General features: G+C 62.5%; 84 protein-coding genes, 3 tRNA genes, 1 other RNA gene and 1 pseudogene (2 of these 89 only partly in view). 37 read left to right on the plus strand and 52 right to left on the minus strand.

The window, feature by feature from the left end; genetic code table 11:
- A protein-coding gene (locus ACZ5B4_RS11415) for a sulfatase family protein (protein ID WP_464911358.1) crosses the window boundary here: on the plus strand, positions 1-1,313 show its 3' portion. It extends 148 nt beyond the left edge of the window; the window shows 1,313 of its 1,461 coding nt (coding positions 149-1,461); its start codon lies beyond the left edge, outside the window; it ends in the stop codon at positions 1,311-1,313.
- A gap of 129 nt (positions 1,314-1,442) precedes the next feature.
- Here the strand turns inward: ACZ5B4_RS11415 and ACZ5B4_RS11420 are convergent, their stop codons facing one another.
- From ACZ5B4_RS11420 to ACZ5B4_RS11465, 10 genes are all read right to left on the minus strand, one after another.
- A complete protein-coding gene (locus tag ACZ5B4_RS11420) occupies positions 1,443-3,386 on the minus strand; it encodes a metallophosphoesterase family protein (RefSeq protein ID WP_464911359.1) in 1,944 nt (647 codons plus the stop codon).
- Between the two features lie 219 nt (positions 3,387-3,605).
- Positions 3,606-8,927, minus strand: a complete 5,322-nt coding sequence (locus ACZ5B4_RS11425) for a hypothetical protein (protein WP_464911360.1) — start codon at positions 8,925-8,927, stop codon at positions 3,606-3,608.
- A gap of 87 nt (positions 8,928-9,014) precedes the next feature.
- On the minus strand, positions 9,015-10,241 hold the full coding sequence (locus ACZ5B4_RS11430) for a type IV pilus modification PilV family protein (RefSeq protein ID WP_464911361.1): 1,227 nt from the start codon (positions 10,239-10,241) through the stop codon (positions 9,015-9,017).
- A 1-nt stretch (position 10,242) separates the two neighbouring features.
- Positions 10,243-11,442 (minus strand): pilus assembly FimT family protein, encoded by a 1,200-nt coding sequence (locus tag ACZ5B4_RS11435; RefSeq protein ID WP_464911362.1) that lies wholly within the window; start codon positions 11,440-11,442, stop codon positions 10,243-10,245.
- A complete protein-coding gene (locus tag ACZ5B4_RS11440) occupies positions 11,439-12,380 on the minus strand; it encodes a type II secretion system protein (protein ID WP_464911363.1) in 942 nt (313 codons plus the stop codon). Before ACZ5B4_RS11440 ends, ACZ5B4_RS11435 begins: the two co-directional genes overlap by 4 nt.
- The gene (locus tag ACZ5B4_RS11445; protein ID WP_464911364.1) at positions 12,377-13,411 is read right to left on the minus strand and encodes a type II secretion system protein; all 1,035 of its coding nucleotides are present in this window, start codon (positions 13,409-13,411) and stop codon (positions 12,377-12,379) included. The genes ACZ5B4_RS11440 and ACZ5B4_RS11445 overlap by 4 nt, the downstream gene beginning before the upstream one ends.
- A 310-nt stretch (positions 13,412-13,721) precedes the next feature.
- Positions 13,722-15,056 (minus strand): type II secretion system F family protein, encoded by a 1,335-nt coding sequence (locus ACZ5B4_RS11450; RefSeq protein ID WP_464911365.1) that lies wholly within the window; start codon positions 15,054-15,056, stop codon positions 13,722-13,724.
- Between the two features lie 133 nt (positions 15,057-15,189).
- Positions 15,190-16,905, minus strand: coding sequence for a GspE/PulE family protein (locus tag ACZ5B4_RS11455; RefSeq protein WP_464911366.1), 1,716 nt, complete (start codon positions 16,903-16,905; stop codon positions 15,190-15,192).
- 197 nt (positions 16,906-17,102) lie between these two features.
- Positions 17,103-18,239 (minus strand): PilT/PilU family type 4a pilus ATPase, encoded by a 1,137-nt coding sequence (locus ACZ5B4_RS11460; RefSeq protein ID WP_464911367.1) that lies wholly within the window; start codon positions 18,237-18,239, stop codon positions 17,103-17,105.
- A 309-nt stretch (positions 18,240-18,548) separates the two neighbouring features.
- Positions 18,549-20,267 carry a GspE/PulE family protein gene (locus ACZ5B4_RS11465; RefSeq protein ID WP_464911368.1) on the minus strand — a complete coding sequence of 573 codons (1,719 nt, stop codon included), beginning with the start codon at positions 20,265-20,267 and terminating at the stop codon, positions 18,549-18,551.
- 412 nt (positions 20,268-20,679) lie between these two features.
- Between ACZ5B4_RS11465 and ACZ5B4_RS11470 the strand changes: the two genes are divergently transcribed.
- Positions 20,680-21,375 carry a methyltransferase family protein gene (locus ACZ5B4_RS11470; protein ID WP_464911369.1) on the plus strand — a complete coding sequence of 232 codons (696 nt, stop codon included), beginning with the start codon at positions 20,680-20,682 and terminating at the stop codon, positions 21,373-21,375.
- Between the two features lie 234 nt (positions 21,376-21,609).
- On the opposite strand, the gene gltA is transcribed toward ACZ5B4_RS11470, so the two are convergent.
- Complete coding sequence (gene gltA / locus ACZ5B4_RS11475) at positions 21,610-23,019, minus strand: NADPH-dependent glutamate synthase (protein WP_464911370.1); 1,410 nt, start codon at positions 23,017-23,019, stop codon at positions 21,610-21,612.
- Positions 23,012-23,866 carry a sulfide/dihydroorotate dehydrogenase-like FAD/NAD-binding protein gene (locus ACZ5B4_RS11480; protein WP_464911371.1) on the minus strand — a complete coding sequence of 285 codons (855 nt, stop codon included), beginning with the start codon at positions 23,864-23,866 and terminating at the stop codon, positions 23,012-23,014. The genes gltA and ACZ5B4_RS11480 overlap by 8 nt, the downstream gene beginning before the upstream one ends.
- Before the next feature lie 736 nt (positions 23,867-24,602).
- Between ACZ5B4_RS11480 and ACZ5B4_RS11485 the strand changes: the two genes are divergently transcribed.
- The 5 genes from ACZ5B4_RS11485 (at position 24,603) to ACZ5B4_RS11505 (ending at position 29,274) form a co-directional block, all read left to right on the plus strand.
- A tRNA-Ser gene (locus tag ACZ5B4_RS11485) sits at positions 24,603-24,690 on the plus strand.
- A gap of 518 nt (positions 24,691-25,208) precedes the next feature.
- Entirely contained in the window at positions 25,209-25,931 is a 723-nt protein-coding gene (locus ACZ5B4_RS11490; protein ID WP_464911372.1) for a hypothetical protein, read from the plus strand.
- Positions 25,932-25,973: 42 nt separating this feature from the next.
- Entirely contained in the window at positions 25,974-26,723 is a 750-nt protein-coding gene (locus tag ACZ5B4_RS11495) for a hypothetical protein (RefSeq protein ID WP_464911373.1), read from the plus strand.
- A gap of 82 nt (positions 26,724-26,805) precedes the next feature.
- Positions 26,806-27,870, plus strand: a complete 1,065-nt coding sequence (locus tag ACZ5B4_RS11500) for a hypothetical protein (protein ID WP_464911374.1) — start codon at positions 26,806-26,808, stop codon at positions 27,868-27,870.
- Positions 27,871-29,274, plus strand: coding sequence for a hypothetical protein (locus tag ACZ5B4_RS11505; RefSeq protein ID WP_464911375.1), 1,404 nt, complete (start codon positions 27,871-27,873; stop codon positions 29,272-29,274).
- A gap of 339 nt (positions 29,275-29,613) precedes the next feature.
- Here ACZ5B4_RS11505 and csx15 read toward each other — a convergent pair whose 3' ends face one another.
- The 5 genes from csx15 to ACZ5B4_RS11530 all read right to left on the minus strand — a co-directional run bounded on the left by csx15 (position 29,614) and on the right by ACZ5B4_RS11530 (position 33,934).
- Entirely contained in the window at positions 29,614-30,006 is a 393-nt protein-coding gene (csx15, locus tag ACZ5B4_RS11510; RefSeq protein ID WP_464911376.1) for a CRISPR-associated protein Csx15, read from the minus strand.
- 27 nt (positions 30,007-30,033) lie between these two features.
- The gene (gene csx2, locus ACZ5B4_RS11515; RefSeq protein WP_464911377.1) at positions 30,034-31,272 is read right to left on the minus strand and encodes a TIGR02221 family CRISPR-associated protein; all 1,239 of its coding nucleotides are present in this window, start codon (positions 31,270-31,272) and stop codon (positions 30,034-30,036) included.
- A 682-nt stretch (positions 31,273-31,954) separates the two neighbouring features.
- Complete coding sequence (locus ACZ5B4_RS11520) at positions 31,955-32,119, minus strand: hypothetical protein (RefSeq protein ID WP_464911378.1); 165 nt, start codon at positions 32,117-32,119, stop codon at positions 31,955-31,957.
- Positions 32,120-32,645: 526 nt separating this feature from the next.
- A complete protein-coding gene (locus ACZ5B4_RS11525; RefSeq protein ID WP_464911379.1) occupies positions 32,646-33,164 on the minus strand; it encodes a hypothetical protein in 519 nt (172 codons plus the stop codon).
- A gap of 125 nt (positions 33,165-33,289) precedes the next feature.
- Positions 33,290-33,934, minus strand: a complete 645-nt coding sequence (locus ACZ5B4_RS11530; RefSeq protein WP_464911380.1) for a hypothetical protein — start codon at positions 33,932-33,934, stop codon at positions 33,290-33,292.
- 51 nt (positions 33,935-33,985) lie between these two features.
- Here ACZ5B4_RS11530 and ACZ5B4_RS11535 point away from each other — a divergent pair, with 51 nt between their 5' ends.
- The 7 genes from ACZ5B4_RS11535 (at position 33,986) to ACZ5B4_RS11565 (ending at position 40,109) form a co-directional block, all read left to right on the plus strand.
- The gene (locus ACZ5B4_RS11535; RefSeq protein ID WP_464911381.1) at positions 33,986-34,177 is read left to right on the plus strand and encodes a hypothetical protein; all 192 of its coding nucleotides are present in this window, start codon (positions 33,986-33,988) and stop codon (positions 34,175-34,177) included.
- Positions 34,174-36,006, plus strand: coding sequence for a type I restriction-modification system subunit M (locus ACZ5B4_RS11540; RefSeq protein WP_464911382.1), 1,833 nt, complete (start codon positions 34,174-34,176; stop codon positions 36,004-36,006). The genes ACZ5B4_RS11535 and ACZ5B4_RS11540 overlap by 4 nt, the downstream gene beginning before the upstream one ends.
- Positions 36,007-36,019: 13 nt before the next feature.
- A complete protein-coding gene (locus ACZ5B4_RS11545; protein WP_464911383.1) occupies positions 36,020-36,538 on the plus strand; it encodes a hypothetical protein in 519 nt (172 codons plus the stop codon).
- Positions 36,538-36,660: a hypothetical protein gene (locus tag ACZ5B4_RS11550; RefSeq protein ID WP_464911384.1), complete on the plus strand. Its 123-nt coding sequence runs from the start codon at positions 36,538-36,540 to the stop codon at positions 36,658-36,660. Before ACZ5B4_RS11545 ends, ACZ5B4_RS11550 begins: the two co-directional genes overlap by 1 nt.
- A 127-nt stretch (positions 36,661-36,787) precedes the next feature.
- On the plus strand, positions 36,788-37,837 hold the full coding sequence (locus ACZ5B4_RS11555) for a helix-turn-helix transcriptional regulator (protein ID WP_464911385.1): 1,050 nt from the start codon (positions 36,788-36,790) through the stop codon (positions 37,835-37,837).
- A 263-nt stretch (positions 37,838-38,100) separates the two neighbouring features.
- The gene (locus tag ACZ5B4_RS11560) at positions 38,101-38,817 is read left to right on the plus strand and encodes a hypothetical protein (RefSeq protein WP_464911386.1); all 717 of its coding nucleotides are present in this window, start codon (positions 38,101-38,103) and stop codon (positions 38,815-38,817) included.
- Complete coding sequence (locus ACZ5B4_RS11565) at positions 38,814-40,109, plus strand: MBL fold metallo-hydrolase (protein ID WP_464911387.1); 1,296 nt, start codon at positions 38,814-38,816, stop codon at positions 40,107-40,109. The genes ACZ5B4_RS11560 and ACZ5B4_RS11565 overlap by 4 nt, the downstream gene beginning before the upstream one ends.
- Positions 40,110-40,457: 348 nt before the next feature.
- Here ACZ5B4_RS11565 and ACZ5B4_RS11570 read toward each other — a convergent pair whose 3' ends face one another.
- From ACZ5B4_RS11570 to ACZ5B4_RS11590, 5 genes are read right to left on the minus strand one after another with little or no spacing between them, the layout of a single operon-like run.
- Complete coding sequence (locus ACZ5B4_RS11570; protein ID WP_464911388.1) at positions 40,458-42,539, minus strand: DEAD/DEAH box helicase; 2,082 nt, start codon at positions 42,537-42,539, stop codon at positions 40,458-40,460.
- A gap of 26 nt (positions 42,540-42,565) precedes the next feature.
- Complete coding sequence (locus ACZ5B4_RS11575; protein ID WP_464911389.1) at positions 42,566-44,023, minus strand: BREX system ATP-binding domain-containing protein; 1,458 nt, start codon at positions 44,021-44,023, stop codon at positions 42,566-42,568.
- A gap of 4 nt (positions 44,024-44,027) precedes the next feature.
- Positions 44,028-45,332 (minus strand): BREX system ATP-binding domain-containing protein, encoded by a 1,305-nt coding sequence (locus ACZ5B4_RS11580; protein ID WP_464911390.1) that lies wholly within the window; start codon positions 45,330-45,332, stop codon positions 44,028-44,030.
- A gap of 39 nt (positions 45,333-45,371) precedes the next feature.
- Entirely contained in the window at positions 45,372-46,250 is an 879-nt protein-coding gene (locus tag ACZ5B4_RS11585) for a hypothetical protein (protein WP_464911391.1), read from the minus strand.
- 19 nt (positions 46,251-46,269) lie between these two features.
- Complete coding sequence (locus ACZ5B4_RS11590) at positions 46,270-46,626, minus strand: helix-turn-helix domain-containing protein (RefSeq protein WP_464911392.1); 357 nt, start codon at positions 46,624-46,626, stop codon at positions 46,270-46,272.
- Positions 46,627-46,861: 235 nt separating this feature from the next.
- Between ACZ5B4_RS11590 and ACZ5B4_RS11595 the strand changes: the two genes are divergently transcribed.
- Together ACZ5B4_RS11595 and ACZ5B4_RS11600 are read left to right on the plus strand one after the other, a co-directional pair.
- The gene (locus tag ACZ5B4_RS11595; protein WP_464911393.1) at positions 46,862-47,518 is read left to right on the plus strand and encodes an ATP-dependent DNA ligase; all 657 of its coding nucleotides are present in this window, start codon (positions 46,862-46,864) and stop codon (positions 47,516-47,518) included.
- A pseudogene (locus ACZ5B4_RS11600) lies at positions 47,515-47,865 on the plus strand (hypothetical protein); the annotation flags it as partial. The gene ACZ5B4_RS11595 and the pseudogene ACZ5B4_RS11600, both read left to right, overlap by 4 nt.
- A 273-nt stretch (positions 47,866-48,138) precedes the next feature.
- Here ACZ5B4_RS11600 and ssrA read toward each other — a convergent pair.
- Positions 48,139-48,501, minus strand: a transfer-messenger RNA (tmRNA) gene (ssrA, locus tag ACZ5B4_RS11605).
- Between the two features lie 568 nt (positions 48,502-49,069).
- Here ssrA and ACZ5B4_RS11610 point away from each other — a divergent pair.
- The 5 genes from ACZ5B4_RS11610 to ACZ5B4_RS11630 all read left to right on the plus strand — a co-directional run bounded on the left by ACZ5B4_RS11610 (position 49,070) and on the right by ACZ5B4_RS11630 (position 53,323).
- Complete coding sequence (locus ACZ5B4_RS11610) at positions 49,070-49,402, plus strand: hypothetical protein (RefSeq protein ID WP_464911394.1); 333 nt, start codon at positions 49,070-49,072, stop codon at positions 49,400-49,402.
- Positions 49,403-50,081: 679 nt separating this feature from the next.
- Positions 50,082-50,154 (plus strand) — tRNA-Gly (locus ACZ5B4_RS11615).
- Positions 50,155-50,196: 42 nt separating this feature from the next.
- Positions 50,197-51,783 carry a trigger factor gene (tig, locus tag ACZ5B4_RS11620; protein ID WP_464911395.1) on the plus strand — a complete coding sequence of 529 codons (1,587 nt, stop codon included), beginning with the start codon at positions 50,197-50,199 and terminating at the stop codon, positions 51,781-51,783.
- A 220-nt stretch (positions 51,784-52,003) separates the two neighbouring features.
- Positions 52,004-52,639, plus strand: coding sequence for a ClpP family protease (locus ACZ5B4_RS11625; protein ID WP_464911396.1), 636 nt, complete (start codon positions 52,004-52,006; stop codon positions 52,637-52,639).
- A gap of 78 nt (positions 52,640-52,717) precedes the next feature.
- Entirely contained in the window at positions 52,718-53,323 is a 606-nt protein-coding gene (locus ACZ5B4_RS11630) for an ATP-dependent Clp protease proteolytic subunit (protein WP_464911397.1), read from the plus strand.
- A gap of 42 nt (positions 53,324-53,365) precedes the next feature.
- Here ACZ5B4_RS11630 and ACZ5B4_RS11635 read toward each other — a convergent pair whose 3' ends face one another.
- Both ACZ5B4_RS11635 and ACZ5B4_RS11640 read right to left on the minus strand, forming a co-directional pair.
- On the minus strand, positions 53,366-54,307 hold the full coding sequence (locus ACZ5B4_RS11635; protein ID WP_464911398.1) for an AAA family ATPase: 942 nt from the start codon (positions 54,305-54,307) through the stop codon (positions 53,366-53,368).
- A gap of 562 nt (positions 54,308-54,869) precedes the next feature.
- On the minus strand, positions 54,870-55,208 hold the full coding sequence (locus ACZ5B4_RS11640; RefSeq protein ID WP_464911399.1) for a HesB/IscA family protein: 339 nt from the start codon (positions 55,206-55,208) through the stop codon (positions 54,870-54,872).
- A 312-nt stretch (positions 55,209-55,520) separates the two neighbouring features.
- Between ACZ5B4_RS11640 and ygfZ the strand changes: the two genes are divergently transcribed.
- Positions 55,521-56,549: a CAF17-like 4Fe-4S cluster assembly/insertion protein YgfZ gene (gene ygfZ, locus ACZ5B4_RS11645; RefSeq protein WP_464911400.1), complete on the plus strand. Its 1,029-nt coding sequence runs from the start codon at positions 55,521-55,523 to the stop codon at positions 56,547-56,549.
- A 98-nt stretch (positions 56,550-56,647) separates the two neighbouring features.
- On the opposite strand, the gene ACZ5B4_RS11650 is transcribed toward ygfZ, so the two are convergent.
- Together ACZ5B4_RS11650 and ACZ5B4_RS11655 are read right to left on the minus strand one after the other, a co-directional pair.
- Positions 56,648-57,145 (minus strand): carboxypeptidase-like regulatory domain-containing protein, encoded by a 498-nt coding sequence (locus tag ACZ5B4_RS11650; RefSeq protein WP_464911401.1) that lies wholly within the window; start codon positions 57,143-57,145, stop codon positions 56,648-56,650.
- A 364-nt stretch (positions 57,146-57,509) separates the two neighbouring features.
- Positions 57,510-58,631 carry a DUF1559 domain-containing protein gene (locus ACZ5B4_RS11655; protein ID WP_464911402.1) on the minus strand — a complete coding sequence of 374 codons (1,122 nt, stop codon included), beginning with the start codon at positions 58,629-58,631 and terminating at the stop codon, positions 57,510-57,512.
- A 491-nt stretch (positions 58,632-59,122) separates the two neighbouring features.
- On the opposite strand from ACZ5B4_RS11655, the gene ACZ5B4_RS11660 reads away from it, so the two are divergent.
- The gene (locus ACZ5B4_RS11660) at positions 59,123-60,457 is read left to right on the plus strand and encodes a glycosyltransferase (protein WP_464911403.1); all 1,335 of its coding nucleotides are present in this window, start codon (positions 59,123-59,125) and stop codon (positions 60,455-60,457) included.
- An 83-nt stretch (positions 60,458-60,540) separates the two neighbouring features.
- Here ACZ5B4_RS11660 and ACZ5B4_RS11665 read toward each other — a convergent pair whose 3' ends face one another.
- Positions 60,541-62,154: a sigma-70 family RNA polymerase sigma factor gene (locus ACZ5B4_RS11665; protein WP_464911404.1), complete on the minus strand. Its 1,614-nt coding sequence runs from the start codon at positions 62,152-62,154 to the stop codon at positions 60,541-60,543.
- Positions 62,155-63,406: 1,252 nt separating this feature from the next.
- On the opposite strand from ACZ5B4_RS11665, the gene ACZ5B4_RS11670 reads away from it, so the two are divergent.
- Complete coding sequence (locus ACZ5B4_RS11670; RefSeq protein WP_464911405.1) at positions 63,407-63,823, plus strand: cupin domain-containing protein; 417 nt, start codon at positions 63,407-63,409, stop codon at positions 63,821-63,823.
- Between the two features lie 22 nt (positions 63,824-63,845).
- On the opposite strand, the gene ACZ5B4_RS11675 is transcribed toward ACZ5B4_RS11670, so the two are convergent.
- Both ACZ5B4_RS11675 and ACZ5B4_RS11680 read right to left on the minus strand, forming a co-directional pair.
- Entirely contained in the window at positions 63,846-65,357 is a 1,512-nt protein-coding gene (locus ACZ5B4_RS11675) for a BBP7 family outer membrane beta-barrel protein (protein WP_464911406.1), read from the minus strand.
- Between the two features lie 323 nt (positions 65,358-65,680).
- A complete protein-coding gene (locus ACZ5B4_RS11680) occupies positions 65,681-68,890 on the minus strand; it encodes an SBBP repeat-containing protein (RefSeq protein WP_464911407.1) in 3,210 nt (1,069 codons plus the stop codon).
- An 813-nt stretch (positions 68,891-69,703) separates the two neighbouring features.
- Between ACZ5B4_RS11680 and ACZ5B4_RS11685 the strand changes: the two genes are divergently transcribed.
- Together ACZ5B4_RS11685 and ACZ5B4_RS11690 are read left to right on the plus strand one after the other, a co-directional pair.
- Positions 69,704-70,366 (plus strand): RNA polymerase sigma factor, encoded by a 663-nt coding sequence (locus tag ACZ5B4_RS11685; protein ID WP_464911408.1) that lies wholly within the window; start codon positions 69,704-69,706, stop codon positions 70,364-70,366.
- A 109-nt stretch (positions 70,367-70,475) separates the two neighbouring features.
- Positions 70,476-72,236, plus strand: a complete 1,761-nt coding sequence (locus tag ACZ5B4_RS11690; protein ID WP_464911409.1) for an anti-sigma factor family protein — start codon at positions 70,476-70,478, stop codon at positions 72,234-72,236.
- Between the two features lie 8 nt (positions 72,237-72,244).
- On the opposite strand, the gene ACZ5B4_RS11695 is transcribed toward ACZ5B4_RS11690, so the two are convergent.
- The 9 genes from ACZ5B4_RS11695 to ACZ5B4_RS11735 form a co-directional block, all read right to left on the minus strand.
- Positions 72,245-73,663, minus strand: a complete 1,419-nt coding sequence (locus tag ACZ5B4_RS11695; RefSeq protein WP_464911410.1) for an ArnT family glycosyltransferase — start codon at positions 73,661-73,663, stop codon at positions 72,245-72,247.
- A gap of 45 nt (positions 73,664-73,708) precedes the next feature.
- On the minus strand, positions 73,709-74,962 hold the full coding sequence (locus ACZ5B4_RS11700) for a BBP7 family outer membrane beta-barrel protein (RefSeq protein ID WP_464911411.1): 1,254 nt from the start codon (positions 74,960-74,962) through the stop codon (positions 73,709-73,711).
- A 468-nt stretch (positions 74,963-75,430) separates the two neighbouring features.
- Complete coding sequence (locus ACZ5B4_RS11705) at positions 75,431-76,366, minus strand: ABC transporter substrate-binding protein (RefSeq protein WP_464911412.1); 936 nt, start codon at positions 76,364-76,366, stop codon at positions 75,431-75,433.
- Positions 76,367-76,436: 70 nt separating this feature from the next.
- On the minus strand, positions 76,437-77,681 hold the full coding sequence (locus ACZ5B4_RS11710) for a PQQ-binding-like beta-propeller repeat protein (RefSeq protein ID WP_464911413.1): 1,245 nt from the start codon (positions 77,679-77,681) through the stop codon (positions 76,437-76,439).
- 293 nt (positions 77,682-77,974) lie between these two features.
- Positions 77,975-78,535: a ribosome recycling factor gene (frr, locus tag ACZ5B4_RS11715; RefSeq protein ID WP_464911414.1), complete on the minus strand. Its 561-nt coding sequence runs from the start codon at positions 78,533-78,535 to the stop codon at positions 77,975-77,977.
- A 91-nt stretch (positions 78,536-78,626) separates the two neighbouring features.
- Complete coding sequence (pyrH, locus tag ACZ5B4_RS11720; RefSeq protein WP_464911415.1) at positions 78,627-79,400, minus strand: UMP kinase; 774 nt, start codon at positions 79,398-79,400, stop codon at positions 78,627-78,629.
- Between the two features lie 7 nt (positions 79,401-79,407).
- Positions 79,408-80,238, minus strand: coding sequence for a translation elongation factor Ts (gene tsf, locus ACZ5B4_RS11725; protein ID WP_464911416.1), 831 nt, complete (start codon positions 80,236-80,238; stop codon positions 79,408-79,410).
- Positions 80,239-80,374: 136 nt separating this feature from the next.
- On the minus strand, positions 80,375-81,145 hold the full coding sequence (gene rpsB / locus ACZ5B4_RS11730; protein ID WP_464911417.1) for a 30S ribosomal protein S2: 771 nt from the start codon (positions 81,143-81,145) through the stop codon (positions 80,375-80,377).
- A gap of 439 nt (positions 81,146-81,584) precedes the next feature.
- Entirely contained in the window at positions 81,585-81,878 is a 294-nt protein-coding gene (locus ACZ5B4_RS11735; RefSeq protein ID WP_464911418.1) for a transcriptional regulator, read from the minus strand.
- A 503-nt stretch (positions 81,879-82,381) separates the two neighbouring features.
- Here ACZ5B4_RS11735 and ACZ5B4_RS11740 point away from each other — a divergent pair.
- Positions 82,382-85,306, plus strand: a complete 2,925-nt coding sequence (locus ACZ5B4_RS11740) for a hypothetical protein (RefSeq protein WP_464911419.1) — start codon at positions 82,382-82,384, stop codon at positions 85,304-85,306.
- A gap of 42 nt (positions 85,307-85,348) precedes the next feature.
- Here ACZ5B4_RS11740 and ACZ5B4_RS11745 read toward each other — a convergent pair whose 3' ends face one another.
- The 3 genes from ACZ5B4_RS11745 to ACZ5B4_RS11755 form a co-directional block, all read right to left on the minus strand.
- A complete protein-coding gene (locus ACZ5B4_RS11745) occupies positions 85,349-87,793 on the minus strand; it encodes a beta-L-arabinofuranosidase domain-containing protein (RefSeq protein WP_464911420.1) in 2,445 nt (814 codons plus the stop codon).
- Between the two features lie 469 nt (positions 87,794-88,262).
- Positions 88,263-88,967 carry a superoxide dismutase gene (locus ACZ5B4_RS11750; RefSeq protein ID WP_464911421.1) on the minus strand — a complete coding sequence of 235 codons (705 nt, stop codon included), beginning with the start codon at positions 88,965-88,967 and terminating at the stop codon, positions 88,263-88,265.
- A 591-nt stretch (positions 88,968-89,558) separates the two neighbouring features.
- Complete coding sequence (locus tag ACZ5B4_RS11755) at positions 89,559-89,819, minus strand: winged helix-turn-helix domain-containing protein (RefSeq protein ID WP_464914021.1); 261 nt, start codon at positions 89,817-89,819, stop codon at positions 89,559-89,561.
- An 87-nt stretch (positions 89,820-89,906) separates the two neighbouring features.
- Here ACZ5B4_RS11755 and ACZ5B4_RS11760 point away from each other — a divergent pair, with 87 nt between their 5' ends.
- Both ACZ5B4_RS11760 and ACZ5B4_RS11765 read left to right on the plus strand, forming a co-directional pair.
- Positions 89,907-90,167, plus strand: a complete 261-nt coding sequence (locus ACZ5B4_RS11760) for a hypothetical protein (protein ID WP_464911422.1) — start codon at positions 89,907-89,909, stop codon at positions 90,165-90,167.
- Between the two features lie 16 nt (positions 90,168-90,183).
- The gene (locus ACZ5B4_RS11765) at positions 90,184-90,561 is read left to right on the plus strand and encodes a DUF2019 domain-containing protein (protein WP_464911423.1); all 378 of its coding nucleotides are present in this window, start codon (positions 90,184-90,186) and stop codon (positions 90,559-90,561) included.
- A gap of 241 nt (positions 90,562-90,802) precedes the next feature.
- Here ACZ5B4_RS11765 and ACZ5B4_RS11770 read toward each other — a convergent pair.
- Positions 90,803-90,876 (minus strand) — tRNA-Arg (locus ACZ5B4_RS11770).
- 221 nt (positions 90,877-91,097) lie between these two features.
- A complete protein-coding gene (locus ACZ5B4_RS11775; protein WP_464911424.1) occupies positions 91,098-92,438 on the minus strand; it encodes a YdjY domain-containing protein in 1,341 nt (446 codons plus the stop codon).
- 138 nt (positions 92,439-92,576) lie between these two features.
- On the opposite strand from ACZ5B4_RS11775, the gene ACZ5B4_RS11780 reads away from it, so the two are divergent.
- Complete coding sequence (locus ACZ5B4_RS11780) at positions 92,577-93,419, plus strand: hypothetical protein (RefSeq protein WP_464911425.1); 843 nt, start codon at positions 92,577-92,579, stop codon at positions 93,417-93,419.
- Between the two features lie 86 nt (positions 93,420-93,505).
- On the opposite strand, the gene ACZ5B4_RS11785 is transcribed toward ACZ5B4_RS11780, so the two are convergent.
- On the minus strand, positions 93,506-94,336 hold the full coding sequence (locus tag ACZ5B4_RS11785) for a glycoside hydrolase family 16 protein (RefSeq protein WP_464911426.1): 831 nt from the start codon (positions 94,334-94,336) through the stop codon (positions 93,506-93,508).
- A 507-nt stretch (positions 94,337-94,843) separates the two neighbouring features.
- Between ACZ5B4_RS11785 and ACZ5B4_RS11790 the strand changes: the two genes are divergently transcribed.
- Positions 94,844-96,337, plus strand: coding sequence for a DUF4832 domain-containing protein (locus tag ACZ5B4_RS11790; RefSeq protein ID WP_464911427.1), 1,494 nt, complete (start codon positions 94,844-94,846; stop codon positions 96,335-96,337).
- Between the two features lie 199 nt (positions 96,338-96,536).
- On the opposite strand, the gene ACZ5B4_RS11795 is transcribed toward ACZ5B4_RS11790, so the two are convergent.
- The 3 genes from ACZ5B4_RS11795 to ACZ5B4_RS11805 all read right to left on the minus strand — a co-directional run bounded on the left by ACZ5B4_RS11795 (position 96,537) and on the right by ACZ5B4_RS11805 (position 101,056).
- Positions 96,537-96,800 (minus strand): hypothetical protein, encoded by a 264-nt coding sequence (locus ACZ5B4_RS11795; RefSeq protein ID WP_464911428.1) that lies wholly within the window; start codon positions 96,798-96,800, stop codon positions 96,537-96,539.
- A gap of 64 nt (positions 96,801-96,864) precedes the next feature.
- Complete coding sequence (locus ACZ5B4_RS11800) at positions 96,865-100,146, minus strand: LamG-like jellyroll fold domain-containing protein (RefSeq protein WP_464911429.1); 3,282 nt, start codon at positions 100,144-100,146, stop codon at positions 96,865-96,867.
- A 196-nt stretch (positions 100,147-100,342) separates the two neighbouring features.
- On the minus strand, positions 100,343-101,056 hold the full coding sequence (locus tag ACZ5B4_RS11805) for an SOS response-associated peptidase (RefSeq protein ID WP_464911430.1): 714 nt from the start codon (positions 101,054-101,056) through the stop codon (positions 100,343-100,345).
- Between the two features lie 227 nt (positions 101,057-101,283).
- On the opposite strand from ACZ5B4_RS11805, the gene ACZ5B4_RS11810 reads away from it, so the two are divergent.
- Positions 101,284-102,120, plus strand: a complete 837-nt coding sequence (locus tag ACZ5B4_RS11810; protein WP_464911431.1) for an undecaprenyl-diphosphate phosphatase — start codon at positions 101,284-101,286, stop codon at positions 102,118-102,120.
- A 42-nt stretch (positions 102,121-102,162) separates the two neighbouring features.
- Here the strand turns inward: ACZ5B4_RS11810 and ACZ5B4_RS11815 are convergent, their stop codons facing one another.
- Together ACZ5B4_RS11815 and ACZ5B4_RS11820 are read right to left on the minus strand one after the other, a co-directional pair.
- Entirely contained in the window at positions 102,163-103,023 is an 861-nt protein-coding gene (locus ACZ5B4_RS11815) for a trypsin-like peptidase domain-containing protein (protein WP_464911432.1), read from the minus strand.
- 360 nt (positions 103,024-103,383) lie between these two features.
- On the minus strand, positions 103,384-104,178 hold the full coding sequence (locus tag ACZ5B4_RS11820) for a hypothetical protein (protein WP_464911433.1): 795 nt from the start codon (positions 104,176-104,178) through the stop codon (positions 103,384-103,386).
- A 432-nt stretch (positions 104,179-104,610) separates the two neighbouring features.
- Here ACZ5B4_RS11820 and ACZ5B4_RS11825 point away from each other — a divergent pair, with 432 nt between their 5' ends.
- On the plus strand, positions 104,611-105,612 hold the full coding sequence (locus ACZ5B4_RS11825; RefSeq protein WP_464911434.1) for a hypothetical protein: 1,002 nt from the start codon (positions 104,611-104,613) through the stop codon (positions 105,610-105,612).
- A 63-nt stretch (positions 105,613-105,675) separates the two neighbouring features.
- Here ACZ5B4_RS11825 and ACZ5B4_RS11830 read toward each other — a convergent pair whose 3' ends face one another.
- Positions 105,676-106,602, minus strand: a complete 927-nt coding sequence (locus ACZ5B4_RS11830) for an HDOD domain-containing protein (RefSeq protein ID WP_464911435.1) — start codon at positions 106,600-106,602, stop codon at positions 105,676-105,678.
- 556 nt (positions 106,603-107,158) lie between these two features.
- Between ACZ5B4_RS11830 and ACZ5B4_RS11835 the strand changes: the two genes are divergently transcribed.
- From ACZ5B4_RS11835 to ACZ5B4_RS11845, 3 genes are all read left to right on the plus strand, one after another.
- Positions 107,159-107,608 carry a hypothetical protein gene (locus ACZ5B4_RS11835; RefSeq protein WP_464911436.1) on the plus strand — a complete coding sequence of 150 codons (450 nt, stop codon included), beginning with the start codon at positions 107,159-107,161 and terminating at the stop codon, positions 107,606-107,608.
- Between the two features lie 178 nt (positions 107,609-107,786).
- A complete protein-coding gene (locus ACZ5B4_RS11840; RefSeq protein ID WP_464911437.1) occupies positions 107,787-108,947 on the plus strand; it encodes a hypothetical protein in 1,161 nt (386 codons plus the stop codon).
- A 180-nt stretch (positions 108,948-109,127) separates the two neighbouring features.
- Complete coding sequence (locus ACZ5B4_RS11845; RefSeq protein WP_464911438.1) at positions 109,128-113,057, plus strand: glycosyl hydrolase; 3,930 nt, start codon at positions 109,128-109,130, stop codon at positions 113,055-113,057.
- 157 nt (positions 113,058-113,214) lie between these two features.
- Here ACZ5B4_RS11845 and ACZ5B4_RS11850 read toward each other — a convergent pair whose 3' ends face one another.
- Positions 113,215-114,642, minus strand: coding sequence for a hypothetical protein (locus ACZ5B4_RS11850; RefSeq protein ID WP_464911439.1), 1,428 nt, complete (start codon positions 114,640-114,642; stop codon positions 113,215-113,217).
- A gap of 514 nt (positions 114,643-115,156) precedes the next feature.
- Here ACZ5B4_RS11850 and ACZ5B4_RS11855 point away from each other — a divergent pair.
- Positions 115,157-115,343: the 5' end (the start) of a TFIIB-type zinc ribbon-containing protein gene (locus ACZ5B4_RS11855; RefSeq protein WP_464911440.1), read on the plus strand. The gene runs 818 nt beyond the window's last position; only the first 187 of its 1,005 coding nucleotides appear in the window; it begins with the start codon at positions 115,157-115,159; its stop codon lies beyond the right edge, outside the window.

Raw genomic sequence — 115,343 nt, forward strand, 5'->3', positions numbered from 1 at the left:
TCAACGTCGTGTTCATCCTGGCGGACGATTTGGGATGGGACGATTTGAGTTGCTATGGAAATCGCCGCTTCCGTACGCCGAACCTCGACCGACTGGCCGCCGAGGGAACGCTGTTCACGCACTACTATCAGGCGGGATCCGTATGCTCTCCCACGCGAGCCGCACTCATGACCGGCAAATATCCGGCCGAGCTGCGGATCCACGGGCACCTGGCTACGCCCCAGCAAAACGCGCAGAGGGGGATGCCGAATTACCTCGACCCGGCGGTACCCACGCTGCCGCAAATCCTGCGGCGGGCGGGCTACAAGACGATCCACGTGGGCAAATGGCATTTGGGACGCCCCGCCGACGCTCCCGAAGGGCTTTCCCTTTACGGCTTCGATGTGGCGCGGTGGATCGACTGCCGGGCGGGCGACCGCAATCTTTGGAATGTGGAGGAGCGTCCCCATGCCGCCCGGGAACTGATCGACGCGGCCATCGAGGAAATCGAGGCCCTTCAAGGGGAACCGTTCTATTGCCAGATCTGGTTCAACGATCCGCACGCCCCGCTGGCTCCCAGCGCGGACCAAATGAAACCGTTCCGAGGGCAAACACCGGACGGCTTCACCAGCCCCTTCATGGTGTACGCCGCGACCCTGGTAGAGATGGATCGCCAAATCGGGCGACTGTTGGAGAGATTGCAAGAGCTGGGTTTGACCGAACGATCGCTTATCATCTTCTCGTCCGACAACGGTCCGGAGGACATCGATATCGGCAACGCCGCCTGGTCGGCCTACGGAAGCGCCGGGCCGTTCCGAGGGCGCAAGCGAAGTCTCTATGAGGGCGGCATTCGCGTGCCGCTGATCATCCGCGGCCCGACCGTCCCTGCCGGTCGCGTCGATGATCGTTCCGTCATTTGCGGCGTGGACTTCCTACCGACCATCTGCGAGTTGGCGGGCGTGGAGGTGCCGCAGGACATCCGAGAAGGAATTCGCGGCCAAAGCATGGCGGCGGCTTGGCGCGGCGCCGAAGTGCAGCGTACGCAACCGCTGCTGTGGGAGTGGAGATTCCGCATCGCCAATCACCCCTGGAACCGCTCGCCCATGCTGGCCGTCCGAGATGGGAATTGGAAACTGCTGCTGAATCCGGATCGATCCCGGGTGGAGTTGTACGACATTTGCCAAGATCCGGGCGAACAGAACAATCTGGCGGATCGGCACCCCGAGATCGTGGCCCGCTTGGCCGAAACGGCGATCGCTTGGCAACAAACGCTCCCACCGGGACGGGTGGAGGCATCGGCGGGCAAGAACGACTATCCGTGGCCCGGCCGCTGAACCCCTGCACCACGCCGCCGCGCGGGTGACACCTTCGCTCCCACGGCCGGACCGCAGAAAATGATGGGCTTTTGCCCCACGGCAGCGAAGAATCCATGAGTAGGCACGGCCGTTCGGCATGGACCGCGGCTACGGAAGCTCGACCTCGATGGGCGAGGGCGAAGCATCCGGGGCGACGGCCGCAAGGCCCTGAAACCGCGGGCCGTCCGGGCGATCTCGGCCGACCTTCACCGTGTACGTGCCCTCGCCGAATACCGGCGGCCGGTACGGATTCTCCGTCACGCGCCGCGTGTAGAGCACTTCGCCGTCGCTCTCCCGCACCACTTGCACCACCGGTTTGGAAACCTGCCCGAATTGCAGCGGCGGCAAATATCCGGTCGGCTTGCGCCCGTCGTTGTCCTCCACGCGAATGGTGATCGGCCAGCCGGTAAACTGCGCGGCGTCGCCCTGCGAGAGGTCGGCGTAACGCGGCCAACACTCGAAGCGGATCGTCCGCTCGCTCTTTTTGAAGCGGATCAGGGCATAGCCGTCGGCCAACTCGGCCCCGGGATTGCGTTGCTCGGCCTTCATGTCTTGGATGCGGTCGAACTCGGGATTGGCGTAGGCCAGCATCGTGATGCGGTTGCCCAAGCCGTCCAAGTAGTCGCCGGTATACGGCAGGGCGCTATTGGGAATGGGATTTCCGCCGGGCTTGCGGTCCGCCGGTTCCCACCAGCGAGCGTAATAGCTGTTGACGATGGCCGGGCTGGTAAATCCGAACGGACCGTCGCGGAACGTCTCGATGCCATGCTGCACCACGACCGACAAATGCTGGTCGCCGCAAAGATGGCACGCGGAAGCCCTGCGAACGGCCCGCAGTGCCGCATTGCGTCCGCTCTGCGGCCATCCGTTGCAGTCCAGGTCGGCGATCAGACGATTGTTGCGCGAGCCGTGCAAATGGACGGCTCCGCAAAAGGCGGTCTGCGAAAGCACGGCCTTGATCTCCGCGCCCGTCCAATCCTCCGACCATTGATCGAGGAACGCGAGCTGCCGATCGCCGAGGAGCTGCAATCCCGGCAAGTCGATGGCTTGGGGATCGTAGGCGGGATCGACGATGTGATCCGGCCGCGGCCCCATTTGCGGAATCTTGCCCTTGGGGCCGGATTTGAATTTGCGGTCCTCCAGAATCGCGAAATCGACGCCGCCCACACGGAGCCGAGTGAAATACACGCCGATACCCCGGGCAATGGGGCGAGGATCGGCCGGATCGGGGAGATGCGAGGTCTGGCAACGCTCGACCATGCGAATATATTCGGGGGGATAGAAGTAGCCTCCCGAGTCGCCCGCCGCTGAGTCCGCCTCGATTCCGCCTTCGCCCCAAAGATTGCCTTGGCCGATGTCATGATCGTCCGGGATGGTGACCACGGGACGGTCGCGGATGATCTCTCGGAACTGCGTGCCCCACAGCAGCCAGGCGGCTGTGTGCTCCGTGTGATCGTAACTTTGATCTCCCGCGAAGAACAGCAGGTCGGGGTCCTGCCTCTTGAGGTTGGAGACCATCGGCTCGCGGTCTCCGCGGTCCCGATTGGAGCTGCACGAGAGCGATGCCACGACGATCTCGTCCTTGTCCGAGGAATCGCGCCGAATCAGCCCCTCGAAAACGGCGGATTCCCCATGCCGCACTCGATAGGGCACGGAAATCCCGGAGTCCCACGGCTCCAAGCGGAAATGCGCCGACCAACCGGGATAGATCACCGGCGCCCGCGCGACCTCCCGCCATGCGCCATCCTGGAGCAATTCCAATCGCACTTCGCGCGGTTCGTCCGGTTTGAGCGGGAAAAGCTGCGCGGACATCTTCAGCACGCCGCGGTCATGGGTGTACAGCGCGAACGCCACCACTTGATCGCGCGGGACGCGAACGAACTGCTGGAGAAATCCTTGCGGCTCTCGGTCCCAGATGTCGTCGCGGCACGCCAGGTCGAGCCTTTCTCCGCGCGGGCCCGGAAACGGCGACTCGCCGCGGGCGGAGGAATGATCCGCCGTCAAGAGACTCGCAACACCGATGACAAACACGGCCAAGGCACGTCGCGTCATGATCCGTCCTCCCCATCGCGGTTTCTCAAGCAGGATTACCCAACACCGACTCACCATGCTAACAGCATCGCATCCGCCTGGGAAGCATGGAAATGCACGACCGAGCGGCCTGCCGGCCGGGCGTGCCGCAAGCCCGGAACCGGGACAAAAGAAGCAGGCCCCGCGACCGACCGAGGCGCGAGGCCCGCGAGACGAACGGGCGAAAGAAGCTCTCTTCCACTATTCCAGGATTCTCTTGATGAGAATCGCCTGATCGACGTTGAGATCCTCGCCCCGCTTGAAACCCACCGGCAGCGAGCGATCGACGATGAAGAATCCGCGATGCCGCTTGATGTCTCCCGTGTCGCTACCCAGCTCCTGCCCCAAGCGGTAACCGTCGGGGTAGATCTCGGCGATCTCTTGGGGCGTGAGACCGGGCGGCACGGTAGCCTGCGTGATCGGCTCGACCTCGAAGTAACCGATGGTCACCCACACCGCGTAAACGTTGGATCGCGTGGTCACCAGATTTCCCAGCCGCATCAGGTCCCGATAGCGGAAGAACGGATTGCGGTTGATGTCACAATACTCCGATTCGCGATTGACGGTGGAATCCTCGGGGTCCGTGGGCGGCGACTGGAAGAGCGGCGTTTTTGTGAATTCCGGACGGTTATTATCGTAACGCATCTTCGGCCGCAAGAGTGTGGCGTTGACTTCCCGCTCGATCATGTCCTGAAGCGAGGGGTTGTTGGCATCCACGGGCGTTGTCGGTGGGACGTTACTGTAACCGCCGAATCCGCGGAACGGATTTCCCATGCGCGTCGGGTAGTCGGGATTAAGCTCCAACATCCTGAGGAGCCAGCCGCCCGTTCCGCTCATCCGGTATCCCCGCCGGCTGTCGAGGAATTCCGACCAGAAGATCGCCGACGGATCGTTGGGATCATTCCAATTGGGCGGCGTAAACACCACGGCCGGCCGATTCAGCAAGGCCCGCCAAATCTCGGGCGAATACAGCGTGTTGAGATTCAGCTTGCCCGGTTCACGATAGGCCGGGATCGTGTGGTAGGGCGGCTTGAATCGAGCCGGCAAAGCGGCTGCCGCTTGCGGATTCATTTGGAATTCCGTGTTCACGAAAGGCGAGGGTACGCGCACGAAATCCAGCACGCGATGGAATTCCGGGGCCGTAGCACCGCCCGTGCCCGCCCCTACCGACCAGAAAAAGTTGAGCAGATACGGATACGGGTCGTCATCGACGGCGGCGTCCGGGGGGACGGCCGTCGGATTCGGGGCGTAGGGATTGAGGTCCGTCTCGGGATTCGTGCCGTCGAACGGTACCCGGTAATACTTGTAGTAATTCGTCGCGTCGTAAGCCAAGAGCCGCGACGACGGCAAGGCCGGCACCAGCAACAATTCCAGGGGATTGGAGAACGGTCGATTGAGCCACGTCAGCCAGGGGATGGGCCGCGACGCCTCGCCGTTATAGAAAGGCACCGGGCCGGGCCGCGGATCTCCAAAACGTTCGTTCAGATAGCTCAGCGTATGTTTCAACCGGCGGTTAAAACGGCCCGTTACCGCCGTGGCCGGGTCGTCGTCCACGACTTTCGGTCCCGGTTCCTGCTTCCAAAGGATGCGGAATTGGTTGAGGTCGTCGATCGTATTGCCGTTGTTCGGATCGGGAACGTCATCGTTCCGCTCTCCCCGCTGCCGCGTATGGAACATGACGTCGGCTTCCGCCAGGACTTGCGTGCCGTCTTTGGACAGATCCTCCGCCGTGTCGCGGCCATTGAAGGCCGTCAGGTCCACGGAAGCCGTGTCGATCGTGCGGTATGGATTCAAGACCGGGTCGTAAGGCAGGAGCGGATTGGCCAAACGCTGGAGATAGACCGTGCGGAAATTCGTCGTCGTGCCGTTGCGTCCCAGCAGGTCGTTCCACGTGTCGCCCAAGCTGGAATCCAGGTCGTTTCGCTGGGCGTCCAGCGGTTTGTCGATCACTTGGACCGTCCCGGGCGGATCTTCGTATCGCCCCGTCGCGGCGTTGTATTGGATCGGGTTGCCGATCTCATCGACTTGGTTGACTTCCAGCGCGTCGTAGCCGGTCACCGGTTCCGAAATGCTGAGCCGCATTTCCTTGTCGTTGAGAACTCCCGGAGGGAGCGCCGCTGAGACGAACCCGCGGTCGAGGCGAATCCCTACCGGAGGATTGACGCCCGGCGGTACGGTATCGCCGCCTGCCGAAGCATTGTTCACCACGGCCACCGCGCCCGGCTGGACTTGGATGTAGCGATCTGTATTCGGGTCGGGCTGGTCCAATTGAAAACCGATAAAAGTCCGATCGCCGTCGGGCTGTCCCGCCGGAGCGACCACGGCATACCGGCCGGGCAGAATCTTGCTGATGCCGGAGGCGTAACTGGGGCCGGGATAATAGCTGACGGGAATCGTCGTTTCCTCCGGGAATCCCGCCGCGGGGCGGGGAACGAAGTACGCCGCTCGCTCGACTTGCGGTCGCTTGGCCGGGTCGGGATCGTCGGGGTCCCGCGGCAGCCCCGGGGCGTCCGGATCAGGATCGGAGGGCGCGATGACCAATCGCCACACCGGTTCGCCGCTGGGGGTCGTCCGCGTCAGGTCCACTCCCGGCGGGTTGGCGGGCGTCGTCCCCGCCGAGTCCAGCTCGGCCGCCGGCGGTTCATTCTCAAACCAGGGATGGTACAACTCCACGAACAGGGAACCTTGCGGCCGGTACCGCTGATCCAAGTCTCGGACTTGATCGCCTTTCTGGTCTTCGCCGTCTTGCGGTTGCGGCGGATTGTACGCGTAGCCGTAGGCCGACAGATCTTCCGTCCGCCGATCGTGAAACGCCAGCGTCTCGCTGATGAGTAGCTCGGGACGTTCGCAGCCCCAAACAACGTGTTGAGGATCGTTCGTGGGATTCCAACCGTCGAACGGATTCTCGTCAAACACGAACCGGGTCATGATCGAATCGCGATCGCGAAAATCGACCACGTTGACCGCCCATTGGGCGATCATCCGGGCCGTCTGGAGTCTGCCCCCCGTCAGCGTATCCAAATAGTCGAGGTCCGCCACCGCCATCATCAGGACGTACAGATGTCGGGCCATAGCCTGCCGGGGGTCCTCGACGCTGCCCGGCGTGCCGTCGCCGTCATAATCGAAGGGCACGGCGGGGCCGGGACCGGCTTGAGTCCAATAGGCCCACGAGTCTTGCGCGGGCTGGGGCGATGCCTCGGACACGTCGTCCACCACATTGTCGGCGTTGTTGTCTTGCCCGTCGCCCAGCGGTCGGTTAAGGTCCATCCGCAAGCCGGCGAAGAGGTCAGGAGGAAACAAGACTTGCCAATCCTGGGGAACTGTGATGCTGAACCGCTGCGTGATGTGCGTGGGGATTTGGTTGCCCGCTGCAACTCGCGACCTTCCGCTGCCCGCCAAACCCGGCGAGGGAATATCCCAGCTTTCGGTGGTGACCAGATGCCGGGCACGCACGATATCCGGGACCAACTGCCGCAATCGCGGGGTCAAATTCTTTCCGTCGGCGTCAAAAGGCCGCAACACGGCTTCCAACTCGGCCGGGGTGAACGGAGCGTCCACGGCATCCGGTTGACCGGCCGTCATCCGATGCCGATTCCGCTTGGCCGTCAAATCGATTTTGTAGGGATTGGCCACGGAGGCCATCGTCCAGAGCGTTTGCGGCTGCGTGAAAATCGGCCGCCCGCGCAAGTCCAGCCCCACTTCCAACGCGCCCATCATGTCGGGCGGGCTGCCGTAGGCCGTCGCCGTTCCCGGACCGAAGGGCGCCCAAAGTGTCTGCCGCCAGTCGCTGGGATACATGAAAAATTTGTTGGTTAGCAGAGGGGATACCTGGCCGGTAACACCCGCCGCCGGGAACGGAGGCGGCGGCGCCAGCCAAAGCAGGCGTTCGCCGTAGCGGCCCTCCAACGGCCCGGTCGGTGCCGGAACGGATTGACCAATGAAGAGACGCGCATAGGAGTCGCGCCAGGCCGCGCCGGCCCCGCTGGTCCCCGTCAGCACTTGGAACAACGGCCCCAGATTGATCTCCGCCGGTCCGAAGCCCAAGCCTCGCACCCAGCGGGCTTCGGCTTTCGACCGTTGATTGGGCGGCAAGGTCGTGGGCGGTAGCGTGACGTCGCCCTCCGGAAAGGTGTCGCCCGTCACATCGCCGCCGGATGCCAAAAACCAGGATACGCCCTGCGGCACGCCGTCCACGTTCAGCATGTCCGGTTGGTAATACCGCTCGTCCGCTTGCACGAGCGAGCCGTGCGCGTTGAGATTCAAGCGTCCATCCAAATCCACGCACAGGATCGCCGCCAAGGGCTTGTAGCGGCGACCGTCCGGGAGCGTGCGGACCGGCAGGCCCACATCCACCCAAATGCTGTCCGGCACACCGTCCCCGTCGTTATCCACATCCCAGGGACCGGTCAACTCGCCGGCAAAACGATCCGGCGCGCCGTTACCATCGGAATCGGCGGTCGGGCCGTCAAGATAGTCCGGGTTGCTGCCGTCGAAATCGGGATGGAACACGCGCTGCGGACGGAGGACGAACTTGCGTTTGAAGCGGGCGATTTCCACCTGAAGCGGCGGCGGCAACGCAAGCGTGGGGTCCTCCGGCCGGAGCAACGCCCGAAAACGATCTTGCGGATCCGTGATCGCTCCCCAATTGAGGCCCGGCACCCGATCGTTCACCGCCTGGTTGAACCAATAAGCCGTCAACGCGACGCGGTGATAGGAAGGCTCCGGCACCAGCACGTTGCCGGTGACCGGGTCCTGAACCACCATTGCCATGAACATGTTTTGATAATCGGGGGCGTCGTAGTCCTCGTTGGCCGAGAGGGGCCGATCGTCGGCCGTCCCGGGGATGCGATCCGCTCCGGCCCAATAGTTCAAAAAGCTCCCCTCGGTTGGATTGGGGAGCAGCGCGAAGGGCAGTCCGTTGCCGTCGGCGGCGGCCAAGGTCGAGGAACCGTCGTAGCCCAAGCCCGTCCCGCCGAACGGATCGCGATTGACGACGGCCCGAATCGTGTAGCCTTGCGCCAGGACGTCGGCGATCATGGCGGGAGAAACGGTCTCGGAAAAGACCAGCCATTGGTCCGTAGCGCCGTCGTAATCGACGATCCGTCCGGTTTGGCCGGCCAAGGGCGAGTTGACGAAGGTCAGCAGACCGCCCGCCCAACGCTGCGGATTGGTCCCGGTCAACGGGTTGACCGCCCAGATTTGCCCGGTCCCCGCCGGCGGCACGGTGAACGTCAGATTCCCTTCCAATACGGCGTCGCCGTAGACATCTTCCAGCAGGCTGTGGCACCAAATGGAGGAGGCGGGATTGTTGCTTCCCCGCACGACCTGCATCAAGGTCTGATAGAGGGTCTTTTCCGGCGGGTCGTACTGAACTTGGTGCAACTTGGCGGTCTCGGCCCCGCGGCGCGCGAAGCCCGTGACCACCACGAACGCCAGCACCACCACGCCGAAAACCGCCAGCAAGGCCAGCACCAAAAGAAGGACGACGCCGCGTCGTTGGGCACGAGGTTTTCGGCACGCCATGGGTTATCGTATCCTCTTCACTAACGCCCTTGACCGCAATGCGATTGCCGACCCGATCGCGGCCGCTCCCGAAAGCGCGATCCGCCGTCACTGCATTCGGAACGACCAGGGGGCCGAACGATCCGGCTCCACCGTCTCGGTATAAACGCCGTAAACATTAGGAAGGATGACGGCCTGTGCTTCCAGCGCGTTGCCGTCTCCGTCGCTATCGATGCCGCTTTGCGCGTTCCAGTTCAAGTTCCAGTCCGGACCGGACAAAGTCAGCTCGCGGTAGTATCGGGCGGAATCGCCGCCGAAAGGATGGGGGTGCGTCGCCGGACCGTAGATCTCGCCCGGCGACAAAACGCGATACCACACGAAGACCTTGCGCGGCGGATTGGAAGGCAAGATGCCTCCCAATAGCAACCATTGCCCTTCCGCAATGTCCAGCGCGGCGAAGCCGTCTTGACCGGCCTGGGGATTGAATGACAGCCGCACGTCCCCGCCGCCGATTCCCTGGCCCAGGAAATTGACCGTGGCCACGCGCTCGGCGGGGGCCTCCGCGGTCGGATCGTCGCGCCAGGTCATGTCGCGATTGCGAAAGACCACGACGGAGACCGCGTATTTCTGATTCCCTGCCGATACACCCGGCGCCACGGTCGGGACCACCGTCACCATCCACGAATAAAGACCCTGGAAATCCGCACGGATCGGCGGACCGGGCGGCGATTCCCAGGCCATGGCGGGCAGAGGAACCGCATTCACGCCTGCCGAGCGAAACAGCATCCGGGGCCGTGATAAGGCCGCGCTCTCGAACAGCAGGTCGTCTTCCGCACGGAAAAATCGGCCGAAGTAATCGGCGGAATTGGGCGGCGCCCAATTCAACGTCACGCGGCTCATCGTCAAAGCCGCGGTGGGGTCATAAAAGGGAAAGCGATCCAAATTCGGCTGGAGACCGCTCGCCTGCAACGTCCAAGCGATGTAGAGGGGATCGATGCAAAAGGCCTCTCCCGCGGGGAGAGCGGCATTCAGGTTGTTGACCGGCAGCACCGGCGTTCCGTCGGGAGCGACCCAGGTTCGCGGGTTGAGCATTTCCCGGGTACGAACCTCCGCCAAGGCATTGCGTCCCACGGCGGCCGTGCGGTCGGCGATCAAAGTGCGGACGGCAAGGAAATTGCCCATGCTGACCGCCGCGGCCACGCCCAACATGCCGATCGTCAAAACAAACATCGCGATCAGCACTTCCAACAGATTGAAGCCGTACCGCGCCGCGAGACCGACTCGCGGCCTGCGTCGCTTCGAAATCGCACGGCGGCTTGACCAGCGGCGTTGCACGTCAACGACCTCCTATTCCCCGCATGTTTCGGGCATCGTCCCTGGCAACGACCAGGTTGGACGGGGTCTTCACCCCGGTTGCGGCGACGGTGTCGCCCAATAGCGGAGCCGTTAAGACCAGCCCGGTGTTCGGGTTGACGACGATCCAGAAGTTCGTGATGTCCTGCCAGTTATAGAGGCCGTCCTCGGCCAGCGGCGCACCGCCGGAGTCCGCCGGCATGCGTTCCCATCGGCCCACCAAAAAGTACAGAACCTCCGTCACCGCGCGGGGCGTGTCCTGATAAGAAACGGAGGAAACCCGGCCGTCGGGATTAAACATCACGATGACGGGCGAGGGGTCCTGCACGCCGGGCGTGACCGTATCCTTGTCCACGGGCACGAATCCCAAGGGCGGTCCGGTCAAGGCCATGCTGTCGGTTCCGGAGGCCGTCAGATCGATGACCGTCCGGCCGGGGAGCCGCACGGGAGCGGCCGCGGTGGGCTGCGGACGCCGCGTGATTTGAAAGGCAAGACGGCGGGAACCCACCCCGGTACCTTGCGGCGGCCAGGGCGCGTTGGGCGTCGCCGCCGGCCATGCCGGAACCACGCCTTCCGCCGGGTCCAGCTCCACCAACATCACGACCGGGTTAACACCGACCGGAAAACCGGGGTCGCCGATGATGCCGTCCGGATCGGCGTCCGGATTGCCGTCCGAGTCCATATCCAGACCCAAGACGCGATAGGGCACCGCTTGATATTCGAACCGCATCAGGTCCCCGACATGGACCGGCACGACCTGCGTGAGCATCGCCGCCACATCTCCCGGAGGCGCAAAAAGCACCTGGAAACGATTCGTCGTCCCCAGCCGGCGGACGCGAACCCGAGCGCCGATCACATCGCCGGCATAAAGCGGCGGTTCCTCCACCATCCGCAAAGTCACGGCCGCATCCGGCTGCATTTTCAAACGTTCGATGGACACGCCCACCGGTCGGCCTGTTTCCATGGCGCGACTTCGCGCCGCGCCGAAAAACACGCTCACCGTTCGGGCGGCCTCGCGCATCCGCCGTTGCTCCATCATGGGGCGAAGTCGCGGCACCATCACGGCCAACAGGATCAGCATGATGGTAATCACCACCAAAAGCTCCAGCAGCGTGAGCCCGCGGCGCCGTCGGCCGTCCCTGCCGCGAAAGGCTTGACGTGCTCGTGTCGCGAGATGCTTCATTCCAGCGACTCCACGGCATGGTTATGAATATTGTCTTCGTGCCGCATGAACTCCGGATCGCTGCTGTCCACGGGCGCGCCGACGGGATGGGTGTACCACTGCTTCCAATTCACGAAGTAGCCGAGGTTGCCCTGCAAATCCAAGCCGAAAACCCCGTCCGGTCCGGCTGAATAGATGAGCGGCACCAATCGCCAAGCCCCCGGATCGACCCGCAGCGGATCGAACGGATCATGGTCCCGATTCTTCTCTTCGATCGGCGCCAGAGGATGCAACTGGATGTCCGATTCCGTAAAGGCGGGGGCGCAGCGGATGAAATAGATCGGCCGCCCCCAGCCGTCGATGAACTCCAGATAGCCGTCGCCGTCGGTATCCCCGATCTCGGCATCGCTGAACATCTCGCGGGCGCCGGGGGTTCCCAAGGTCACCACCAGATACAACATCTCGGCCGGGGATTGATCGCCCGACGGTTGGCCTCGCAACTGAAACTGCCGGAAGTAGGCCCGCGCCAACGGCGTCCGATAAATCTCGCGGGTCACCGGCTGGCCGTTGACCGTGATGGTGTACGTCAACGGGTCGCCTTCGTTCGGCGGATAGGCCACGTCGCTGAGGCGATCCGGCATCTCCCAGGCCATGAGGCAGCGAATCGCCCAGAGGCGGAATTCGGCCGCCACCGGCGGAGGCAACCCCCGAGTGTTGATCGGTACGCGGCGCGTGCGATACGAGTCGTACCGTTCCATGATGACCTGGTTGATCTTGGCAATGGTCGATTTGGTCTTGGCGATGCGGGCGCTTTCCCTCGCCCGGGCGACCCCGGCCCACACCAACCCGGCCAAGATGGCGATGATCGTGATCGTCACCAGCAGCTCGGCGAGCGTAAATCCTGCTCGGGCAGGACGTCGCGTCGCCTCTCGCCGCCTTTCTCGATGTGCCGCGTTCATTGAATTTCGCTCTCCAGTTTCGGCGCGAAATTGGTGATGTTGTCGAAGTCGCCGCCATCCGCCGAGAAGCCTTGTCCGGAGATGGTGAACCGGAACAGCACCACGTTGCCCGACGCATTGCGGCTATTCCCGAAAACGCCGTCCAACCCCGGATGGATGATCTGGAAGGTCTCCGGATTGCGCCAAACGCGCTTGTTGGCAGCGACGGCGGGATCGGCGGGCACGCCGGCCTGCGGATCGCCGTCCAAATACGGTACCGCGATATTGCTGCGATTGGCTTTGGGGTCCGGATCTGCGTCGTTGAAGTGCACATAACTCATGGGCAGGAATGCCGTCCCCGATATGAGACCGTACTCGAATCGGCCGTTGTTCGGGTCCCGCTGTGCCCGGAAATACACCAACGGAGAACCGGTCGGCGATTCCATGTAATAGCGGAGCACCCCGACGGCATCGTTCGTGATCTTCTTCGGGTCGAATTCGAACATCGGCCCGGTCCGCGGCTGACCGAACTGGAAGGGATGTTCCTCATCGGCGTGGAAACCGGCGGGTTTCCAAATGCCGGAGGGGGCTTCCTCAGGCAGGCCGCCCAACCAGAATACCAGGGCGGAGGCGGGATCCAGCTTGGTGGGATCCAGGCCGGCCGCCGTCAAATCCGCCGCGAACTGTACGACCGGATCTCCGCCCGCCGCATACTTGGGCCACCGCTTACGCAGGTGTCGCCGCAAGTCTTGCTGGGCCTTCTGCTGCAAGGCCGCATTGGGATCGTTAAGCCCCCAGAAGTCCGGCGGGAATTCGCCGTACTCGTTCTTGTACTGCATCAGCGAGGCTTCGAGCTGCTTGATCTGAGTGTAGATCGCGGCCTCGCGGGCCCGAGCGCGGGCATAAATCGCCGCCGCCGAGATCAACCCCGCCAAGATTCCGATGATCACGATCACCGTCAGCATCTCGACCAGGGTGAAGGCGGAGCGGGCGGCCGCGGCCGAGCCGCTTCCCACGCGGCAATCGCGGCGAGACAACACGCAACGGGACATGGAAACAACCTCCCGGCCGTATGCGGCCGATTGTCGGGGCCAACAGTCGCGGTGCCGCGTCCGGGGAGCCGCGCGGCGACGATAGGGATTTCGCATGGACACGATTACGGGCCGGCGGATCGACGATCCCTCACGGGGCAACCGTTCGCACATCCGTCCGTCCTTTGCCGGTCGAATACCTCGCCCTCGCTTGTCGGCGGCTCGCCGCCCGTCTCGCGGCGTTCCGCCTGCGGCCCGTTTGCGATGAGAATCCTTCCCCGCGAATCGCAGCCGCCCTTGCCCGAGTCGGCGGCGACTCGCGCCCGCCGCATCAACCCGACAGCTTCTGAATCAGGCTGATGAGGGGGAGGAACAAAGCAATCACAATAAAGCCGACCATGCATCCCAAAACGATGATCAGGATCGGCTCGAACAAACTGAGCAGGCTTTCCGTGAGGATCGCCACCTCTTCGTCGTAATTGTCGGCGATCTTATACAACATGGTGTCCAATTCGCCGGTCTCCTCCCCCACGTCCACCATGTTGATGGCGATATCCTCCATCACCGGGTTGTTCCAGCGCGTCAAATAAAGCAGCAGCCCGATCGGACCGCCCACGAAGAAGAACCACCACCAGGCGGTGACGGGATGGAACCCCGGCCGCGCGTAGTCCTTGAGCGGCTTGGAGATCGTCTCGCCGTCGCGAATGGCGTCCAGCACGCGCTGGTACAAGCGCTCGAAGACCGCGTTGGTCGAGGTGTCGCGGGTGATGGTCAGGGCCTCCAAGATCGGCACGCCGCTGGCCACCAGGGTGCCCAAGGTACGCATGGTCCGCGCGATGATATTCTTCTCGACCAACTGGCCGAAAATCGGCAACCGCAATTTGAACAAGTCCCAACCGAACCGACCGTACGGGAACATGCACGTGAGCTTGACGAAGAGCCAGATTCCGAACGGCACCCCGGGCAGCAGGAACCACCAATTGAACAGGATGTCCGAGGCCGTTATCAGGATCTGCGTCATGGCGGGCAGGTCGGTCTCGAACTCGTCGAAGATCTTTTGGAATTGGGGCACGATCTTGAGCATGATGAACACCAAGATCGCAACCGCAAAGACGATGACGGCGACGGGGTAGACCAACGCCCCCTTTACTTTCCGCCGCAACCACAAGGCACGTTCCTGGAACTCGGCCAAGCGGCGCAGGATGACTTCGAGAGCACCGCCGGCCTCGCCCGCCTTCACCATGTTGATGTACAAACGATCGAAGGCCTTGGGACACTTGGCCATGGCCTCGGAAAGGGTGGCTCCGCCTTCGATCTCGTCGATCACGTCGATGAGGGCGTTCTTGAGGCTGCCGAAGAGGGCGGGCTTGGCCTGCGCTTCCAGAATTTTCAAACTTCGCAAGATCGGCAGACCGGCGTCCTGAAGCACGGAAAGCTGCTTGGTGAACGTGGTCAGTACCTTGGCGTTCACCCTGCCCACGGAAAACGTCTTGCGGCTGGCGGTTTTCTTGTCGGCGGCCTTCTTTTCCTTCTTCGGGGCTATCTTCGTGATGTAATAGCCCATCTGCCGAATCGTAGCTTCGGCTTCATCCTGCGTAGCCGCCTCGATGACGTCCCGGATTTCCTGTCCGGTGGCGTCCATGGCTTCGAATTGGAACTTGGGCATGGTCGGCTCCTCGCTCCTCACCGCCGGTCGCCGGGGCGCGACGGCGCGTCACTCGTTTTCCCGCGTGTGCCGTAATTCGTGTTCGTGTCCGCCCGCGACCACGTCCGGTCGGCGATTTCGCGTTCGTTCGCCGTCAGGCCTCGATGGTCGTCTCGCGGACCACTTCCTCGATGGTCGTCAAGCCCTGATACACTTTATCCAAGCCGTCTTGCCGCAGCGTCCGCATCCCCGCCCGCATGGCCGCGTCCCGCAACTCTTCCGTGGAGGCGCCGCTGTGGATCAATTCTCGAATCTCATCCGTAATCGGCATGAACTCGAAGAGTCCCATCCGCCCTTTGAAACCCGTGTTGTTGCAAGCCGTGCAGCCGCGACCCCGGTAGAACGATTTGCCGATCACATCTTCGGGAGTCATCTCCAGGTCGGCCAAGGCCTCGGTGCTCGGTACGGTCAATTCTCGGCAATTCGGGCAGATCTTGCGGACCAAGCGTTGGGCCAGGATCGACTCGACCGTAGCAGTGATCAAAAAGGGTTGCACGCCCATGTCCCGCAACCGCGCGATCGAGCTGGGCGCGTCGTTGGTGTGCAGCGTGCTGAACACCAAGTGCCCCGTCAACGCCGCCTGCACCGCGATCTCGGCGGTCTCCAGGTCCCGAATCTCGCCCACCAAAATGATATCCGGGTCGTGCCGCAAAATCGCGCGAAGACAGTTCGCGAAGGTATTTCCGATATCCGAATCGATCGGAATTTGGACCAGGCCGTCGATGGAATACTCGACCGGGTCTTCGGTCGTGATGATTTTGTCTTCGACGGTATTCAGTTCGTTCAACGCCCCGTAGAGCGTGGTCGTCTTCCCCGAACCGGTGGGCCCCGTCACCAAGACGATACCGTGCGGTTTGTGGATGACGTCGCGGAATTGGGCCAAGGTCGTGGGGTTCATTCCCACGTTGTTCAAATCGAGGGCCACCACGGAGCGATCGAGCACCCGCAACACGCAGCTTTCGCCGAACATGGTGGGCAGGACGCTGACCCGCAAGTCCACGGGGTGCCCGCCCACGGAGAGCCGAATCCGCCCGTCCTGCGGCAACCGCCTTTCGGCGATGTCCAGGTTGGCCATGACTTTGATGCGGGTCGTGATGGCGAAAGCCAAATGCCGCGGCGGCGGTACCAGCTCGTACAGCACGCCGTCGGCCCGAATGCGGATGCGGAATTCGTTCTCGAACGGCTCGAAGTGCAAGTCGCTGGCATGATCCTTAATAGCCATGAGAAGGACCATATTCAGCAGCTTGCGGACGGGTGCGCTCTCGGCCAGGGCTTCCACGCTTGCCAGATCGACCACGCCATCGCCGGCTAACGACTCGGCCGCCTTGCTCAATTCCTCGTCCCGCTCCAGATCCTCGATGATCTTCTCCACGCTCTCCGACCCGGAGTAGTAGCGTTCCAAGGCCCGATTGATCTGCCGTTCCGTGGTCACCACCGGCCGGATGTCGTAGCCCAAGAAGCTCCGCAACTCGTCGATCACGGAGAGCTTCTGCGGTTCGCACATGGCGATGGTCAGCGTATTGTCCTGGAACGAAACCGGGACGATCTTGTAGAGCTGAGCCATCGGCTCCGTGATTCGATTGAGGACCTCCGGCGGGACCACCACGTCGTTGAGCTGGATGACCTGGAGGTTGAATTGCTCGGCCAAGGCCTGGGCCAATTGATCGTCATTGATCAAGCCCATGCGGATGGCGATCTGCCCCAGCAACTCGCCCTTGTGTTGCTGCTGCTCCTCCAACAGCAGCTCCAATTGCTGTTCGGAGATGAAACCCAAGTCCACCAGAATTTGTCCGATACGCCGAATGGCCATCCGCGAGTCGCCTTCACCAAGAAGAGACGGAGACCGGAGCAGCCGAGGCGGCCCCCGTCCGGTTTTTCCCTCAATCGGCGAATGATCGGTCTCTCGCCCTTGCTTGCCGCCGGACGAAGACCTGATCGGGACGCGACGGATGCTCTGCGATGATGCCCAATCGACTTCGCGTCCGCTCCCTCGCCGAGTCCGCAATCTTAACGCTGCTGAGCGGCCTCCCTTTCCAAACGTTTTTTCGCTTCCTCTTCGTCCTCCAACATTCCCCGCTCGGCCCGCGCGATCCGTGCCGTCAATTCGTCGGGACCGTTGGCCCGCAATATCGCATCCTTCTTGTCGATCTTTCCCTCCTGCCACAAGCGGAAGAGGTGATCGTCCAGGAGTTGCATGCCCAGTTTATAGCCGGTTTGAATGGCCGAATTGATACGGAAGGTCTTGTTTTCACGAATCAAGTTGGCGATGGCGGGCGTGACGACCAGCATTTCGTAGGCGGCCACCCGTCCCCCGCCGATCTTGGGAAGAAGCTGCTGCGACAAAATGCCGATAATGGAAGTCGAAAGCTGCGTCCGAATCTGCTCCTGCTGGTTGGTGGGGAATACGTCGATGATACGATTGACCGTCCCCTGAGCACCGGTCGTGTGCAGGGTCCCGAAGACGATGTGCCCGGTCTCGGCCGCCGTGATGGCCGCTTCGATCGTTTCCAAGTCCCGCATTTCGCCGACCAGGATAATGTCCGGGTCCTGACGCAAGGCCCGCCGAATCGCTTCCGCGAAGCTCGGCACGTCGACTCCCACCTCGCGCTGGTTGACCGTGCAGCGCTTGTGGGTGTGGTAGAACTCGATCGGGTCCTCGATCGTGATGATGTGGTGGTCGACGTTCTCGTTGAGGTAATCGATGGCCGCGGCCAAGGTCGTGGATTTACCGGAACCGGTGGGGCCGGTCACCAGAATCAATCCCCGGGGACGCATGATGATTTCCTTGAGGACCGGCGGCGTTCCCAGCTCCTCGAAATTCATCAGCCTGTTGGGGATTTGCCGCAACACCATCCCCACGCAGCCCTTCTGCTTGAAGATGGAGACGCGGAAGCGGGCCTTGTCGCCGAAGGCGAAACCGAAGTCGGACCCGCCGACCTCCTGCAATTCCCGCTGGCACCGCTCCGGCGTGATGCTTTTCATCAGCGAGACGGTGTCCTCCGGTTCAAGGACCTTCGTCTCCAAACGCACCATCCGCCCGTCCAATCGCAGCACGGGCGGTTGCCCCACCGCGATGTGGAGGTCGCTGGCCTTTCGTGCAACTACCGTATTGAGGAGCTTATCGATAAGAAGTTGTTGAGCCATGCTCGGATCACCGTCCTAAACGCCCCCGCGGAACTCCCAAGAACACGTGATTGCCGACCGCCTCGTGCCGGAAGGCCTCGTTCGTCGGCAACCTGACCTCCTGCCATTCACCTAAATGCCATTCAATCGCCCACCTCATCCGCCGATTCCGCATCGAGTCGGCAGTCCCCCCTTGCCCGTAACCGCAAGATTATTACGCTTTTCGCACCCTCGACAAGAAAAAACTTCCAGCTCCCGGCGAGACTCCGGCGCACTACCCATCGTACGGATCATAAGCAGACGAGCCGGGTACCACCCCTCCGCAAAGTCCTACTGCAACTCCTCCTCCGGCCGAGCCACGGCCAACAGCTCTTCCAGGGTCGTGCGTCCCCGCAACACCTTATTGAGTCCGTCCATGTAGAGGGTTCGCATTCCCTCCTGAATAGCTACTCGGCGAATCTCGGTCGAGGTTCGATTCTTGAAGGTCATTTCCCGGACCTTGCTGGACATCAGCATCAGTTCGAAGATACCCATCCGGCCGCGGTAACCCGATCCGTTACAGTGGCTACACCCCTTTCCCCGGAAGAAGGTGGCGTTGGCCGCCATCTCGGGCGTGACGCCGGCCGATTCCAAGACGGCGTCGCTGGGCTGATACGGGGTCCGGCATTGCGTGCAAACGACACGTACCAATCGTTGCGCCATGATCGCCACGACGGAGCTTGCCACCAAGTATGAGGGTACGCCCATATCGATCAAGCGCGTAATAGAACTGGGCGCATCGTTCGTATGTAGTGTACTAAAGACAAGGTGTCCAGTCAAAGAAGCCTGGATTCCCATCTGCGCCGTCTCGAGGTCCCGCATCTCTCCCACCAGGATCACGTTCGGCGCCTGACGCAACATCGCGCGAATCACCCGAGCGAAATCCAACCCAATCTCGTGCCGAATCTCGACTTGGTTGATGCCCGGCAGATAGTATTCCACCGGGTCCTCCGCTGTAATGATCTTGCGATCCGGAGTGTTCAGTTCGTTCAAGGCGGCATACAGCGTGGTCGTCTTCCCGGAGCCCGTCGGGCCGGTCACCAGAATGATCCCGTTCGGCCGCTTGATAAGCTGCCGAAACTTGACGTAATCCTCTTCCGAGAAGCCCAACTGCCGGAGACCGACCTTGATGTTGTCCTTATCCAGGATCCGCATGACCACGGCCTGCCCCCAGTTGCTGGGAAGCACGCTCACGCGGAAGTCTAACTGCTTTTCACCAAGCGTCATTTTGATACGCCCGTCCTGGGGGCGGCGACGTTCGGCGATATCCATCCGGGCAAGAATCTTGATGCGGGAGAGGATCGCCCCCAACAAACGCCGGGGGGCATTATCCCGCTCCACGAGGTATCCGTCGATGCGATACCGAATCCGTACCCGATCTTCGAACGGCTCAATGTGAATGTCGGATGCCCGAAGCTGAACCGCCTCACTGATGATCAGGTGGACCAATCGCACCACCGGGGCGCTTGACTCATCAACATCCTGGAAGCCGGCGGTATCCGCCTCCACTTGGGTAAAGTCGATCGCCGTATCCGTCACCTCGCTAATCATGGAGTCCTTGCTTTCCCCGCTGGTCTGGCCGTAATAGCGGTTGATGGCCTCCATGATGGACTCGCGGGTCGCCAAACAGATCTCGATCCGCTTGTTCAAGATAAAGCGAAGTTTTTCGAACGTCGGGAAATCGTCCGGATCGCTCACGGCCACCCGAAGCTGGCCGTCTTCTTCCGCGATCGGCAGGACGACGTTTTCTCGCGCCACCGACTCCGGGACCAACTCCACGACGTTCGGTGGGATGACCACGCGGGAGAGGTCCGCGAATTGCAGGCCGTGCTGTTCGGCCAACACGTTCATGACCTCTTCCCCCGAGGCGTAGCCCAGGCGAATGATGGCCTCGGGAAGTTTGATATTGGCCTGGCTTGCCAACTCTTCGGCCTCGGCCAATTGATCCTGACTGATCACGCCCTTATCGACCAGCAAATTCGCATACTGGGCCCGACGTTTGGCCGCCATATCACGATCCTCCGCGATTGAGGAGAAGAGTATCCGTGGGAACCGTTTCGGCTCTATCAACCCTTTTTTACCGTAACCCCGCAAGCCCCCTCTTGTCAACAAGAGGCCTTGCATTGCCGGCCGACCTGTCCGTCCCAAGCCCGGTCGTCCCGCCGGCCCACGATTCCAAACGAGCCTGAGTTGCGAGAAGTTTATCGCTCTTGACAATGGGAAGACGTTTCTTCTATAAGGCATTTCCATTGGGTGGCGCCGAACTCGATGCATCACACCGGGCACGGCCCACAGCTCCGACGGGCGGATACCGCCGTCCACGCTCGGCCGGCGGACTTCCCCACCGGGTTGCAGCGTTGCACCACACCGAGATCGCGTCGTGCCTCAAGACTTCATCACACCGCCGACAAGATAGAACCCGATGCCACCCATTCCCTTTGGAGAGCTTGGTGACAAGGCCGAGGCTTCCCTCGCCGGCAACGGCGTTCTGCGTCTGCAAGAGATCCGCGCACACCGCAACTACTCGGAGAAGGTGCGGCTTTTCACGGCCAAGGCCGCCGTCTGGTTGCTCGTCATCGGCGTGCTTTTCGTCCATCATGTTTATCGAGAGGACGGCCTGCCGAATCTCCTCTTCGAGGTGGCCGGCAGCGGCGCGCTCTTTTTGGCAGCCATCGGCAGAATTTGGTCGGCGGGCTACATCGCGGGGCGAAAAAACCTCCGCCTGATCCAAGACGGCCCCTATTCCGTCATGCGGCATCCGCTGTACTTCTTCTCTTTCCTGGGATTTTTGGGCGCCGGTTTGGCCATGGAATCGTTCGTGCTGACGGGCGTCATGGTCTTGATCTTCTTTCTTACGCACATACCCGTGATGCGACGCGAGGAGGAGCGCCTGCGTCAATTATTCGGCGAGGAATACGCGCGATACGGCCGCGATGTGCCGGCCCTCTTCCCCAGGCCATGGCTTTTCCGCTGCCCCAAATCCGTGGAGCTGCAATGCCGGGCCTTCAATCGAGCCGTCTTTGACGCGGCCCTGATCGGCTTGATCTTCATCGGTACCGAAGCCCTGGAGTGGCTTCATTTGCACGGAATCATCCCCATCTTGTTCCGGGTGTATTGAAAGAGCCGGTTCTCCGGTTCTTTGCCGCTGTCGTGCCGGACGTTGCGGCGGAAGAGGCGGCCGCCCTCGTTCGATTCCGCTTTCGGCACCGTCTGGTCGGACAAGAAAAGAAGCAGTCAGGCCGCGCTCGGGTTCCGCCCTCCTCATTGCGTGGATCGCATTCCGCATCGCCGAGCCGGAATATCTTCGCCTAATCTAGTCCGACCGCGGCGGTCTTTCGTCGGGGCGGCGCGTTCATTCGCGCGTAAGCTCGATGTGAATATCTTGCGCGGCGATGCGGCCTGCTCCCATGGCCTGGATGACGGTTGCGGCGCCCGTGACGATATCGCCGCCGGCCCAAACGCGGGGCTTCGTCGTGCGGCCGTATTCGTCCGTCTGAATATAGCCCCGGCGATTCAAGGTCAGCCCCGGCACGTTTTGCGCGAGGACCGGATTGGAGCCGGAGCCGATGGCCACGATCACCAGGTCGGTTGCGATCCGGAATTCGGAACCGGGAACCGGCACGGGACTGCGCCGCCCCGAGGCGTCCGGCTCTCCCAACTCCATGCGAAGGCACGTCATCCCGCGGACCATGCCCCGGTCGTCGCCCAGAAATCGCACCGGATTGGTCAGCAACTGGAACCGCACGCCTTCCTCTTCGGCATGGTGGATTTCCTCGGCCCGGGCGGGAAGTTCGGCCCGCGATCGGCGATACACGATCCGCACTTCCTCGGCCCCCAAGCGGAGAGCCGTTCGCGCCGCATCCACGGCGACGTTTCCTCCCCCGATCACGCACACCCGCTTGCCCCGCACCACCGGCGTATCGAATTCGGGAAAGCGGTAAGCCTTCATCAAATTGGTGCGAGTCAGATACTCGTTGGCCGAATAGACGCCGCCCAAATCCTCTCCCTCGATTCCCAAAAACATCGGCAAGCCGGCTCCCACGCCGATGAACACGGCATCAAAGCCTTCCTCCTCCAGCAGCTCATCGACCGTCAGCGTCTTGCCGACGATTTGATTCAGCTCGATGCGGACGCCGAGCGCGGCCAAGTACTCGACTTCCTTTTCCACGATGCTTTTGGGCAGGCGGAACTCGGGAATGCCGTACATCAGGACTCCGCCCGGCCGATGGAAGGCCTCGAAGACGGTGACCTCGTAACCCAACAGGATGAGGTCGCCGGCCACGGTCAAACCCGCCGGACCGGCCCCGATGACCGCCACCTTCTTGCCGTTGGGCGGAGCCTTGTGCGGAACTTGGATGAGCCCATGCTCGCGCTCATAATCGGCCGCGAATCGCTCGCAGCGGCCGATGGCGACCGGCTCGAAACGCTTGCCCAGAACGCAATACTTTTCGCATTGCGATTCCTGAGGGCAGACGCGCCCGCACACCGCCGGCAAGGCGTTCCGCCGTTTGATGCGGCGCGCCGCCTCGGCGAATCGGCCCTCGGCCACCAACTTGAGAAACGCGGGAATCTCGACGTTGACCGGACACCCCTGCATGCAGGAAGGTCGCTTGCACTGGATACAGCGTGCGGCCTCCGCCCGCGCCTGCTCTTCCGTGTAGCCCAGCGGCACCTCCTGAAAATTGCGGATACGGATCGCGGGATCTTGTTCCGGCATCGGGACTCGTTGACGCCGTTCCGTGTTCGTGGTTGCGTCACCCATGGGCTGCCTGCGTCCTTTCCTGCTGCGCGACGTACCGCTCCAGCGAGCATTTTTCTTCGTGCTGATACACCCGGTGACGAGAGAGGAACAAGTCCCAATCGACGGCCAGCGCATCGAACTCCGGGCCGTCCACGCAAGTGAACTTGGTCTCGCCGCCGACCCTCACCCGACACCCACCGCACATGCCCGTGCCGTCGATCATGATGGTGTTCAAGCTGGCGACCGTCTTGACGCCGAAGGGTCGGCACGTCTCCGCGCAGAATTTCATCATCACCGCCGGACCGATGGCATAAACACAGCCGATCCGGTCGCCGCCGTTTTCCAGCAAGCGGCGGAGCGGCTCGGTCACCACGGCCTTTTCTCCGCTGGTACCGTCGTCCGTTGTGACCAAGTATTCGTGACTCACGGCGGCCAAGCGGTCCTGCCAGAACAAGAGATTCGCGGACCGCGCACCGTGAATGACCACCACGTGGTTGCCCGCCTCGCGAAGCGCCCGGGCGATGGGATAAATCGGAGCCGCCCCCACCCCTCCCGCCACCAACACGACCGTTCCGAAATTCCTGATTTCGCTCGGCTGACCGAGCGGGCCGATCATGGCTTCCAGGCAATCGCCGGGATTCAAGTCCACGAGCTTACGAGTGGACGTCCCCACCGCCATCACGACCATGGTGATCGTACCGGCTTGGCGATCGAAGTCGGCTATCGTCAGCGGTATCCGCTCGCCTGCGGGATCGGCCATCACGATGACGAAATGGCCCGGCTGAGCCTTCCGTGCCAACCTCGGGTTTCGCACCACCAATTCAAAGATGTTGGGGGCCGCCTGCTCCTTTTTCAGGATCGGTATCATGGCATTCCGTCCGCCTCAGCGAAAACCAAGGTACACAGAGATCCCCGGCCAACCGACCATACAACGGTCATACGCGGATTGGAGAATCAATGAATCGAGCACAACCCCGAAATCTTACCCATTTCCTTTAAATCCCCACAAGGCCTTTGGGGCGGAATTCTCTGTTTTTAATACCCCGCGATCTGTCGACCGAATCCGGCAGCGGCCCTTTTCGGGATAACACGCCTCCGAATGGCGATCACTCTACCAGTCAGAATTGTCCGAAGTCATGATTTCCCAAGCCGCGATGTGGTGCGATCTCACCGCGTCCGAACATAGCAGTCCCTCGACAAACCGAGGACTGCCATCGCGGAAAATTGGGAAAGCCCCTGCCGTTCGCTCCACCGCAGAGATAAGCAAACCGCGAACCGATCAACATGGACGATCAACGCGAGGGAATGTGCCGGTAGGTCGTCGGAAGGATTCGCCTGGCTGGACGGGACGAGTCGAACCGGGCGGGACGGCAGGCCATGCCATTGCGAATCGCACAAGCCGATGAGTGGAGGCGTCGAGCTTGCAAGCCCCGTCGGCCGAGTCCGCCATCCTCCGCGGCGGAGCCAGGAATCCCGGCGGAGCCAATCCTGCCGAATATCGAGCCATGCCGACGTGTGCCGATACCCTCCCTTGCCCCGGCATTGCCGGGACGCCTTTCGCTTGCTAGAGTATACGAAGGGCATTTGCGGGCATTTGCCCATCGGGAGAGGTGGCCGAGTGGTCTAAGGCGCGGGTTTGCTAAATCCGTAGGGGTGTTCCACCCCTCGCAGGTTCGAATCCTGTCCTCTCCGCTGCCTTTCAATCGGTACGTTCAGTACTAGTCTGAACTAGTCTGATTCTTGCAATCCGCGGTTCCCCAATTGTGGTCGTTCTGCCGACCGCTCGCGGGGCTTGGCACGAATGGTGCGGAGCTTCGCGCTAGACCGGTACCTTTGAAGGTAAGGTGTGAGGGTAACCGGTGCCTTTTGAGAGAAAAGGTTAGTCCGGCTTTCGTCCGGCGCACCGGCCGCGCCGTCTCCTTTTCGCGCTTGGGCATGCTTCTTGTCCCGACCGTTCTGCCCACGGGGTCCGCACGATTCTAGTCGACCGACCTGTTTCAAAGGGTGGGCTTGCTGTATCGCGGCATTCGCCGGGATAACGTTCCGTGGAGTGGGATCCTTGGCCGCGGCGCACGGAGTCTGGAGAGAAGTGCCATCCTTCCAGAGGTTGATGAGGAGGTTCCATTACCGGATTGCGGGGGCGAGGCCGGTTGACCACAATAGTGGGAGAGAATCCCCCCTGCGGACGTCCAGTCGAAAGGAACCTCGAGATGGGTGACAGGGTTAACCCCATGACCGAAGAGGAGGTCAACCGTTTGGCAAGCCTCGCCAAGAACGGCAATGCCGATGAGCGCAACGAGGCCTGGCGGCGTCTGGAAGTCGAGATCCGGATTCTGGCCGGTTATGCCGCCAAGAAACTAGGCATCCGTTCCAAATACACCGGCCATCTCCGTGACGAGGCCCCGAGTATCCTATTTGAACGACTCGTTCGATACGAAGAGGCAAAACCCTTTCGCCGCTGGGCGTTCTTCGTACTGCGGAACTGGATGATTGATGAATATCGGAGGCAGCGGCGCAAACGGTCGCATGAAACGCTCGACGAGTTCATTGAACAGGCCCCTCAAACGGTCCGCGGCACGAAACACCGTCCCTATGAGGACCTTCCGGACCTCGGCCGACCATTCTCGGAAGCAGATTTAACTCAATTGGAAGAGGACCATACCGCGTCGGCTCGCGTGATCGGGCTAACCGTTTTGAACGTTTGGAAGAACGTGCCGTCCGTGCGGTGGAAAGAGTGGCTCCGGCAAGCCGCGCTACCGGACGATTTTCCTCCCATCGAGATGGAGCAGTACAATGAGCCCGGCGAACGTCTGGAACGGTTGGCCGAACTGCTCGACGTCAGCGAGCAATCGCTGCGGATGCGGTTGTCGCGATTCAATAAGAAGTTCCGAAGCCTGGGCTGGCTGGCCAAGAGGGCCGATGAAAGGGCGTGATTTCGAAAGAAACACCGCGTAACTATTCCCAAGAGGGTTTCCATGGGCAATCTACAGCATTGGCCGGACCTACCGGATCCCCGGCCCGAAAACCCGGATCGAACGCTGGAGGTGGTTTTTGCCGACGGGGCGTGGGACCACTGCATGAAGCACTGGATGAGCCGCGAGGAGCCGTGGCAAGAGGAGTTCGGCCCCGACGTCGTGACACAACTGCGTGCGACCCAAGGCCGGGGTCCCGTGGCGCCGGCGATCATCAGCCAGGTTCTCCACGTCCTTCGGGAGCAAACGGCCGAGTCGCTCCGTCGACCATTGGTCCTCCTCCTGCGTCAGCGCGGCGAGGCACGCAAGGGGCTGCAATGGTTGCTGGTCCTGCCGAGCGGGGCGTTGGCGGTGCTGCGGGGCAGCAATTCGCGGGCAAAATGGGTTACTTGTTATTTCTTTCGCGCCGCCGCCGTAGAGAAAAGAAGAAGGCTGCGGTGGCAAATCACGGTTCGGCAATTGGTCCGAATGTACGTCCCGATCCAAGGGAGTCCGCCGCAGTGCCTGCTACCCGATACCAACCAGGAAATCGCTGTCGTCAAGAAGGAATCTTTCGTGCAAGGAATCCGGAGCCTGCGGTTTATCACCCCCGTTAATTGGGGTTTTTGCGAAGAACTGAATGGCGCCCCATGGCGTGGGCGGCTGTCGTCGTGGCCGGCTGCGGAACCGTCGGCAGACACTTCCTCGCCCCCCAAACGCCGCCTCAAGAAGGCTCGGTTTCGCTGGGATGAGGAATACGAACAGCAGAACTAGAGAGACCGGCACGACATCGACGACCACGACGCCTGAAACCTCCAGTTGCGATACAAGGAATTCCTTTCGGGGATAACCTGCCATGCCAAGCCGTAACCGAGAAGACGTACTAGGGTATCTTCAAGAGCTGCATGAGGCGCTCGCTGATCCCGAGTTAGAGAAGTTTGATTCCGTGCCGGATGAAGCGGCGGAGGACGCCGCGGCCCGGCTCGCCGTCGCCTTGGGCTATTGTACTGTGTTCGGCATAGACCCCGGCGAGGATGCCGGCGTCCTGCCGACACGCGAGGCCATCGGTGCTGCGGAATCGCTCACACGATCGGCCCGCCGACTTGCATCGGATCTGGAATTATTTCCGTCACGGTGGGATGCGACTCCTCTCGGGATTGAAGCCGATACGCTCTGTGCTGACATTCTCGGACGCCGGATGGAGCTTTGGGTCGCGCCGATCGCCTTAACCGACGCCGCCTTGGAGGCCATGTGTAGCGATGACCCTCAAGCCGGGCTGCTCAACGATCGCATGGAGGCGTTGGAGCGTGCGATCGACGATGTCGACGACAAGATGCGCCAAGAAGAACCACTATCCATCCTTTCCACGCTCGTGGGTACGGAGCTCATTCACAACTGGCGGCAGCTTCTGGTCGAGCCGTACGCGTCCATGCCGCCCTACTGGTTGGACGGGACCCTGGAGGAGATCGATCGGGCCTACCAACAATCCTTGCAGCAGGAGTTCGCGCGGTTCGCGCGGCCGACCATCTCGGCGGAACGAGCGAGTCGGGCGGCTCTCGTCATACGCGACCTCCGGCCCATCGCCTTGGCTGCCGACGCCGCGGCCCCGTCGGCCCCTGTCATTCTGCTTCGGTGGCGATCGCCCGATGGCCGTTTTACGGCCCAGCTCCCGTATGCCCGAGCACCGGTCGTCGGTCAAAAGGTCCAATTGACCATTCGCCGCGCGGAAAGCTCCGAGATTGCCGATGAACTGGCCGGCGCCGCCGTGGACTGTGCGGGAAACACCGGCCGACTGGGCCCCGACGCACGTATGGAGATTTCCTTGGACGCCCTACGCGCCGCCGCGAAAGCGGCAGACGAATTGCCGCTCCGCGTCAACGATGTGCCGTGGGAAGAATTGCCACCGATCGGAGGCGAATGAATGTGCCGCAACGGGGCATGGACGGCGTCTCTGACTCGCCTTATCAGTCGCTCGCCGGAAGAACTTTCACCCGTGGAGGCTTTCGAACTGGCGGTTCGCCTCGGCCGATCCGCGCCCTGGATACTCAGGCGCGAGGTCCTGGAAAAGGCGTTGGAAGAGGGAATCCGCTCCGGCCTCACAAGCGATCAAATGAGGGCCTGGCAACGGCCTCCCCTTCCCACCGGTCTCGGCGCGTGTTGGGCGGCGGCCGTTCGCAAAACCGATCAGTACGCCGCACTCCGCCCCGCCGTGGTCTTGCCTTTGCGATGGAGAAAGGGCGGACCGCCCGCGAACGCCGAACTTCCCGAGAACCTTCGGGAAATTGCCGACAAGGTGGTGGAAGCTCTGCTTATCTCCGACGAGATCTCGCCGAAAGACGGATGGCAGCTTCATCCGGCCGAAGACAGCCTGTTCGACGGCGCCCCGGCCGAGCTTCTGGAAGGCGACTACCGTTCCGCCTGGGTACCTCTGGCGGGAGGCCTCTTGTTGGCCGCCGGCGAGGTTAGGCCCCGCCCCGATGTTTGGGCGACCGGCGCTTGGTCCGCCGCCGCCGGCATCGTCCCCGTGGAGGGCATCGAGCCCAAATTGAGACTGGCCGCCGAATTCGGTGCCGCCCACTTCTTCCTGCCGCAGGAACAAACCGCTGAGGCCGAGCGCGTCGTCCCATCCCTCCCGGTCCCAGTTAACATCGAATCTCTCGCCGAAGCCAGGCCGAAGCCCCGGCTCGCGATGCGAAGGTATCTCTCGGTGCTTGGAGTTCGAGCGGGCCGTCACGACCCGAAGGAGGACCGCGCCAAGAGCTACTTGCGAATCGACGATCCCGACGAAAGACGACGTTACTACCTCGACTGTTTGGCGGAAGACATCGCCGAATTCCTCCGCAATGAGACCCAACCCGAGCGGTTGACCTGCAAACACCTTGTCACGATCGCCAGCGACAGTCCGGAACTGGCGTACCTCACGCATCTCATCTTTCAACCTCACTCGTCCCTCATCCTGTTTACTCGCGGCGCGAATAACGGGAGATTCGAAGAATTCGCTCGCAAGGCCCAGGAGCTGCTGCGGGAGAAAGGCTTTAACACCACGCGGGCGGAGATTAAAGACGGCGACTTGTGCGGCCTCATGCGACAGTTTCGCGAATGCTTGGAGAGCATGGCGCTGCGGCCGGAGGACGGTGACTCGCTGGTAATCGACGTGACTCCCGGTACCAAACTGATGAGTCTTGCTTGGGCGTACGTGGCGCCGGCGAATGCCCGGATCGTCTATCTTCAGCACACCCTCGACCCCAACCTCCGCAAGCCCAAACCCTTTTCGGAAAGCCTTTCGATTTATTCCGTGAAGGAGCTACGGGGCACGAACCCTTGATCGGATTTCAAGACGTCGCATGACGCGGGGCGCCGGTCTCGACAAGCCGTATCGACTATTTTGCACCGCCGTTTGCGCCCGATTGCGCGACCTCGGCACGCTTTCTCCGCGTCATGCCCGGCCTTCACTCCGGGAGTAACGCGCGACGACTTCGCGACGACTATGCTATACTCGTGTGCCGGGCCGTCGCACCGCAAAACTCGACCGCACCAAGCGCCAATCACCGCGGGCGAGGACGCATTAACGGCTTGGTTTCGATATTTCGAAACACTCTCGAGAAGGAAAACTCTTGCTGACGCGTCCGTCCCCGGTGCCGTCGCTCCATCATGAGTAAAGGGCTTACGGGGCGGAGGTTCTGCGAGCCCGAGCGGCATCTCGGACTGCTTGCAGGTTCAAAAGCTCCGCGACTTCAAACTGCGGCGGGACGGAGTTCGCGATTGGACGCAGCCGCAAAATCGTCGGAAAAAAACCGCAACGGCCGTGAATCTCGGCCAGCAAGGCCGCCGTGATCGGGGCCAAACTAGGAGGATTGATGAGTAAGGGGGCGGTTTGCCATTGTTCGGGCGTCAGCGGGACGTGAGCCAGAAGTTCATGGATTTGCTCCTCGAACGGCCGGGCATGGTCGAAGTGCGTCGGCACCGCGATCACGCGTTCGACGTCACGGCCCGAGATTTCCCGAATCCGGGCCAGATGGGCATCGGTCAGCGGATGGCCGAAGTTGAGCAGAATCATGGCGCATCATCCCGTTGCGGCCGACGGCTACTTACAAATACCCAGCAATCCCGGCAGCCGATCGAAGAGATCAAAGGCATTGTCGATGAGGCCTTCGAAAGACACGGGATCCCCTAAGATTTGTTGCACACGACTCCTTTCGGAGCGGCTTCCATGGGCGCACGCGTTCCGCGTATGCTGGAGGTCCTTCAGCAAGTCCTTGTCCTCACCGACAAGCCGCTTGAACAACTCATCGCCGGCCCGCTCTCGCGTTTCGAACGCAAGGGGATCGAGAGCGGGAAAGAGAAGCTGCCCTGCCCGAATCAGCAGCGCTTCATAAGCCAAGACCACGGACCGTAAATAGTCGCCGCGATCGATCGCTGTGCGTGCGGATTGGCAAACCCGCTCGGCGAAAGAACCCTGCTCGGCCCATCGCAGGCGATCGGAGAGCAGCGCGGCGAGTTCCGCGCGGACGACGTCCGCCCCGGCGACCGCCTGCTTGCGCAGTCGTTGCACTGCCGCACGGGCAGCGGCGAGTTGATTCGTATTTTCCAGAAACCACGCCGACGCGGCATCAAGTCCCAAACATCGCGCCATCGGTTCGTAGTTGCCGGTACTATCAAGAACCGCCGCCGCCTCCGTGGCCTCGACGAGTTCCTGGCAGATGGGCAATTCGAGGACCGGTGTCACATCACCTTGCCGCGCCTCGAACACGCCGGAGAAGAATGACACGTGCTCAATGCGGTGCGTCCAACGCATCAGGGAAATGACAAAACCGGCAATGATCGGTTGATGGCGGAATCCGTGGGTGACGTCGAAAACGACCTTGTTGCCGGGCTCGATGTTCTCGAACAAAGCTCGGACGATTTGCTGTTGCGACTGCACGTCCAATGCGTCTCCGGTACGGTACAATCGCAGCTCAAGCGGGGCCGCCCGCGCATTGAGCGTTCTTTGCCAGTCCAAAAGCGCGTTTTCGTCCACGTCTCGGGCCGCAACACGGTCGTCGATGTTGCAATACTCCTCGAGCACGTCGCCGGGATCGGGCAAGATTTGATTCAATTCCGACCAAAGCGATGCGGACGTCCCCAGCACGATCCAGCGATCGATGTTTGTGCCCGTTTGTCGAAGAAAACGGATTAAGGCCGTCCCAAACAGGGATGTTTGATGGAGGAATTCCTTCCCTTCAGCCGAAACAAAACGGTACGTCGTGGTCCGGTATCCCGAACGCGGGTCGTTCGGCGTCACCTTTTGGCCCGTACCCAAGAAACTTACAACGGTGGTAGGCATCTCAATGTTTCCTATCTTCGGCCCTGTCTCGAGCACGATTGGATTCAGCACCTGAAGGAACCCGTCCGGAAGCGCGGGGTCGGACACCGCGTCGCAGCCGGCCGTAGCCGCTTTGCGCCACAGCGAGCGAACGGCATGTGCCGTGCTCGCCGCCCGGACGATTACCCGATTCCCCGAACCACTATCCCGTTGCTCCCAGCGGAACGCCATTATACCAATTGGCAATGGGCGGGGCAGGGGATCCCGACGTCTCGTTGGATAGCATGCTGCCGAATCCTCACTTCAAGCGACTCTCGAAACATACCCTCAAGATATTCCAGCCGATTCCTAGCATGACTATGACTCGCATCCGCTTTGCAGTAATAAAAGGAGCGGTGAGCATTAGTCACATGACACACATCGCTAAAGGCCGGCCATACTGCGAACACCATGACCACGCGGGGTTCTGCTGTGCTTTTAAAAGATCCGGGCCAATACATGGCCGCTTGGCTTATTCTAAGTGACGAACGTCACCCACACAATGCAACACGAATAACTCACACTTGCCGAGCAATCCAATAAGGAACGGGACGTCGTTGACATCCATCAGACTCCCCTGCAAGACAGTACGTAGCGCTGTCGGCCGACGTAACAGAAGTTTTTGGTTCCGTGTGAGAACCAATAACTTCGTATTTGCTTACTTCTACCCGACGACCAGCGCGGGAATCCATTGGGGTGCATCGCGCGACTTGGAGACTGCCGGGCCGGTTCGACACTTTTGGCGCTTGTTGGGGGGAGCGGCGCGTCCCGCGATATCGCGGCCGCGAATCAACCCGCGGTCGCGAGTCACACTATAGTCGACGCACATCCCGCCATCCCTCTATGCGAGGAGTACCAAACGAGCACGGCCCGCCAGGTTGTCCTGCCGGGCCTTGGTTGAATCGAGACGGATTGCGTTGCGAAACGCGACTAAGTGGAGACAGCCACGAGGACGCCAAAGAAGTCTCAGAATTCCGTGGGCGGTCCAAAGTACCGAGCCTTCCTCGAAACGCCTTCGATCCGATGATCCTAAAGATCGACGCGCACTGTTGTTGTCACCTCCCGGTCAATCCACGTTCGCCCGGCCGCGTGAGCGACGAATTCTCTGCGGCATGCTGCACTACTCGTGTGCGCAGATCGTCGAATTGGCGCATCTCCGGTTCGTCTGCACGGACAATGACTCCCTCTTCGCTTTGCCTTCGAGGTAGTAGCGGCTACGACACCCTGTCCATGTGCGTGTAGAGGCATTCGCGGCGAAGGTCGGTGGATGCGTTCACGCACGTTGCCCGGTGCATGGACCAACGTCAGGTTCCCCACCTGGTCATCGGTCCATTTGGAGCGAGCGGCGAATACGATCAGTCGTCTCTCTGGGCTTCGTCTTTTTCGACTGGCAACTCGTCCAACTTGCCAAGCATCTTCTCGAGCAATGCTTTCATCTGCGGATTTTCCGCGTTGTCTTTGATCTCTTTGCGGAGTTGGTTACGGAGCAACTCTCGCGCGTCGGTGTTGCCGCGTGCGCCGGCCCGGCCCTGGGCTTGGCCGAGGTGGCTTTCGTACAGCCGATAGGCTTCTGGGTTTTTCTGCTTCAGTTCCCTCGCATTGGCCGCCTTCACCTCCGCCTTCTTCTGCCTCCCATCGGCGGTTTCGTTCGTCGTGACGGTGATGCCGGAACTGTCTTCCGTAATCGAAATGTGCCTACCGTTCTCGTTAAGCGAGATGCTGCGGCTGGCATAGCCATGGGAACTACTGCGTGCCTCGCTGCTCACGCTGCCCTGCTGGCTGGACCAGGAGTCGGCTGCCATCCCGGTTGCTGATATGGCCACGGCGGTCGACAGGCACAATCCAAGCCTGAGTTTGGTCCAGTCGCTCTGCATGATTCCACTCCTTGCTCGAAAGGAATTAACCGGTTGAACGAGAATGCGGTAAGGCCGTGATCGGCAAGCCGGAGTCGGCGCCGCCCAAGACGAAGTTGCCGCTGAGCGGAAATCGTCACAGAAAATCAGTTATCTTCGTCCAGTTTACGAAGCATCTTCTCCATCAGTTCTCGCATCTGCGGATTGCCCGCGTTGTCTTTCAGTTGCTTTCGAAGTTGCTCGCCAAGCGCTTCGGACGCACGATTCTGGCCTTGGCCAGGTGCATCCGCAGATCCGCCCACGTGCTGCAGATACAGGCGATAGGCCGCGGGATCCTTCTGCTCCAGTTCCTGCGCGTTGACGGCCTGGACTACGGTCTTCTCTTGCTTCCCGCGGACCGCTTCCAGGGTCGTGACCGTGACGCCCGAATCATCCTCCGTGATGGAGATCCATTTGCCGTTTTCGCTGACGGAGACACCGTAACGACCCGCGCCGCTCGAACTGCTGTGGGTACCGGCAACGACGCTGCCACCCATCGACGTGCTCACCGTGCGATCACTCACCGACACTGGCATCAATGCCGGCGAACTCGAATCGTACGACTTCGACGGTCGGGATGTGGAGAAATACCGCGTGAAATCGGGCGACGTACTGTTGTCAGCAAGGAGCACAGCCTGAGCACGGCGGTTGTCCCTCCGGAACTTGATGGAACTATCATCAATGCCACGGTGATTGGAATCCGGTGCTTGCCAAAACTGGAACCTCGGCTCCTTATCGCGTGGTTCACTCATCCTGAGGGCCTTGCCCAGCCGGCTTCCATCTCGCAGTCGGCTACCCTGCAAATGAACGCCACCGTCAGCGGCCTCAGCGAACTCGTCATCCCTGTGCCACCGGCGGAAACACAGCGAAGGATGGTCGCCCTCCTGGAAGCCGCCGAAGAAGCCTACATGAACGCAATCCAAGCGGCCGAGGACCGCAGACGAATCGCGCGGCAACTCGTGGTCCGGCAACTCCTGGAATCAAGGACAACATGATGGCTCAAAAAAACAACAGCAAGAACCGCATCGTCACTCGCGAGGAACTGGACCGGATGCTCTGGGGAGCAGCCGACATACTCCGGGGAACCACCGACGCCGCCGACTTCAAAAACCACATCCTCAGCCTGTTGTTCCTGAAACGGCTCAGCGACGTTTTCGAGGAACGCCGCGAAGAGATCATTCAGTTCTATCTCGACAAGAAGAAGACCCAACAGCAGGCGGAAGCCGCGGCGGATGACCCGGACGAATACGGCGAGGGGAATTACTACTTCCCTAAAGCCGCCCGCTGGCCTGAACTGCTGAAAGTCCCCGAGAACCGGGCCGAGGCCATCGACAAGGCGATGGAAGCCGTCGAAGAACAGAACGAACGATACTTCGAGGGGATTCTCACGACCGTCCGCTTCAACGACGAACGTCGGTTCGGAGGTGATCCAAAGTCACTCGACGCCTTTATGCAGAGGCTTTTGATCCACTTCAGCAACGTCCCGTTGGGCAACCGGAACCTGATTGACCCCGACATCCTGGGTGAAAGTTACGAGTACCTCATCGACCGGTTCGCGGAAGGAGCCGGCAAGAAAGGCGGTGAGTTCCGCACACCGCCGACCGTGGTTCGCACGATCGTCGAACTCATCAAGCCCCAGGAAAAAATGCGGATTCACGATCCCACCTGCGGCTCCCGAGGCATGCTCATCGGCTGCGGTCGCTACGTGGACGATCACGGCGGCAACCCCCGCAACATCACGCTCACCGGCCAGGAGAAAAACTACAGCACCTGGGCCATCGGCAAGCTCAACATGCTGCTGCACAATATCCCGGACGGGGACATTCGCAACGGCGACACGATCACCAACCCGCGCTTCGTGGAAGGGGGCACGCTTCAAGTGTTCGACCGGATTATCGCCAATCCGCCCTTCAGCCTGAAAGAGTGGCACGGCATCGAAGCCGATCCGGCCACGGGTAAAGTCGATTCCAAGCAAGTCAAAGCCCGGTACGAGAACGATCCCTACCGCCGATTCCGCCGGGGAGTTCCGCCCACAACCAAAGGAGACACGGCGTTCCTGCAGCATATGGTGGAAGTTTGCAACGATCACGGCATGGTGGGAGTGGTCATGCCGCACGGCGTCCTGTTCCGGGGTGGAGCCGAAGGCAAGGTCCGCCAGGCCCTGCTGGAGGAAGACCTCGTCGAGGCGGTCATCGGACTGCCGGAGAAACTGTTCTACGGCACCGGTATCCCCGCCTCCATCCTCATCTTGAACAAAGCCAAGCCAGACGAAAGGAAGGGCAAGATCCTGTTCATCGACGCCTCACCGGAAGGCTTCTATCACGAAGGGAAGAACCGGAACTCTCTGCGACTGCAGGACATCCTCCGGATCGTAGCCGTGTATGACGCCTGGGCGGACGCCGATCGGGTTCCCACCTGCATCGAGGAACTGGCTTCGCTCTGGTCGAAGGCCGTGGAGATGCACCGAACCCGGCAACTCAAACGGGCACCCAGCGACGACATTCGAGATGAAGTGAACCGGAAGTTCGACGCTGAAGCCGAAGAGATCGAACAAGCCCGGCAAGCCGTCTGCGAGTGGTTCACCGCCGAACATCCCGGCGGCCGAACATCCTTGGAGAAGTTTGCCGCAGTCGTGCCGTTGGAAGAGATTGCAAAGGAAAACGATTTCAATCTGAACATCAGCCGGTATGTGGATCCGACCGATCCGCCGCCGCAACTGGACGTGAGGGAGGAACTGAAGAAGCTCCGCGAGCTCGAAGAGAAGCGGGACGCGGCCGAACAGAAGATGAACCAGCTTCTGGAGGAACTCGGCTATGGCGTCTAATGGAACATTACCAATGGGTTGGCATCCTCGTCGTCTCGATGAAGTCGCAGACATCCGGTTCAGCAGTGTGGACAAGAAGTCCGTCCCCGGGCAGCGTCCTGTGAAGCTGTGCAACTATATGGACGTGTGGAAGAACCCATACATCCATGCCGGCTTGGACTTTATGGAAAGTACCGCATCGGACAGCGACTTCCGAAACTTCTCATTGCAGGTCGGCGATGTTCTCATAACGAAGGACTCCGAGACCAAATACGACCGTCCGGCGGAAGTCGAGTACACCGTGCCGGTGAAAACGAAGACGCCGAAGGTCCAACGACTGGATGCGTTTCGCACCGAGGAAGACCTGGGACGGCTGGGAGACATCATCGAGACCGTCGACCGGGCCGTGCAAGACTATGTCTTCTATCCCGTCGAGTCGCCGCTGAACTGTTCGACGTGTCCGTTCCTCCGACCGTGCCTGGAGTGGGGACGACCGCAACGGGAGCGAGAAAAACCGCCGATTCTGGAAGGCTCGATCATCGGAGCGGTGTAATGCTCACCGAACTCCACGGAAAAGCCGGCACGTTCTGTGAACCGGCCAAGCAGGGAAAGCTCCGCTGTCCGCTGCTGGTGAGAAGCACGTCGGAAGACGTCATCACCGGCCAATTGGTGTAGGCTTTGCGAGCCATCAAGCGCCGGCGGTGGCTGCCGGACCTGCTCAACGATGGACTGGGGGCGGAACGATTCCGCCGACAGGTCTTCCGATGACCTCCGGCAGCCGTTTTTTTGAGTGACTGTAAACATGGCGAGGAAGTCCAAACAGGTACTGAGCAAGAAATCGGATGCCGAGCGAAGGCTCAGGCAGGCGGACCGGCTTGCCCGCATCCTGCGTGTGCTGCAGCTCCTGCAGAGCCGGGGACGGTGGAACGCCGAGTCGATCGCCGAAGAACTCGAAGTATCGACGCGGACAGTACAGCGTTACATGGATGTCTTGGAACTGGCTGGCGTTCCCTGGTGGAACGATAAAAAGCACAAATGTTATCGCCTTCGTCCCGACTACACCTTTCCAGTTATCAATCTCATCGACGATGAAGTTATCGGCCTGGCGACGGCCACCGCCGCAACCCAGGCACCGGGGCTGGACATCAACGCGGGCGCAAGGCCGACGAGTCACAAGCTGGCGGCTTCACGCGACGAAATCGAATCGCTGTTGATCGAGGCCACGCGGTTCACCGAAGTGCTCGACCTGAAATTGGCCGACCACTCGAAACACCGGGAGGTCATTCGGACGATTCAGTGGGCACTGCTGAAACGCCGGCAGGTCACCGGAAACTACGTCAGTCCCTACGAACCAAAGCCGGTCAAACTCACGCTGCATCCATACCGAATCTGCCTCATCAAGTCCGCGTGGTATCTCATCGGCAAACCGCTCGATGGCGACCAGCCCCAAACGTACCGGGCAGCCCGGTTCAAATCGCTGCGGATGCTCAACGTGCCGGCCCAGATTCCAGGCGACTTCGACCTGAAGGATTACTTCGGGGATGCCTGGGCAGTCTTCCGGGGCGAGCAGACCTACGAGGTCGAGTTGTTGTTTACGGCCGATGCCGCCCAAGTCGTCACCGAGACCCAATGGCATCACACGCAGAAGGTGAAACGCCACAAGGACGGAACTGCCACGCTCACATTTCGCGTGGACGGGCTGAACGAGATCGTGCGCTGGGTACTCGGTTGGGCAGGGCGCGTCCAGGTGATTCAACCGCCGGAACTGCGGGAACTCGCCATCGACCAGCACCGTCACGCCATCGAAATCAACCTAAAAGGATCACAACGTCGATCAGGCCGCTTCACCTGAGAAAGTCTAAACGAAAGGTGAAGAAGAATGATGGCCGCTTGGAATGACAACAACGCGGATGATCTTGCCAGGCTGAACGAACAGCCGACGTAGGGATCGCGGGATTTCAACATCTGGGAAGAGATGGCACGGGGCTAACTATATCGTGGCGGACAGGATGTCCACAACTTCCTGACTGGGGCTACACGTAGGGCATTCTGGCGATGTTCGGCGTGACGGCCCTGTTCCTCATCATCGGTCTCTTGGCGGATTGAGAGGCTATCATGGACCGTCGCACATTTCTTCAACTGACTGCCGGGGCCGGAGCCGGTCTGTGGGCAGCCGCTGCGTTTGGAGCAGTCGGTGATAGAAGCGATTCGCTTGAGATCGAACATTTCCAGTCGGACCACGTTGTTCTTGTCAGTCAGATGACGGCACCGAGTCCGGCCGTCATCGAAGCCATTCGACGGCGGGTTGAAGGCGACAAGCGTTCATGGCCATGGGCGACGACCACTTCGTTGGAGTTGCCGAACGGAAGGTTGACACTCCTGATCAAGATCATGCGACACATCACCGGCCATTATCGCCAATCGGACGTGTTTGCCGACTGGACGCTGCGTCCGGTTCGTCGAGAGGAATTGGCTGGTACGGGCAGTCACGGAGTTGGACTCGGGCACGAATTTCAAGGGCAAGACGAATTTTCAACGCGGGAACGGGACATTGACTGGTGGGCTTTTCTGATCCCGGAGGGAATCGAATTCGACGCCATCGATGGAGAGCCAATTCACCTCATTGTGATCCCGGTGTTCGGAAAGCGGGGAATGACGCGGACGATCGAAAGCTGGGCTGCTGCAATCAGGCTCGCCAAATACGTGAATCCGCAAAGACTCGCTCGAAAGAATCCCGCCGATGCAACGGATCAGCTCAATCGAGCACTCTTACGAAGCCTGCACGAGATCAGGAATCCGGATTCATCGAATAGAAACGGCAGACACAGATGATGCGGCTCACTGTTCATCGTGGCACTCACGAAATTGGAGGCTCCTGCATCGAGCTCGCCACGGATTCCACGCGGATTATCCTGGATGCTGGGTTGCCACTGGTTGATGCCGCAAGAGAACCGTTCGACCAGCGATCCATTCGAGGTAAGCCCACCGAGGAACTGATCGCCGACGGAACCGCTCCCAAAGTTCCCGGCCTGTTCACGGACGGCCAAAAGGTCGATGCCATTATCTTGTCGCACAGCCACCTAGATCATTCCGGACTGTTGCACTTGACGCAGCCGGATATTCCCATCTACGCCAGTTCCGGAATGAGCAAGATGATGCTGGCGGGAGCCGTGTTCGGCCAGCAAAAGGAACTGGCCCGAGAGCGATTTCGAGAAGTCCGCAGCCGACAGCCGTTCGAGGTCGGAGACTTTCGGATCACGCCCTACGTAGTGGATCATTCCAGCTTTGGCAGCCTGGCGTTTCTGGTCGAAGCCGATGGCAAGAGAATCCTTTACTCCGGAGACATCCGCCGACACGGAAGAAAACCGGGGATGATGAGAGACTTGATTCGCGATGTTGGGACCCAGCAGAAAGACGTGCTATTGATGGAAGGGACGCACTTTGGTGGGAATCGCACAAAGGGAAAGACCGAATACGAACTCGAAGAGGAGATCGTGGAGCTTGTCAGTTCGGCTCCCGCACTCGTACTGGCGTGCTTCTCACCATTAGATGTTGACCGGCTTGTCACTTATTACCGTTCGGCTCGGCGAACGGGGCGAGTCTTCGTCACCGATGCCTATGCCGCCTTTGTAATGCACCTGGTGTCGGGAGAAGCCGCCATTCCGACGCCAAACCGAAACGCGGGCGTCCGGGTGTACTTCAACCGCCACTTCGTGAACCGGGGCATCACATCTCTCCAGGATTGCTTCGCAGACAACCAGATCACGCTGGATGAAATCCGGGCAGAGCCGGAAAAGCAGCTGATGGTCTTTCGACCGTCAATGCTGGAACTGGACTTCAACGGTGAACTCCCCAGCCAGTCACGGTGTCTCTACTCGTATTGGAAAGGCTATCTGGAACGAGCCGACTGGAGAACACTGCAGCAGCACCTGGCAACTGTCAATGGAGATTTCATTCCTGCCCACGCCAGCGGACACATCTACATCGACGACATTATCGAGTTCGTCAACGCCATCGGACCGAAAACGGTCGTCCCGATCCACACGTTCGAGCCGGATCAGTTCCATCAGCACTTCCCGAACGTGCGCGTGCTGAACGACGGCGAGATTCTCGAAATCAGATGAGGAAAGGTGACGAGCATGACAACCGAGTCGATGAAAAGTCTGGCGGGCCATGGCACCGACATGGTCGGGAGCAAGCCGGTAACGGCGAAGTCGTCAATCACCCTGACACGCGAGCAAGTCGATCAGATCAGTGCTTGCATCCGGGCAGTTCAACGGGCGGTTGAAGAAGTGGTGCAGACTTGGAGGCAAGTCTCCGAAGCGAGCGAAGTGTTGGAAATGCAGCATCCTTCTCCCGGCGATCGGCCGACTCCAGCACCAATGGAGCCGGCACAGCCTGCGTCCCCCGAACAGCACTCTTCATGGATCCGCCGTCTCTGTACGCAGCCTGCGGCTGACTCCCATTTCGTTCTAAATCAAAGCGAGCAGGTCTATTCCATCAGGTGAACTGACATTTACGACTCGCACGTTGTCGATCTGATTAATCCACTCTCTCAAAAATTCGGCATCGAGCCAGTCTTCACGGGCCTTTGCCTGTTCAGTTGGAGACAACAATTTGAAGTGAGGACCGATGTCAATCAAGCGTTCGAGGTTGATCTTTGCGAGTGGATTGTTCGTCGTAACGTCTGTCACGGCCTGCCGCAGGAGGTCCAGCACGTCATCCACCGATATGCCCTCCACGGTTAGATGAAATGAGCCATCGGCCACGTTGATTCCGTGCCGCCCGATACTCTCGGCAAGAACCTTGTTCAAAAGCCTTCCAAGCCACGTCATGATTACGATGCTCTTGCCGACACGGAGCGTGACCAGCGTGTTTGAATCGATTCCAAATCGTTTCGCCAAAGCCGCCCCGATGTCAAAGGCGTACGGTAATGAGCGTGCATGATACCGGGGAGACTCTTCATGTTCACCGCCGCCTCGAACTCGTCGCTGCGTTCCTGCTCCACCCGGCAACAATTCGTAGGATCGTCCGGCGACTCGCACACCCGAGCCGCCTGACACGGCGGCTACGGAGGCCACAGTTTTGCCGCTATTCACATCAACCAAAGCAATTTCGAGAGGGTTCGATTGGATATTGCCGTAAATTCGATTGCTTTCGATGAAGCCCCACCCCTCCGAGCCAGGTTGGTATATTCCGCCCCGACAATCGAGCAGTCCTTCCTGAACCATGCTCGACACAACCGATTCAATGCACTCCTCACTTATTGGCGGTTTTACAGTAGAAGACAGAACCTTCTTGAATTGAGCCATTACACGACAATTCTTCGGCACCTGTCGCAAGTACGCAAGAACCTGCTGTAGAAGGACCGAACGGCGGAAAGGTGGGGTCGGTGCTGCCGGTACTCCGACTGCCGCCTGACGAATCAATGCATCAAACATCAACTCCCCGGCCCGATCCCTCGCAACGCAAAGCACGCGAGTCAGCCCATTGAGCCTGCGGCAGCCGCGACCGATTCTTTGGAGAAAACTGGAGAGTGACAATGGCGGGTCCATGCAAATGACGAGATCAATGTCGCCGATGTCGATGCCTACTTCGAGCGTCATCGTTGCTACACAGATGGCGTGACTATCCGCCCTGAAGCGGCTTTCCGTATCCTCTCGCTGAGACTTCGACAGGCTACCGTGATGACCATAAACTGACACCGACGAGAACCGGCCGCACTGAAAATAGCCTGCACCCGTATCTACTTGTTTGCGGCTATTCACGAAGACCAGAATCTTGTGAACATCGTCGAAATGCGAAGTTGCGGAAATTGCGGCCTCCGCACGGTCTTTGTCGGTTCCTGCTGCACGGATTATGCGTGCCTCTAGTTCCCGTTGGCCCGGAACAGACACAATCGACGAACCCTCGCCCAGGTACACATCGGCGAGGCGTTGCGGATCGGAAACGGTCGCCGACATGGCAATTCGTTGCAATCCAGCGAACTGCGGACCGCCAACGTGGCGACGATACGCGGATAGTCGGTTCAGTACTGACCTAAGTTGATCCCCACGGGGCGATCCGTCGAGCAGGTGGATTTCGTCGAGAACTATCGCCTGAATCCTGTTAAGGCACTCGCGGCGAAACGTAAGTAGCGATTCGACGGATTCCGGTGTGGTGATGAGAACCTGCTCGGAAACTTGCTCAGGCAGCGCGTGATCCGCCGTCTTGCGACCCAGGCGAATTCTCATTTCATCCAACGGACGAGACAGACGGTGGAAGAGATCATTCACCAATGCTCGCGTTGGTGTGATCACCAAGACGCTCAACGCAGGCCACCGATGCCGGGTGAGTCGTTCACAGATAGGTGCAAGAACCGCCTGCGTTTTGCCTCCCGCTGTGGGGGCCGTTACCAGCACGTTCTTGCCGTGGAGGATAGGAGGCATAGCTTGCAACTGGATCGGACGCAACGAGCCGAAACCGGCGAAGAATGCATTCCACGTATGAGGCATCATACGTTGAAGCGTTCGATGCTGATTCAGCATGTCGTCCAGGTCATCGGGGATATTCATTCAAGAATCCCGTTCAACAACTAGTCCTATGCCCAGTCTCTCCAGTTATCGAATGCGGCGATTGCTGATTGCACACCGGACCTCGTCGTCATGTCTCCTTGCATTCTCCAGGTCCGTATGGCTTCCGATACGATTTCTTTGAGTTCGTCTTTGGTCGGCGGAGACAGGCCATAAGCCTCGGCAACAACTGGCATTATTCGTTCGCAGTACCGCATGAGTCCACTTTCCGTAAGCACTGGCACTTCCCCAACCAGAATCGGCCCGTATTTCGACCAGAGGCATTCGGGGTCATCCTGCCCCCTTGGGGTCATTGCAATCGCTACGCCGACATAACTTTTCCTGGTGGTGGTAAAAGGATAGCCTCCACACCAGTTACTGTGCTTCAGGTCATCGCAATGATCGCATTTGCAGAACCACGGGAAAGCCGATGTATTTCCAGGAATGCCATGGCACGTTCGTCGCCCCTCATCAGCCGTTGCCCCCCAAATCAATCCTCCAACTAGGTTGCCGGCCCGACTTTGTTCGCGCCAATCCAAAGCAAACCACTTCTCCATTTCATCTAACACGATCAGCATTCCTCGATAACCGATGAGTCTTACTAAGCGACCAAGCCCTGATAAAACGAAGCTGCCAAAATCGCCCTGTGTACCGTAGCGGAATGCCGCCCATTGCCTCCCCTTTTTCGGTGGGGGAATTGCATGATGCTCACGCGCCTGTCGAACCGGGAAATTCGGATCGCCCGCAAAGACGCCTAACAAAGATGGCTTAGATAGAATTGCAGGGTCCGACAGAAGCCATGAGATTGGGAAGCAGCCGATGTGCTCTTCTAACCATTGCATGCGCTCGTGTGCTGTCTTTTTGCCCTGACGACTCAAGACGTCGCATACTCTTACCACAAGACTCCGTGCTCCGCCTTCACCGTCTTCTTCAGGCAGCCGAAGAGTACGCATGAAATTCCGATAAATGTGTTGTGGTTTGCTGAGCTGGTTATCAGCGGCGTCAATCTCGGTCCGAACGGTGACAAAGCCGGATTCATGGGCAATCTCTTCGAGCATGCTTAGAGCGAATGTCTTGCCTTGGCCATAGGCACCCTTTATTATCAAGGCCCCGCCCCCATCGTTGTTGATGTCACGAAGGAACCTGCCGATCAATCTCTGGATTTCACTGAAACCGACAGCAAGTCGTCGTGTGCTTCCGTCGAGGGAAGGAAGGCCTATTCGCAGAGATTCGATGACTCGGCGAGCCTTGCGTGCCGCAGCTTTGTCACGAACGACGATACGTCTCGGTGCGCGAGGCGTGCGTTCCTCGCATGATGGTTTCGGCTCGTCGTTAACGACTTCAAACTGCCCTCGGCGTTCGGATGAAATCCGATATTCTATTCCCGTCGATTCGACCCGAACGATCCAATCGGTGGCCTCTACGCGGACCAATTCGCAAGGCCCCCACTGAGGGTGCCGAAGTTTGCCAACAACGCCCGCCGTCATCTGCCTATTCTCCCTCCGCAGCAACCAGTTCGGCTTCTGCAGCCTCTAACTGTTGTTTTGCCCCATTGATGAGCGACTCGGCATCCTCTTCGGTCAACTCTTTCAGTGCATTCTCGCGGAACTGCTGCAAAGCCCTTACCCAACTAGTTACCAAAAGCCGGCGCGTTCCGCTCCCCACCATCGACTTTCTCAATGCCTGCCTTGCGATCAGGCTAAGATTCTTGGAAAGAGTTTCCTCATCTTGCGGGGCGTCTTTATATGCGATGCGAAAGACCTCGGTGATCCTTTTCCCGATCATCTCGAGAAGATCGATCTCCTTAATGCCCTGCAACGCTTCCAAGTTGATTCTTGTGCCCACACCACAGCGTTGCTGCAACGCTGGATAGGCTATGGCGAAGTCCGTGAAGAATTCCGGCATAACCGCGTAAAGAAAGAGAGTGCCGGGCAGTTCTCCACTGTTACAACGATTAATAACGGTAAGGAGATTCTCGCAAGCAACCTTTTGAGCCTTGCTTGACATCAAACTGAGAGAACGTCGTGCTTCGTCGAACAGCAATGCCGTACCTGCGGCGAGATTCGACCGCTGGAGAAGTTGGCAAAGCGAACGCAGGAAACGAAATCCACTGGACTTGTCGAGCTTCTCATATAAGCCGATCTCCTTCACCTCCTTTGCCGCGTGAGGCTCGCCTCGCAGGTACACGGCGGCAAGGCCGGCTTGATCCGGGTCGCCCTTTAATTTCCCCAGGAGGAACTGAACGGCGGCAGTGCGGAATCCGGTGCTTTCCACGGGCGTTGCCGCCAGGCTCGATTCAACCCAGGCAATGGCTTGAGCTTTCAGTTCTTCGTTGGGATTGCCAGACAGCACGCCGTTGAACTTACGGTCAAGAAGTTGTGCAAGCATCACGTCAATGCCGCGCCCGCGATCTACATCGGCTGGCGCACGTGGCTTGGCCTGAATCGAACGAGCCACAGCTCCGTAGACTTTGTCCGGCCGGTCCAAGGGACACTCGTCCTGCGACAGTTCAACAAACGCTGTGACGTAGTTCAATCGCCATGCCTCCTCCTGCATACACCGAAGGAATTGCGTCTTGCCGTTTCCATAATTGGCCTCGATCCACTTGCACGCCCCAGCTCCGTCTTGCCCCTCAAAAGGTGCCAGCAGGTCCTCGAGATAGTCACTGCGAAGACGCTGGATAATCCGGTCCGTGCCGACGTTCAGGTAGGAGGCGCCCAACTTGGGCGGCTGACCGGACTCGGCCAAGCTGTGGATGATGCGTGATGCGGTTCGGCGATCAAGTTCTTCTAGCATGGCAGTTGATCCCTGGTGTCCGACTGCAACGACAAACGGCTAAATGTGCCGCAGCAGAATCGCTTGGTAATAGGTTCCTTCACCGAATGAACGCGAAATGTCACGCGGAATGAAGATGGACTTTTTTGGATTCTTCGTGTTCTCCAGAACGGCCGTTTCGAGCCGATATTGCTCATCGGACTGCATGTTGTCCGTTGACTGAATGAATTCCTTCAGTTCAACGACGAAGCGGCAAGGCGAATAGCCGGGCTGAGTCGATTTACGTCGCTTCGGCTGGTTCATGCGAATATAGGTCAACTCACGAAAGACCAGTGGTAGCTCGACTCGCCACTCCGTTGTGGGAACCGTACCCTGTCTCGCCAACGCAACCCGCATCGCCTCATTCACGTCGGCCGCAAACTTGGCGAGATCGACTGGTTCATCGAGCAGCGATGTCTTTAAAGTAACGGCCCGTTCGACAATGGCTGAGGCATTCAACGGTACAGTCGCATCCATGTCGATCTTCGCAAACTGAAATGCCGCCGTTCCTTTTTCGCGATTGAGAGTCACATAGAACGCCCCAACACCAAAACCGTCAGGCAATGCAGTGAACGACAATCCGGCTGATTCACATGCGTTGCGAAGATCATCGGGAAACGAGTCTTGAAATCGTCGTTGCAGTTCCTTCAACTCGACTTCCAGCGAGTGCCGTAATCTCTCGACCGATGGTGCTGACGGGGCAGACTTGAAAGCGTCCAGATCGGAAATCAGAGCCGATACTTGGGCAGCGACCGGCTTGGTCAGCAATACCTTTTTTGTTCGAGCCAGTCGAGCCTTCAGTTTCTTGATGAACGCAGCAAGTTCGTTCGCCTGATTCTCAGCGTCCTCAATTGTTTTGAGGAACGCCGCTGCATCAGGATTTGCGTTAGTCCCTGGCATGAAAATCCTCCCCGGTCATTCACCGTCGTTTCTTTGTTCGAGTTTTGCCCCGCCCTACTGTCACTTGAGCCAGCAGCCCATCGAGAGTCTTGTCATCCAGACCCGCAAGTGTTCGGAACGCATCGGGTCGTTCTCGGACCCGTTGCCTGATTGCGGCTGGCACTTTGTCCGCTAACAACAGCAGTTCCTCTTCGTCTGCTTCGAGAACGTCTGCCAGCTTGTGGATGAATTTCTCGGAGGGGTAGTCGCCGAAGTGGAGGTTTTCGTTCTCAACCTTGCTGATGTACGTGTCGCTGACGCGCATGCTTTCGGCCAAGTCGCGTTGGGTCAGACCCCGCTGCGTCCGAAGTTGTCGAACTCGTTCACCGAACTGCATTTCTTGCTGTTCCTTCTCATCTATTTCCCCCTATAAACACCCTACCCGCCTTGTACTTTTCAGTCAAGCTGGCCGCTGGTCAGTTGGTGCTTGTGCCGAAACGACCAATCGAACGGCTGGAATGGTTCCGGTGGAACAGTTACCTCCGCCCAAAGCCCGCACCATCAGCCGGGTACACAGACCGGCGCCGTGAATGTCCACGCCGCCGATCTGGCACTTCAGAAGGAGCCGTCCCTTGAAAACGCTCGCAGAACTTCACACCGAATGTGCGGAACTGGGAATCACGATCGAGGTCAACGGCAGGCCAAGCAAGGAACCATACATCGCCGCGTTGAGGAATCACCATTGGGCGCGGGAACATCCGGGTGAGCCGTTGCCGTCCCAAGTCTCGCCCATGTTGCTGGCCGACTGGCAGGACCTCGACACCGTTACGGCCGGTGAACTCGAAGCCGATCATCACGCCCGGATCGTGCAGGAGAAGAAGGACGGCGTTCGGGCACTGCTGCATATCGACGAACACGGTGTTCGCATCACCGGCCGATGCACGAGTGAAGTCACCTGCCGGCTGAGCGAGTACCAGGCGAACTTGCCTCACCTGACGTCTGGAATGGATTCCATCGCCGGCACAATCCTCGACGGCGAACTGATTTGTTCGCAAGCGGAAGTAGACACCGGCAACACGGCCACCACCTCACCGTTGCAAGCCGCCGTCGCCGTGTTGGCCACGAGTCCCGACTATGCGGCCGAGATACAGAACGACGAACGGACCAAGCTCCGCTTATTCGTTTTCGACATCCTGAAATTGCCAGGAAAGGACGTGACCCGTCTCCCGCAAAGATTTAGTACTCCGACGGAGAAACACGGGCGAGGATTTCCATCCTCTCGTACATGACGGGGCTTCGCCCAAGTGAACCGGCGAGTTTGACGCCGGGAAGTTTTGATCTCGACAAAACACCGCCTACGGTGACTGTGGCCGCCCCAGTTTCCAAGCACCGCCGCACCGATGCCTCGCCGCTCCATCCCGACCTCGTAGTGATGCTACGCGAGTGGTTGGAGGAATTCGGAACTGACGAGCCGTTATTTCCGAAGCCGGCACAGCGTGGGACGTGGCTGATGGTCAAGAAAGACCTTGAACGAGCAGGTATTCCATACTTCACGCCCTCAGGCGTGGCGGACTTTCACGCGGCCGGACGCCACGCTTACATCACGGAGTTGCTCAGAAATGGCGCCAGTCTCCCTGAAGCTCGCGAATTGGCCCGGCATTCTGGTATCAAGGTGACGATGCGGTACACTCACATCGGCATCAACGATCAAGCCAGGACTTTGGCCGCCGTCCCGAACCCTTGTCAGTATATTGTCAGCAATTCGGCCGTCTCAGAGGGTCGAGAAGCGGCGGGAGATGACGCTGACAGTCAATCAGAGGGTGCGGGCGAGGAGAACAGAAGTCCTGAAGCAGCGTCACCTTCTGACACGAAAAAGGAAGAAGGGGCACCGGATGACTCCGGTACCCCGAATTGGAGGCGGCGGGAATCGAACCCGCGTCCCGTGACATTTCGGCACCAGCTTCTACGTGCGTAGCCGATTCTTTGCTTTCTCGTCGGTCGGGCCGCCAATCGGCAGGCTGCCTTCTCGACCAGTCGAGGACGGGGATCTCGTCTCGGGCGTTCTCGACGTGACCCGAGACCAGTCGGAATTGGCGGCCGACTTTCAGGCCCCTCCGACGGGAGCCATCAGTCGGGGCTGCGCGTTTTTAGGCAGCCAAGGCCAAGCTATGGTTGGCACTTATTGTTGTGACCGGCTTTTTACGTGGGCCACCGATCAACCACGGCACGCCGCTGGAACCTCAACCTGTCCGGTCGAAGCCAGTTCGCCCCCGAAACTTTACATTTTATTTTATCGGCCGAGCTTCGAAAAAGCCACAGCCGCCGGCGGATTCCGCGCCGCTGGTATCAATTTCGGCGGCACCAGTATGCGGTCCCCCGTCGCGTCGGATTGGGCACGGAGCCTCACCCTGGAAAGGAATGATCTCCGGAGTCCGTAAGTCCGGTTCACGAGTGATTTCACGTCTCCGCGATGGCGGAGCGGCAAAACACCAACCGCAAACGCGAAGCGGGACAGACGGCTGGGATGCTCGACGCGGATTCGATGCTGAGCGGTTGCGCAGTTTTCTCCTTTGCAAGCTATGTTTCCATCAAGACGGCCCGGGTTGCTTTTTTGAGGTATCGCTGCGGCGGTAGGCCCTTTCCCCGCCACCCCAGCAATACCCTGTGCCGGTGGGTTCCGGCCGCAGCCGACGGGGGGAATCTTCGCCGGCTCCTCTAACTAAGAATACGTGGCCGGCGCGAAGTTGATGACGAGCTTGCCCATTCGGCGGCATACCGCGGCCAATCCGGTCGGCCTTTTTCCGGAGGCGGGCGGCCCCGGGGGCACGGAGACTGGGAACATGAGCGAACCCATTGCAAGCACATCCGCGGACGTGGCGGCTTCCGCGGGCGACCACTGGGCGGAGTTTTTCGCTCGTTGGCCCAGCGGTGTACCCCAGCGGGGCATCCTTGTTACTCTGTTCGGCGAGCAGATCCCGTTCTCGGCCTTCTTGCACCGCCCGGGCATCTTGTTCGTGGAGCGGACGACCCCTGACCAATTGGGGGGGCGTGCCCTCCTCATCCCGTTCGAACAAATCGCCGCCGTGAAGTTCCTGGACGTCGTCAAAACGAAGGCATTGGAGCCCTGCGGTTTCCGTCAACCGGAGCGGGCGGGCGGATCTGAGCGCACCTGAATAGGGAGGATGAACAGGGCGAAATCGGTCGGTGTGTCCGCAGCCTCGGACGAGATCAGGCGGAGCGAGGCAAGAGCGGCAGGTCTCGCGAGAATCACACGAAAAGGCCAAAAAAGCGGACGAGCGGATCGCGCCCCAGAAGAGACTGCGCGTCCGCTCGTCCAACGAAGCGGGGGTTGTGCCTCAATGAAATCTAGGGTGCCGGGCACCCTAGAGAACGCTGGAATCGAAGCCGATCGGGATCAAACGCACAAAACACGGCTGGCAGCTCGGTGCTCGCCGCATGGCGCGTCTGAATCGGGGTTCCAGCAAGTCCTCAATTCGCCTCCCCATGGTGGGGTTCACCTATTGAGGGCTTTGCCGGAACCCGCGTTCTCCCGATCAACTTCTTCTAACCTATAATTGCCGCGTGGTCGCGCGGCGCACGCACGGCGCCTACGGATTTTTGGGGGCCGACAAGTTCAGGGCGGGCTCGGCTGGTTGCAGGGGTTGCGGTTCGATCTGCGGCTGTTGCCGGGCCTTTCCATGGGAAAACGGCCGCGGATGGCATGTTCGATGCGGACAATCGGCGCAGTTGCCTCCGGGACGCTCTCAGGGTACTTGACGCGGAACGCCAATCCGTTACAAAATGAGAAACGTCGATGGTGAGCCGGAATCACGTCGCCTTCGGCCTTCGATCGCGGGTGTAGCTCAGGTGGTAGAGCACGACGTTGCCAACGTCGTTGTCGTGGGTTCGAGTCCCATCACCCGCTCTTTCAGGTGACAATCGTATTTTTGTAGCCCCGGGTTGCTCCATGACCTCTTCCAACCCCTCCGAATTCGACCAATCCCTCCCATCCTCCTCCGGCGACAAGTCGGTTTCCGATGCTTCCGGCGAACACGCGGAGGAAACCCGGGCGGAGTTGGAGCAAGCCGTTGCGGTTGCCGGCGAACAAGCCGAAGGGGAGGATTTGGACGAGGCCCCGAAGCCGCCTTTGGAGTACGAGTACGCGATCGAGGAAGTGGAGGCTTGCAAGCGTCGCGTCCTGGTGACGATTCCTCAGCGCGAGGTGCAGCGGTTCTTCGCCGACGAATTGATGGAAATCAAGGACACGGCCGCGGTCCCGGGTTTTCGGCCGGGTCACGTTCCGCGAAAGTTGCTGGAAAAGCGTTACTGGGTCGAGCTGAAGGAATCGCTGAAGGCCAAATTGATGCTGGCGGCCTTCGAGGATTTGTCCGAGAAAAAGGCGTTCGCGCCGATCTCCGATCCGGATTTGGACTTGGCCAAGGTGGAATTGCCGGACGACGGCGATTTCGTGTTCGAATTCAGCATCGAGGTCCGGCCGCAGTTCACGATCGAGAATTGGAAGGGGTTGAAGCTCCAAAAGCCCGTCTACCAAGTTTCGGACGCCTTCCGTGATCAGCGGGCCCGCCAATTTCTGGAGTCCCAGGCCGAGTTGACGGAGGTGGACGGCCCCGCCGAAATGGGCGATTACATCGTCGCCGATCTGACGTTGAGGTTGGACGACCGGGTCATCAATTCCGCGGAAGACGAGACGATTCGGATTCGCCCCACGCTGAGCTTTTTCGACGGAATCGCCGAGAAATTCGGCGAGACCATGGTGGGCGTTCGGGCCGGGGAGACGCGGACTTGCTCGGTCACCGTGTCCCAGGAGTGTCGCGATCCGGAGTTGGTCGGCAAGACCGTCGAGGCGGTGTTCAAAGTTCGGGCCGTGAAGCGGCACGACCTGGCCGGTCTGGCACAGCGGTTCGGCACGACCGAAGCCAAGTTGGCCGAGGAGATGCGCGAGGAGCTGGATCGGACGTTGGCCGTGCGGCTGGAGAGCAAGCGGGCGGAAAGCCTGCGGAAGCAGGTGCTGGATCAGTTGATCGGCCAACTCAGCTTCGAGTTGCCTCGCGACTTGGTCAAGAAGCAGACGATTCGGGAATTGCGGCGCATGGCCCTGGAAATGCAGTCGCAGGGCTATTCCGAGGAGGATATTCAGCGGCAGCTCAATCTACTGCAACGCCAGGCCGGAGAAAAGGTGGACCGGTTGTTGCGGGAGCACTTCGTCTTGGAGCAGTTGGCGGAGCAGGAAGGCATCGACGTCTCCGAGGAAGATCTGGAACGCGAGGTGGTTCGCATCGCGGAGCAGACGAACGAAAGCCCGCGGCGGGTGCGTGCGAGGATCGAGCAGGAGAATGCCTGGGACGTGCTGCAAAACCAGGTCACCGAGCGGAAGGTCATCGAGCGCGTCTTGGAGTTCGCGGAAATCGAAGAGCGGACCGTCAACATCGAAAAAGAAGCGGACGACGAGGAGCTGGAGTTCGCCCTGTCCGGCAGCGTGGCTCGGACCAAGTCCGACGAGACCGCGGAACCGTCGCAGGGCGGGAACGATTAGCGGTTTACGCAATCGCTTCCGGCTCGCGTAGATTTCCGAACATGGCGAAGAACCGCGCGGATCGACGCGGTTCTTTTTTTGGGGCTATGCTTGAAGGGTCGCGAGGGCTTTGCGGAGAACCGTCGATCGACGTTCGCGGTTCGGCCGTGCCCCGAGCGGCCTTGTGCTCGTGCCGAATTTGGTCCGAAAGGACGGCATCGAAGAACGATAGGAACCGACCATGGACGATCCCCTCCTTGCCTTGCGTCCCATCATGGACCCCGTCGCGAGCTATCGCGATTACCAGCGGCAACGGCAGTTGACGTTGGGCGATTTGCTGCTGGAAAACCGCATCATTTTGCTTCAGGGCGTCATCCACGACGGGAACGCCAGCGAAGTGATCATGAAGCTGTTGTATCTGCAAAGCGAGAATCGGCGGAAGGAGATTCACTTTTACATCAACTCGCCCGGCGGCAGCGTGAGCGCCACCCTGGCGATCTACGACACCATGCAGATGGTCAGTTGCCCGGTCGCCACGTATTGCGTGGGGCTGGCGGCCAGCGGGGCGGCCGTGCTGTTGGCCGGCGGAAGCAAGGGACGGCGGCTGGCCCTGCCGCACTCCAAGGTGATGATTCACCAACCCTACGGGCAGGTGGGGGGGCAGGTCTCCGATATCGAGATCCAGGCCCAGGAGATCCTCCGCACGCGGGACCTGCTCAACGAGATTTTGGCCCAGCACACCGGGCAGCCGCTGGAACGCATCGCCAAGGACACCGATCGCGATTTCTATATGACCGCGGAAGAGGCCAAGAATTACGGTGTCGTGGACGACATCCTGAAGAAGCAGGCGGTGGAAGAAGAGGAACAGAACGCTTGATCGAGTCGGCGCCGAGCGGCCGCCGCAGGGCGGGTTCGGCTGTCCGCTTTTCGCGCATTCGCCAGGGAGACGGACCCCATGACACTGATACCCTTCGTAATCGAACGGACGGGCCGAGAAGAGCGGGCGATGGACATCTACAGCCGCCTGCTCAAGGATCGCATCGTCTTCATCGGATCGCCCATCACCGACGAGCTGGCCAACGCCGTGGTGGCCCAGCTCTTGTTCCTCCAGTCCGAAAACCCCAAGGCCGACGTCCACCTTTACATCAACTCTCCCGGCGGCAGCGTGTCGGCCGGGCTGGCCATCTACGATACCATGCAGTTCGTCCGCTGCGACGTGGCGACGTATTGCATCGGGCAATGCGCGTCGATGGCCGCCGTGCTGCTGGCGGCGGGAACCAAAAATAAACGCTTCGCCCTGCCCAATTCCCGGATCATGATCCACCAGCCGATGGCGGGCATGGAAGGCTCGGCCTCCGATATCCTCATCCACGCCAAGGAGTTCAGCGCCCTCAAGAAACGGCTCAACACCATCCTGCTCAAACACACGGGGCGGCCTCTGGAAGAGATCGAGCGCGACACCGATCGCGATCGCTTCATGTCGGCCGAGGAAGCCCGCGACTACGGTCTGATCGACCAAGTCATCGAACGTGCTCCGGAGATGGAACCGGCGAGTGCGTGAACGCCCTCCCGCTCACCCGCGCGGACGGGGCGCGGCGAAGGCTCATGCGGGCACGGGCACCTCCTGGATCAGCCGCGCGACTAGCGATTCCACCGCCTCGCGCTGATTGCCGTGCAGGTAACCCTGCGGAATGACGCGGTGCGCCAAGACGGGCAAGGCCAGGGTCTGGATGTCGTCCGGGACCACGTAATCCCGGCCGGCCAACATGGCCGACGCCTGGGCCGCCCGGTACAGCATCAGCATGCCGCGGACGCTGGCCCCCACCCGCAATTCCGGGCACCGCCGCGTGGCATGCACCAGTTCCAAGAGATACTCGTCCATCTCCCGCGTCGTTCGGACTTTGCGAACCGCCGTCTGGAGCGTCAGGATCTCCTCCGCGGTGGCCACCGGTTCCAAGGATTCCACCGGCTCGCCGTTTTGGTGCTGCGTCAAGAGTTGCAGTTCCCAATCCCGGGCGGGGTACCCTAGCGAGATTCGCAACAGGAAACGATCCATCTGGCTCTCGGGAAGCGGATACGTGCCTTCGAACTCGGTGGGATTCTGGGTGGCGATGACGATGAAGGGCTTGGGTAGAGGGTAGGTGTGGTTTTCCACCGTCACCTGCGACTCGCTCATGGCCTCCAAGAGGGCGCTTTGAGTACGAGGCGTGGCGCGGTTGATCTCGTCGGCCAGCACGACGTTCGCGAAGACAGGACCGGGATAAAACACGAATTCCCGCTTCTCGGCGTGGAACAGATTGCTGCCCGTGATGTCGCTCGGCATCAGGTCCGGGGTGAATTGGATGCGTTGGAATACGCCGTCGATACTCCGCGCTAGGGCCTTGCCCAACAGCGTCTTGCCTACCCCGGGCACGTCTTCCAGCAGGATATGTTCTCCGGCGAACAGGGCCGTCAGGCAAAGGCGGATGACTTCGTCCTTCCCCAGCAGCACGCGGCTAATGTTGGCGTGCAATCGGCGGACAACCTCGGGAGATCGGTCGAACATGATCTGGTCCCAAGAGACGGATTTCGATCGCTGGGGCTCCGCGGCGCGGCAGCGAAGGAGAACAGAGTGGGGCCGACGGTCAACGCCGGGTTCTTTGCCGCCGGACCGACGGCTTCAAGACGCGGCCCGTTCCCTATCAGAAAGAACCCCGCGACGCCGGTTTCGGCATCTGGTATTTTAGCCGAGCCGAAGGGTGAAGAGAAATCGGCGTGGAAAAAGGCGCGGGCAGCTTCCCGCAAACGAACCTGTTGCGTTGATCCGGCGAGCCACGGAGCGAGACCCTCCCTCGTTCCACACCTCGATGGGCGGCCGCCATTCCGCCGACTGGGCGGGAAGCGCTGCATCGCGTCCGCACATCCACCAGCCCCTGCCGCAACCTCCCGCGGCTGCGAGACCGTCGGAGCAAGGCTTTACGAAACGCGACAAAAGGGCCGCCGTATTCGCAGAAATCGCGGGCGAGGAGGAAAATCGTCGGTCACAACCCGCGAAGAATACGGCGGCGAATAATTCGTCTGCGGCTCGAACGGTTGCCGGGCCGGCCGAGGCCGTTGCGACGGATCTCTCAAGACACGGCAAACGACGTTCCGCAGCCGCACGTCTTGACCGCGAGGGGATTGTTGAAAACGAATCCCTTTTGCATCAGGGAATCATGATAATCGATCGTGGTGCCTTGCAAGAATCGCACGCTGGCGCGGTCCACGACCACGCGGACGCCCAGGCATTCTCCGACCACGTCATCCTCGGAAGCAGGTGACGCGTCGAAATCGAGCCGATACTCGAAACCGCTGCATCCGCCGCCCACCACGGCAACCCGAAGGGCCGTCTCCGGCGACATGCCGTTCTCAGCAAGGACTCGCTTGACCTCTTGTGCGGCTTTCTCTGTCAACGTGACCGGTACCATGTTCTCCAATGCACTCCTTTCCCTTCAGGACACTTGTAGCGATATTTCCTGACAATACTTTGTGGAATCTTGCATCCCGCTCTTTTGACGGTACAAACCTCAAACCCACGTGCGTGCGTGATCCGAGCGACGGGCTGCATCGCAAGTGCAGTACCCGAAATCACGCCCATGCCAATTGTGAACGGGAGTCCCCTAATCTTACGCCGCGCGTATAATAACGTCAATTCCCATAGCGTATATTGCGGCAAATACCCCCGCAGGTTCTGTCAACGAGATAAGTCCAGGGATTTGGGATCACGCGATCGAATGTCAATGAGCGCAACAGGCGAAGATTTGCGGGCTTATGCGGCCGCCGTGGAGGAGGGCCGATGCCTGGTAGAGTTGCCCGGTTCAACGGAAATCGTTGTCCGGGGTCGGGAAGCGCGAGATTACTTGCACCGGCTCTGCTCGGCCGATCTCCGCGCCCTGAATCCGGGGGAAGGTATTCCCGCTTTCTTCCTCGATGCCCGAGGCCGAACCGTGGCGCTGGTCGATATCTACCGGGAGCACGACGGCTTTGAGATCACCTCCGCCTGGGGGCAAAGCGGTACCATCCTGGAACACCTTCAGCGCTATCGCATTCGAGAACAAGTAACTTTTGAGGACGCCTCCGGTCGACGGCGGCAATTTCGCTTCTTTGGGAAAGGAGCCGCCGCCCGATTGCAGGCCCTGCTCGACGCCTCGCCCGCGAGCGGCGACGCGCCCAACCTGGAAAACCGGTCGGTGTGCGCCGGCCGCTCCGGTGATCACGGTACGTTCCCGATTGCGGGAAATCCGGTGACTGTTCGCTGCATTCGTCGCGGTGATTGGGAGGCATTCGCCCTGGTATGCGAATCCGAGCATGGAGACGATCTGGCGGGGCGAGCGGCAGAGTGCAACGCGGTCGCGGCCCCCCTGCCCGTTTGGGATGCCGTTCGCATCGAGCTTGGGCTGCCCGAGTTCGGACGCGACATCAGTCCCGACTGCCTCGGCCCCGAAGTCTCAACGGATCCCCGCGCCATTTCGACCACCAAGGGCTGCTACCTGGGCCAAGAGACGGTGGCGCGGTTGGAGGCGCATGGGCACCTCAATCGTAAGCTCCGCGGCCTGCTTTTCGGAAATGAGATTCCCGCGCCGGGGACCGGGCTGCTTTTCGAGGAGAAGCCGGTGGGCCGAGTTACCTCGGCAGTCTATTCCCCCTGTCGCGGTAAGGGCGTGGGCCTGGCCATGGTGCGAAGAGAGGCATGGAATGCCGGCACGGTATTGGTATGGCAAAAAGGGGAGGCCGTTGTGATCGACCTCCCCATGGCAACCTCGCGTTGACGGGACACAAATACCCTGCATCAGCCCGGGATACGAGCAGCTCCGTGCTTCCTCCAATCCCAGCCTGTCTCCAGCCGCCGACCGTCTCGGCACAAGCACTATTGAAGTTGGATGTCGTAGGTGTTGGACTTGGCCTCGACCTTGAAACTTAGGCCGGAGGTAGCCGGATTGGCATACTGCGCCGGCAAGACGTTCTTGGGCACGGGCACTTCCTCGCCGGGCACAGGCGGACGATAATCTTCTTCCGAGCCGCTCCCACCGCCTGTGGGACCGCCGCCTTCGTACTTCGTGACGGAAACCAGGTATTCACCCGGCAAGGCCCCGTCACCCTTGGCAAAGGTGCCGAGCTGATACCGGCCCTGCTCGTCGGTCACGGCACTGGCCGCTTGGGGCCCCGTTTGGCCAGGCCCGGCCTGCTCTTTCGGAGAGAACGTCACAGTGGCACCGGCGACCGGCTGACCGTTCATGGTGACGGTTCCGGTAACCGGATAGGTCTTTGGTTTGGCAGTCCCGCGATTGCACGCCCCACCCAGGACGATCGCCGCCACCGCTGCGCCGGCGAGAACGATCGTACACCTCGCAACGTAGTTTTGCATCGCACCCTCTCCAAATAGAAGTTTCCACCCGCTGTTGAGAAATAAGCGACAAGCCGCCCCGATCGGCGCCCCCTTGCCGTCGCGGCGAGCCGTGAGATCGCGGTAGAACCTTCACCGCAGCCGCAAGCTCCGCAGTGAGCAAGCGAGGCAACGGCAAAGCCTGCACCGAACCTTGAGGCTCACCGCGACGTGACGCCGATTTGGCAGGTTAACATACCGCGCCGCACCGGGCTTGTAAAGCCTCTGGGCAAAAACACTCGCCCCCTCGGATAGAGAGGCGCACCGACTCCCACATCGGCTTGCGCCGGCGGCTCGCAGCAAGGACGGAACACGCCGCCGCGAGCCGCCCCCTGGAGACCGCACGTTACGGGACTGAGACCGTCTCGCTTCCGGACTTGGATCCGAGCGCGCCCCAAACGCCGTACAAAGAAGGCCCGTTCTTCGGCTGCGTCGCATTAGGCGACAGGGTGCCGGTGTCGATCGTCTCGCTGATAAAACGCACGGATCCGTCCACAAGCAAGGCGTTCACACCGCCGGGGTGCCGACTGGTGGGCGGCAGGACCATGTGAGCCTGGTCGCCCCAATTGGCAGTGTCTTCCGAACAGGATGGGCTGTTGGGCGGCAAAACGGTGTTGAAACCGACGTAAGCCGGTTGGCCGTCCGTCCAGGCCACTCCCGTGCAACTATTCAGCGTCAGTCCGGCCGTGTAGTACTTTCCGTCGGTGGTCGGTCGGCAATTGATGGGGTTCGTACGCAGGCCGCCGACCCCTTTGACGTAGGCCATGATATGCTCCGTACCTTTTGCAACGCTGGCGACGCCGGCCGAAGAATGACCCACACCCCGGCCATGCGCGACGCGCTCACTCATGGCGATCGTGTTGCTGGTCCCGTCGATCACGTCCGCCATCGAATAGGTTCGACGGAAGCCGAACATGCCGCGGACGTCTTGATCGTCTCGAATGTTCTCGACTTGGTCACCCACGCAGAAAGAATAACTGTTGAAAGGATCGTTCTTGTTGGTGACGCCGTTGTCGGACGGGCAAAGCAATATATCGGGCGAGTTCCGCCAAACATCCCACCAAGCGTTCCAACCCGCCGGTCCCTCCGGAGGAGACACAGGGTTGCCGCCCCCCGCGCGGATGCGGTCGTACAACGGGGTCTGTTCCATGAAGGGCAACAAGGGGATGAAGCCGCTCTTCCTTTCGTAATTTGACTCGACGCCGTTCCAACTCGAAGCTGTCGCCGTACCGCCCTTGCGATATGGAAACACTTTGTTGACATCATGATAGTTTTGCAGTGCCAAACCCAATTGTTTCAGGTTATTGGTGCACTGCGACCGACGGGCGGCCTCACGGGCGGCCTGCACAGCCGGCAAAAGCAAAGCGATCAAGATACCGATAATGGCGATGACCACGAGGAGTTCCACCAACGTGAATCCCGGCCGGTCGCGCCGACACTTAACCCCATTTGAACTAACACGTGCCATCTGTTTGCCTCCTGAACATGGAGAAAGGAAGGATTAAGGATTAAGGATCACGGAGCTCCAGCCCATCTGGATCTCCGCGGCGATTGCTGCACCCCTGAACAGAGGTATTCTGAGGCGGAACTAATCAAACTATACTTGGATTATGCTCGTCTCTCTCATTCTGGTCAAGTTTTTGGCGCCTCCATTTCCTTTAGGTCTTACGGTGGCCGGGCTCGCACGTTAATCCTTCGCCACCGCAGCGTTCTCGAAAGGCCTCAAACCAAGATTTTTCCCGGCAGTCGGCGCTTGCCCAGTCGCGTCGCAAAACCGCCACCCCTGCCGTAGTGGAATTGTCCCGTTTCGTGTTATTGGCTAATTTGTACCGTCATGTGGCTTGACTACTTGCGTCGCCGCATCGCAAACGGTTGACGCGCGGCCGACCACGACTTCGGCCGCTACGGCGCATCGGGGGCAAACATTATCTGCGACGTTCCTTCCATTCTTTTGCTATCATGGCACGACCCGACATCTCCATCATCATTTGCACCTACCAGCGGCCTCGTAACCTGCGGCTGTGCCTGCTGGCCGTGGCGGCCCAGCGAGACTTTCCCTACAAGATCGAGCTGATCGTGGCCGACGACGGCTCCCGGGACGAGACCCCCGAGGTCGTGGAACGGTTCCGGCGCGAGACGGGCCGGCCCGTCCGGTTCTGCACGCACCCTCACCGGGGCTTCCGCCCCGCGCTGGCTCGCAACGAGGGTTTCGCCGTTTCCACTGCGCCCTACGTCCTGTTCTTGGACGGCGACTGCCTGATTCCGCCCGACCACTTGGCCGCGCATTTCCGCCTCCGCCGCCCCGGTTGGGCACTGACCACGGACGCCGTGCGATGGGACCGCGCGACAAGCGAGGCGTGCGGCGAGGAAGATGTCCTATCCGGCGCTTTTACGCGGCGCGTGCCCCCGGCCGAGCGACGGCGTCTGCGATTCGCCCATTGGAAAGCCCTGCTGTATCACCGCCTGCGACACCCGACCAAGCCGCGACTTCTGAGCGGCAATTTCTCCGCATGGCGGCGGGATATCGAGGCCGTCAACGGCTTCGATGAGAATTACAACGGTTGGGGCTGCGAAGATGACGACGTGGGCATCCGCTTGCATCAACGGGGCGTCCGCGTCTATTCCATCCGGCGGCAAACGCACACGTTCCATCTTTGGCATCCTCCCGTCGATTCGGTGCCCGCCAAGATTCGGCACGGGCGGAACTACGAATACTTCCGCCGCCGCGGACGGCTCGCGCGGTGCCGCAACGGCCTGGAGAAGCGGGAATTGGGCGACTTGCGGGCGATCGTCTCCGGTCTGGAGCCGGGCGATCCTTGGCTACGGTGTTTCGTCCGATCGGGACTCCGCCTCGTGGTATTCCCCTCGGCCGACTCGATCTTATCCCGACCGGAGCCGAGCCCTGGTCCGGCGTGCTGGATGGCAGGCCCCGCCGGCCCGGACGAACCGTCGGATCGCTTCGAACCCGGCGTGTACGACGGCGATCGGCGGCAATGGCGGACGGAGCGGTCGCACGTTCTGGAGACGACGGCCGTGGCCGACCCTCCGCCGAACGATTCTGCCGAACCCGAAATCGAAATCGCCGTTTGGCCCCGGGTGAAATCATTCCGCGGGCAAGTCGATTGCCGCGTGCTGCTCATCACGGAAGCCGGTCTGCCCGATCGGCGTCTGCTGCGTCAAGCGGACATCGTGCTAGGCCCTTGGGGCACCCCGCCGGCCGGACTGCGGCTCGTCGGCGGCACGAGCTATTTCCCGATCGCTCGGCTGGAATCGGCCCTGGCGGGCATCCAATAACATTGCCGGCGGCTCGCGCCGGCGTGTTCGTCCCACGCATCCCCGAGCCGCCGGTGGAATCTGCCCTTCAAGTCACCGCTACGTCAATCGAGAAAACCGACCAAGTCTTGGCTGCGGGACGGTTGCTGGAGCTTGCGGACCGCCTTGGCCTCGATCTGACGGATGCGTTCTCGGGTCACTTTGAAGATGTGCCCTACCTCCTCCAAGGTGTAGCAGTAGCCGTCGCCCAATCCGTAGCGCAACTTGATGATCTCGCGTTCGCGATAGCTCAAGGTCTTGAGGACTTTGTTGAGCTTCTCGCGGAGCATCTCGTTGGTGGCGCCGATGGCCGGGCTTTCCGCCCCGCGATCGGGCAGGAGGTCGCCGAAGTGGCTGTCCTCGCTATTCCCCACCGGGCGATCCAGACTGATGGGGTAGCGATTCATGGTCAGCACTCGTTGGGCGTCGTCGGCCGTGGTCTCGACCGCGGCGGCCGTCTCCTCCAGGGTCGGCTCGTGTCCTAACTCTTGGAACAACTGCCGCGACGCGTTGCGCACCCGCGTCATGGTCTCGGACATGTGGACCGGGATGCGAATGGTGCGGCTTTGGTCGGCCACGGCGCGGGTGATGGCCTGCCGAATCCACCAGGTGGCGTAGGTGCAGAACTTGAACCCGCGGCGATACTCGAACTTGTCCACCGCCCGCATCAAACCGGCGTTACCCTCTTGAATCAGATCCAAGAAGCTTAACCCGCGGTTGCGATACTTCTTGGCGATGGAGACGACCAACCGCAGGTTGCCCTCGGACAGCGCCCGTTTGGCGGACTGGTACTCCTCGTACACCCGTTTGACGTATTGCACGCGATTCCGCAAGCTGGCGGGCGTCTCTTGCGTCAATCGCAAAATATCGCGGCACTCCTTGATCCAGGGCTTGCGTTCAGCGGCGGGCCGCCCCGATCGGGCGTGCTCCTCGATCCGGGCCTTCAGCTCATCCACGCGGCTGCTGAACTCCTCCAGCACCCGAATCATCGGCTCCAGGCGTTGCGTCCGCAGCCCCAGTTCCTCCGCCAGGCGGACGGCGCGGCGACGCGAACGCCCCAATCGCTTCCAGGCGGCTTGCCGCTCTTGCATGGGCCGAGACTTGCTCAGCGCGATCCAGTAGTCCCGCCGATTCCGCTTCACGATCACCTGCAAGGTCTTCAGGTTGTGCGGCAGCCGGCCGAGAATCTGATCCTTCTCCAGGTGGTCGCTGACGGAGACTTGAACCGTGCGATCGAAGGGGAGCTTTCCCTCGTCCACACGACTGAGAGTGCGCACCGCCTGCTGCATGACGTAGTCGCACTCCAGGAGTTTGCGGCGGAACTTGGCCCGGGTCACCTCGATCGTCTTGGCCAAGGCGATTTCCTGCTGGCGCGTGAGCAGCGGAATCTCGCCCATTTGGGTCAGATACATGCGCACGGGATCGTCGGACCAAGACTCCTCCTCGTCGCCGGTGACGGCGATTTCGTCCTCGTCCTCCGCCTCGCGATAGGCTTCCTCGCTCAGTTCGTCGGCGACGTCGAGGTCATCGACGACGTCTTCCTCGAGAATCTCGTCGCTCATCTCCAGCAGGCTTCGGCCCTGAAGTTCGTCCTCATCCTCATCGCCCGGTCGCAAATCCAAATCGTCGTACAAAGCATCGGATTCGTACAAAGCCTTGTCTCCTCTATGCAACGACATCGCCAGGCCAACCCGCTACCCGACACGCCATCTTGCCCGCAACCTCTCACGATACCGCGTCCCGAAAGCATTTCCCCTCAAAAGCTACGAACCGAGACATGGCGCGAGAAATCGTGAAATCGGGCGGAGAACCTCGCCGGAACCCAACAAGTGAGAACGCGGAGCGAAACGTGAACTTGCCCCCCGGGGCTTCCCTGCAAATGTCGAAAGACACCGGACCTAGCGCGAAACTGTCCGCCGAAAAAGGCGCAACATTCGCACGGTTAAACCGGTACGATCGCCCTCGGACAAGAGGGGCAACGCTGCCTCTCCACGGAACGGCTACTGACTCGCCCGACGCCACGCACCACTTGCTGAGTCCGTTAGGAACGGCCGCGCCCCAGATGTGATTTAAGGCGGGATAGGTAATGCTTTCTCACCCGCGTGCCTCTTTTACCGAGGCTGGGTTGCATGGGGCCCGTCGTTCAATTTTACACAAAAATCGGCCCGAGTCCAATGCGGTTTTACAGAATTCCAAGCCCGGCGGAAAACTCGATCAAGATACGAAAAATCCGTGAGATTTTGGGTAATCTGCGTCGTTTCGGAGCACCAAAGGAACCTCCGCTCGAATCCCGTCCTGTCATAGAGATCCGTTCTTTTTGAGCCTCCAGCCTGAGCTAGAGTGCCAGCGGTTCCAGAGCCTCCAGCGTGAGTTACAGTGCCACGGGTTCCAGAGCCTCCAGCGCGAGCTGGAGGTGTCTTCGGCGCTGCCAACGATTGAGCGTCGGCGCGGACCAACGGCAGCGCGCACCACCGATTACGCTGGCGGCTCCAGGGTTCGCGCGAAATTGCCTGGAGGGACGCTTTCCGTCGCGTCCGCCGACATGCCAAGCGACGCCCCGTTCCGCCCCCCGCCCACGACAGCTCGTGGCCCTCCACCCTTGGAACCACACCGACGCGCGGCCCTCCACAATGGCGGGCTTCCCGCCCGCGGGTCGGTGATCACCCGGTTAGCCCCGCCAGGATCGACGGTATGCGCTCCGAAAACGCTATTCTTCATCACGCACAGAAGGCTCGTCCCGCTTGTAACGGCCGTTGTTCGGCGGGGAGGCGAAACACGAGGGCACCACCGGTCGGCGCCGGCGACTCCCAGTTTTACACTACCACTTGTCACCTTTTACACTACCACTTATCGCCGTCGGCTGCGGACTTTTTTGCCGGCGGCAGGGGGACCTGCGGTGCTAACATGGATCCCAAAGGGACGACGCCGGCCATGACGCCTCATGACTTACGCCACGCCATCATCCATCGTCCGAGCGGGGCGCCGGAACGGACCCGGCCTCTGGGGCCCTACCTGTTGGAGTCGCTGATCGAACCCGAGGAGGAACGGGCGGCCACGTGCTATCGCGTCCGCGTGGAACCGCACAGCCGCACCGCGGTCAGCTACCATCGCATCGCGGAGGAGTTCTACTACGTGCTGAGCGGGCGAGGCACGGCCATCCTGGACGGGCGACCTTACGCCGTGAAGGCCGGCGACTTTCTCCGCCTTCCGCCCGGCACCACCCACGCCTTCGCCACCGACGATGTGCCGCTGGAAATGCTGGACATCCACATTCCCGGCTCGCGACCGAACCGGGACGTGTACTTCGTGGATGGACGTCCCGAGGGTTTTTCCGGCGACGGCGGGTGAGACGGCCGCCGCGGCACGGCCTTCAAAAGCGGAACTCGCCCCCCGCGAACGCCCCGTGCAGGACCAAGCCCGCGTTGTCGTCGATCGCCAGGATCGCGTCCTGGATGTCCACGACGTAGGGCGGGAATTGGTGATCCGCCAGAGCGATGCCGGTCGCCGCCACCACGCGATAGCCGATGAACGCGGTCCAACGGGGCGCGAATCGCCAATCCAACCGGATATCCGCCTCCGTGAGAAAGGCCACGCTGTTTTTACTGGAGATGGCGGGATAGCTCCCCGGCACCGGATCGCCGACGGGGGGATTGGGATTCGGGCCGAACAACTCGCCGTCTCCGCGGTAGGCGTCGAAGCGATTGCGGATATGGTTGTTGTAGATGCCGAATTTGGGAACCAGAGACAACGTCACCGTCGGGCAGACCCGCCACGCCATGTCGAAGCCCAATTGACCGCCGATCAGATTGTTTTCCGCGCGGTCCGAGAGGAAGCCTTCCTCGGCGGGATCGGCCCCCCAAGCCCCCGCGTGTGCCCGGGATGAAAACCGCAGGCTCTCATCGAAACGGAAATAGCGAACGCCCAGCAGCCAGTCCAACCGCAACGGGTCGTCCTCCCAGGTCGGCCGATAGTGGAAGAGGTTGATCTCGACGTTATGCACCTCGTTGCGGCGATCCAGGCGTTGCTCGTACACGCCGAAGAAAAGATCGGCGGGTAGGCCGGGAAGGGCCGGATTCGCGTAAACCACGTCCGTGAAATCGAGCGTGGTGCTGACGAATTGGGGGTGCGTGACGGAGGCGTCGCCCCGCATGTCGGTGAACCCCCAGTACGTGCCCTCCAAGGCCCAGGTGCCGCAGGGGTCTCGCCGACCGATGGTGACCTGCCAGCCGCCCTGCCAATCGACCCGGGCGTCCTGCCCGTTCATCAACTCATTGGCATTGTTATTGGATTGATAGCTGAACCAGACGCGGTTGGGCTGGTTGCGGCCCATGATCAGGCCCGCCGCCCGGGCGTACCACAACCGGTTGCAGGCGGGATCTCCCAGCCATTGGCATCCCGCCGATTCCGCCGCGTTCGGACCGCAAACCTCCGCCTGCTCCGAAAGCATCATGCCCAGGAGCGAAGATTCCGTCGGCGATCGACCGGCGCTGGGCGGAACCGTCTCGCCCGGCGATAAAGGCAGGATCAGGTCGGACTCGGGCAAGGCCGGGGCGTCCGTCGAAGTCGCCGAGATTGGGGCGCCGGGCGAGGAATACCACGAGTTGCCGGCATATTGGGGTACGGCCCCGTAGCCGCCGTTATTGGTCGTCTCGGAATACCCCGACGGCCCGAACGCCGACCCCGCCTGTCCCGCATACGGCGAAGCGTTCGCGGTCGGGAGAGGTTGGACCCGGGACGTTTCGGTCAAGGTCGGCGCCAACGGCCGCGGTCGCGCCGCCAGCGGCAGCAGGTCCGGTGCCGCCGTCAAACCATATTGGGCCGAAACCTCGTTCGCGGACCAGCCCAACATCCCGCAAAGAACAATCACACGCACTACCTTCATGGATTCACCCTTGATCGCCCGTCCGTCCGGGGTCAATACCCCAAGGCTCCGTTCTCGCGGCAACGCTTCTTCGGAAAGTGCCGAATTGCACCGCCATGCGCAAACAGCACGCGGAATCGGTGATTCCTGATTAGAGAATCGTCCGCGGCGAAGCGGCTGCAACGGTCGAAGCGGGGCAAAAACGCCGGATTTAGGGCCAAGATCGGCGCGCGATTCCGCAGGTCCGCTTTCTTTGCTAGCTCCCGATTGTTGGGCGAATTCGTGACGACCCGAAAAATCGGCGCGGTTGCTGCAACCGAATCTCGACCTTGCGGCTCAAGCACTCACAGCGGCAGCCAGCCCATGCCCGCCGTCACCGTGACCGCGACCGGCGATTCGATATACTCGATACGATCGTCGCCGCCGCTACTGTCGCGCAGCTTTACCGTCTCGAAAAGTGCCACTTGGTGCGTGAGGAGGCGAGTACCCGACGACGCGACCCGATACAGGCGAACGATGTCGCCCACGATCTCCGCCAACTCGTCGTTCGGGGTGTCCCACAGGGCGGCCTTGTCGGCGCCGCCCACGGAGGGCGTGTCCCAGCCCTCGCCCGCGCGGGCGAAGACCTGATCGAAGGAGCGGGCGGTGATGCGATACCGCGCGCCGGCCGTCGCTTGATCGAAGATTTCACTCTTTCCCGCCTTGCCGTGGAACTCATCTTTCAGCGGAGAATCGTACAAGAAGGCGAGGTCGAAGCCGCCGGACGAGGCGTCGGCCGAGATGAACGCGAAATCGCGGAGGGTCACGTCGAAGCCCGGTCCCGAAAATTGCGTCCGCCCCAAACCCGCTTCCAACCGATCCTCGCCGGGAGAGCCGAAGAGGACCGCCCGGTCGTTCCCGCCGGAGGCGAAGGCGCGGACCACTTCGAAAAACTTGACACGGTGATAGAGGCCGGGACCGATCATCTTGGCGTGCTGCCACTGCGGCTCGGACTTGAATTTCACGGCGAGTTCCCCGTCGGCGTCGGGGCGAGCGTCGTACAGCTCCGCAGTGTCGCGGCCGCCCGCCGCAGCATAGACGTGAATTTCCGTGAAGTCCTCGCAAATCACATCGGGAGAGTTGCCGGCTTGCCACTCGGCCCTCCCGGGGAAAATGCGGACGGCGTCATCCGCGGGGCCGTCGCGGAGGACGACCACGTTTCGGCCCGGCCCGCCCTCGAATCGCACGGTCTCGATTTCGCCCGGTCCTGGAGCGGCATACCGGACGCCCCGGATTGCCAAGACGCCCGCGGCGGCATCGAACTCGAACGTATCGTCGTCGGCGGTGCCGAGCACGGTCCAGGCGGCCGCCTCTTTGACCAGCAGGTTGGTCAGCCGCAGGTCAAAGGCTTCGGCGTCGCCCCGCAAATGGACGAAGTATTCCGCGCCGAAGCGGACGTCGTAATCCAACCGGGCCTCGCTCGGCGACCGCAAGCCGGCCAAAGCGGTCGCCTCCGGATCGAGCAGCGGATTGCGATCGTAGAGGAGAACGTCCAACTGCCGGTCCGAAGGCACGCCCAGGGCTTCCACGGTCAAAACGCCGTCTCGGGCAGGGAGAATGCGGAAAAAGCGGTGGCCCGTCTCTCCCAAAGTCAGGCCCGACCATACGGCGAAGTCGATCGTTCCGCGATCCTCCGATTCCGCCAGCAAGAACGAAGCGGCCGCGGGATCGCCGAGCGTGCCTCGATCGTCCTCGGCCCGCGCAAGCAACGTATAGCCGCCGGGGGCCAGTGCGGCGGTGTCCACCGTCCATGTCCAACCGTCGTTCGGCAACTCATCGGAGCCGAGCGGGAAGTCACTCGCGGGGTCAATCCGCCCATTGCCGTCGGCATCGAGAAAAAATGCAACGCGGAGGACTTGCCCATCCGGATCGAACACGCCGGTTGCAGTCGCTTCCAGGGGCGTGCCCGGCGTTGCGATTTCGGGTTGGACGATCAAGGTCGCAACCTGCGGGGGGGCGTCGGCCGGCGGATCGAACCGCAACAAAAAGCCGTCCCGCACGCCCAAGAAGTTCTCGGCCTGGTTCAAGAACGGCCAATCCGGCGACGCCGTTCCGCCGACGATGAGGAGGGAGCCGGAGCCGCCGTCGATCACCGCGCGGGCGGAGTCGTTATTGCCGCCGCCCAAGTAGCTCGACCATGCCACGGCGCCGGCGGCATCGATGCGGACGAGGTAGCCGTCGGTCGTGCCGTCCAAGACGTCGTCGCGGAAGCCGCCGCACCAGTCGGGCGAAGAAGTGGTGCCCACCAGATAGCCCCCGCCCGAGGCGTCGGCGAAAAGCCGGCCGCTTTGCTCGTCCAAGGCTCCGCCCAACAGCACGGTCCAGGCGACGGCGCCGCCGTCGTCGGCGAGAGCGGTAACGAAGACGTCCTTGCCGCCGTACGGGGCGCCGGATGTGATTCCGGCCGGCCAAGTCGCGGAATCGGTTTCGCCGGCGATCAGAATTCGTCCGGCCGCATCAACGGCGACGGAGACGGCCGCGTCCTCGCCCGATCCGCCGAGATACGAGGACCACGCCCGCTGTCCGTCGGCGGATGCCTTCAGGACGTAGGCGTCGAAGGCCCCGCCGAGATAGGCGGTCCGGTAGCCGCCGGCGATCCAGCCGGAGGAGGAGGTCTTGCCGACGACCAGGATGCCGCCGTCGGGAGCGGCGGCCAAGCCTGCCGCGGTGTCCCAAGCATTACCGCCCACATAGCTCGCCCATAATCGCGCCCCGTTCGGCGACAGCTTGGCGAGAAAGCCGTCGAAGGTTCCGCCGTTGTAGCCGGAATCGAAGCCGCGGTAACCCCAGCCGGAGGAAGCGGTCGTGCCCGCCGCGTAAACGTTGCCGTCGGCATCGCAGATCACGGCCTCGGCGCCGTCATAGGCGGCTCCGCCCAGGTACGTGGACCAAACGTGCTCGCCTTGCGGAGATATCTTGGCCACAAACGCGTCGCCGTAGCCGCCGTAGGATGTGTCGTAACCTCCGGAGACCCAACCGGAGGATCGCGTATAGCCGGCCACGAAGATGTTGCCCTGATTATCGACGGCGACGGCTCGGGCCGCGTCATCGCCCTCGCCGCCCAAGTACGCGGCCCAAAGCAACTCGCCGGACGCGGTGAGCTTGGCGACGAAGGCGTCGCCGCTGCCGCCCCAGGTGGTGTCGAAGCCGCCGGCAATCCAGCCCGACGAATAGGTCGCGCCGCAGACGATGATGTTTCCCAGAGCGTCGCGCGTTACGGCGGTGATCTCATCCCAATCCGCGCCGCCCAACAGACGGCTCAGCCCCACCGACCACTCTCCGCTCGAAGAGGCCGTTACCGTGCGACCCGTCGCCGCTGCGACCGTGAAGAAGGTGTCGGCATCCGGCTCCGGAGCGATCGACGCCGGCCAAGCCTGGACCGACAAGAGGCGGCGGGATTCCAGCACTTCGCAGAGGGGTCGGAATCGGTTGGGTCGCGGCGGACGATTCGACCGTTTCGCAACACGTCCTCCTCGCCCGAGCCTTCCGGTTGCGATGAATGGCAGCAGCCCCATGCGTGATTCCCTCTTCATCGAACCCGCAGCGGCCTGCGGACCGAATGCCTCTTCGTTCCGAAGGTTTTGCCCGGAATTCGAGTCGCATCTCTTTGGACCCTGATCGCAATGGCGCCAAGTATAATCTTGCGGCAATGGTTGTAAACACCTGCGGGTGCGAGCCTCGGGCGCCGTCCTGCGTGGATCGCTGCCCCCGGTTCGAACCATGACGCCCGAGGTTCGAACGTTGACGCGGCACTTCCACCGCCGGTTTGGTCGGCGGTTCGGGATGGCGGCGGGACGAAAAAAGCCGGCGCGAAGGGCGTGAGCCCGAGGCGTTCAGATGAAGCGGCCCCCGGGTCGCGCCACCGCGGTTTGCGGTTTTCGTGTCGCGGAACCACCTCGCGGGAGGGATAAGGGAGCGCGGAGAGAAACTTATTCCCCGCCCGGCGGTTTATTTTGTTGATGAGTCGGGACGAGCGACCGAGCGCATCGCGATGCGGGGTCGTGTCGGCGCGGCTGGAACGCAAGGAACAAGGCAGATGCGTCCGTGGGACGATTCCGGCGATGCGATGAAGGAGACCGCGGAGGAGTTCACGGGGAGGCGGTTTGGGCGGCATGAGGTGGGGGCACTTCCCTTCCTCCGCTGCTAGCCCCATACCGATGGATGGAGTACAGTAAAAGAGGATCGTCTCGCATTGAGGGAATCTTCGTGATCGAGGGACGGTTCCGTCTTGCCTTTCCCGTGGTAGACCCACGCGACGGGGAACCGCTTTGGCTGTTAGCGAATCCTCCATCCAAAGGTCGGCCCTCCGCGATCCGGACGTGCGTCTCATGTTGGAGGTGCGTTCGGGGAACGCGGCGGCCTTCGAAGAGCTGGTACAGCGCTACCAGACTCGCGTGCTGGCCGTTTTGGAGAACTTGCTGGGAAATCGCCATCAGGCCGAGGATTTGGCCCAAGAGGTCTTCCTCCGCATCTATCGCGCCCGAAATACCTATCAGCCCAACGCGAAATTCGCCACCTGGCTGTTCAAGATCGTCAATAACCTGGCATTGAACCAGTTACGCAATCGCTCGCGGCGGCGCGAGATGTCCACCGATTTTCGGCCGGACGGCTCGCAATTCCACGAGGTTTTCGCGGATGCCGTGCAGGTATCCAGCGGGCAGATGCCCGCCCGCCGGCTCGACAAGCTGGAAATGCGCGATATCATCCGCCTGGCCCTGGAATCGCTCAATGAGCGGCAACGACTGGCAATCCTGCTGTGCAAATTCGAGGGGATGAGCTACGCCGATATCGCGACGGCCATGGATATGTCGCCCAAAGCCGTCAAGTCGTTGCTCTCCCGTGCCCGAGTAAGACTGAAAGAGATTTTGCAGCCCTATATCGAGACGGGCAAAATGCCCATCTCCTTGGCGGACGCCGAATCGACCATGGACTGGAGTCACGAAGCCGAGGACTCCGGAGAACATGCGGAAACGCCGAACGGCGGGGACTGAGGCGAGGGTCGGACGACCGCCCCGCACCGACCCGCGACAACGCGACGAGAGGCCCGCTCTCGCCGCACGCGACAAAAGAAAAGAGTAGTGTGAGGACCGCTTCCAAGCCATGAGCGACTCGATCACGCGCAACGACGATCCGTCGCGGCTCGAAGAGCTTCGAGAGGAACTCGTCGCCTATCTCGACGGGGAACTCTCGCCGGACGAGACCGCGCGCATCGAGGCGCAGATTGCGCGCGACCCGGAACTCCGCCGGGAGCTGGATTACCTGGCCAAGACCTGGGATTGGCTGGACGCCCTGGAACGGCCGACCGTGGACGAGGAGTTCACACGGACGACGATCGAGATGGTGGCCGCCTCGGCCCTGAGCGAGGCCGAGCAGATTCAGCGACAGGCCCCGCGGCGCGCGGCCCTGGAATGGGTCTTCGGCGGTCTGGCCGCGGCCCTCTTGGTCGTGATCGGTCTGCTGACCGCTTCCGCCCTTTGGACCAATCCCAATCAATGGCTGCTGGAGAATTACTCCCTGATCCAGAACCAGGACTTCTACCGCCGCGGCGAGTCCGTGGCGTACTTGGAGTTGCTCGATCAATCCGGGGTGTTCGAATCGGCGGATGCGTTCGAGTCCGACGCGCCGGACAATGCTCCTCCGCTAACCGCCGAGCCGGGTTCGACCGGGGTCTCGCCGCCCCCGTCCGCCTCGGCGATCTCGGCAAGCAAGCCGACCACCGATTCCGGAACGAACGAGGGGGGGGCTGCGCTCGAGTCGCTTCGCGTGGTACCGCCCATGACTCCCGCCGCCGCGCGGCAAGAGATAGCGGGCCTATCGTCCGAGCAGCGCCGGGAATTGCAGCAGAAGGTGGTCCGCTTCTCGCGGCTCTCGGAGGCCGAACAAGAGCGCCTACGCCGCTTCCACGAGGAGTTGTGGCGGCATCCCCGGGCGGATCACCTGGCCCGAGTACTAACGCTGTATTGCCGCTGGTACGCCATGCTGCTGCCGCACCAACGGCTGGAACTGGAAACCTTGCCGGACGAGGAGCGGATCGCGTGGATTCGCCGGCAGCAGCAGGAATTGCTCTCGGAGGCGATGCGGAACGCCCTATTCAATTTCCCGCCCGAGCGGCTGCGGAACATCCTCTCCAGCACGCGTTCTTTGGGCGCCAACGAGCAGTTGCCGCGGGAGGACTGGGGAGCTTTGTTCAAATTCGTCGAGAACTTGGCCGCCGGTCGTGCGCGGCAAATGCTGGAGGGTAACGCCTGGCCGCCCTCCCGTCGCGAAGAGATCCTGCGCAACTTGAACCGATTTCGGGACGAGGATCGGAAGCGGGAATACCTGGCCATGCTGTGGTTGCAGAATCAGTTGGATCACCCGGATGACGATCCGCCGATCACCGCGGAGGACGTGGCCGCGTTGCGCGCCGAGCTTTCTCCCGAAGCGCGACAACGCCTGGAGTCGCTGTCGCCGGAGGCGCAAATCCGATTGGTGTGGACCTGGGCCAGGGCGGGCGTCATCTTCCGCTACATCGCCCCCCGCGTGATGTGGGACTTCCGCCGCCCCATGAGTGAGCAAGAGCTGAGCAAATTCGTCGAAGAACAGCTCTCCAAGGAAGATCGCGACCGGCTGTTGGCCTTGCCCCCCGAGGAGATGCGGCGGGAGGTAATCCGGCTGTATTTGCGGCAGAATTTCCCGGGGATGGGCGAATGGGGGCGCGGCCGAGGACGCGGCGGATCTCCCGGCGGCGGTCCCAGGGGATCGCAAGGACCGGGGCTACAGGAGGGATCGTCCTTCGGGCCGCCTCCGCCTCCGCCGCCCGGGCCTCCCTCGCAGTTCGGCAAACCGGCCGGTGCGTCAAGCGATCCGCCCGGCGCGTGACCGCCCCTTCAGCCTACGCACTTCGTCGCAGCGCTTCGCCCGCACCGCAACACGCGGTACCCGGCCGCGATTCCCGCCGCCGCGAAGACCGCAACCAACGGCATCAGGGGCGTCCGCATCCGCAGATTCGTCCAATAAAAGGCATGCACGATCGTGAGGACGGCGGCAGCGCTGAGGGCCCAACGCAGGGCCAACGTCCGCCCCAAGTCGTCACCCTCGCCGCGGGTAAGGGTTCCGCCGCTCCCTGGGAAGCTGATCACGCTCGGCTTGCGGAGCAAGACCCAGGCCCCGACGGCGGCCGCCGAGAGCTCCAAGGCATAAAACCCGGCCACGGCGTAACGTCCCAGCCGCCGGGGTAACGACTCTTCGCCTTCGGCGGCATTGGGCAAAAGGCCCCAAAACGCCGACAATCGCTCCCAACATGCCCATAGGAACGTCCCGGGCTGGGAGGCGATCGTCCGCCGGGCCAAGTCGTAAGCGAGGCGATCGGCAGCCGGCTCGTCCCGTACGCCGTGGACGTACAACTGCTGTTCCCAGCGGCGGTTGAACGCGGCGGCATCCCATACACCCCGCCGAGCCGGGTTATTCAGATAGGCGTAATAGTCGGGATTATTCGCCAAGTAGAACGTGTATCCGCCGTGGGTAGTGCCGAAGACGGGCGAGCCGAAGACCACGTAGTTCCGCACCCCCCAAGGCAGGATCGCCGCGGCGGAGCCGAGGGCGGTGAAAACGGCGGGCCGCCAGGCAAGCCCCGTGAGAAGGCTTTTTACGGACCGCCTTTCCAAGCTCGTCGGCCCTTCCGTCGGCGTCGGGCATCGCTTCGCCCGATTACCGCAGAGCAGAACGAGGATCACGGCGAGGGGAATCCAGGCCAAGAAGGTCGGTCGCGTCAGGGCATTCCATCCCAGCAAGATTCCCGCAAAAAACCAGGCGGTAGCGGCGTCCTTTCGAGCGGCCACGGTCGCGAGCCAGACGGCGATCGCCAGCAGTGCGGCACTGAGGGTTTCGGTCATCAGCAGCCGAGAGTGAAAGAGCAGGAGGGGATCGCAGGCCGTCAAAATCCCGGCGATCCAGGCCCACGCGCCGAATCCCCACCGCCGCGCCAACGCCATCGCCAGGGAGACCGTCGCCAACCCCAGCGCCAGGTGCAGGATGCCCGCGCCCCAGGTCCACGACAAGCCTGAGGCTCGCACGGCGGCGAGAAGGACGGGATACAGTGGCGGGCGAAAGGCCGTGGCACGCTCGCCGTAGCCGAAGACGCCGTGACGCAATAGGTTGTCGGCCACGGCGGCGTAACCGTCGATGTCGCGAGAGAAACCGCCCGGCACGCCCCAGAGTACGCCCGCGCGAATTACCAAAGCCGCGATCAGTACGACCGCGGTCGGCGAGGGGCCGCGGAGACGCGCGTTTGGGGTTTCGCTGGGCATGGACGGATTATGTTGTGACCGGACGGACGGCGGTCCCGCCGGGCCTCACCACACCACTTGACCGCCCAGCGACACCCCTTGGAAGAAGACGCCGCCATTATCGTTTACCCGGGCAGGGGTGGACAAGGCGAAGTCGATTTGCTCGGCTGCCAAGGCCACGCCCTCCAACCACATCAGGTCGTACCCGCCGAAGACGGTCACGCGCGGCAGGATTTGGTAGCTGGCAAACAAGTTGAGTTCCCCCATGAAGGCCGCGTCCGTATCCTCGGCATAGCGAAGGGTCGGGCTGGGGTCGTTGAGCAAATCCATCCGGGTGGTTTGTTCAGACCAATTGAGCATGGGAGCGGCCTTGATTCGGGCGCCCCAGTCGAACCGGTGCCGGCGGAAGAGCAACTCCACCCCCACTTGGACGCCGAACGTATCGCTTTGGCTCCAGATCGACTGGCGTCCCCACAGCGTGGTCGTGCCGTTGCCGTTCACGATCTCACCGCGGCTGTCGAAGGTAAAGCCCTCGTCCAGCGAGATGCCGCGTAACCCGAGCAAGAAGCTCCAAAAGGTGCCGGTTTGGCATTGCCGCTGCCAGCGACCGTTGGGCAGCAGTGCCAGGCGATCGGCCCGGTGCCGCGGCCGGAACCACCAGTTCAACTCGAAATTGTTGATCTCGGAGTGATACTCGGCCTGCTGCCAATCCGCGAAGTCGAAGTCCGTCAGAGTGAAAGGGGTGAAGAGCGAACCGGCCGTGAAATTGCCGGCATCCGACGTGTAAGCCGTCCGCGTGCCCGAGACCGAGCGACTCTCCGACCACTCGTTCAGCCCCCAATAAACGAATTCCAGGAATTCGTCGCGATTTTCCTTGTCGCGGCCCAAGTAGTACGTGACCTTGGTCTCATAGCCGCCGGCGATGTCGTCGTTGAGATCGTAAATATCCATCAACGAATTGCCCAGGATGTCCTGCGTGATAGACTTGGCCCGCGGTCGGGAACGGTTGAGGATCTTGGCCCCGTTGTACCAAGTCCAGAGATGGGGGCTATCGTAACCGGCTCCGCAGATTTCGCAGGCGCCGGCGGTTGCCTGCAACGTCAGGGATTTGCCGGAGGCGGCGCGGTCCCAAGCGCCCTCGGGCCATCCACCTTCGGGGGATTCCACGCTGATCGCACCCGACGAAAAGTCCGCGGCCCCCATGTGTTCGCCGGAATACGAAGGGGCGAACTGCTGTGCCTGAACATCGGGTTTCCCCGCCGACTCCGGCCGGAGCAGAAAGAAAGCAATCACAAGGCCGACGATATAACGGGTTTTCACGCGGTCATCCTCCGTGGCAGCACGATCGCCCCCCGCTGACGGGGTGCGCTGGGATCGTGGACCGAAATACTCGCAAAACCCTAATCGGCAATCCGCCGCCGGAAGAACAGGAATATTCCGCAAAATCGCTTCAGCCGTTAAGGTCCGCGCAATCGTAACCCACGGAATCCGCCGCCGTCATCCGCAACCGGGCGACTCCCGCTTCCGGATCCGCTTCCGGTATCCGGAGGGACTCCCTCCATCACGTCTCCCCGCTTGGTTTTCTATCCCGGAGGGTGCAGAAACCCTGAGAAAGCCGGAATATCCCCGGAACGGCCGATTGTTTCGGGAAAACAGCCGGGTGGCGGGATTCGCAGCGTGTCTAGGCACTCATCCACTGCGTCTGGGTCCGCCGACCGTTCCACCGCCGCCTTGCACCGGCGGTTCGAATCCCGGCACGATCCCGATGCGGCTTGTTGATACGACGGCTCAGGGCGGGGCGTGCTGCTCTGGCGCGGTCTGAGGTTCGATCTCGGGATGAAAGCATCGGGCGAGCCGATCGACGAGCAGCGGTGTTCGCGGACCGGGCACCACGGGAACGTCGGACAGGATGTAAACCCGGCCCGTCCGTACCGCCTTTACCTCCGCCACCTGATTCCACCCGCTGAGGATGACCTCTTGCCCGGCAGCCGCAGCGGACACGTCGCCCACGAGATCCACAATCACGTCGGGATCGATGCGTAGAATGCCCTCGCTTGAGAGGACGGGAAACGGGACGCCCAGGTGCTTGGCCGCATTCTCCCCGCCGGCCAACTCGATCGCCTGATCGAGGAATCCGTCGTCGCCGGCGACGTACACGTCGCGAAGGCGGTTCTCCTCGATGGTTCGGTCGATTACCAGCAACACGCGGGGGCGAGGCCGGCCGCGGTACTGCTCGGCCGCCCGATTCAGCCGCGCTCGCAGCGCCTCGGCCGCCTCTCGCCCGCGCTCCTCGACGGCAAAGACCCGGCCCAACGTCTCGAACGAGGCGAAGACGCCCTCCAGGTTGCGGTGATCCACTTCCAGAACCCGCAACGAGAACCGATCGAACAATTCCTGCCAACGCTGTGCCCCGGCGGGGACGACCACCAAGTCGGGCTGCAAGCGGAGCACCGCCTCGACGCTGGGGTTGAGGTATCCGCCGACCTTGGGCAGGCGGGCCGCCTCGGGCGGGTAACGGCAGAAGTCGGTCACGCCCACTACCCGATCGCCCAAACCCAGGGCAAACAGCGTCTCGGTGATGCTGGGGGCCAGCGAGACGACGCGTAGAGGGACGGCTTCGGGCCGCCGAACGCCCGGCTGCTCCACGGAGGCCGCCGGCCCGGCATCTCGACCGCACCCTGCCGCCCAAAGCAGCATCCAGGCCAGAGGGGCGAGACGGAACATCCCCCGCCCTTTCACCCGGCAGTAGCCTCCCGCTGCCCAAGATCGTCTCGACGGGCCCATCCAAAGCGGCCTAGCGGCTCCGGACATCGTAACACATCAACACGTTATGCGCCCGCAGATAGAGCTTGCCGTCGCAGATCACGGGATGCGGCCAGGCGGGTCCGTCCACGACTTCGGGCGTGAACGTGCTGATGACGCGGAATTCCTTGGGATCCGCGGCGATCAGGGCCGTCAACCCCGACTCGTAGCGGAAAATCAGCTTGCCGTCGGCGTACAAGACGGCAGCCGAGCCGCGCGCCAATGCCCGCTCCTTCCAGCGGATCTGTCCGGTCAGGAAGTCCAGGCAGGTCGGCGTCCCCTGGTTCTGTCCGTCGCCGCCGTAGATTGCGTCGCCCACCAACACGACGCCGCCGTGGTGATTGGCGAAGTGGCGGTAATCGAAGAAATAGACCTCCCGAGCGTTCCAGCGATCGCCGTCGCGCTCCACATCCACCAGGGCGCATCCCGTCCGATAGCTGGTGGTCACGAACACATGGTTGTCGCGGATGACGGGAGAGGTGATGTTGGCCACGGCGTTGGCGATGCGGTTGTAATTCCAAAGGAGCTTGCCGGTTTGGGCATCGACGCTCACGGCGCCGCGACCGACCACGGTCACGTACTGCCGCACGCCGTGGATCTCGGCGGGGATGATGGAGGCGTAGCCCGCTCCATCCCTGCCGGCCGGGCCTAAGTTCCCAGGCTCGCACTGCCAGATCGTTTCGCCGGTATCCTTGTCCAGGGCGACCATCAGGGCCTTCGGTCCGCCCGGCGTGCAGACCAGCCGGTCACCGTCCACCAGGGGCGATTCGCTGAACCGCCAGACGGACATCATGACTCCGCCGAAGTCGCGTTCGAAGTTTTTGCGCCAAAGGACGGCCCCGTCGGCCGCATTCAGGCAGACCAGATCGCCGCTGGTGCCGATGGCGTAGACCTTGCCTTCCTTGACGGTGGGGGTGCAGCGGGGGCCTCCGTCGGAGTGCGGGGGACCGACCTCCGCCGCCCACAGTTCGTTGCGGCTTTCCAAATCGTAGGCGATCACATATTGTCGTTCGGCCCCGCCGTTGCCTCGGCGGTCGCCCATCGTGTAGATTCGCCCGCCCGCGATGGAGACGGTGGAATAACCCCGGCCCAGGCCCTCCAGCTTCCACAGCAGTTTGGGTCCGCCCTCAGGCCACTGGTCGAGCAAGCCGGTTTCGGGGCAGATGTTGTCCCGATTGGGGCCGTGGAACTCCGGCCAATCGGCCGCCCGACCTAGGGAGCCGACCGAAGCGAACATAACCAGAGCCGCCGGCAAAAGCCATCGTGAGCCGTACACAGTCCGCCTCCCAGTGAAAACCTGCCGTCGATGAAGAACCTAAGAACCGAGGGACATAGAGCGGCCGAAGCGGAGGCAGGCCGACTCGCCCGCCCGTTCGACATGGGGTTAATTGTGACCGAGCACGGCGGGGGTGTCAAACATGGGGCGATATGGGGCGATCGGGAGCGTGATTTCCCTTGGGCTGACGCCCGAGCTGAACGCTTTAACCCGAGGCTCGAACCTCGCCTTCCGAGTGGCGCGGGGATGCGGCGTCACCCCTCCATGACGTCCTTTTCCCGCTTTTGGGCCAGTTCGTTGGCCTTTTCCTCGTACTCTTTCGTCAACTCCTGGATGCGTTCCTTGATGCGGTCGCGGTCGTCCTCGGTGATCTCCTTGTCCTTCTCGGCTTGGTCGGCCCATTTATTGCCTTCGCGGCGGATGTTCCGCACGGCGATCTTGGCATCCTCGCACAACTCCTTGATTCGGGCGACCATTTTGCGGCGGACTTCGGTGGACAACGGCGGGATGTTGATGCGGATGACGCGGCCGTCGTTCTGCGGATTGAAACCCAGGTCACTCACCTGGATCGCCTTCTCGATGTCCTTGAGCGTGCCGGGATCGTAGGGGCGAATGACGATTTGCTGCGGCTCGGGCGCGGCCACGGCCGCCAATTGTTTGAGCGGCACCGGCGCGCCGTAGGCCTCCACGCGGAGACTTTCGACCAAACCGGGATTGGCGCGGCCCGTGCGAATGCCGGCTAGGTTCTCCTTCAGCACGCAGACCGCCTTTTCCATCTTCTCTTCCACGGTCAGCAGGATTTCATCTTCGGTCATGGCGAGGTCTCCCAGATCGGCGGCACCGAGGCTCCCGTTCCCAATCGCGTCTGCGTTCCGTCGGCGGCGAAGATGCGGAATCCGTGCGGTGTTACGCGGCAGGCGAAGGGGCGGCCGGGACCGCGTCGCTGATCCGCGTTCCCACCGGCTCCGCGCGAATCGCCCGCTCGATGTTCCCCGGTTTCTGGAAATTGAAGACCAGAATCGGCATCCGGTGTTCGGCACACTTGGTGACGGCTTCTTTGTCGAGAACGCGGAGATTCTGGCCCAAATAGTCGGCGTATGTCAAGCGACCGTACAGAACCGCATGGGGGTTGCGGATGGGATCGTCACTGAAGACGCCGTCCACCTTGGTGGCCTTGAGCAAGATGTCGGCCTTGAACTCCAAGGCGGCCTGAGCGGCGGCGGTATCGGTGGTGACGAAAGGCCGGCCCGTCCCCGCGGCCACGATCACCACCCGACCTTTTTCCAAGTGCCGGTCGATGCGGCGGCGGATATACGGTTCGGCCACGTTCTCCATGCGGATCGCCGAGGCCAATCGCGTTTCGACGCCCAGCGATTCCAAGGCGTCTTGCAGGGCCAGCCCGTTGATGACGGTGGCCAGCATACCCATGTAGTGTGCGGTGGCCTCTTGAATGGCCGCGCTGCCCGCCTTGAATTGCGCTCCGCGGAGGATATTGCCGCCGCCCGGAACGACGACGATCTGGACGCCGGCGCTTGCCGCCCGAGCGATCTGCTCCGCCAGCTCCACCACGGAAGTCATGGTAATGCCGCGTTGACCTCCCACGGCGAAGCCTTCGCCGGATATTTTCAGTATCACGCGGCGATACGACGACCCGTCCGCGGCGGTTTCTCCTCCCATCATCGCGGTCTTACTCCTTGCCGATTTCCCAATAGACGAAGCGGACGAGCTTCATGCCGTGGTCGCCGGCGAATTGTTGGACGGACTTGCCCGGCTCCTTGACGAACGGTTGGTCCACCAGGCAGTTCTGGGCGTAGAAATCCTTCATCCGCCCTTCCACGATCTTGGGGATGATGTTTTCGGGCTTGCCCGACTGCCGCGTCATCTCGGTGAGGATTTCGCGTTCCTTGGCCACCAAGGCGGGATCGAGTTCGTCGCGTTTCATGGCCTTGGGCCGCATGGCCACGACATGCATGCAGATTTCCTTGGCCAGATCGGCGTCGCCGCCTTCCACCTCGACCAGGGCGGCCTTGCTGCCGTCGTGGTGCAGATAGGCACCGCACGAACCGTCCAAGCGAAGAATCCGGCCCACGCGAAAGCTCTCGCGGATGCGGTTCACGACTTCGGTCAGGCGGTCCTTGAGCGTCCGGGCCGGGTCCTTGCGGGAGGGCTGGGCCAGCAACTCCTCGGCGGATTGAGCGCCGGGTCCCAATGCCAATTGCTGCACCATGTCCTCGGCCAAATCAATGAAGTCCGGGCTTTTGGTGACGGGCGCGCTCTCGCAGAGCAGCTCGACCATGGCGGCCCGCTTGCCGGCGAAGTCCTGATAAATCGCGATCCGGCCGAACGCCGTCTCGCGGTCGGCTCGCTTTTCCATGACCTTTTGACCGGCCTTGCGCAGAATCTCGATCGCCTTGTCGGCGTCGCCTTCCGCCTCTTCCAAGGCCCGCTTGCAATCCATCATGGGCAGCCCGGTACGCTCACGCAACGCCTTGACCACGGCGGCGGATATCTGCGACATAACTCGATCTCCCATCTAAGCTGTATGAACCATCACCGAAGCCCGGCCGTCCGTAGGATTCGATCGACGGCCGCTCGGTGCCGATTTCGAACGCTCAACCCGCGAAGCCTTGTCCGCGGCGGTTCCGGGCCGCTGCTCAGTCCACGGGGTTGGGTTGGGGAACGGGCCGCGGCTCGGCGGTTTTTTCCTTTTCCGCGGCGGCCGGCCCCTCCTTCAACAACCCGGCCGAGGCTCGACCCGCGATGATGGCATCCGCCAGCACGGTCAACACCACCTCGATGGAACGCATGCTGTCGTCGTTGCCGGGGATGGGCAGGTCCACGTCGTCCGGATCGCAATCGGTATCGATCAAGGCCACGGTGGTGATGCCCAACTTGCGGGCCTCGCGCACCGCGTTCTTTTCCTTGTTGGGATCGACGATCACCAGGCACTCCGGCAAACGCTCCATGGTCCGCAAACCGTGCAAGTTGCGGTGAATCTTGCGGTATTCTCGGTTGAGAGCCGACTGCATCTTCTTGGAGTAGGTGTGAATCGCGTCGCTGTGGATCAAGCCCTCCAACTCCTCCAGACGGGCGAAGCGACTGCGAATCGTGGCATAATTGGTCAGCGTGCCGCCCAGCCACCGATCGCTGACATACGGCATGCCGCAGCGCTGGGCCTGCTCGGCGACGATGTCCGCCGCCTGCCGCTTCGTGCCCACGAACAGAATCAACGAACCCTTCGATGCGACGCCTTGGAGATACTTGCGGGCACGCAATAGACCGCGGAGGGTCTCCCGCACGTCAATAATATGAATCTCGTTCCTGCGCCCGTAAATGTACGGCCGCATCTTGGGGTTCCAACGGCTCGCGCGGTGGCCGAAATGGACGCCCGCCTCGATCAAATCCTTCACCAAAATAGTCGCCACGGATTGCTCCTAACTAGGGCACACCGACATATCTCCCCGCAGGGAGGGGTCGGCGTTGACGCAAGAATCACCCGGTCTAGTCCCATTTCACCATGCGTGGACCGCTCACGCAGGGTAGAACCCTAAGGATAGTGTTCCGGACTAGTCGGGTCAACCAGAGCCGCCACATCCGCCGCGTTTTGTCGCGGCCGAACTCGCAAGCATCCGGATCGCCCGCGTACGCCGCCGTTCGTCAGCCGTGGGACGCCGGCCGTAGCGATCAAGACGCGTGCGACCGTCAACCGGGATGCGGCTTAAGGGGCAAGAAGGGGCAAGAAATCTGGAAGGGCCTAACTCTCTATGAGATAGGCCCTTCCAGTACTTGAGGGGGGAACTGAGAGGAGGTTTGTGACTTCAGGGCGAACGGATCGGCGCGGGCTGCGCGATCCCGTTGCCAGGATTATCCGTTTTCCTTGCTTTGCTCAAATTTCCGGCGATACTCGTCTCGTTCACGCCGGGTGGCGTCCAGGTCGAACAGCAGATACTTCATATCCAATCGCAGCTCACCGAGGGCGTCTTGCACGAGATTCAGGATCTGGCGGCGGCGGCGGGCGTTATCGACCACCCGCCCGAGCGGTCCTTGCAACTGCGTCCGGTAGGGATCCGGCAGCGATGCGATCGTCTGCACCAGCTCCTGCAATTCGGGGGGGATGATCGCCTGATCTTCTTGCTTGCCGAAGCGGGACTGCGTCATGGGTGTCATCTCTTCAACTGGGCTGCCGGGGCGTCAACGATGTCTTGCTGCGAGAGCGGATCGACGCAGACGGGATGCCGCAGCCTTTTCCCGTCGGGAACACACGCGCAAGTGCTTGTCCTTATTGGCTTTGCGATCGATGCCTCCGCCGTCCCCGTGGGTTCGCATGTTGCCTTGCGTCAACAGTTGATCTGGTCTAAAGCAACAAATCGTGGTAAAAGCGGGACTTGTTCGGCCGAATCTCGGCGCCTGACAAGGAGACGTCATCTCACGCAGGATCTCACGATCTCACGCAGCATCTCACGCAGGCGTTCCACTGCCGCCGCACGTCCGCCATGCCTCGACCCGTTGCTAGTACCGTCGCCCAGCCTGACGACAGCCCTGAGCCTCAACTCGCGTTGAGACGGGGCTTTGTCGCATTGGCGATTCGGCGACGTGTCCGCCTGACGCGGTCCGGCTCGGCGAAGAGACTTCGGACGGGGTTCCCCCGCGGCCGACCGTCTGTGCCGATTTACCGCTTTTCGCTGAACGGCCCCCTGCTCGTTGTCGCCATCCTCCTACCGTTCGCCTGCCGGATCGCAGTCTCGGCGGCATCCCAAGTCGGTGATCCCGCGGGCTGGAATGCGGCTTCCGAGACGCCGGCCCCCCAACTGCAATGGCAGTACGCAGGCGGAGATGCGACCTGCCGGGAGACGCTGCATCGCGTCGAGCCGCTGCCGCCCGATAATCGCATGGTCGAGCGGATCGCAATCTCGGCCGGGGTAGGCACCGCCGTCTATTATTTCCACCCCCTTCCGCCCGCAGCCGTGATCGAGGAATCGGCCTGCAAAGTGGAAGTCCGCGCCGTCCGGCCGGGCATCCAGGTCTTCTTTTCCGTCGTGCTGCCGCGAACGGTGGATCGCCGCACGGGGAACCCCTTGGCCCTGCTTGTGCCGGGCGAGGTCCTCCGCGTGGCGGGCGGCTGGACCGCGCTCCACGTGACCGACGTCCCGCGCGGCTTGGAACGCGAGATTCGCCCGCTGCGATTGCAGTTGGGCGGGTTATCCATCGACACCCGGGGCGCCGTCATCAACGGCATCGTGCTGAATGTGTACGGCGGTCCGGGCGAGAACGAAGTCTGGATCGGCAACATTGAAACGTTCGGGCGAGTTCCGCCGCCGACGGTCGGCGAAGGCGTCCCCGCTTTCCCATCCGCAGCAACGGCCGGGACGGCGGATCCCCAGCCGTTTTCCGGCACCTTTACGCCCCGCGATCCCTTCACCGCGCCGCGAGCCGACGGAAACGTCGTGCCGGCGGCCGGGTGGTCCAATACGCCTTTCGCCGAGGATTCCCCGCCCCTGACGACGGTGATTCGCGGCAATCCTGATACAAGAGAGGGCGCGACGGCACCCCAAAGCCGGATTGCCTTGGAAGGTTCGCTGCTGCGGATCGACGGGCAACCGTTCTTCGTTCGCGCCGTCGAACACCGAGGAGAGCCGCTGGATTTCCTGCAACGCTTGGGCTTCAACGCCGTGTGGTCGGAACAAGCGAGCGAGGCGTTCTTGCGCGCAGCGCGGGAGAGGGGGATGTGGGTCATTACGCGACCCCAGCTCGGACTATTGCCGTCGCCGGGAGCGTCGGGGTTGGATCGTACGCTCGGCCCGCTGTTCGAGCCGGTCTTGGCCTGGGACCTGGGAGAGCAAAGCTCGGCGGAGGAGGTTATCGCCTTGCAGCGGTCGGCGAGCGAATTGCGCCGCCGCGATGGACAAGCCGGCCGGCTCTTGGCGGCTCGACCGCAAACCGATCTTCGGGCGGCGAGCCGGGCCGTGGACGTCCTGATCTTCGGGCGAGATCCCGCTTACACCGCGCTGACGTTCCGCAACTATGCCGAGTGGCTTCAGGGACGGCTCCTGCTGCCTCGCCCCGGGACGCCGGCTTGGGTGACCGTGCAGACGCAACCCGACCCGGCCCTCCTCGATCAATGGCGCGGCGCCGGCATCGAGCCTGCCGCCATCGACGCTTTGGAGCCGGAGCAGATTCGCATTTTGACATATTTATCTTTAACCGCGGGGGCCAGGGGCTTGATTTACCGATCGCGATCTCCGCTGGATGCGGCGGACCGGGCGTCGCGGCTCCGCGCGGCGGCGCTGGAGCTGGCAAACCGCGAGTTGGCGCTGGTGGAACCTTTCCTATCCGGCGGGCAATTCGTGGGCATGGTGGAAAGCAATCGGCCCGAGGTCACCGCCGCCCTCTTCCGCACCGATCGGGCGCGGCTGTTGATTCCGCTGTGGATCGGTCCCGGCTCGCAACTGGTAACTGGGCAGTCGGCCGCCCAAGAGGTCGCCTTCGTCGTCCCCGGCGTCCCCGACGCCTACACCGCCTATCTGTTGCTGCCGGGCAATATGGCCCCGCTCGATGCCGAGCGAGTAACGGGCGGCATGCGCGTACGATTGACGGAGTGCGGCCCGGCCTCGTCGGTCGTCCTAACGCAAGACCCCTTGGTGTTGCACCATCTGTCGCAGCGCGGTTCGCCTTCAGCGGTGCGCGTGGCCGAGCTGTGGAAAGAAATCGCCTCCGAAACCCTGCGGCAGGTCCGTGCCGTGTACGAGCAAATGGGACGGAGCAAGTATGCCGCACCCAACGCCGAGGCGTGGTTTCGCATGTCCGCCGATAGCTTGCAAGCGGGCGAGGCGGCACAAGCCCGGGGCGACGCCGCGGACGCCATCCGGCAATATCAGCGGGCGGTGCGTCCCCCGGCCTTGCTCCGCCGGATGATCTGGGAATCGGTCCTGGATCCCGCCGCCGACCCTACGTCCGACCCCTTGGCTGTATCCTTCCAAACGCTTCCTTGGTATTTAGCGCGGCGCGATCGCTGGAGCACCGCTGCCTGGGGCGACAACCGCTTACCGGGAGGAGACATGGAAAGCGCCGAGGCTTGGTCCTCCGCCGGTTGGCAGGTCTATCAATATCCCGTGCCGGGCGTGGAATCGCGGGCCCGCCTCTTGGCGACGGCGGCGCGATCCGGAAACCTCGGCCTGTGCCTATCGGTTCTTCCCGGCGACCCGCAGCGTCCCGCAGTCAACGTCGAGTCGCCGCCCATCTGGTGCGATGCGCCGCCGATCACCGTCCAAGCGGGCGACCTCGTGCGGATCGAGGGCTGGGTCTATATTTCGCGTCCCACCTCGGGCAGTCCCGACGGTCTGGTCATCCAGGATTCCATCGGCGGCGAGGCCCTGGCGGTGCGGATTCCAAGGACCGTGGGCTGGCGACCGGTCCGGATGTATCGCACGGCCGCGCAATCCGGCGAGCTGCGGCTGCGGATCATGATGACCGGCTTGGGCGACGCCTGCCTCGACGATTGGACGATCCGCAGGGCGGCTCCGAACGGCCCGCTGGCTCGGAACCCGGCCGCGGATGCGACCGCCAAAACAGCCTCTTTCGGCGAGTAACTGTGGGAACGCCGAGACGACGCGAGATCCCGAACCGAGCGATCACTCCACGCGCCACTCCAGGATCCCGCCCGAGAAGCCATGCCGCAGCTTCACGTACAGCCGCAATTGGGACGTCTCCACGGCGTCGAACTCCAGCCGATTGAAGCGATCTTTGTCGACTCCCACTGCGGCGTCGGGCGCGACGTCGCGCCAATCGCCGCCGTCCCACCACTGCACGCGGCACGATTCAGGGGTGCGGCACTGACCGACGCCCGTATCGTCGAACCAGTAGACCTCCACGGCGGAGACCTTTTTCGGTTCTTCCAGGCGGTAGATGATCCATTCCCAACTTCCCTTGTGCGGCCACCAAGTGAAACGGGGCAGGCCTTGATCGCCGGAGCTTCGCGGCACGATCCCATCGACGACCGCCGCCGGAGTGTCGTTTTCGAAGCAGTGCGAGGCTTCGACGGGCGGGGCCTTGGGCACCTGCCAACGGACGGCCTCCGGGCCGAAACCGATCACCGGAAAGGCCGAAATCCGCAACCGGGCACAACCCATCGGAATCAGCAACACGTCTTCCGTCGGCTCGTCGGATCGAACCGGCGACGGTTGCAACGGCGCTACCAGCCCGTACTGATCGAGCTGCCACTCCGGTATCTTTCGGGCTTTGGTCCGAAGCATGATCGGCGCCGCCTCCGCCGTAAACGGTTGCCGATCCGCGGCCCCCTCACGCCGGATCACCTCGAAGCCGCTCTCGGGCGGATCGCTGAGAACCAACCCGTAGTTCCAATCCGTCGTGGGGTGAATCTCCCAGGACGGCCACTCCTCGGTGCGATCGTGCTTGACGTAGCGCTCGCCGATCCGCAGCGAGTACGTCAGCGGACCGCGATCGACCGAGACGCTGTTATGATTCGCCTCCCACACGCGGAGACGAATCGACATCGGCAGCGTCAACGTCAGCTCATCGCCGTCGCGCCAGGTGCGTTCCACGACCAACCAGCCGCCGGAGACGGCGGGCGCCGGCAAAGCGCGGCCGTTGAGCCGCAGCAACGGTGACTCGCACCAGCTCGGTACCCGCAAGTACAGGGGAAAGGCGACGGACGATTCCATGCCGAGTTTGAACAAAACCTCTTCGTCGAAGGGATACCGCGTCTCTTCGCTGACGACGACCTCGCGGCCTTCCGGACCGACTTTGGCACGGACCGTGCTCGGGGCGTAGAGGACGGCCGCCAAACCGTCTCCCGCCGCCGCCATCCAGAGGTGTTCCGTAAAATACGGCCAGCCGTGCGAAACGTTGTGCTGGCAGCAGCGGTGATCGTAGGGATCCATGCAGAACATCGGCCCGCCGTTTTGCACCCCCGGCGATTTGTTTTTGGCATCCGACACCGCCAGGTTGGGCGCCGTGAGATAGCGCAGGGCCTTGAGGTCCGGCGTCATCGAAGCGGGGAGCGAGTTGAAGGCCACGTCCTCGCAGACGTCGGCCCACTTTACGTCGCCGGAGAGGGCCGCCAGCATCTCGCACGAGAGCATCATCTCGACCATGGCGCAGGTCTCGGCGGCCTGACGGGGGTCGTGGTAGCCCGGCCGGCAGTTCTCATCCGCGCCGTACAATCCGCCCGGCACCTGTCCGTATTGGCGCCGCATGTCCTCATAGTTGAGCCATGCCCGCTCCAGCAGGGCGAAATCCCCTTTTTGCTGGTAAAAGATGCCCGGGGCGCGGAAGCATTGCGCCATGTTCACACCATGCCAGTTAGCCACGCCCTGATCCCAGCGGGCCATACGCCGGAAGATCTTCTCGCCCAGCTCCAAAAGCCACCCCTCGCCCGTCCGATTGTACAGCCAATACACGCTCGCCAAGTTGTCGCTTGCCCGCTGGTTTTGCCAATACGGCAAGAGGAAGTCCTCCTCCGGCAGCTCCAGCTCCCAGCGGAAGTAGCGGCGCATCAAATCGAGGACCCGCGGATCGCCCGTATATTCGTGATACGACTGCAAGACGTTGAGCATGACCATGTTCGGCCAAACGTCGGGCTTCAGATCACGGGGGGGGCCGACGACCTTCAGGTTGCGGACGGGACCGAAGTAGCCGTCCTCGCGTTGGCTTTGCATCACCGGCTCGATCCACCGCTTGGCCTCGGCGATCATTTCCGGCCGTTCCAAGAGGTAGGCCAAATCGCCGTAGCCCTTGAGCCAGTAAGGCACCTCTTCCCAATGGCTCTGTTCGCCCTCGCCGGTAGGGCTGAGCCAGGCATTGCCCTGCGGATCCAGGAAGCGGCTCACCTCGTGCAGTCGGCCTACGAAGCCGTCGGCTTCCAGCTCCAATTGCGTCTGTAGCCAGCCTTTGGCTCGGACCGCGCCGACCGGCAGCTTGGTCAGCGGACTGGGCACCAAGGGCGGACGATTGGCGGCGTAATGGCGGATGCCGAGCGTACCGTCCGGGCTCTTCACCGCGCGGACCGCAACCTCGTCCGAACGTTCCTCACTCTCGGCGAAGGGGCCGGCGATCATACATGCGACTCCCAATACCAGCGAAACGAGCCGCGCCGCTCTTGGAGCGTATGGTCTTGGCGCGTAGCAGGCCGACAATTTCCGACAACGCATGGGGCCTTTCTCCTGTGTTTTTCGAAGGACTTCCGCATGGTGATTGTTGGAACGACCGCATCCGCGGCCGCCCGCCCGTCGCTGGATCCACAAGCTCGCTCTTTTCGGGCTGGGAACGAAACTCTCTGGGAGCCGCGAATCGGCTCAAAAGGCCGTATCCCGGCCCCTTCCGCCGTGAGCCGTCGCACGGGCGAAGTTGTGCGTCCCAACGCCGGCATTCCCACTTAACACACGGCTCCGTGGGCCACGAGTTTCCCAGGACGTCGTGACGCCGGGTTTTGAAAAATATCGCGGCGTCGTTCTCGCCCTTGCGATTGTGGCGAGGATGCTTTGTTGCGGCCCGGCACGAGCTGCGGTCTTTGCGAACGGCCGTGCCTCAGCCCGCCGCCCGGGCAAAACACTTTGCGGCGAAGTCCCAATCGACGTGATCCCAGAAGCCCTCCACGTACTTCGCGCGATCGTTGCGATAGTCGATGTAGTAAGCGTGCTCCCACACGTCGATGGTGAGGACCGGTTCCAGGCCGTGCTTCAAGGGAGTATCGGCGTTGCCGAGGGCCAGCACCTGGAGCTTGCCGTCTTTGTCGGCGGCCAGCCAGGCCCAGCCGGAGCCGAAGAGCTTGACGGCGGCCTCGGACATGGCGGCGCGGAGCTTCGCCGAATCTCCGAAGTCGCGCTCGATCGCCGCCGCTAAGGCCCCGCTCGGAACGCCCCCCTGCGGCTTCAAGCAGTCCCAATAGAAGCTGTGATTCCAGGCCTGAGCCGCGTTGTTGAACACCGGGCCGGCCGGCGCCTGGATGACCACGTCCCGCAACGACAGCGTGCTCTCCGGTTTGCCTTCCAACAAAGCGTTCAAGTTCTTGAAGTAGGCGGCGTGATGCTTCCCGTAGTGAAACTGGATTTGCTCCTCCGAGAGGAACGGCTTCAAGGCGTCCATCGCGTACGGAAGCGGAGGTTGTACAAACGCCATTTTCGTCTCTCCTTTCCCGGAAACCGATTGGGCCTGCACCGCGGCAGTCTTCAGGGCCGACCCCAGCCCCGTCCCCACGACCGCCGAACCGACCAAGAAATCACGACGTTGCATGATTCCCCCCTTCCCATCGAAACCACGCCGAGCTCATCGTCTTGCCCGGCCTTCCCCCTGCCGATCTCCCAGCGAGACCGCGTCTTGAGTGTATCGGCGAAGATGGCATCTCGCCAGAGGTTGACCGAGAGACGCAGGCAAGCCCGGCTCCCGCCCATACGATCGCTTGAAACCCACAAGAAGACGGATGACCGCACGACGGATGCGACGCCGCAAGCGTTGCTGGGCCGCATCAACGCCGCGCGGGACATCGCCGAGTTCAACATCCGGAGAGGCCGAATGAGGGCGACACCAATCAACTTACCGGAGGCGGGAACGGCAGCATTGGGTCCCCCGCCGCGGTCCACTGCGTTGTCCGCAAGACGTCAGCTTCCGTGCTTTGTGTTGCCATGGGCCGCGTAGCGGAACGCCGGAATAATTTGGATTAAACAGTCGCCGTGCGTGTCTCAGAAATCGGTACTGTCGGTCGTCGACCTTGTGTGACGCAGGGATGCGGTTGCGTCCGCTTTGAATTGCGTCGGCTTCCAAAATGTACCGATCGACCGGCGTGGACGACTGTCTCCAAACAGTCGCGCAGGCGCCGCCATACGTTCAACGCTCGGACGAATCGCTTTCGGCCAGGTGTCGGCGGCCGGCGTCGCTGATCTCCCACATGCCGCGGGGGCTGTCGCCCTTCATCAGGCCCTCTTTGACCATCGCCGCGCGTGCCCACTGCGCCGTGTTGCGCCAGCGGGGCAGATCGGGATCGGAAGCCAAGGGCTGGTAGTCGACATCCTTAAGAACCTGCTGCATGGCCTGGAGGACCTTCTCGAGTACATCGGCCATCGGAGCGGCGCCGCCAAGGGCCTCGATAAGGCGGCGGACACTGCCGGTGTCCTACGGCCGTTCAAGTCCTTTGACGCGCTGAAAGCGGCATTGGGACCGGCCGGCGACGGTAAGGTGTGGCATCATATTGTCGGACAGCGCCCCAGCAACCTTGCTCGCTTCGGTCCGAAGGCGATCCACAACACGGAAAATGTGGTGGCCGTCCCGAGAGAAGTCAACCAAAGGATTGCGGACTACTATTCCTCCATACCTACAAGGGGTTTCGCAGGTGGAAAGACGGTGCGGCAGTGGCTAGACGGTCAGCCATTTCAGAAACAGCAGGAGTTTGGCTTGCTGATTTTGCAACTGGTGCTCGAAGGCAAGCCATTGCCATGAGGTTTAAAGCATAGTTATGGTGTCAGACCGAATCCAGATTCTGATTGCGCAATTTCGGGAGGCCGTTTTAGAAAGCGCAGAGTACTGTAGCCGTGCTTTGACGGATCCGCAAAGAAAGATGGACCCTGAGAGGGCGAACCGTGCGCACGATCGCGCGCATGAGATATACAAGGAGCTGAGGACTACGCCGGAAGGTCGAGAGGCGATTTGCGGACTGATGCGCGACCCTGACCCCGATGTGCGATCAGTGGCCGCAGCACATGCACTTTTTTGGAGGCCCGAGGAGGCGCGTCAAGTGCTGGAAGAATTGATCAAGTTAGGCGGGATATTAGGTTTCGAGTGCCGGCTGGTTCTTGAGGAGTTCGACGCGGGCCGGCTCACGTTCGACTATTAGGCGGCGCTGGCTGGATGGGTGACTTGCCTTCGGTGGCCGGCCCTCAGAAACCAAGGCAGTAAGATTCAATCCATCACAAGGTGCAATAGGGCCAATGTCCGCTCGGCCTCGGCCGGCGGCCAGGCCGACTCGTTCTACGATTCCGCGTGGGGGGACTGCCCCGAGACCCGGTCTTGCGGCGACGGGGGTTACGGCGGGGCAGGGCCAGCGGCGTCTTGAGTTCTAGCGCGGGTCGATGAAACGCGCCCGGAGGGACTCGAACCCCCAACCCTCGGTTCCGAAGACCGATGCTCTATCCAATTGAGCTACGGGCGCAACTGCCCCTGCCCACTTGCCGATTCGTCGGAGAGAGCCGGGCCAAGAATCGGTCGCGATGGCCGGCTCAGAACTTGCCGAGCCGGGCAGTTCGGGCGATTCCACCCCGTTCGGCCCGCCGCGAATCGCCGGTATCCTCACAACCGCCTATTTTACGAACGTTTCGGCGTCGCCGGAAGTGCCCCGTGAAATGCCCGCCGCTTTATGCGCGCCGCGCTCCATCACCTTGGCGGCTCGGAGGTGGGCGGCGGCTCGGCCGGTGGGGCGGCCGGCTCTTGCCCACCGGATTCCCCGTCCGGTTTCGTCGCCGCGGGCTTCGGCGTGAGGATCAGCGTCACCTCCGTGCCGAGCGGGGGGATCCGTTCCGTGAACGCCTCGAACATCAGGGCTTCGTTGCTATCGCTGCTGCGAATCGGGAGGTCGAGCACGGCACTGGGGAAATTGGAGACGCAGATCAGCTCGCCCGTCGCATCGGCATAGTAATATTCCTTGTCCGAGCCTTCCTCCTCTTTGAGCATTTGGCTGCCGGTGAAAATCCAGGGAAACTCGAGGGCACGGCCGGTCTGAACATTGCGAACCCACTCTTGGGCGGGCGACTGGTGGACGTTTCCTTGTTCATCCTTCCAAATCAAGCGGATATCCACCTCGGGTCCCTGAGCGGGAACGTACTCGGGATAGAACTGGACGGGCCGTCCCGGCTCCGCGCCCACGGCCAACAGTCCCGCGTGCACCAGACTGGGCGGCACCGCGATGGAAAGGACCGACTCGTGTTCCTTGGAGTTGCGGACACATGCGAACAATTCCAGGGAGCATTGCCGCTGACACACGCGGCCGATCAGAATCACAGCCCGCCTCTCGGCGTCCACCCAAATCGGTCGTTCGGGATCCAGTCGGGTCAATGCGGCGGCCTGCTCGACCAACGGCGGACCTTGCTCGATGGGGGCTTCGGCGGGGCTGGGTTCTCGGGATTGCTCCACCTCTCGGATGTAGAACGTCCGCGAAGCCGCCTCGATCAGCGTGTCTTGCCGGTAGAGGGCGGCCTTGACGTACCAGATCCCCGGCTTGGTGGCCCAATATTCGCTTTCATAGGAGCGCAATCCGCCGGGCGGCAGCGGCCCCAAGGGAACCCGCGATCGCCCCTCGCCGATGGTGTCCGTCAGTCCGAACTGGATTTCGCATCGCAACTCGAGATCGGAAATCTCGGCCGTATCCTTGTTTTCGACCACCGTGCGAAAGGTCACGGTATCGCCCTGTTTCCACTCGTTGTCGCCCAGTATGCTGAGTGAGAGAACCGCCTGGAGGTGTGCCGTTTCCGGTTGGGCGGAGGCGTCCGCCGGGGTCTGCGTCTCGGTGCCGTCCGATTGCTCGGCGGCCGCCGCGGGCTGCGAGGGGGCGGGGACCGCCGGTTCCGTCGGCGGCGACGGACGGCATCCGCACAGGGCAACCAGCAGCGCGAGCCGCCAAACGGCGGCGCCGAACCGCTTTGTCGCAAGCCCCGGAGAGACGCGCTCATTCTGAAGGACCGGACGGGGCGTTCGACGAGGGACGTTTTTGAGACGCACCCGAGGAACTCCTAACTACGGATGACCGACGGCACGAAGGACGACGACTCCGCCCATTATAGAATTCGCGGCGATGGGCCGGAACACCGCGCGGGTATCCCGGCGGCCCGGCCGCAAAGATAAAGAGGATCGACGCTCATGCTACGAACCACCGATCACGCAGGCCCCGGCGCGCTACCGGCCCTCCATTCTCGCGGCGGAAGCAGCGCCGGGCCGATCATCGATTGCCTGGGGAGCGCCATGGAAGTCCGCTGGGGATCGCCTGAACCGTGGTTGCGGGGACCGTGGCTGACCACCGTGACGCGCGGGCGGACGCCCCTGGTCTCGCGAAGCGACTGGGAACAAGTGTGCCGCTATCGCGAGGGGCAGATCGACCATTGGGAATACGAGATGAAGCTGTCTCACGGCGTACGGCTCCAACGGCAACTCACGTACCTCAGCCGACACGGCGTCCTCTTCCTGGCAGATGCGATCCTGAGTCCGCGCCGGGCCTGCTGGACGGTGGAGGCGGCCCACGGAATCCAACCCGGCGTTCGGCGGGATGACGATGGATCGTCCGCCGACCTGCCGCCGGGAAACGGTTGGGCAACGTGGTCGGCGTGTCTGGTTCCGCCGGAGAATCTTGAAGCCGTCGCAACGTCGCCCTCGATGGGACCGGGGATGGTGAGTCGGCGCGGTCGGTTCGAAGGGCGGGCCGTCTTTTTCCCCTTCGTGTTCCTCATCGCCCGGAGCGAGGCCGAGCGACAAGCACCGCCCCTTTGGCGAAGCCTGACCGTCACGGAGCGTGGGCAGGTCGTCGCGGCGGATGCGGCCGTCGCCTACCGTGTGCAACTGGGATCGCGGCAATGGGTGTTCTATCGCTCGCTTGCCGCTCCGGGAAACCGCGCGTTCCTGGGTTGCAATTTCGCGGGCGAATCGCTGGTGGGCGTCTTCGGAAAGAAAGGCGTGACCACCCTGCTGGAAGTCCATCTCGAAGAATAACGCGGCCGGCGCGAGCCAAGGCGCGACTGCGGATCGGCCGCCGGCTACGAACGATACTCGCCTCGCCGCCGGATGTCGCCCGCCATCTATTCATCCACCAGGTCGTACACGCGGACGTAGTCGATGAGCCATTCCTCGGGCAGATCGGCCTTGCGGATGTCTCCCGCCCACTCGCCGATTTCGACCGTCAGTTTGAGATAGAGCGGCACTTGGCAGACGCCGCCGGCCGAGGTTCGCCACGTCTCCTTGCCGTCCACGTCGAAAACGTATTCGTCCGGTTTCCACCACAGGCCGTAGGTGTGGAATCCCTCGAGAATCTCCGGGCGGGAGAAGACCGTGCCGGCGTGCCGGTGGTCCTTGCCGTAGCCGTCCCAGTGCAAATTGGAGGTCAACCGCCCGTCGCGATAGGGCATTTCCATGATGTCGATTTCGGTGCCGTCACGGCCTTCGTCACCGACGCGCCCCACGCCGGAACCGAACATCCAAAAGGCGGCCCAATGCCCCGGCTGCTTGGGGTGCGTGCAACGGCAGACGAAATACCCGAAGTTCTTGGCGTATTTATCGCGGGTGGCGATCGCCCCCGAAGTGAATCGTTCGCCGTCTCGCTTGGTGCGGATCACCAAGTTGCCCTTGCCGTCGAGGTAGGAATCCTCTTTGACCCAAAAGCCGTCGCGGCGTGCCCAATCCCCGTAGATCGTCCACTTGGACTCGTCGATCTTGCCGCCGTCGAACTCGTCGTGCCAAACGAGGACCCACTTCTTGCCGGGCGGAGGCGGCGGCAACGGGTCGGCGGGCGAAAGCTGAGCGATGTCCGCCGCGGTCTGTTCGGCGTGTGCCTTCGATCCTGCGGCCGACGTTAACAGGAGCACTGCGGCCGACGCCACCCCACAAACCACTCCAAGCGATCGTGCGATCATGAGGACGTTCTCCCTGCGGTGCAACATGCGGAACCAGCGGACGCGGAAGGCTATTCTCCCGGATGCACGGCCCGCGATTGCGGGCAGGCCCCCGGCACGGGGCGACGGCGGTAAGACAGGCCTGCCGCATCCGAGATCGGACGCCATTGTATCACGCCCGGTCGCCGCTTGCAGTACGATTTGCGGCGTGGCAAGATCGGCCGTATCATGAGTGGGCCGGTGCCGAAACACGGACGCGACGGGGCTCGTCCCTTGGGGAGCGACCGCAAAACCGCCGAAGCCGGCGAGCGCGTCCCTCTCCGGGCTCGATGTGGCATCCCGCGTTTTCGAGCTTCGGGTTGACGCCCAAGTCGCGCGCTGCGGACGGCGCGAAGGGAAATGGAGGGGCACGCTCCGCCGCGGTCGAGAATGCGGCAAACGGCTTTAGGCTGAGGTACCCGTCGGTTGGATGATCGAGCCGACCCGGCGCGAAAGATTCCCTACCGGCCCTTGCAACAGGAGCCAGACATGCTCTGTCGCCACGTTTGGATTTCGCTGGTCATGACGGCGGTTTGGGTCGGGTTCGTCCGCTCGGAAGAGACGCAACCCGGCGAGCACGGGGACGCCGAGGAGCGGGTCGTCGTCCGATTCCAGGACAACGGAGCGGCCCTTTGCAACCCCGGCATGGGCTGGGTTCTGCACTATTACGACAACGTGCCGGCCAACTACGGCTCGCGCTTGTCGCCTTCCGATACGGTGGACGATTTTCCCGGCCTGACGGTGGTTTACCTCCGCATTCCTTGGTCGTACTTGGAACCGGAGGAAGGCCGATTCTGCTGGTCGGTGCTGGATACCCCGGCCCAGCGCTGGATCGCCAAAGGCAAACAAATCGCCCTTCGCATCTCGTGCAGCGAGTCGTGGACCCGCTACGCCACGCCGGAATGGGTGGAAAAGGCGGGAGCCAAGGGATTCAACTTTCGGCCCGGCGCCGGCGTTCAGGAAGACGGCCCGTATTGGGAGCCGGATTACAACGACCCTGTTTTCCTGGAGAAGCTGGATCACTTCCTCGCGGCCTTGGCCGACCGCTACGACGGCCGTCCCGACGTGGCCTGGATCGACGTCGGATCCTTCGGGGTGTGGGGCGAGGGGCACACCTTCGCTTCCACCCGCATCCGTTACTCGGCGGATACCGTGATTCGGCACATCGACCTGCACCGCAAGCACTTTTCCCGAACGTTGCTGGCGGCCAACGACGATTACGTCATGACGGAGGAAGGCGAAAAGGCGATCGCGTACGCGCGGGATGCCGGCCTGACGCTGCGCGACGACAGCATCATGGTGCAGCCGCGGCCGAACTCGTACTTCCACGCCGCAATGGCACAGGACTTTTGGCCCCGCCTGCCGGTCATCCTGGAGAGCGAGCACTACGGCCCGTCGAAGAATCGCGAGGCCTGGGGGGACGGCTCGATGTACGTCCGAGCCATGTTCGAGTACCACGCGTCGTACGCCTCGATCCATTGGTGGCCGCGGGAATTCCTCGAAGAATGTCGGCCGCTCATCGATCGCATGAACCGCCGCCTGGGATATCGGCTGCTGCCGCTGGAAGTGTCGTATCCGGCGCGGCAGTCGCGGACGGCTCCCCTCGCGCTGACTTCCACCTGGTGCAACGACGGCGTAGCCCCGTGCCACGGCGGCGGGCATCCCGCCGTCACGCTCAAGGATGCCCAAGGCGGAATCGTCGCCGTGTGCGTCGATGAAAAGGCCGACGTCCGCACGCTGCCGGTCCGCGAGGTCGAATTAAAGGGGCCGGCGGCGGACGAGCCAGTCGACGAAAACCTGCCGCCCCCGCCGACCGTCACGTGGAAGGCCGCGTTCTGCCTGCCCTTCCAGCTACGACCGGGCAAGTATCAGGTGTATTTGTCCGTGGGCGACAAGACGGGCTCGCCGGTCATCGCCTTGCCCCTCGACGGCGATGACGGACAGCGGCGATACCGCGTCGGCGAAATTACCATCGTGGAATAGCGCTCCGGCGTCGGCGCAAGCCTGGGGCGTATAGGCGAACCTCAGACGGCAGGTCGAGCCGGTTTTGGAGCCTCCGGCGAGAGAGCCGGCGGTATTGCGTCGCTGCCCGGGATTCAATACCCGTTCCACATGTTTGCCGCGGCGGGTTTCCGGCCGGTGGCGCATTTGGTTGCCGGTGTTGCGTCATGATCGCACCGGCTCAGGCAGGCGGCTCCGGCGTGTCGTCGGGCGTGTCGTCGGGCGGGGGCACGTCATCTTCGTCCGGGGGAATCTGCCACTCCATCAGCCCCCCCACCAAACCGCACAGCAACAACCAAGGCGGCAAGGTGATGACCCAAGCATGGCGATATTCCTCTTTGAAGTTGAGAAAAAAGAATGCGGCGCCGCCACCCATCGAAACGACCGACTTGAAGAGCACCGATCGCCAAGTCGCTTTGGGGTTCCGTTTTTCCAACAGGCCCATGGCCGGCACTCCTTTCACATCTTCCCCGGGACCGCCGTGCGTGTTCCCGGGGAGCAGCGTCCCGTCACCGGAGCCGCAGCGTGCATTGCGCGGAGGCCCCGCCCGCCAATTCCCGCACGGATAACGTCCACTCGCCCGGCGCGTCGTTGGGAGCCGACTCGAAGCGGACGTTCAACACCCCGTCCTTGGCGGCGTAATATCCGCTCGGCTCCGCTCGCCGTCCCTGCGGATCGGTGAGGATGAGCTCGACGGGCAATACCGCCGGAATCGCACCGCCGCCGGCGTCCGTAATGCGGACCGCAAGGTCGATCGTCTCGCCGCGGCGTGCCTCGGCGGGTGCCCGGCATTCGAGCCCGGCGATGGGCCGAGGTAGCACGATGAAGAGCCTGCCGCCGCCGGGCCCCAGCTCCACGTTCCACCGCAGCCGCGTGCCGTCGCCGTCGGCCGCCGCCGTGCGTCCCGCCGGGAGCTCGTACACCGTGCCGTTCGGACTTTGTAGGGAGATTTCGGACCGGAGGGGCAGCCCCACTTCCATGACCTTGCCGTGGTGCCCCACATAATCGCCGAAGGTGCGGCGGTCGTTGAGGACGAAGACGTAGAGCGCCTCGCCGTATTGCCGCAGGCGGACCACCGCGTCCGGTTCGGAGGCGTCCACGCGGCGGGGGTAGCGGGAGTCCAAGGATTCGCGGAGGCGTTGGGCCAGGGCCTGCAACTCGGCCTTGTCGCGGTCCGGGGCACCCGTGCGGCGATAGACGGGGAGCACGACGTCCGCCGAGACGGCCGGGGCCAGGAACTCGTCGCCGACGACGATCCCGCCGGCGGCTTGGAAGGCGCGAATCCGCTCCACCACCGACCGCGGCAGGACATCGCAGGCGGGAAGCACCAACACCTTGCAACCGTCCAGTCCGTCGCGGAGCAGCGTTTCTTCGAAAATCACCCTGGGTTGCAGGTGCGCCCATTGCAAAACCAGGTGCACGTCGGCCTCCCAGGACTTTCCCCAGCCGAAGCTGCCCCGCCCCGCGAACATTTGCGACGAGAAACTCTCGAGGATCGCGACGTCGGCGGGGACATCGGGGACTTGCAGCAAGGTCGGGCCCAAGGGACGGACGACATCGCGAATCAGTTCCGCGAGGACCTCCTGGGTTTGCGGATGGGTGTAGCGATACGCCCCATGGTCGGCTTCCACCAGCGAACCCCAACCGTGGTACATGATTCCGCGGACGGGGCGGGATATCTTCGACCAAAAGGCCTCGCGGAGGTGGTCCGGCGAAATGGTGATGAATCGCGCGTCGGGGATGCGCCGCTCCCATTCGGCACGACGGGTTTCGTCTTGCGGCAACTCGGGAGCGGTCTGCGAGCGGTACCAGATGATCTGCGTCATCTTCATGACCTGTTGGCCCGGGCGACCCGCGGCCATGGCGAACAGTTCGTCGGCGGCTTGGCCGATCTTAATGGGGTCGGGGTAGCTGTAGGTCCATTGGGAAATGACATCGGTTTCGCCGCCGCTGCCCCACACGGCGGGTGCCCGTACGGCCGGATCGAAGAACGTCCACCAGTCCTTGCGTCCGTGCTCTTTCAGACCGCGGTGCACGGCCGAGTGCAAGGCGTTCCAGCCGTCCCCCTCCTTCCAAAACCAGCGATAGTAGGTCAGCAGCGGATTGCCGTCGTCCAGGGCGCGATCGGCGGGGAACTCGGGCAGCGAAGAATAGCGGACACCCCATTTGCTCGTCGCCTGCTCAGGAATATCGTAGCCTGCGAAAGCGCGAAAGGCCGCGCGGTCGTGCTCGTGGAAGCACAGATTCGTGGCGTCCCGGACCTCGGTGTCGATCAAGGCCGCCTGCACGGCCGGGAATCGCCCGAAGGCCTCCCCGACCGAGGCTCCCACGTTGTAGCAGAAGCGAGGCAGCTCGGGAAACAGCCCGCAGGGGTTGGCATCCTTGTAAGGTTCGCCGTTGCGATTAACACGTTGGTAGGCCGCCCCGCGCTCGGGATCGCGCGCGAGCCAGGCCGCCGGAGAAAGCGAGACGACGGCCCCGACGCCGCGCGCCAGATACTCGTTCAGCTCCGCCGCGCGGGTCGCCAAGGCGGCCTCATCCAAGGGCGAGGTCGGTTCGCCGGCCGGCCAAATCCGATCGTAGTCCGCCGCGGAGATCAATTGATGGGTAAAGCCGATCTCTTGCAGCCGATCCAGATCGCCCGTCCCCCACATCACGACGGGCATGACGTCCGGCAGGGGGCGCGGCGCCACCGTGACTTCCAAGTCCAAGGATGACGTCGCGAGCCGGTCGCCGATCTTCCCCGAGACGGTGACGCGCAAGGGATATCGGCCCGGTCGCAATCGCGTATCGACGGGAATCGCGATTCGCGTCTCGCCGCCGTGCGGCACGATGGGGATCGTCCGGGAACCGGCGACGCCGGCCGAATCCCATGCAACGGCCAGGTCCCGAGCGTCGTCCGCGGCGTCGTTGAAGGCGAGCACATCGACGGCCGAGTCCGCTTCCATCCGCAGAAAGGCCCTGCGGCTCAGCGGCGCAAGCGCGATCTCCAGGCCGCCCGCGAAGTGCGGGGGGATTCCGCTCATGATCCGCACTTGATCGATCCAGCCGGGAAAGCCGGCGTGGATCGAGCCGTAGCGATCGCCGATGACGAGGTTGTAGCCGCCGGGCGTGATCGGACCGCGGTCTTTGTGGACGACGCGGCCGCTCGGTTCACCGTTGACGAAGAACCGCCCTACCCCCTCGCCGTCGTAGGTGAACGCCACGTGCGTCCACTCGCCGGACGGCAATGCGATCTCCTGCGACACGTATTCGGCCGAATCGCGGCCATATCCGAGAAAGGCCGTCAGACGGTATTTTCCCAGGCCCGTCCGCCGCAGATAGAGGCAATAGTCGCAGTTGGCCTGCGGCAAGTCCTTGGGATACGGATAATACTTTTTGTCCAACAGAAAGGCCGTCGCGCAGTCGGCCAACTCGGGTTTGGGTTTGATCCACAATTCCAGAGTGAAGGCCCCGGCGGGCGAGAGGTCGGGTGCGTTCTTGACGATCGCCCCGTGCGGGACGTCGGCGTCGGATCCCGCCCGAAAGCTCTCCAAGCAGTTCCCGAAGACGCCGCCGGGAACGAATCGGGATGCACCGCGGAGCGTCAAGTCGTGCCCGCGTCCGCCGCCGTCGAGACTCTCCTTCCCCGGCAGGAATTGCCACAAGCCGAGCACGTCCGGACCGGCGGCCTCCTGCCCCTGGTACAGTTGCTCCCAGGGTTTGGGCGGCTGAGACTCCGCGGCCGCAACGACGCCCGCCGACACTACTAGTCCGGCCGCAAGCACCGCCTGACGTAATCGTCGTTCCATGGATTCCGCTATCTCCGTCGGGGCAACACGAGAGATGATCAGGATCGGGCGAGCGTGCTCGCGCATCGGCGGCACGGCCGCCCACCGCGTGGTTATGGTGACATCACCGTATCAAATCCGGGCCCGGCGAACAACGTTCCAGCTTCGGAGAAACTCGATCTCTGGCAAGGTGTCGGCATACCCGTCGCGCCGATTCTCAGAACAGCGAGCCGGGGAACTCGCCTCGCTCCAGGCACCGGGGTCCTTCATGGACGGGGGCGTTGACGTAGTTGCCGACCGGAAAGGCCTCCATTTCCTCGTCCGGATAAGGACGCAAAAGCCCTTGCAGCGCGGCGGGGTCCTGAAGGTCGAGGTTCAGCCAGTCCGCGTAAAGCTCCGGCGGGAGGATCGCCGGCATGCGGTCGTGGATTTGCGACATCAGCGCGTTCGGACCGGTCGTCAGAACCGCGCACGATTCCAGCACGGAACCGTCCTCCGACTCGCGCGATTCCCAAAGCCCTGCGAAAGCAAAGAGCCGATCGTCGCGGAAGTGAATGAAGTAGGGCTGCTTGCGGCGGTCGAGACGCTTCCACTCGTAGAAGCCGTCGGCGGGGACCAGGCACCTGCGGTAGCGGAAGGCTGCGCGAAAGGCCGGCCGCGTCGCGGCGGTCTCCGCCCGGGCATTGATCCAACCCGCTTCGGAAGGGGTCTTCGCCCATTGCGGGACCAAACCCCATTGCAGGCGACTCCATTCCCTCCGCGCCTCGCTGCGCCCCTCTGCATTCGACGCCCCGGCGGGAACGGCGCGGACGACGTCCACCGGCTGCCCCGGCGCGATGTTGTAGCGCGGCTCCAAGAGCGGTAGTTCCGCCAGTTCGAAGTGCTCGGCCACGCTTTTCGGATCGGTTCGTAACGTGAATCGCCCGCACATCAGGTATCGCTCCTTTTCCGACGCGAGCCGCAGCGTCGCGCCCTTCACGAGAACCGGGGCGGCTCTAGACAACGGGCGGTTCGCGAAAATCGTTGCCGCCACAATTGTATCGATTCCGCGGGCGAAGCGACCGCACGGCCCGCAACGGCTTCTCCGTAAGGTACAATTGGGGAGTTTTCCCGGCGGGATCCGGGGCTTTTGTCCTTGGCCTGGCTGCGAGGATCGCGATGGCGCCCATCGTTTGGGAATATCTGGAAATCGCGCTGTTGGCGGTGATTCAGGGCGTGACCGAGTTCTTGCCGATCAGTTCCTCCGGGCACGTGATCGTGTTGGCCGCCCTGTTCGATCGTTTCGGCCACCCTCTCGACCAGAAGCTGACCATCAATATTGCCCTGCACATGGGCACGTTGCTGGCCATCGTCGTGTTCTATCGCGATCGCATCATCCGGTTGTTCGGGAGCGACCGCCGGTTGATCGGGCTCATTTTGCTGGGCAGCGTGCCGGCGGGTTTGGCCGGCGTAAGCTACAAGAAGTTTTTCGGAGCGTGGTTCGTCGCCCGATTCGGCTGGGATCCGTTGGAGGAGGCCCTTGTGGCGGGCATCATGTTCGCCGCGACGGGCGCGCTGCTGATGGCGGCACGGCGGTGGGAATCCCGGCGCGGTCGCGGCGTCATTTCCGGCAGCGAATTGACCTATGGGCAGGCCCTTTGGATCGGCATCTTCCAGGCGCTGGCCATCCTGCCGGGATTGTCGCGGAGCGGTTCCACCATCGCAGCGGGATTGTTTTGCGGCCTGAAGCGCGACGAGGCGGCGGCGTTTTCCTTCTTGCTGGCCTTGCCCGCCATGGCCGGCGCCGGTTTGTTGGAGGCGTGGGACGCTGCCAAGGAATCGGGCGGTACGCTGGAGGCCGGGCCGCTCATCGTCGGCGCCGTGCTGGCCTTCTTCGTGGGTTGGGCGTCCCTACGCTGGCTCATTGCATGGTTGGAAAAAGGCCGCTTGGGTTGGTTCGCCGCCTACGTCTTCGTCCTCGCGCCGCTGGTGATCGCCTGGCGATTGCTTTCGTGACCGGGGCGATGCGGCCGCGCCGTGCTGCATCCGCCCGGCTGTTCACGGGGCCGGCGGCTCTTCTTGCACCGCCGCCTCCACGGCCTCCCGCGCGAACGGCGACGGCGCCACAATCGCCAGCCCCATGCGGTGGCGGTACTTGCCGCTGCCGTAGATCAACTTGTATTCCTCATCGATGAAATGCTGGGCGACGACGATTCCCAGAATCAGCCCGTCTTTCTTCGGCCCGCGATCGACCCCCTCGGCATCATGCAGGTCCCAAGCATAGACCGGCCCGCCGCTATCGCCCTCGAAGATATTCATGTCCGCCAAGAATGTGCGGCCCGGCTCGATGGGTAGGAAGGGATAGCCGGCCAGGCACCCCAACCGAACGACCCCGAATTCGAGCGGGCTTCCCTTGAAGGCGTTGCCGTGCGGAAATCCGATGCAGCGGACCAAATCGCCGGGCTGAAGGGCAAGCCGCCCCAGATCTTCGGCCGTGGCCAGCGAATCCCAAGGCAGGACGGCCAAATTGTCTTCGTCGGAGAAGGGTACGGGAATCGCCGCCAGGTCCGCCGTCGGATGTTGCCGCCAAAGCGGCTTGCCGTCGCGGCGAATCGCCAGCGGTTTGGGGTTCGTCCGGAATCGGCCGCTTTCGTCCCGGCAGTGCAGGATGACGGTGCATTCATCGCCTTGCATGGCCGAGAATACGTGATTCGCCGACAGCAGGACCGGCTTGCCTTCCGCGGAACGCACCAAGACCGCGGTCGCGGTGGAACCGGGATTGACCACCTTCACCGTGGCCCAAAGCACGGTGGTGGGAAAACCCTCGCCGCCGCAGCAGGCGGAATCCCATGCCGGCCCCAAGAGCGACCAACATGACAGGACGATCCCCAGCCCGATGCGGATGTTCTGAGTAGGCATAAAGGCCCTCTTCTGCTGCCGGTAGGCGGCAAGATTCGATGTGTTTCGAGCCGCGGCGTTGGGAGTTGCGATTCGGTCCTCCGCAACGTACCCGCCGCCGTGATGTCCATAACGTGACGTCCCAAACTCGACCCCTTCCAGTCTAGTTGCCGCGACCCGCGCTTTCCCGCGACGGAAATCAAGGCCGAAATCCCGACTCTTCGCGCGACCTCGATCATGCTGGGTTACCATTCGGGACGAATACCGAGCCATCGCGCAAAAAAATCGGCCGAGGTTCCGCCGATCGGAACACTCGGCCGGGCCTGCGGAAATGTCGCTCGTCATCGGGCCGTTCCGTCGATCATCGCAGTCGGCGACGGCTCACGGATTGGCGGCCGGGGCCGGAGCGGCGTTTTCCTGCGCCGAAGCCCCCGCAGCAGCGGCTTCGGCGCCCGCGACATTTTCACCTTGCGACTCCGCGTCGGGCGACGCCGGCGGTTCAACCGGGGCTGGGGCGGCCTCCTCACCCGCCGGAGCGGAGGGCTGGGCGGCTTCCGCCTTGGCTTTTTCCAGCTCCGCTTTCATGGCTTCGACTTCGGCCTTGGCTTGGTTGACCGCCTCTTGCTGTTTTTGCAGATCGGCCTGAGCGGCGGCCAGCTTGTCCTGCTCCGCCTTGACGGCCGCGGCGGCCTGCTCCGCCTGGGCCTTCGCCGCTTGAGCCTTTTCCATCTCGGCCTTGGCTTGAGCCATCAAGGTTTCAGCCTCGGCTTTGACCTTGGCCGCCTCTTCCTTGGCCTTGTCCGCGGCTGCAACGTCGGCCTTGGCCTGAGCCGAAGCATTCTCCGCCTCCGCCTTGGCCTTGAGAGCGGCTTCGGTTTCGCCCCGAATCTGGGCCAACGCCTTGGCCGCCTCTTCCTTCACCGAATTCAAGGCTTGCTCCACGGCCGCCTTCACGGCCTCGGCTTGGGCCTTGGCGGCTTCCGCGGCCGCTTGGGCCTCTTCCGCCTCCTTCTTGGCTTGCTCGGCCTTCTCCCGCTCGGCCTGCAAGGCCGCTACGGCGGGATGGACCCGGCACGCCCGCCTTTTCAGCAGGCCGAACGGTCCGGCCCACGCGGCATCGGCGGTCATCGACAGGATGATCAACGCCGAGGCCGCAATCCACACGGCTCTTCGCATCGTCGCACCTCCTTTACAAAAGGGGAAACTCGGGGACTGCGCTCGGACGCCGTCGTCCGAGTCGGCCACGACTCTCAAGGAAGCTTCCATTGCCGCACGGACACGACCCCATGTCGGACACGAGCCAATGTCCGTTTTGCAATGCCAATGCCGTCGGTGGGAAATTCGGCGGAAATTGTAGATTCGTCGTCTTCCTTCGATATCATAATTCGGACCGCCGCGGTTTGCACACAGATCTCCGTATTCGGCCGCAGTCAGCGTGCTCCTCCACGGCGGCGGGTTCCGAGCGGCCGCGTCTTTCCCCGCCGGATTGTCTCGCATTGCCGCTTGGCGGGCGATATGATGAAGGAGTGCACACGGCGCGGCCCGGTCGGACGAGCCGCCGCATGGGTTCTTTTCGGCGAGGCTGGAGCCATGTACCGGATACGGAAAATGCGAGCCGGGCGGATCGCGGTCGCCGCGGTCGTCGGCGGTTGGATTGCGGCGTCGGGACTTTCCGCCTGGGGGCAATTCAATCCCATGCAAGGGCCGATGCGACGGCCGCAAGAAGGCCCTCGCGGCGTCCCCGGGGCCCAGGCCCAGCGCATCGAGGCCTCGGGAATCGTCGAGGCGGTGTCGCCGCAAGCGATTCGCATCTTGTCACCGACGGGCCAACCCTGGGACCTGGTTCCCGCCAAAGGCTGCAAGCTGACGCTGACCGGCAAGGCCATGCCCGACGTCTTGCGCCCCGGAATGTTCGTCCTGTTCACAGCCGAGGTCGAGAAGAGAACAGGAATCGTGGCGGAGCCGGTCGCGACGCTAATTATCTGTTCCGCCGACCAGCACCATCTGCCGGGCGTATTTCCCGAGGGTACCCGGCCGGTCGAACCGGGCGAGGGAGGAGCCGACGCAGGTCAGGGCATGCCGGGCGGCTTACCCGGCGGGGGATTCGGCGGCCCCTTGGGCGGCGAACTCCCGGCAAACCCTCGCGCCCGATCACCGCGACAACCCCGCGGCGTGCCCGACTCTCCGCCCTCGGAGCGCTTCGAAATCTGCGGGCGCATCACGAACATCGCCAAGACGGGGAAGATCACCGTCATGGCGCCCAACCAATACATCCGCGCGCCGATCACCTTCGAGCTTGCCGAGAACGCCGACATCAGCCTCGAGTTGAGCGGCGCGGAGGCGGCGCCCCTCATCCGCAAGGGTGCCAAAGTCGAGGGCATGGGGACCCAGATCGGCCCTTCCGCCGCGCAGATCACCGAGCTGAAAGTTGACCTGCCCGAGCCGCTGACGTTCGCCGAACCCAAGAAGACCCCGCCCGGCAGAGAGGCTCCGCCGGCAAGGGAACGCACGCGTCCGACCGATCGCGAAGGCGACCGGAAGGCGCCCGCGGCCGAAAATGCGGAGCATCCATCCGAACCACTCCCTGCCGCGGAAGAGGCGGAGAAGTAGGCTCGGCCTTTCCCCTCGTGTCTCCACGGCTCCGCCCGGCCGGCGGTTGAGAACGGCGTCGTCTCAGTTCGGCAAGCCCACGGTTTGCGCCGCGGTGTCGCTGTCTTCGTACCACTCCTCCAGCGTCTTGCCGCCGGCGGACATCTTCAACAGAGGCGCCAATTCGGCGCACATTTCGTCCACTTCGCGGAGTACGACCGAAGGCTCCGGTTCATCGCCGCCCACCAGGACGTGATACCACTCCTGGAAGATGCGCCGTTCATGCCACGTGTCGTCACTACCGGGTGGGAGCATGGCCGACAGCCCCACCACGGCCTCGGCCAATTCCCGCTCCCCCAGGTCTTCCGACGGCGACACCACGTGCCGTTCGATGAGCTGGACGAAGCGGGCGGGAAGATTCCACTGCCGGGCCATCATGCCCCCGGCTTCGGCGTGCGTCCAGCGGCAAACGGCCTTCTCCACGGTGGACAGACGCCGCCGACCGTCGTCACGCGCGGCCAGGAATTTGACGTAAATCTCCGGGACCTCCTTCGCCAACAAGGGGACCGCCATATCTTGCAGCAAGGCGGCCGCGAACAGCTCCTCGCAATCGGCGGCTTTCAGAATGCGACCCAACTCTCGGGCGAAGAGCGCGCGGCGGAGGGAATCCCGCCACAACCCTTTCACGTCGAACGGCCCGCACTTCGGGCTGGGCATCAGGCTGAACACCGCGCTCCACAGCACGAAGTTCTTGATCGTCTTCATGCCCACCAAGGTGATCGCCTGTTGCACGCTGGCGATCTTGCCCGGAAAACCGAAGTACGACGAATTGACGAACTTGAGCACTTGAGACGCCAGACCCGGGTCGGCGTTGATGGGAACCGCCAACTCCGCCGGCCCGGATTCGGGATCCTGAGATATTTGCAGGATTTGAATGGCACTCTGGGGAAGGGCCGGCAACTGAGCGTTAGCCAAGAGTTTTTCCAACGGAACCGACAAGCTTGTGGACATCTTATCCCCCGGATTCTCCGCGATCGCTTCGTTCCACGGAATACCGCACGCCGCGATCAACCTCGAAAAGATGCGCCAAGGACGGTGGAAACGCGCATGGGGCCCGCACTGTCGCTCGTCCCCGGAAGCCCGAATCACGGCGGGGCTTTCCGGACGGACGGGCCGGTTCGGCGTCGCACAACGGCGTTGCTGCACGCTGCTCTAGAAAAGCCTAGGTCACAAACCTCGATGCGCCAAACCGAACGGGCCGAACACGAGGGGGATTTCCTCTCGAAGACGAATCCCGGTCGTGCCGCCCCCGAGCAACACATACCGCGCAGCCTCGGCCGCAGAACGGCTCGCGCGGTTTCCCCGCGGTGTTGAGAAAACGCGACGCCGTCGGAAAACGGCGTTGCCCGAACGCGACGCCCCGCCGCCGAAAAGCGGCCTTTCTTCCCCGTGGATGTCTTCTGCACAAAAGGGCACGCGGATTGCCCTCTGCTCCCTCAGCCGGTCGCCGCCCCGGCTTCCTCCTCCGGGAAGTGCCAAGTCCGCTGCCGTCGCTTCGGGTGCTGATGTGATCGAGCTGAAATCCCAACGCCGTGAAGCCCCGCCGGTTTCGCAGCCGGACACGCCACGCGACGCGAGCCGCGGCGCGACCGCCCTTTCGCGCGGCGCGGAGATCACGGAGGGCCGAACCCGGCGGACGGTGGCCTTGCTGTGTCTGACAGGGCTGCTCTGGGGTTGGCTTTTGACGTGGTACCCCATTTCCGCGGACCGCCGTGGAGCGGAAACCGCCGTGCCGCGGGCGGGCGTGACGGGCGAAGAGCCGCCCTGGCGGCGAACCAACGACGGCTGGGAACCGGCTTGGTGGCTGGTCCGGCCGAAGACCTTCCATTACCCCTCCCTGCACCCGCTTTGGCTCTTCGCCGGTCAGGTGCTCTCCTGCGCCGCCGTCGCCCTCACGGAAAACTGCAAGCCGCGCGGCATGGAGCTTTCCGCTCGCCCCCGGCGCCGCTCCCGTTGAGGACCTTCGTTCGCGCATCGTCCCCGCGAAACTCGATACAATGGCTCAGGGGCGGCCACTCACCCTCGCCGATTGCGGCCGTCCGCTTGGATGGCCGCCGCCCCCGCCCCGGACCGCCCGATGGCGAAAACCGGTCGCAAGCCCCGAACGTTCCAGCCCATATTCAGGGAGGCCCACCATGCTGCGATCTGAGAAGCGGCCCCGAGCGGCGCGGCGATTGTCAACGGCGTACGCCGGCCGTGCAATCCTGTTGACGATGGCAACGACGTCCTTCCTTTTCCTCGCTTCGTCGGCGCCCCGGGCGTTCGCGGAAGATGCCGCCGCCCCCGGCGAAGCCGTCGACCGGGAAACACTCGATCAATGGGCCGCGCCGTATCGCGGATGGCACTATTACCCCGAACACGTGATTCCCAGCCGGCCCAATATTCCCGGCTTCGAGGATTTTCACAGCACGGACGTCCCCTGCGTCTATCAAATACCGGAACGCCCTGATCGCTGGTACATGAGTTTTATTGGCTTTAACGGCCGCGGATATAACAGCTTTGTGGCGGAAAGCACCGACTTGGTTCGCTGGGACAATCCGCGATTGGCGATGGGCTTTGGGATGCCGGGCGAATTCGACCACGGGGGATGCGTGGTGGGAGCATATCTCTATGAATCGTACGACGTGAAGGCCCCGCGAACTCTTCAATCGAGAGACGGCTTCTATTGGACTTTGTACGGTTGCTATCCGCGGCAAGGCGGCTACGAACTTCGCCCCGGCTACGAAGGCGTGGCCAAGAGTCGCGACGGCTTGACCTGGGAACGCGCCCTCCCCGCCCCCATTTTGTCTATTTACGACCCGGATTGCGGAGCATGGGAAAAAGATTGCATCTATCAACCTTGGCTCCTGGAATATAATGCGATCTTTTACAATTTCTATAACGCGGCGCAAGGCTCCGTGGAACAGACCGGCCTGGCCTTTTCGCGCGATCTGCTCAACTGGAAGCGGCACGAAAACAATCCGGTGATTCGCGTTCGGCCGGGCGGTTACGACGAGGTATTCGCGAGCGATCCCAAGGTCTTCCGCGACGGCGATCATTGGACCATGTTCTACTTCGGTGTGGGAAAGGGAGGCGCCCACATCATGATCGCTTTTTCACGGGATCTACGAAATTGGACGGCCCACCCCGAGCCGCTTTACAAGGCGGGCGGACACCCCCTCGGTCTCGACAAGACCTATGCTCACAAGATATCCCTGGTCTATAACCCCAAGAACGATACCTTCTATATGTATTACTGCGCCGTGGGTGAACACGGCCGCGGTATCGGGTTATTGACCAGCAAGCCGCTCCGGTAATACGGAAAAGCGGCGACGCCGGGGCGTACAGATCGCGGCGCGCCGCGGCTGCCGCCGGCTTGTGTTTCGAGTCCGACGCGAGTAGTATCCGTAGCGTGCGTCGGGGTCGCCCATCGCTTCGCCGTGTGTCCGCGACCACGGCACCCGGAATCACCGCGATACGGAATAAAGGAGCCTCCCATGAGATGGTGCGTCGTACTTTCCGCGGCGTGCTTCCTTTTCGGCTGGCGTGACGCGGCACTCCGCGCCGCCCCCGACGACCTGGCCCGCGGTTTCGCCCAGGCTCCCGATGATGCCCGGCCGTGGGTCTACTGGTTCTGGCTGGACGGAAACATCAGCCGGGAAGGAATCACGGCGGACCTGGAAGCGATGAAGCGAGCGGGAATCGGCGGCGTCCTCATCATGGAGGTGGATCAAGGCGCTCCCCCGGGGCCGGCTCGCTTCGGCTCGCCCGCTTGGCGCGAGTTGTTCGCCTTCATGCTCGCCGAGGCGAACCGCCTGGGGCTGGAAGTGAACATGAACAACGACGGCGGTTGGACGGGTAGCGGCGGGCCGTGGATCAAGCCCGAACAAGCCATGCAGCGGCTGGTCTGGTCCGAAGTCACCGTCGAGGGATCGGCGGGCGAGCCGATCGTGCTGCCGCAGCCGCCCGTCACGGAAGGTTACTATCGCGATGTCGCGGTGCTGGCGTTCCCTCGCCCGGCCGAGCCGGCTCGAGTCCCGGGCATTGCCGCCAAATCCCTGGCGCAGCCGATGAATGCCACGCCGGTGCTCCCGGCCGATGTCGCGGAGCCGCCCGCCGATCAAATCATCCCCAGGGAGGCGGTGGTGGATCTTACCGACCGGATGGATGACCAAGGTCGTTTGCGTTGGGAAGTTCCGGCGGGACGCTGGACCGTTCTCCGCTTCGGACATACCCCGACGGGAGCGCGGAATCTTCCGTCCCCCGCCGAGGGCCGCGGCCTGGAATGCGACAAACTCAGTCCGGAAGGAGCGGAGGCCATGTTCGCCGGGCTGCCGGCCAAGTTGATCCAGGATTCGCCCGGCCTGATCGGAGAAAAGCGGACCTTGGTTTCTACTCATATCGATAGTTGGGAGGTCGGCTCGCAGAACTGGACGGCCCGGATGCCGGAGGAATTCTTGAACCGCAGGGGCTACGACGTGCGGCCTTATTTGCCGGTGATCGCCGGCTACGTGGTCGACGGCCGGGAAATCTCCGAGCGATTCCTTTGGGACTTTCGGCAGACGATCGGCGAAATGGTCCTCGATCACTACGCGGGGAGGTTTCGCGAACTGGCACGGCGGCACGGAATTCGGCTCTCGATCGAGGCCTACACCACATGCCCGGCGGACGAATTGGCCTACGCCGGGCGCGCCGACGAGCCGATGGGCGAGTTCTGGTCGTGGTCGCGGTACGGCGCCGCCTTCAGTTGCACGGAGATGGCCTCCGCCGCACACGTCTACGGCAGGAAAATCGTCGGTGCGGAGGCGTTCACCGCTACGGATGCCGAACGCTGGCTGGGGCACCCCGGCAATATCAAGGACCTGGGCGACTGGGCCTTCTGCGAAGGAATCAACCGCTTCGTCTTCCATCGTTACGCACTTCAACCTTGGACCCGACCGGACCGTCCGCCGGGAATGAGCATGGGACCGTGGGGGCTGCACTACGAGCGAACGCAAACCTGGTGGGATTACGCGCGGCCTTGGCACGACTATCTGGCGCGATGTCAATATCTGCTTCAAAAGGGCTTGTTCGTCGCGGACTTGTGCCTGCTCACACCGGAAGCAACGCCGCAGACTTTGGCCGGTCAAAGCGCCCTTTGGCAATTCGGCCTCCCGCGCGAGCGCGGCCCGTTCCAGTATGATTTCTGCCCGCCGGAAGTCGTGCTTACCCGGATGTCGGTGGAGAACGGCCGGCTCGTCCTGCCGGACGGAATGAGCTATTCGCTGCTCGTCCTGCCGCGGGTTCAGCGGATGACGCCGGCCTTGGTGGAGAAGATCGCCAAGCTGGTGGAGGAGGGCGCCACCATCGTCGGCGGGCCCCCGGAAAAATCGCCCGGCCTAGCGGAGTTCCCCAGCGCGGACCGGAAACTGCGGGCGATCGTGGAGCAGGTTTGGGGGGGTACGCAAGCCCCGGCGGAACCCGTCGTGCGGCGATACGGTAAAGGGCGTATCCTGTTCGGCGGCCCGTTCTCTCCCGTCACTTCGGTGCAGGAGCGGCCCGGCTTGGAAAAGGCCCGCTGGATATGGACCGAGGAGGGGAATCCGGCGGCGGCGGTACCGATCGGGCATCGCTATTTTCGCCGGGTCTTTGAGCTCCCGCCCGACGTGAAGCTCGCGTCGGCCTGGTTGGTTATGACCGCCGACAACGAGTTCGCATGCAAAGTGAACGGTCGTCGAGCCGGACAGGGAGGCGATTTCCACCGCCCGTATCGCGTGAACGTCACGGGGCTGCTCCGCCCCGGCGCGAATCTCATCGCCGTCGACGCATTCAACGCGGCGGACGCGCCCAATCCGGCGGGATTGATCGCGGCCCTCCATTTGCACTTCTCGGACGGTCGCTCGGAACTGATCGTGTCCGACGGCGATTGGCAGTGGAGGGATGCGCCGGCCGCCGGTTGGGACGCCGATCCCGCCGCACCCGGCGATTGGAGACCCGTCCGCGAGGTCGGCCCCCTGGGAATCCCGCCCTGGGGCGACGTGAGCGATCAAGACGGCGACCCGAATCTGATTGCCGACATCGACGCCCTTGAGAATGCGGCGGAGCAATTGGGCCTGATCGGCGACTTCCGCTACGAATCGGCGACAGGCGACAGGCCTCTCCGTTACATTCACAGGCGGATCGATTCCGCGGACGTCTATTTCGTCGCCAACAAGACCGAAAGGCCCGTCGCAGCGGTCTGCCGGTTTCGCGTAACGGGAAAACGCCCCGAATTGTGGCATCCGGAGACAGGCGCCATTCTGCCCGCGGCCGCATGGCGGAACCAAGACGGATGCACGGAGCTGCCGCTGCGGCTGGAACCTTTCGAGTCGGTCTTCGTCGTGTTCACGGCGGGCGAGGAATCCGGCGAACGAATCGTCGGCATCAGCCGGGACGGGCAGGAGATCCTCCGGCCGGAGAGTCGACCGGGATCCCTCGTCATCCGCAAGGCCCTCTACGGCGTGTTGGAGGATCCCGCCCGCACGCGCGACGTCACCGCAACGGTACAAAGACTTGTGGACGGCGGGAAGTTGCGGTTTCCCGTGGCCGATCTCGCCAGGGACGATGATCCGGCATACCTCGTCGTCAAACGCCTCGTCGTCGATTTCGAAGTGGACGGTCAACCCGGACACTTGGAGGCGTTCGACCCGGAGACGGCGGTGTTTCCGTGCGCCGCCGTGCAAGAGGCGCCGGTGGAACTCCGCGCGACCGGCTCCGACCGTTGCGAATGCGTCGTTTGGAGTTCCGGCCGATACACGATGAAGACATCGGCGGGACGAGAAATCACGATCGACGTCCCCCGACTACCGGAACCGCCCGCGGTTTCGGGGACTTGGGAAGTGGAGTTCGAGCTTGCCTCGGGCGCACGGCGAAGCGTGACGCTCGAGCAGCTTCAATCGTGGCACGAGTTCGAAGATCCCGACTTGAAATACCACTCGGGCCGGGCGGTATATCGGACGACGCTTCACGCGGACCCGGCCTCGTTCTCTTCCGCGGGCGAAGTGATGCTGGATCTGGGCCGGGTCGAAGTCGCGGCGGAAGTGAATATCAACGGGAAGCCGGTCGGTATCGTTTGGAAGCCGCCGTACCGCCTTGCCGTCGGTCGATACTTGGTGCCCGGCGAAAACGCGCTGGAGATCGGCGTGGTCAACCTTTGGATCAATCGCCAGATCGGCGACGAATTCCTACCGGAAGACAGCGACCGGAATCCCAACGGCACCCTGAAAAGCTGGCCGGACTGGCTCTTGCAGGGCCTTCCGTCACCCACGGGCCGCCGCACGTTCACTTCCTGGCGACTGTGGAAACGGGACGATCCGCTGCAACCATCCGGATTGCTGGGACCCGTCACGGTCCGCCGCGGAGCCGTCATCGAGGTCAACTTGGGCGGTGGTAAAAACCCGGCCGGGTGAGATCGCCCGCGATCGCCTGACGGAATATCCCTTCCCGTTCAAATCACGAAGAACCCCGCGGAGGCTCAACCTCGCGCGGGGTCGGGAAGGAGATGGGTTTTTTCGAGACGGGGACGGCCGCGGCAGGCCTATGTTCGGCCGGGTCGCGTCCCGGATATCACGTACTGGAGGTGCCGCTACCCTCGGCCTGACCGTTGGGCGTGGTCCGCCCCCCTTCGGCCGGCGACTCTTCGGTAGCCGGACCCGGCAGCACCGGGCGTTGGGTCTGCTGCGGAAGCTGCGGAGGTTGGTCGGCGGCACTCGCCCCGCTTTCCGACGCTGCGGGGGCCGGCGCCGCGGACGGCGTGGACGGCGCGGACGGCGAACCTCCGGGGATCGCATACGTCGGCGACGGCACGACCGACTCCAGCGGTACCAAGCATGGATCGACCGGCACGCGGCAAGCGATGGTCCTTGGACGATACGTCGTGTACGTCACCGGCTCAACCCTCTGCACGGTCCGCGGAATCTGGACGACGCGCTCCTCGACGGCCATGCGGCAGACCTGGACCGGAATCTGCTGCACACGCTCTTCGCAGACCTGCTTGTAGACCGTTACGGGGATCTGCCGCACCTGTTCCTCCTCCACCATGCGGCAGACTTGGACCGGCACTTGCTTTTCCACCCGCTCCACCACCGGCTTGGTCACGGTGACGGGGATCTTCCGCACCTGCTCCTCTTCCACCATGCGGCAGGTTTGAACGGGAACCTTGCGCCGCACTTCCTCGGGCTGATAGCGGGTCACCTCGACCGGCACCTGGACCGGGACGGACTTGGCGACGAGTTGGGTTTGCGGGACCGTCTGGGCCACCACATTGGGTTGCCATACTTGGCGGACCTCATATCGACCGCGATTGTTCGGCACCCAATACAAGCCTCCCGGTTGCCATGTCACCGCGCCCGTGGCGGGATCGACGACCGGGCGTCCCGACTCCCAGCTCAAACGATTCTGGAACAATCCCGGCTTTAACACCAGTTGCTCGCGGTATTGCCCCATATCCACGTACTGCGTGCGATAGGTGACCACCGGCTCGGTCACGGTCGTGTAATCGGTGCGATAAACGACTTCTTTGACGGGCCGCATCACGGTATAGACCTCCTCGCGCTCGGAGGTCTCCCAGACCGGCTTCAGGACGCGGACTCGCTCCTCCCGCTCGGCCGTCTCCTGCACATAGCGGACGACGTTGTAGCTCTCATCGCGGTACTGCGTTTCCCAGACCGGTTTCAGGACGCGGACCCGCTCCTCGCGGACCGAGGTCTCGGGGACCAGCCGCGAGACGGTGTACCGCTGCTCGCGATACTGCGTCTCCCAAACCGGCTTGTAAGAGACGACCTTCCGCTCTTCCAATTGCGTCTCGCACGTCGTGCGATAGGTCGTGATCTCCACCGGCTCGTACACGGTTTGATAAACGATCCGGTACGTCGTCTGTTCGACGGGCATGGCCGCGGAGTAGGCGTAGCCCTGGCCCTCCGCACGATGCCATCCGCACAACAGGACCGCACAGAGTACCGGCGTTCCGAATCCCAACGCCCGCTTCATTCTCATGGCACCACCTTGAATGGATTTCAACCGACTTCCAACGAACCAGGGGGGGTATTCTTCCCGACATGCAGCAGCCGACGACCGAGCCGCGCAACACGTCCGCCGCGGCCGCGGCCGCACTTCTCCCTTTAATTGTGCGACATGGTTCGCCGGAGGCAAACGAAAGCCTGGTAAACCTTGCCGATTCGCGTCGCTACTCTAGGATAGCACGCGAGATATGGCACGAAGAATTTTCTCAAGAAATGGCCCCGTGTTGCCGAAAGGCAACACCCTGTCCGCGATCCACTTCGCCCAATCGGTAAGGGCGACCATAAGCCGTAGAAATGACCGCGGGCAAGCTGGGGACCGCGACCTCGGCGACGGAGTGCGGCCCGCCGTTGCTGTATCCCCGAGAGCTGTTGCCATACCCGTGAGAAATGCGCGCGCGTCTTGTTCTGCGGCCGGCGCTGGGGGACAATGCGGGCGCGGAAAGCGTTACCCTTTCGGCCGGGCAGCCGCATCGAAAAAAGATCTCTCCATGTTCGACCGTCGTTGCGAATTGTGCGGAAGTCTTCTCGACGAGGAGGATCTGTTTTGCTCCAATTGCGGCCGCGAGGCCCCGCCCGGCGAATCCGCCGACGCCTTGAATGGCGCCGCGTCTCGCGAAACGACCACGGCGGGCACGATCACCAAGAACAACTTCACGTGCTCGGGCTGCGGGGCGT

It is taken from the genome of Thermogutta hypogea, from assembly GCF_055386265.1.

Excerpts from the sequence above, each read along its gene's own strand:
- ACZ5B4_RS11640 (WP_464911399.1), bottom strand. The coding sequence starts at position 55,208 with ATGGTACCGGTCACGTTGACAGAGAAAGCCGCACAAGAGGTCAAGCGA.
- ACZ5B4_RS11765 (WP_464911423.1), top strand. The coding sequence starts at position 90,184 with ATGGTGTCAGACCGAATCCAGATTCTGATTGCGCAATTTCGGGAGGCC.
- ACZ5B4_RS11530 (WP_464911380.1), bottom strand. The coding sequence starts at position 33,934 with ATGAGTGAACCACGCGATAAGGAGCCGAGGTTCCAGTTTTGGCAAGCA.
- ACZ5B4_RS11560 (WP_464911386.1), top strand. The coding sequence starts at position 38,101 with ATGGACCGTCGCACATTTCTTCAACTGACTGCCGGGGCCGGAGCCGGT.
- ACZ5B4_RS11745 (WP_464911420.1), bottom strand. The coding sequence starts at position 87,793 with ATGATCGCCGGCCCCTTCGCCGAGAGTGAGGAACGTTCGGACGAGGTT.
- ACZ5B4_RS11445 (WP_464911364.1), bottom strand. The coding sequence starts at position 13,411 with ATGTCCCGTTGCGTGTTGTCTCGCCGCGATTGCCGCGTGGGAAGCGGC.
- ACZ5B4_RS11575 (WP_464911389.1), bottom strand. The coding sequence starts at position 44,023 with ATGACGGCGGGCGTTGTTGGCAAACTTCGGCACCCTCAGTGGGGGCCT.
- ACZ5B4_RS11630 (WP_464911397.1), top strand. The coding sequence starts at position 52,718 with ATGACACTGATACCCTTCGTAATCGAACGGACGGGCCGAGAAGAGCGG.
- ACZ5B4_RS11750 (WP_464911421.1), bottom strand. The coding sequence starts at position 88,967 with ATGCAACGTCGTGATTTCTTGGTCGGTTCGGCGGTCGTGGGGACGGGG.
- ACZ5B4_RS11650 (WP_464911401.1), bottom strand. The coding sequence starts at position 57,145 with ATGCAAAACTACGTTGCGAGGTGTACGATCGTTCTCGCCGGCGCAGCG.
- ACZ5B4_RS11790 (WP_464911427.1), top strand. The coding sequence starts at position 94,844 with ATGCTCTGTCGCCACGTTTGGATTTCGCTGGTCATGACGGCGGTTTGG.
- ACZ5B4_RS11840 (WP_464911437.1), top strand. The coding sequence starts at position 107,787 with ATGCTGCGATCTGAGAAGCGGCCCCGAGCGGCGCGGCGATTGTCAACG.
- ACZ5B4_RS11450 (WP_464911365.1), bottom strand. The coding sequence starts at position 15,056 with ATGCCCAAGTTCCAATTCGAAGCCATGGACGCCACCGGACAGGAAATC.
- ACZ5B4_RS11565 (WP_464911387.1), top strand. The coding sequence starts at position 38,814 with ATGATGCGGCTCACTGTTCATCGTGGCACTCACGAAATTGGAGGCTCC.
- ACZ5B4_RS11465 (WP_464911368.1), bottom strand. The coding sequence starts at position 20,267 with ATGGCGGCCAAACGTCGGGCCCAGTATGCGAATTTGCTGGTCGATAAG.
- gltA (WP_464911370.1), bottom strand. The coding sequence starts at position 23,019 with ATGGGTGACGCAACCACGAACACGGAACGGCGTCAACGAGTCCCGATG.
- pyrH (WP_464911415.1), bottom strand. The coding sequence starts at position 79,400 with ATGATGGGAGGAGAAACCGCCGCGGACGGGTCGTCGTATCGCCGCGTG.
- ACZ5B4_RS11520 (WP_464911378.1), bottom strand. The coding sequence starts at position 32,119 with ATGTGCGTCGACTATAGTGTGACTCGCGACCGCGGGTTGATTCGCGGC.
- ACZ5B4_RS11625 (WP_464911396.1), top strand. The coding sequence starts at position 52,004 with ATGGACGATCCCCTCCTTGCCTTGCGTCCCATCATGGACCCCGTCGCG.
- ACZ5B4_RS11850 (WP_464911439.1), bottom strand. The coding sequence starts at position 114,642 with ATGAGAATGAAGCGGGCGTTGGGATTCGGAACGCCGGTACTCTGTGCG.
- ACZ5B4_RS11580 (WP_464911390.1), bottom strand. The coding sequence starts at position 45,332 with ATGCTAGAAGAACTTGATCGCCGAACCGCATCACGCATCATCCACAGC.
- ACZ5B4_RS11695 (WP_464911410.1), bottom strand. The coding sequence starts at position 73,663 with ATGCCCAGCGAAACCCCAAACGCGCGTCTCCGCGGCCCCTCGCCGACC.
- ACZ5B4_RS11785 (WP_464911426.1), bottom strand. The coding sequence starts at position 94,336 with ATGATCGCACGATCGCTTGGAGTGGTTTGTGGGGTGGCGTCGGCCGCA.
- ACZ5B4_RS11550 (WP_464911384.1), top strand. The coding sequence starts at position 36,538 with ATGCTCACCGAACTCCACGGAAAAGCCGGCACGTTCTGTGAACCGGCC.
- ACZ5B4_RS11470 (WP_464911369.1), top strand. The coding sequence starts at position 20,680 with ATGCCACCCATTCCCTTTGGAGAGCTTGGTGACAAGGCCGAGGCTTCC.
- ACZ5B4_RS11780 (WP_464911425.1), top strand. The coding sequence starts at position 92,577 with ATGCTACGAACCACCGATCACGCAGGCCCCGGCGCGCTACCGGCCCTC.
- ACZ5B4_RS11705 (WP_464911412.1), bottom strand. The coding sequence starts at position 76,366 with ATGTTCCGTCTCGCCCCTCTGGCCTGGATGCTGCTTTGGGCGGCAGGG.
- ACZ5B4_RS11675 (WP_464911406.1), bottom strand. The coding sequence starts at position 65,357 with ATGAAGGTAGTGCGTGTGATTGTTCTTTGCGGGATGTTGGGCTGGTCC.
- ACZ5B4_RS11710 (WP_464911413.1), bottom strand. The coding sequence starts at position 77,681 with ATGTTCGCTTCGGTCGGCTCCCTAGGTCGGGCGGCCGATTGGCCGGAG.
- ACZ5B4_RS11460 (WP_464911367.1), bottom strand. The coding sequence starts at position 18,239 with ATGGCTCAACAACTTCTTATCGATAAGCTCCTCAATACGGTAGTTGCA.
- ACZ5B4_RS11545 (WP_464911383.1), top strand. The coding sequence starts at position 36,020 with ATGGGTTGGCATCCTCGTCGTCTCGATGAAGTCGCAGACATCCGGTTC.
- ACZ5B4_RS11825 (WP_464911434.1), top strand. The coding sequence starts at position 104,611 with ATGCGAGCCGGGCGGATCGCGGTCGCCGCGGTCGTCGGCGGTTGGATT.
- ACZ5B4_RS11635 (WP_464911398.1), bottom strand. The coding sequence starts at position 54,307 with ATGTTCGACCGATCTCCCGAGGTTGTCCGCCGATTGCACGCCAACATT.
- ACZ5B4_RS11810 (WP_464911431.1), top strand. The coding sequence starts at position 101,284 with ATGGCGCCCATCGTTTGGGAATATCTGGAAATCGCGCTGTTGGCGGTG.
- ACZ5B4_RS11690 (WP_464911409.1), top strand. The coding sequence starts at position 70,476 with ATGAGCGACTCGATCACGCGCAACGACGATCCGTCGCGGCTCGAAGAG.
- ACZ5B4_RS11670 (WP_464911405.1), top strand. The coding sequence starts at position 63,407 with ATGACGCCTCATGACTTACGCCACGCCATCATCCATCGTCCGAGCGGG.
- ACZ5B4_RS11680 (WP_464911407.1), bottom strand. The coding sequence starts at position 68,890 with ATGGGGCTGCTGCCATTCATCGCAACCGGAAGGCTCGGGCGAGGAGGA.
- ACZ5B4_RS11480 (WP_464911371.1), bottom strand. The coding sequence starts at position 23,866 with ATGATACCGATCCTGAAAAAGGAGCAGGCGGCCCCCAACATCTTTGAA.
- ACZ5B4_RS11420 (WP_464911359.1), bottom strand. The coding sequence starts at position 3,386 with ATGACGCGACGTGCCTTGGCCGTGTTTGTCATCGGTGTTGCGAGTCTC.
- ACZ5B4_RS11800 (WP_464911429.1), bottom strand. The coding sequence starts at position 100,146 with ATGGAACGACGATTACGTCAGGCGGTGCTTGCGGCCGGACTAGTAGTG.
- ACZ5B4_RS11805 (WP_464911430.1), bottom strand. The coding sequence starts at position 101,056 with ATGTGCGGGCGATTCACGTTACGAACCGATCCGAAAAGCGTGGCCGAG.
- ACZ5B4_RS11610 (WP_464911394.1), top strand. The coding sequence starts at position 49,070 with ATGAGCGAACCCATTGCAAGCACATCCGCGGACGTGGCGGCTTCCGCG.
- ACZ5B4_RS11660 (WP_464911403.1), top strand. The coding sequence starts at position 59,123 with ATGGCACGACCCGACATCTCCATCATCATTTGCACCTACCAGCGGCCT.
- ACZ5B4_RS11490 (WP_464911372.1), top strand. The coding sequence starts at position 25,209 with ATGGGTGACAGGGTTAACCCCATGACCGAAGAGGAGGTCAACCGTTTG.
- frr (WP_464911414.1), bottom strand. The coding sequence starts at position 78,535 with ATGACCGAAGATGAAATCCTGCTGACCGTGGAAGAGAAGATGGAAAAG.
- ACZ5B4_RS11455 (WP_464911366.1), bottom strand. The coding sequence starts at position 16,905 with ATGGCCATTCGGCGTATCGGACAAATTCTGGTGGACTTGGGTTTCATC.
- ACZ5B4_RS11570 (WP_464911388.1), bottom strand. The coding sequence starts at position 42,539 with ATGAATATCCCCGATGACCTGGACGACATGCTGAATCAGCATCGAACG.
- ACZ5B4_RS11590 (WP_464911392.1), bottom strand. The coding sequence starts at position 46,626 with ATGCAGTTCGGTGAACGAGTTCGACAACTTCGGACGCAGCGGGGTCTG.
- tsf (WP_464911416.1), bottom strand. The coding sequence starts at position 80,238 with ATGTCGCAGATATCCGCCGCCGTGGTCAAGGCGTTGCGTGAGCGTACC.
- ACZ5B4_RS11425 (WP_464911360.1), bottom strand. The coding sequence starts at position 8,927 with ATGGCGTGCCGAAAACCTCGTGCCCAACGACGCGGCGTCGTCCTTCTT.
- ACZ5B4_RS11435 (WP_464911362.1), bottom strand. The coding sequence starts at position 11,442 with ATGAAGCATCTCGCGACACGAGCACGTCAAGCCTTTCGCGGCAGGGAC.
- ACZ5B4_RS11665 (WP_464911404.1), bottom strand. The coding sequence starts at position 62,154 with ATGTCGTTGCATAGAGGAGACAAGGCTTTGTACGAATCCGATGCTTTG.
- ACZ5B4_RS11495 (WP_464911373.1), top strand. The coding sequence starts at position 25,974 with ATGGGCAATCTACAGCATTGGCCGGACCTACCGGATCCCCGGCCCGAA.
- ACZ5B4_RS11500 (WP_464911374.1), top strand. The coding sequence starts at position 26,806 with ATGCCAAGCCGTAACCGAGAAGACGTACTAGGGTATCTTCAAGAGCTG.
- ACZ5B4_RS11440 (WP_464911363.1), bottom strand. The coding sequence starts at position 12,380 with ATGAACGCGGCACATCGAGAAAGGCGGCGAGAGGCGACGCGACGTCCT.
- ACZ5B4_RS11585 (WP_464911391.1), bottom strand. The coding sequence starts at position 46,250 with ATGCCAGGGACTAACGCAAATCCTGATGCAGCGGCGTTCCTCAAAACA.
- ACZ5B4_RS11655 (WP_464911402.1), bottom strand. The coding sequence starts at position 58,631 with ATGGCACGTGTTAGTTCAAATGGGGTTAAGTGTCGGCGCGACCGGCCG.
- ACZ5B4_RS11845 (WP_464911438.1), top strand. The coding sequence starts at position 109,128 with ATGAGATGGTGCGTCGTACTTTCCGCGGCGTGCTTCCTTTTCGGCTGG.
- tig (WP_464911395.1), top strand. The coding sequence starts at position 50,197 with ATGACCTCTTCCAACCCCTCCGAATTCGACCAATCCCTCCCATCCTCC.
- ygfZ (WP_464911400.1), top strand. The coding sequence starts at position 55,521 with ATGAGCGCAACAGGCGAAGATTTGCGGGCTTATGCGGCCGCCGTGGAG.
- ACZ5B4_RS11535 (WP_464911381.1), top strand. The coding sequence starts at position 33,986 with ATGAACGCCACCGTCAGCGGCCTCAGCGAACTCGTCATCCCTGTGCCA.
- ACZ5B4_RS11815 (WP_464911432.1), bottom strand. The coding sequence starts at position 103,023 with ATGCCTACTCAGAACATCCGCATCGGGCTGGGGATCGTCCTGTCATGT.
- ACZ5B4_RS11555 (WP_464911385.1), top strand. The coding sequence starts at position 36,788 with ATGGCGAGGAAGTCCAAACAGGTACTGAGCAAGAAATCGGATGCCGAG.
- ACZ5B4_RS11540 (WP_464911382.1), top strand. The coding sequence starts at position 34,174 with ATGATGGCTCAAAAAAACAACAGCAAGAACCGCATCGTCACTCGCGAG.
- ACZ5B4_RS11830 (WP_464911435.1), bottom strand. The coding sequence starts at position 106,602 with ATGTCCACAAGCTTGTCGGTTCCGTTGGAAAAACTCTTGGCTAACGCT.
- ACZ5B4_RS11795 (WP_464911428.1), bottom strand. The coding sequence starts at position 96,800 with ATGGGCCTGTTGGAAAAACGGAACCCCAAAGCGACTTGGCGATCGGTG.
- ACZ5B4_RS11505 (WP_464911375.1), top strand. The coding sequence starts at position 27,871 with ATGTGCCGCAACGGGGCATGGACGGCGTCTCTGACTCGCCTTATCAGT.
- csx2 (WP_464911377.1), bottom strand. The coding sequence starts at position 31,272 with ATGCCTACCACCGTTGTAAGTTTCTTGGGTACGGGCCAAAAGGTGACG.
- ACZ5B4_RS11735 (WP_464911418.1), bottom strand. The coding sequence starts at position 81,878 with ATGACGCAGTCCCGCTTCGGCAAGCAAGAAGATCAGGCGATCATCCCC.
- csx15 (WP_464911376.1), bottom strand. The coding sequence starts at position 30,006 with ATGATTCTGCTCAACTTCGGCCATCCGCTGACCGATGCCCATCTGGCC.
- ACZ5B4_RS11820 (WP_464911433.1), bottom strand. The coding sequence starts at position 104,178 with ATGCGAAGAGCCGTGTGGATTGCGGCCTCGGCGTTGATCATCCTGTCG.
- ACZ5B4_RS11685 (WP_464911408.1), top strand. The coding sequence starts at position 69,704 with ATGTTGGAGGTGCGTTCGGGGAACGCGGCGGCCTTCGAAGAGCTGGTA.
- ACZ5B4_RS11525 (WP_464911379.1), bottom strand. The coding sequence starts at position 33,164 with ATGCAGAGCGACTGGACCAAACTCAGGCTTGGATTGTGCCTGTCGACC.